Source organism: Flavobacterium stagni, assembly GCF_004122105.1.
Classification (GTDB): Bacteria; Bacteroidota; Bacteroidia; order Flavobacteriales; family Flavobacteriaceae; genus Flavobacterium; species Flavobacterium stagni.
Map to the genome: position 1 here is coordinate 1 of NZ_SBKN01000006.1, position 115,343 is coordinate 115,343.

At 38.9% G+C, this 115,343-nt stretch carries 101 protein-coding genes and 1 tRNA gene (1 of these 102 running past the window's edge); 22 read left to right on the plus strand and 80 right to left on the minus strand.

Translation table 11 applies throughout. From position 1 onward, the window contains the following. The first annotated feature begins 527 nt into the window (after positions 1–527). The 5 genes from thrS (at position 528) to EQG61_RS09990 (ending at position 5,379) form a co-directional block, all read left to right on the plus strand. Positions 528–2,474 (plus strand): threonine--tRNA ligase, encoded by a 1,947-nt coding sequence (gene thrS, locus EQG61_RS09970; protein WP_129461779.1) that lies wholly within the window; start codon positions 528–530, stop codon positions 2,472–2,474. Between the two features lie 36 nt (positions 2,475–2,510). Continuing rightward, a complete protein-coding gene (gene infC / locus EQG61_RS09975) occupies positions 2,511–3,062 on the plus strand; it encodes a translation initiation factor IF-3 (RefSeq protein WP_129461780.1) in 552 nt (183 codons plus the stop codon). Positions 3,063–3,160: 98 nt separating this feature from the next. Continuing rightward, positions 3,161–3,358, plus strand: coding sequence for a 50S ribosomal protein L35 (gene rpmI, locus EQG61_RS09980; protein WP_073363905.1), 198 nt, complete (start codon positions 3,161–3,163; stop codon positions 3,356–3,358). Between the two features lie 93 nt (positions 3,359–3,451). Continuing rightward, the gene (gene rplT / locus EQG61_RS09985; RefSeq protein ID WP_073363906.1) at positions 3,452–3,796 is read left to right on the plus strand and encodes a 50S ribosomal protein L20; all 345 of its coding nucleotides are present in this window, start codon (positions 3,452–3,454) and stop codon (positions 3,794–3,796) included. Between the two features lie 176 nt (positions 3,797–3,972). Beyond that, positions 3,973–5,379 carry an RCC1 domain-containing protein gene (locus EQG61_RS09990; protein WP_129461781.1) on the plus strand — a complete coding sequence of 469 codons (1,407 nt, stop codon included), beginning with the start codon at positions 3,973–3,975 and terminating at the stop codon, positions 5,377–5,379. 180 nt (positions 5,380–5,559) lie between these two features. On the opposite strand, the gene EQG61_RS09995 is transcribed toward EQG61_RS09990, so the two are convergent. Together EQG61_RS09995 and EQG61_RS10000 are read right to left on the minus strand one after the other, a co-directional pair. Then, the gene (locus tag EQG61_RS09995) at positions 5,560–6,411 is read right to left on the minus strand and encodes an isoaspartyl peptidase/L-asparaginase (protein ID WP_129461782.1); all 852 of its coding nucleotides are present in this window, start codon (positions 6,409–6,411) and stop codon (positions 5,560–5,562) included. A 91-nt stretch (positions 6,412–6,502) separates the two neighbouring features. Then, positions 6,503–7,375, minus strand: coding sequence for a cyanophycinase (locus EQG61_RS10000; RefSeq protein ID WP_129462017.1), 873 nt, complete (start codon positions 7,373–7,375; stop codon positions 6,503–6,505). Positions 7,376–7,608: 233 nt separating this feature from the next. Between EQG61_RS10000 and cphA the strand changes: the two genes are divergently transcribed. From cphA to EQG61_RS10015, 3 genes are all read left to right on the plus strand, one after another. Further along, positions 7,609–10,224, plus strand: coding sequence for a cyanophycin synthetase (cphA, locus tag EQG61_RS10005; RefSeq protein WP_129461783.1), 2,616 nt, complete (start codon positions 7,609–7,611; stop codon positions 10,222–10,224). 86 nt (positions 10,225–10,310) lie between these two features. Further along, positions 10,311–11,771: a hypothetical protein gene (locus tag EQG61_RS10010; protein WP_129461784.1), complete on the plus strand. Its 1,461-nt coding sequence runs from the start codon at positions 10,311–10,313 to the stop codon at positions 11,769–11,771. Between the two features lie 111 nt (positions 11,772–11,882). Next, on the plus strand, positions 11,883–14,018 hold the full coding sequence (locus EQG61_RS10015; RefSeq protein ID WP_129461785.1) for a S9 family peptidase: 2,136 nt from the start codon (positions 11,883–11,885) through the stop codon (positions 14,016–14,018). A 126-nt stretch (positions 14,019–14,144) separates the two neighbouring features. Here EQG61_RS10015 and EQG61_RS10020 read toward each other — a convergent pair whose 3' ends face one another. The 10 genes from EQG61_RS10020 to tgt all read right to left on the minus strand — a co-directional run bounded on the left by EQG61_RS10020 (position 14,145) and on the right by tgt (position 24,077). Then, complete coding sequence (locus EQG61_RS10020) at positions 14,145–15,410, minus strand: asparagine synthetase B (RefSeq protein ID WP_129461786.1); 1,266 nt, start codon at positions 15,408–15,410, stop codon at positions 14,145–14,147. Positions 15,411–15,772: 362 nt separating this feature from the next. After that, complete coding sequence (locus EQG61_RS10025; RefSeq protein ID WP_129461787.1) at positions 15,773–16,432, minus strand: response regulator transcription factor; 660 nt, start codon at positions 16,430–16,432, stop codon at positions 15,773–15,775. A gap of 3 nt (positions 16,433–16,435) precedes the next feature. Continuing rightward, a complete protein-coding gene (locus EQG61_RS10030) occupies positions 16,436–17,233 on the minus strand; it encodes a sensor histidine kinase (RefSeq protein ID WP_129461788.1) in 798 nt (265 codons plus the stop codon). Beyond that, positions 17,224–17,766, minus strand: coding sequence for a hypothetical protein (locus EQG61_RS10035; RefSeq protein ID WP_129461789.1), 543 nt, complete (start codon positions 17,764–17,766; stop codon positions 17,224–17,226). The genes EQG61_RS10030 and EQG61_RS10035 overlap by 10 nt, the downstream gene beginning before the upstream one ends. Before the next feature lie 93 nt (positions 17,767–17,859). Beyond that, positions 17,860–18,174, minus strand: a complete 315-nt coding sequence (locus tag EQG61_RS10040) for a hypothetical protein (protein WP_129461790.1) — start codon at positions 18,172–18,174, stop codon at positions 17,860–17,862. Positions 18,175–18,262: 88 nt separating this feature from the next. Continuing rightward, complete coding sequence (dnaB, locus tag EQG61_RS10045; RefSeq protein WP_129461791.1) at positions 18,263–19,807, minus strand: replicative DNA helicase; 1,545 nt, start codon at positions 19,805–19,807, stop codon at positions 18,263–18,265. 141 nt (positions 19,808–19,948) lie between these two features. After that, on the minus strand, positions 19,949–20,902 hold the full coding sequence (locus tag EQG61_RS10050) for an acetyl-CoA carboxylase carboxyltransferase subunit alpha (RefSeq protein WP_129461792.1): 954 nt from the start codon (positions 20,900–20,902) through the stop codon (positions 19,949–19,951). Between the two features lie 94 nt (positions 20,903–20,996). Beyond that, the gene (locus tag EQG61_RS10055) at positions 20,997–21,878 is read right to left on the minus strand and encodes a DMT family transporter (protein ID WP_129461793.1); all 882 of its coding nucleotides are present in this window, start codon (positions 21,876–21,878) and stop codon (positions 20,997–20,999) included. Continuing rightward, a complete protein-coding gene (locus tag EQG61_RS10060) occupies positions 21,865–22,947 on the minus strand; it encodes an LptF/LptG family permease (RefSeq protein ID WP_129461794.1) in 1,083 nt (360 codons plus the stop codon). The genes EQG61_RS10055 and EQG61_RS10060 overlap by 14 nt, the downstream gene beginning before the upstream one ends. Continuing rightward, complete coding sequence (gene tgt / locus EQG61_RS10065; protein ID WP_129461795.1) at positions 22,947–24,077, minus strand: tRNA guanosine(34) transglycosylase Tgt; 1,131 nt, start codon at positions 24,075–24,077, stop codon at positions 22,947–22,949. Before tgt ends, EQG61_RS10060 begins: the two co-directional genes overlap by 1 nt. Positions 24,078–24,524: 447 nt before the next feature. Between tgt and EQG61_RS10070 the strand changes: the two genes are divergently transcribed. Both EQG61_RS10070 and EQG61_RS10075 read left to right on the plus strand, forming a co-directional pair. After that, a complete protein-coding gene (locus EQG61_RS10070; protein ID WP_129461796.1) occupies positions 24,525–25,370 on the plus strand; it encodes a transketolase in 846 nt (281 codons plus the stop codon). A 13-nt stretch (positions 25,371–25,383) separates the two neighbouring features. Beyond that, complete coding sequence (locus EQG61_RS10075; RefSeq protein WP_129461797.1) at positions 25,384–26,337, plus strand: transketolase family protein; 954 nt, start codon at positions 25,384–25,386, stop codon at positions 26,335–26,337. Between the two features lie 244 nt (positions 26,338–26,581). On the opposite strand, the gene EQG61_RS10080 is transcribed toward EQG61_RS10075, so the two are convergent. The 6 genes from EQG61_RS10080 to idi form a co-directional block, all read right to left on the minus strand. Continuing rightward, positions 26,582–26,655: transfer RNA gene (locus EQG61_RS10080), tRNA-Thr, on the minus strand. Between the two features lie 78 nt (positions 26,656–26,733). Beyond that, positions 26,734–27,000, minus strand: coding sequence for a hypothetical protein (locus tag EQG61_RS10085; RefSeq protein WP_129461798.1), 267 nt, complete (start codon positions 26,998–27,000; stop codon positions 26,734–26,736). 55 nt (positions 27,001–27,055) lie between these two features. Continuing rightward, positions 27,056–28,018, minus strand: coding sequence for a type I phosphomannose isomerase catalytic subunit (locus tag EQG61_RS10090; RefSeq protein ID WP_129461799.1), 963 nt, complete (start codon positions 28,016–28,018; stop codon positions 27,056–27,058). Between the two features lie 58 nt (positions 28,019–28,076). Continuing rightward, on the minus strand, positions 28,077–28,532 hold the full coding sequence (locus EQG61_RS10095) for a peroxiredoxin (RefSeq protein ID WP_129461800.1): 456 nt from the start codon (positions 28,530–28,532) through the stop codon (positions 28,077–28,079). Between the two features lies 1 nt (position 28,533). Continuing rightward, a complete protein-coding gene (locus tag EQG61_RS10100; protein ID WP_129461801.1) occupies positions 28,534–28,944 on the minus strand; it encodes a 6-pyruvoyl trahydropterin synthase family protein in 411 nt (136 codons plus the stop codon). Positions 28,945–28,946: 2 nt separating this feature from the next. After that, entirely contained in the window at positions 28,947–29,474 is a 528-nt protein-coding gene (gene idi, locus EQG61_RS10105) for an isopentenyl-diphosphate Delta-isomerase (protein WP_129461802.1), read from the minus strand. Between the two features lie 160 nt (positions 29,475–29,634). On the opposite strand from idi, the gene EQG61_RS10110 reads away from it, so the two are divergent. Then, entirely contained in the window at positions 29,635–30,741 is a 1,107-nt protein-coding gene (locus tag EQG61_RS10110) for a bifunctional methionine sulfoxide reductase B/A protein (protein WP_129461803.1), read from the plus strand. A 12-nt stretch (positions 30,742–30,753) separates the two neighbouring features. Here EQG61_RS10110 and EQG61_RS10115 read toward each other — a convergent pair whose 3' ends face one another. Continuing rightward, positions 30,754–32,313 carry an NAD(P)/FAD-dependent oxidoreductase gene (locus tag EQG61_RS10115; protein WP_129461804.1) on the minus strand — a complete coding sequence of 520 codons (1,560 nt, stop codon included), beginning with the start codon at positions 32,311–32,313 and terminating at the stop codon, positions 30,754–30,756. Between the two features lie 94 nt (positions 32,314–32,407). Between EQG61_RS10115 and EQG61_RS10120 the strand changes: the two genes are divergently transcribed. Next, complete coding sequence (locus EQG61_RS10120; protein ID WP_129461805.1) at positions 32,408–34,459, plus strand: choice-of-anchor L domain-containing protein; 2,052 nt, start codon at positions 32,408–32,410, stop codon at positions 34,457–34,459. On the opposite strand, the gene EQG61_RS10125 is transcribed toward EQG61_RS10120, so the two are convergent. From EQG61_RS10125 to EQG61_RS10135, 3 genes are all read right to left on the minus strand, one after another. Then, on the minus strand, positions 34,456–35,514 hold the full coding sequence (locus tag EQG61_RS10125) for a DUF2891 domain-containing protein (protein WP_129461806.1): 1,059 nt from the start codon (positions 35,512–35,514) through the stop codon (positions 34,456–34,458). The two genes, EQG61_RS10120 and EQG61_RS10125, sit on opposite strands and share 4 nt — an antisense overlap. Positions 35,515–35,598: 84 nt before the next feature. Further along, positions 35,599–37,113, minus strand: a complete 1,515-nt coding sequence (locus EQG61_RS10130) for a T9SS type A sorting domain-containing protein (RefSeq protein ID WP_129461807.1) — start codon at positions 37,111–37,113, stop codon at positions 35,599–35,601. Between the two features lie 309 nt (positions 37,114–37,422). After that, positions 37,423–38,943 (minus strand): T9SS type A sorting domain-containing protein, encoded by a 1,521-nt coding sequence (locus tag EQG61_RS10135; RefSeq protein ID WP_129461808.1) that lies wholly within the window; start codon positions 38,941–38,943, stop codon positions 37,423–37,425. A gap of 63 nt (positions 38,944–39,006) precedes the next feature. On the opposite strand from EQG61_RS10135, the gene EQG61_RS10140 reads away from it, so the two are divergent. Beyond that, complete coding sequence (locus EQG61_RS10140; protein ID WP_129461809.1) at positions 39,007–39,243, plus strand: hypothetical protein; 237 nt, start codon at positions 39,007–39,009, stop codon at positions 39,241–39,243. A gap of 297 nt (positions 39,244–39,540) precedes the next feature. On the opposite strand, the gene recQ is transcribed toward EQG61_RS10140, so the two are convergent. After that, a complete protein-coding gene (gene recQ, locus EQG61_RS10145; RefSeq protein WP_129461810.1) occupies positions 39,541–41,736 on the minus strand; it encodes a DNA helicase RecQ in 2,196 nt (731 codons plus the stop codon). Positions 41,737–41,822: 86 nt separating this feature from the next. Between recQ and EQG61_RS10150 the strand changes: the two genes are divergently transcribed. From EQG61_RS10150 to EQG61_RS10170, 5 genes are all read left to right on the plus strand, one after another. Further along, positions 41,823–42,788, plus strand: coding sequence for a KpsF/GutQ family sugar-phosphate isomerase (locus EQG61_RS10150; protein ID WP_129461811.1), 966 nt, complete (start codon positions 41,823–41,825; stop codon positions 42,786–42,788). Further along, a complete protein-coding gene (tatC, locus tag EQG61_RS10155; protein ID WP_129461812.1) occupies positions 42,788–43,594 on the plus strand; it encodes a twin-arginine translocase subunit TatC in 807 nt (268 codons plus the stop codon). The genes EQG61_RS10150 and tatC overlap by 1 nt, the downstream gene beginning before the upstream one ends. Next, on the plus strand, positions 43,591–43,941 hold the full coding sequence (locus tag EQG61_RS10160) for a carboxymuconolactone decarboxylase family protein (protein WP_129461813.1): 351 nt from the start codon (positions 43,591–43,593) through the stop codon (positions 43,939–43,941). The genes tatC and EQG61_RS10160 overlap by 4 nt, the downstream gene beginning before the upstream one ends. A gap of 70 nt (positions 43,942–44,011) precedes the next feature. Then, complete coding sequence (lptB, locus tag EQG61_RS10165; protein WP_129461814.1) at positions 44,012–44,752, plus strand: LPS export ABC transporter ATP-binding protein; 741 nt, start codon at positions 44,012–44,014, stop codon at positions 44,750–44,752. A 151-nt stretch (positions 44,753–44,903) separates the two neighbouring features. Then, the gene (locus tag EQG61_RS10170) at positions 44,904–45,122 is read left to right on the plus strand and encodes a DUF5808 domain-containing protein (protein ID WP_129461815.1); all 219 of its coding nucleotides are present in this window, start codon (positions 44,904–44,906) and stop codon (positions 45,120–45,122) included. Here EQG61_RS10170 and EQG61_RS10175 read toward each other — a convergent pair whose 3' ends face one another. Both EQG61_RS10175 and EQG61_RS10180 read right to left on the minus strand, forming a co-directional pair. After that, the gene (locus tag EQG61_RS10175) at positions 45,123–45,947 is read right to left on the minus strand and encodes a glycoside hydrolase family 25 protein (RefSeq protein ID WP_129461816.1); all 825 of its coding nucleotides are present in this window, start codon (positions 45,945–45,947) and stop codon (positions 45,123–45,125) included. Positions 45,948–45,960: 13 nt separating this feature from the next. Beyond that, entirely contained in the window at positions 45,961–46,680 is a 720-nt protein-coding gene (locus EQG61_RS10180; RefSeq protein ID WP_129461817.1) for a CDP-alcohol phosphatidyltransferase family protein, read from the minus strand. A 127-nt stretch (positions 46,681–46,807) separates the two neighbouring features. On the opposite strand from EQG61_RS10180, the gene EQG61_RS10185 reads away from it, so the two are divergent. Beyond that, positions 46,808–47,875, plus strand: a complete 1,068-nt coding sequence (locus tag EQG61_RS10185; protein ID WP_449404207.1) for a putative type IX sorting system protein PorV2 — start codon at positions 46,808–46,810, stop codon at positions 47,873–47,875. Between the two features lies 1 nt (position 47,876). After that, the gene (locus EQG61_RS10190) at positions 47,877–48,989 is read left to right on the plus strand and encodes a lipoprotein N-acyltransferase Lnb domain-containing protein (protein WP_129461818.1); all 1,113 of its coding nucleotides are present in this window, start codon (positions 47,877–47,879) and stop codon (positions 48,987–48,989) included. Here EQG61_RS10190 and EQG61_RS10195 read toward each other — a convergent pair. The 22 genes from EQG61_RS10195 to EQG61_RS10300 all read right to left on the minus strand — a co-directional run bounded on the left by EQG61_RS10195 (position 48,969) and on the right by EQG61_RS10300 (position 74,435). Next, positions 48,969–50,363 (minus strand): sugar transferase, encoded by a 1,395-nt coding sequence (locus tag EQG61_RS10195; RefSeq protein ID WP_129461819.1) that lies wholly within the window; start codon positions 50,361–50,363, stop codon positions 48,969–48,971. The two genes, EQG61_RS10190 and EQG61_RS10195, sit on opposite strands and share 21 nt — an antisense overlap. A 44-nt stretch (positions 50,364–50,407) precedes the next feature. After that, positions 50,408–51,424, minus strand: a complete 1,017-nt coding sequence (locus tag EQG61_RS10200; protein WP_129461820.1) for a glycosyltransferase family 4 protein — start codon at positions 51,422–51,424, stop codon at positions 50,408–50,410. Next, positions 51,390–52,742 (minus strand): O-antigen ligase family protein, encoded by a 1,353-nt coding sequence (locus EQG61_RS10205; protein WP_129461821.1) that lies wholly within the window; start codon positions 52,740–52,742, stop codon positions 51,390–51,392. The genes EQG61_RS10200 and EQG61_RS10205 overlap by 35 nt, the downstream gene beginning before the upstream one ends. After that, entirely contained in the window at positions 52,742–53,815 is a 1,074-nt protein-coding gene (locus tag EQG61_RS10210) for a glycosyltransferase (protein WP_129461822.1), read from the minus strand. The genes EQG61_RS10205 and EQG61_RS10210 overlap by 1 nt, the downstream gene beginning before the upstream one ends. Continuing rightward, positions 53,815–54,933, minus strand: coding sequence for a glycosyltransferase (locus EQG61_RS10215; RefSeq protein ID WP_129461823.1), 1,119 nt, complete (start codon positions 54,931–54,933; stop codon positions 53,815–53,817). Before EQG61_RS10215 ends, EQG61_RS10210 begins: the two co-directional genes overlap by 1 nt. 2 nt (positions 54,934–54,935) lie before the next feature. Further along, entirely contained in the window at positions 54,936–55,949 is a 1,014-nt protein-coding gene (locus EQG61_RS10220) for a glycosyltransferase family 2 protein (protein WP_129461824.1), read from the minus strand. 63 nt (positions 55,950–56,012) lie between these two features. Beyond that, entirely contained in the window at positions 56,013–56,747 is a 735-nt protein-coding gene (locus tag EQG61_RS10225; protein ID WP_129461825.1) for a class I SAM-dependent methyltransferase, read from the minus strand. Then, positions 56,748–57,557 (minus strand): class I SAM-dependent methyltransferase, encoded by an 810-nt coding sequence (locus EQG61_RS10230; RefSeq protein WP_129461826.1) that lies wholly within the window; start codon positions 57,555–57,557, stop codon positions 56,748–56,750. A 63-nt stretch (positions 57,558–57,620) separates the two neighbouring features. Further along, positions 57,621–58,706: a lipid II:glycine glycyltransferase FemX gene (locus EQG61_RS10235; protein ID WP_129461827.1), complete on the minus strand. Its 1,086-nt coding sequence runs from the start codon at positions 58,704–58,706 to the stop codon at positions 57,621–57,623. Next, positions 58,703–60,304, minus strand: a complete 1,602-nt coding sequence (locus EQG61_RS10240; RefSeq protein WP_129461828.1) for a hypothetical protein — start codon at positions 60,302–60,304, stop codon at positions 58,703–58,705. The genes EQG61_RS10235 and EQG61_RS10240 overlap by 4 nt, the downstream gene beginning before the upstream one ends. A 6-nt stretch (positions 60,305–60,310) precedes the next feature. Further along, positions 60,311–61,852: a glycosyltransferase family 2 protein gene (locus EQG61_RS10245; RefSeq protein WP_129461829.1), complete on the minus strand. Its 1,542-nt coding sequence runs from the start codon at positions 61,850–61,852 to the stop codon at positions 60,311–60,313. 134 nt (positions 61,853–61,986) lie between these two features. Next, positions 61,987–63,132 (minus strand): glycosyltransferase family 4 protein, encoded by a 1,146-nt coding sequence (locus EQG61_RS10250; protein ID WP_129461830.1) that lies wholly within the window; start codon positions 63,130–63,132, stop codon positions 61,987–61,989. Beyond that, positions 63,129–64,217, minus strand: coding sequence for a glycosyltransferase family 4 protein (locus tag EQG61_RS10255; RefSeq protein WP_129461831.1), 1,089 nt, complete (start codon positions 64,215–64,217; stop codon positions 63,129–63,131). The genes EQG61_RS10250 and EQG61_RS10255 overlap by 4 nt, the downstream gene beginning before the upstream one ends. Next, on the minus strand, positions 64,204–65,598 hold the full coding sequence (locus EQG61_RS10260) for a glycosyltransferase family protein (protein WP_129461832.1): 1,395 nt from the start codon (positions 65,596–65,598) through the stop codon (positions 64,204–64,206). Before EQG61_RS10260 ends, EQG61_RS10255 begins: the two co-directional genes overlap by 14 nt. Continuing rightward, positions 65,595–66,386: a hypothetical protein gene (locus EQG61_RS10265; RefSeq protein ID WP_129461833.1), complete on the minus strand. Its 792-nt coding sequence runs from the start codon at positions 66,384–66,386 to the stop codon at positions 65,595–65,597. Before EQG61_RS10265 ends, EQG61_RS10260 begins: the two co-directional genes overlap by 4 nt. Then, positions 66,379–67,149 (minus strand): class I SAM-dependent methyltransferase, encoded by a 771-nt coding sequence (locus EQG61_RS10270; RefSeq protein ID WP_129461834.1) that lies wholly within the window; start codon positions 67,147–67,149, stop codon positions 66,379–66,381. Before EQG61_RS10270 ends, EQG61_RS10265 begins: the two co-directional genes overlap by 8 nt. A 12-nt stretch (positions 67,150–67,161) precedes the next feature. Next, positions 67,162–68,865 carry an asparagine synthase (glutamine-hydrolyzing) gene (asnB, locus tag EQG61_RS10275; protein WP_129461835.1) on the minus strand — a complete coding sequence of 568 codons (1,704 nt, stop codon included), beginning with the start codon at positions 68,863–68,865 and terminating at the stop codon, positions 67,162–67,164. Beyond that, entirely contained in the window at positions 68,865–69,566 is a 702-nt protein-coding gene (locus EQG61_RS10280; protein WP_129461836.1) for an acylneuraminate cytidylyltransferase family protein, read from the minus strand. The genes asnB and EQG61_RS10280 overlap by 1 nt, the downstream gene beginning before the upstream one ends. After that, a complete protein-coding gene (gene neuC, locus EQG61_RS10285; protein WP_129461837.1) occupies positions 69,566–70,723 on the minus strand; it encodes a UDP-N-acetylglucosamine 2-epimerase in 1,158 nt (385 codons plus the stop codon). The genes EQG61_RS10280 and neuC overlap by 1 nt, the downstream gene beginning before the upstream one ends. Then, positions 70,720–71,730, minus strand: a complete 1,011-nt coding sequence (locus EQG61_RS10290; protein WP_129461838.1) for an N-acetylneuraminate synthase family protein — start codon at positions 71,728–71,730, stop codon at positions 70,720–70,722. Before EQG61_RS10290 ends, neuC begins: the two co-directional genes overlap by 4 nt. Next, complete coding sequence (locus EQG61_RS10295) at positions 71,720–72,637, minus strand: glycosyltransferase family 2 protein (protein WP_129461839.1); 918 nt, start codon at positions 72,635–72,637, stop codon at positions 71,720–71,722. The genes EQG61_RS10290 and EQG61_RS10295 overlap by 11 nt, the downstream gene beginning before the upstream one ends. A gap of 1 nt (position 72,638) precedes the next feature. Further along, on the minus strand, positions 72,639–74,435 hold the full coding sequence (locus tag EQG61_RS10300) for an ABC transporter ATP-binding protein (RefSeq protein ID WP_129461840.1): 1,797 nt from the start codon (positions 74,433–74,435) through the stop codon (positions 72,639–72,641). An 89-nt stretch (positions 74,436–74,524) separates the two neighbouring features. On the opposite strand from EQG61_RS10300, the gene EQG61_RS10305 reads away from it, so the two are divergent. Further along, the gene (locus tag EQG61_RS10305; protein ID WP_129461841.1) at positions 74,525–75,256 is read left to right on the plus strand and encodes a tyrosine-protein phosphatase; all 732 of its coding nucleotides are present in this window, start codon (positions 74,525–74,527) and stop codon (positions 75,254–75,256) included. 1 nt (position 75,257) lies between these two features. On the opposite strand, the gene EQG61_RS10310 is transcribed toward EQG61_RS10305, so the two are convergent. The 33 genes from EQG61_RS10310 to recR form a co-directional block, all read right to left on the minus strand. Continuing rightward, entirely contained in the window at positions 75,258–77,666 is a 2,409-nt protein-coding gene (locus EQG61_RS10310; protein WP_129461842.1) for a GumC family protein, read from the minus strand. A 6-nt stretch (positions 77,667–77,672) separates the two neighbouring features. Next, positions 77,673–78,416 (minus strand): polysaccharide biosynthesis/export family protein, encoded by a 744-nt coding sequence (locus tag EQG61_RS10315; protein ID WP_129461843.1) that lies wholly within the window; start codon positions 78,414–78,416, stop codon positions 77,673–77,675. Between the two features lie 50 nt (positions 78,417–78,466). After that, positions 78,467–80,347: a polysaccharide biosynthesis protein gene (locus EQG61_RS10320; protein ID WP_317127778.1), complete on the minus strand. Its 1,881-nt coding sequence runs from the start codon at positions 80,345–80,347 to the stop codon at positions 78,467–78,469. Between the two features lie 146 nt (positions 80,348–80,493). Beyond that, the gene (locus EQG61_RS10325; protein WP_129461844.1) at positions 80,494–81,627 is read right to left on the minus strand and encodes a DegT/DnrJ/EryC1/StrS family aminotransferase; all 1,134 of its coding nucleotides are present in this window, start codon (positions 81,625–81,627) and stop codon (positions 80,494–80,496) included. After that, on the minus strand, positions 81,620–82,237 hold the full coding sequence (locus EQG61_RS10330) for an acetyltransferase (RefSeq protein WP_129461845.1): 618 nt from the start codon (positions 82,235–82,237) through the stop codon (positions 81,620–81,622). The genes EQG61_RS10325 and EQG61_RS10330 overlap by 8 nt, the downstream gene beginning before the upstream one ends. Next, positions 82,227–82,829, minus strand: coding sequence for a sugar transferase (locus tag EQG61_RS10335; RefSeq protein ID WP_129461846.1), 603 nt, complete (start codon positions 82,827–82,829; stop codon positions 82,227–82,229). Before EQG61_RS10335 ends, EQG61_RS10330 begins: the two co-directional genes overlap by 11 nt. After that, complete coding sequence (locus EQG61_RS10340; RefSeq protein WP_235829054.1) at positions 82,822–83,973, minus strand: glycosyltransferase family 4 protein; 1,152 nt, start codon at positions 83,971–83,973, stop codon at positions 82,822–82,824. The genes EQG61_RS10335 and EQG61_RS10340 overlap by 8 nt, the downstream gene beginning before the upstream one ends. Before the next feature lie 6 nt (positions 83,974–83,979). Then, positions 83,980–84,963 carry a glycosyltransferase family 2 protein gene (locus EQG61_RS10345; RefSeq protein ID WP_129461847.1) on the minus strand — a complete coding sequence of 328 codons (984 nt, stop codon included), beginning with the start codon at positions 84,961–84,963 and terminating at the stop codon, positions 83,980–83,982. Between the two features lies 1 nt (position 84,964). Next, entirely contained in the window at positions 84,965–85,843 is an 879-nt protein-coding gene (locus EQG61_RS10350; protein ID WP_129461848.1) for a glycosyltransferase family 2 protein, read from the minus strand. After that, a complete protein-coding gene (locus EQG61_RS10355; RefSeq protein WP_129461849.1) occupies positions 85,843–86,868 on the minus strand; it encodes a glycosyltransferase family 2 protein in 1,026 nt (341 codons plus the stop codon). The genes EQG61_RS10350 and EQG61_RS10355 overlap by 1 nt, the downstream gene beginning before the upstream one ends. A 12-nt stretch (positions 86,869–86,880) precedes the next feature. Then, positions 86,881–87,891 (minus strand): EpsG family protein, encoded by a 1,011-nt coding sequence (locus EQG61_RS10360; protein ID WP_129461850.1) that lies wholly within the window; start codon positions 87,889–87,891, stop codon positions 86,881–86,883. 121 nt (positions 87,892–88,012) lie between these two features. Then, complete coding sequence (locus tag EQG61_RS10365; RefSeq protein ID WP_129461851.1) at positions 88,013–89,086, minus strand: acyltransferase family protein; 1,074 nt, start codon at positions 89,084–89,086, stop codon at positions 88,013–88,015. A 7-nt stretch (positions 89,087–89,093) separates the two neighbouring features. Then, the gene (locus EQG61_RS10370) at positions 89,094–90,317 is read right to left on the minus strand and encodes a glycosyltransferase (protein WP_129461852.1); all 1,224 of its coding nucleotides are present in this window, start codon (positions 90,315–90,317) and stop codon (positions 89,094–89,096) included. Continuing rightward, on the minus strand, positions 90,314–91,408 hold the full coding sequence (locus tag EQG61_RS10375; RefSeq protein ID WP_129461853.1) for a glycosyltransferase family 4 protein: 1,095 nt from the start codon (positions 91,406–91,408) through the stop codon (positions 90,314–90,316). The genes EQG61_RS10370 and EQG61_RS10375 overlap by 4 nt, the downstream gene beginning before the upstream one ends. Next, positions 91,408–92,358, minus strand: coding sequence for a hypothetical protein (locus tag EQG61_RS10380; RefSeq protein ID WP_129461854.1), 951 nt, complete (start codon positions 92,356–92,358; stop codon positions 91,408–91,410). Before EQG61_RS10380 ends, EQG61_RS10375 begins: the two co-directional genes overlap by 1 nt. Before the next feature lie 11 nt (positions 92,359–92,369). Further along, positions 92,370–93,836 carry an MBOAT family O-acyltransferase gene (locus tag EQG61_RS10385; RefSeq protein ID WP_129461855.1) on the minus strand — a complete coding sequence of 489 codons (1,467 nt, stop codon included), beginning with the start codon at positions 93,834–93,836 and terminating at the stop codon, positions 92,370–92,372. Between the two features lie 13 nt (positions 93,837–93,849). Continuing rightward, positions 93,850–95,034, minus strand: a complete 1,185-nt coding sequence (locus tag EQG61_RS10390; protein ID WP_129461856.1) for a glycoside hydrolase family 88 protein — start codon at positions 95,032–95,034, stop codon at positions 93,850–93,852. A gap of 7 nt (positions 95,035–95,041) precedes the next feature. After that, positions 95,042–96,268, minus strand: a complete 1,227-nt coding sequence (locus EQG61_RS10395) for a glycosyltransferase (RefSeq protein WP_129461857.1) — start codon at positions 96,266–96,268, stop codon at positions 95,042–95,044. After that, positions 96,261–97,460: a glycosyltransferase gene (locus EQG61_RS10400; protein WP_129461858.1), complete on the minus strand. Its 1,200-nt coding sequence runs from the start codon at positions 97,458–97,460 to the stop codon at positions 96,261–96,263. The genes EQG61_RS10395 and EQG61_RS10400 overlap by 8 nt, the downstream gene beginning before the upstream one ends. Continuing rightward, positions 97,460–98,623 carry a polysaccharide pyruvyl transferase family protein gene (locus tag EQG61_RS10405; protein ID WP_129461859.1) on the minus strand — a complete coding sequence of 388 codons (1,164 nt, stop codon included), beginning with the start codon at positions 98,621–98,623 and terminating at the stop codon, positions 97,460–97,462. Before EQG61_RS10405 ends, EQG61_RS10400 begins: the two co-directional genes overlap by 1 nt. 6 nt (positions 98,624–98,629) lie before the next feature. Continuing rightward, the gene (locus EQG61_RS10410) at positions 98,630–99,682 is read right to left on the minus strand and encodes a glycosyltransferase family 2 protein (protein ID WP_164974927.1); all 1,053 of its coding nucleotides are present in this window, start codon (positions 99,680–99,682) and stop codon (positions 98,630–98,632) included. 167 nt (positions 99,683–99,849) lie between these two features. Continuing rightward, positions 99,850–100,851 (minus strand): glycosyltransferase, encoded by a 1,002-nt coding sequence (locus tag EQG61_RS10415; protein WP_129461861.1) that lies wholly within the window; start codon positions 100,849–100,851, stop codon positions 99,850–99,852. 2 nt (positions 100,852–100,853) lie between these two features. Continuing rightward, the gene (locus EQG61_RS10420; RefSeq protein ID WP_129461862.1) at positions 100,854–101,756 is read right to left on the minus strand and encodes a GT-D fold domain-containing glycosyltransferase; all 903 of its coding nucleotides are present in this window, start codon (positions 101,754–101,756) and stop codon (positions 100,854–100,856) included. A 12-nt stretch (positions 101,757–101,768) separates the two neighbouring features. After that, entirely contained in the window at positions 101,769–102,827 is a 1,059-nt protein-coding gene (locus EQG61_RS10425; RefSeq protein ID WP_129461863.1) for an acyltransferase family protein, read from the minus strand. Between the two features lie 9 nt (positions 102,828–102,836). After that, entirely contained in the window at positions 102,837–104,099 is a 1,263-nt protein-coding gene (locus tag EQG61_RS10430) for an ABC transporter ATP-binding protein (protein WP_129461864.1), read from the minus strand. Positions 104,100–104,110: 11 nt separating this feature from the next. Next, entirely contained in the window at positions 104,111–104,962 is an 852-nt protein-coding gene (locus EQG61_RS10435; RefSeq protein ID WP_129461865.1) for an ABC transporter permease, read from the minus strand. A gap of 203 nt (positions 104,963–105,165) precedes the next feature. Next, positions 105,166–106,212 (minus strand): dTDP-glucose 4,6-dehydratase, encoded by a 1,047-nt coding sequence (gene rfbB / locus EQG61_RS10440; RefSeq protein WP_129461866.1) that lies wholly within the window; start codon positions 106,210–106,212, stop codon positions 105,166–105,168. Position 106,213: 1 nt separating this feature from the next. Beyond that, a complete protein-coding gene (locus tag EQG61_RS10445; RefSeq protein WP_129461867.1) occupies positions 106,214–107,488 on the minus strand; it encodes a nucleotide sugar dehydrogenase in 1,275 nt (424 codons plus the stop codon). Between the two features lie 10 nt (positions 107,489–107,498). Beyond that, on the minus strand, positions 107,499–108,890 hold the full coding sequence (locus EQG61_RS10450; RefSeq protein ID WP_129461868.1) for a UDP-glucose 6-dehydrogenase: 1,392 nt from the start codon (positions 108,888–108,890) through the stop codon (positions 107,499–107,501). Between the two features lie 3 nt (positions 108,891–108,893). Further along, a complete protein-coding gene (locus EQG61_RS10455) occupies positions 108,894–109,880 on the minus strand; it encodes an SDR family oxidoreductase (protein ID WP_129461869.1) in 987 nt (328 codons plus the stop codon). A gap of 4 nt (positions 109,881–109,884) precedes the next feature. After that, on the minus strand, positions 109,885–112,356 hold the full coding sequence (locus EQG61_RS10460; protein ID WP_129461870.1) for a polysaccharide biosynthesis tyrosine autokinase: 2,472 nt from the start codon (positions 112,354–112,356) through the stop codon (positions 109,885–109,887). A gap of 6 nt (positions 112,357–112,362) precedes the next feature. Next, positions 112,363–113,142, minus strand: a complete 780-nt coding sequence (locus EQG61_RS10465) for a polysaccharide biosynthesis/export family protein (protein ID WP_129461871.1) — start codon at positions 113,140–113,142, stop codon at positions 112,363–112,365. A 67-nt stretch (positions 113,143–113,209) separates the two neighbouring features. Further along, entirely contained in the window at positions 113,210–113,830 is a 621-nt protein-coding gene (recR, locus tag EQG61_RS10470; RefSeq protein WP_129461872.1) for a recombination mediator RecR, read from the minus strand. A gap of 69 nt (positions 113,831–113,899) precedes the next feature. Between recR and EQG61_RS10475 the strand changes: the two genes are divergently transcribed. Further along, a protein-coding gene (locus EQG61_RS10475) for a sodium:solute symporter (protein WP_129461873.1) crosses the window boundary here: on the plus strand, positions 113,900–115,343 show its 5' portion. Its footprint extends 59 nt past the window's final position; only the first 1,444 of its 1,503 coding nucleotides appear in the window; the start codon lies at positions 113,900–113,902; the stop codon falls past the right edge of the window.

The window sequence follows — 115,343 nt, forward strand, 5'->3', positions numbered from 1 at the left end:
AAATATAGAAACCTATTCCCTCTTATTCCAAATTTAAAATCACCTTTTTTTTATCTTTTTTTCTATCGGCTTGTTTCCAACTACTTACACCGCCACTTTTTTCTACCCATTACCGCAAAACAACCCTTATATGGGCTTATTCGCTGCTTTTAGCCTGCAACTCCTTTGAAAAATTCACTTGGAAAAAAGTACCTTTTGTTCATAACCGCGATTTTTTTCGTGAAATCAAGTCTGAAAAAAAAGCGAACTTCTTCACTAGGTTGCCTAAAAAACGTCTTTATAAATTGGCATTTCCCTCTTTAGCCCCGATCGAAGCGGCATCCTGACCATGGCCTCAAGCCATGGGCAGATACAGCGAAGAGCGGGAAGGTAATTCTTTAGTACTATAAATGGGTGCTACTAGAAAAGAAAAAACACTCCTATTATATATATGTAGAAAATCGTTTGGGCGAACCTATATATAATAGGTGTATTTTTTGTGGTGCAACCGCAATCTGTTATATTTGCAGTCCATTAAAAACTAAGGAATGATTAAGATTACTTTACCAGACGGTTCGATTAAAGAGTTTTCCTCGGGCGTGACTCCGATGGATGTTGCTAAAAGTATAAGTGAAGGATTGGCGCGAAATGTGATTTCGGCTTCCTTTAATGGCACCACGGTGGAAACCGAAACCCCATTAACCACGGACGGCGGATTGGTATTGTACACCTGGAATGACTTGGAAGGCAAGAAAGCTTTTTGGCATTCAACCTCACACGTTATGGCGCAAGCGTTACAAGAAATCTATCCAGGTATTAAATTGACGTTAGGACCTGCGATTGACAATGGTTTCTATTATGACGTGGATTTCATGGAGCACAAAATCACGGATGCTGATTTCAAGAAAATCGAAGATCGTGTTTTGGAGATTGCGCGTGAGAAACACGAATTCAAAATGCGTTCCGTTTCAAAAGCAGAGGCTTTAGCCGTATATAAAGACAACGAATACAAAACCGAATTGATTTCCAATTTGGAAGACGGCACGATTACGTTTTGTGACCACTCGAACTTCTTTGACTTGTGTCGCGGCGGTCATATTCCGAACACTGGCTTAATCAAAGCGATGAAAATCATGAGTGTGGCGGGTGCATATTGGCGTGGCGATGAAAAGAACAAACAGTTAACTCGTGTTTACGGTATTTCGTTCCCTAAACAAAAAGACTTGACCGAGTACTTGGAGTTGTTGGAAGAAGCCAAACGTCGTGACCACCGTAAATTAGGGAAAGAGTTGGAATTGTTTGCCTTTTCACAAAAAGTGGGTCAGGGCCTACCGTTATGGCTACCCAAAGGAGCCGCTTTACGCGATCGTTTGGAGCAGTTTTTAAAACGTGCACAGAAAAAAGCGGGCTACGAACAAGTGGTCACTCCACATATTGGTCAAAAGGAATTGTATGTGACTTCAGGTCACTATGCGAAATACGGTGCCGATAGTTTCCAACCCATTCATACCCCAGCAGAGGGCGAAGAGTTTTTGTTAAAACCCATGAACTGTCCGCACCACTGTGAAATTTACAACACCAAACCTTGGTCATATAAAGATTTACCCAAGCGTTATGCTGAATTTGGTACCGTGTACCGTTACGAGCAATCGGGCGAATTACATGGTCTGACTCGTGTACGCGGATTTACGCAAGACGATGCCCATATTTTCTGTACACCAGAACAATTGGATTCGGAGTTCAAAAAAGTAATCGACTTGGTGCTTTATGTATTTGGTTCGTTAGGCTTTGAGAATTTCACCGCACAAGTTTCTGTTCGCGACTTGGACAACCCTGACAAATACATCGGAAGTGTTGAAAATTGGGAAAAAGCAGAAAAAGCGATCATCAATGCAGCCCGCGATAAAGGATTGAATTATGTCATTGAAAGTGGCGAAGCAGCCTTCTACGGTCCGAAACTTGACTTTATGGTAAAAGACGCCTTGGGTCGCAGCTGGCAGTTGGGAACGATCCAAGTAGATTACAATTTACCGGAGCGTTTCGAACTAACGTACAAAGGTTCAGACGATAAGCTACACCGCCCAGTGATGATTCACCGTGCCCCATTCGGTTCGATGGAACGTTTTATTGCGATATTGCTCGAACATACGGCTGGAAACTTCCCATTGTGGTTGATGCCCGAACAAGCTATCATCCTGTCTTTGAGTGAGAAATATGAAAATTATGCGCAAAAAGTTTTAAGTTTGCTAGAAAATAGCGAAATTCGCGCCCTAATTGACAACCGCAACGAAACAATTGGCAAGAAAATCCGTGAAGCGGAGATGCAAAAAATGCCGTTTATGTTGATTGTGGGAGAAGAAGAAGAGAAAAACGGAACCGTTTCTGTACGTCGCCACGGCCAAGAAGGCAAAGGCAATAGCACGATGTCGATTGAAGATTTTGTGGCTTTGGTAAAAGAAGAAATTGGAAAGTCGTTAAAATCATTTGAAGTATAACCCCTGGAAACAGGATAAAATAAATTAGCCATAGCAATTAGAAACAACAGAGGTAGTTATAAACCTCGCGAAGAAAAGAAGGATGCACACCGCACCAATAACGGTATTCGTGTGCCTGAAGTTCGTTTAGTAGGTGACAATGTAGAACCCGGCGTTTACAAAATAATGGACGCGCTACGTTTAGCTGAAGAATTAGAAGTTGACTTAGTAGAAATTTCTCCTAATGCAGATCCGCCAGTATGTAAGTTGATGGACTACGGCAAATTCTTGTACCAACAAAAGAAACGGGACAAAGAATTAAAAGCAAAATCGACACAAATAACCGTAAAAGAAATTCGTTTCGGACCCCAAACGGATGAGCACGATTACGAGTTCAAGAAAAAGAACGCTGAAAAGTTCTTAAAAGAAGGTTCGAAATTGAAAGCTTTTGTATTTTTCAAAGGTCGTTCCATCATCTATAAAGAGCAAGGTCAAATCTTATTGTTGCGTTTAGCGCAAGATTTGGAAGAGCATGGAAAAGTAGAAGCCATGCCGGTGTTAGAAGGAAAGCGTATGATTATGTTCATCGCTCCTAAAAAGAAAAAATAATAGTCGTTACCGCATTATGTACTTCGGTTGGCTACCGAAGCGAACGGTTGTCGCTATACAAAATTGAGTAAATTGAATCGCAATAAATTTGGGAAATTATGCCTAAAATGAAAACGAAATCCAGTGCCAAAAAGCGCTTTAAAGTGACTGGTTCTGGTAAGATTAAAAGAAAGCACGCTTTTAAAAGTCACATTTTGACTAAAAAGTCTAAAAAACGCAAATTAGCGTTAACGCACGCTGCATTGGTTCACCCAAGTGACGAGCGTAGTGTAAAAGAGCAATTACGTATTGTATAATTGCCTTTACGGTTAAAATTATTTCATAACCCTGGAGCTGGGCCCATCAAGCACATTGAATTGTGCGCCTACTTCAAAAAAATTTAAAAAATTATGCCAAGATCAGTAAATTCAGTTGCTAAAAGAGCACGTAGAAAAAAAATGATGAAGCAGGCTAAAGGTTTCTTTGGCCGTCGTAAAAACGTTTGGACAGTTGCTAAAAACGCGGTAGAAAAAGCAATGCTATATGCATACCGTGATAGAAAGCAGAAAAAGAGAAACTTCCGCGCTTTATGGATTCAGCGTATCAACGCTGGAGCTCGTTTAGAAGGAATGAGTTACTCACAATTCATCGGATTAGTAAAGAAAAACGGTATCGAATTGAACCGTAAAGTATTGGCTGATTTAGCGATGAATCACCCAGAAGCTTTCAAAGCTATCGTGAATAAAGTAAAATAAAAACGTTTGTACAACCAGATTCAATTTACTCACTATATCAAATCCCAATCGTAAGGTTGGGATTTTTTTTGTTTTAAATCTATTATTTTAAGTTATTTTGTAGTATTTTTATACTGCCTTAACATTCTAACGAACTTAATTTCATGTTTTTGGTTAATTTTTTAAATTAATTCATCATGAAAAAAAGATTCATTGTATTACTCGTTATCCTCCCCTTTTTATTAGGCGCACAAACAGGAACTGGCTGTTGGCGTATGGTATCCTCTGGCAACAACTTCACTTTGGCCATTAAAAATGACGGTACCCTATGGGGATGGGGTTTAAATGGAAATCGCTTAGGCCTTGGTTACTTTTCTGCTACAGAAAACTTACCTATACAAGTGGGTAACGCGAACGATTGGTTAGTCGTATCCTCAGGAGAAAACCATGCCCTTGCCCTAAAAACAAACGGCACACTATGGTCGTGGGGTAATGGACAATTTGGCCAACTTGGAAACGGCGTTTTTAACTCGGCTACGTTTACTGTTACTCAAGTTGGCACCGCAAACGATTGGGTTGCAATTGCTGCAGGCACTGGATTCAGTCTTGCCCTAAAAAATAATGGAACACTTTGGTCGTGGGGGTTAAATTCGACAGGACAGCTTGGTCAAAATAATACAACCAATCTCAACCTCCCTACTCAAGTAGGAATTGCCACGGATTGGCTGAAAATTGAAGCGGGTGATCAACATGCTCTAGCTCTAAAAACCAACAACAGTTTGTGGTCCTGGGGAAATAACACAACGGGGCAACTCGGCGATGGCTCATTCAATACCAGTCTTATCCCTATCCCTATTGCATCAGCCCTTACCTTTATCGAAATCAGTGCCGGATTCGATCATAGCATGGCAATTGAATCGGGGCTAACACTCTACACTTGGGGAAACAATACCAATGGCCAATTGGGCGATGGAACCAATACGACTTCAAATGTACCCATCCCCATCTCTTTTTCACTCGACGGACTTCCCTCAAGTTGTATTGCCATCTCTGCAGGGCAAACGCATTCATTAATAATCCGAAATAACGCTACTTTATGGTCGGCTGGATTTAACAACCAAGGTCAATTGGCTCAAGGAAATTTAACCAATTTAAATACATTTATACAAGTTGGTTCAGGCACCAACTGGACGCAAATTTCAGCCGGTTTTGTCCATTCACATGCCATGGATAGTAGTGCCGACTTATGGTCAGCTGGCCGTGGGATTGAAGGAGAAATGGGAATTGCAACCAATGTGAATTCTTCCAATTTGGTCAATGTAGCTTGTCCAACTTCCTTAGATAATTCAGATTTCCAAAGCCACCAAGGGTATAAAATCACCCCCAATCCCGCTCATCATTTTCTGAAACTCCAAGGAGATGTGACTCAAATTCAAGCGCTAAAACTTTATACACTCACAGGACAACTAATCCTAGAATCTGTGAATCTGCCCATCCAAGAAACAGAATTAAACTTCCCTTTACCAGACATTGCCGCAGGAAGCTATATTCTTCATATCATAACCCCGTCAAAAACGTACCAGAAAAAAATAATCCTAGAATAAATAAGGGCGTGCCACCGGCTCCATACTTCCGCCGCTGTCAGGCTCTCCGCTATAGCCGTGCAGTTCCGCTGCCGCTCCACCTTCGGGCTGCCGCTGCGATCCTTCACGCAAATCCGTATAAAAAAGAAACCCCGATGTTCAATCGGGGTTTCTTTTTTCTTTCTTCTTTGCTCTTTTCTCTTACTGAAAAACTTCTTCCTTTTCTCCATCATAACTCGCAAACACCATACTCGGGTGCGAATCTTGATGAAACATCACACCGTCTTTGGTAATGGCAATCGCTCCCGCAAATCCATCAAACGGCGTTAACTCAGCAAAGGTCTTTTCAAATGCTTTTTCCAAAGTAAAACCATCGGTCACGCGGGTTACAATCTTTGCCGCTACGGCTCCTGAAACAATGTCTTCGCCTACACCTGTCAAACTCACCCCGCAGTCGGCATTGCAATAATTCCCCGCCACCGTCGCTGAATCGGAAACCCGACCCACCAACTCAAATCCTTTACCACCCGTAGACGTTGCTACCGCAATACGACCTTCTGCATCCAAAGCCACACAACCTACCGTTCCCAAACGAGAAGCAGCCACTTTGGCTTCATACTCAGCACGACGCTGCGGAATTTCCGTTGAAAAGGCTTCAAAACCGTTAGCTCGCGCATAGGCCGTTGCTCCTTCCCCACTTAAAATTCGGTCGTCCACCGCCAGTAAATGCTGCGCCACTTGAATCGGATTTTTCACTTCTTCAATGTTGATTACACCGCTCATTTTCATCGTTACGCTGTCCATCAACGATGCACTCATACGAATCTTACCATCGCTCTGAATCTGGGATCCAATTCCCGCATTAAACAAGGCATCGTTTTCCAATAACGAAACGGCATACACCACAGCTTCCAGGGCCGAATGGGTTTGCAAATAAGCATAGCTTTCTTTGACAATGCGCAAAAGGGCTTGCTGCTTGGCAACTTTCGTCTCCAAACTAGTGGACGATTCTGAAAAAAATCCGCCGTGGATGATGATTCGTGTGGGATTCATTAGAAGTTTCAGGTTTAAGGTTTATTTCGCTTCGCTACATCAGTCGGCTAAAGCCTCGTGTCAAGTTAAAACCTCTACTATGTAAAAAAAATTAAACGTATTGTGACGATTTGATGGTCATTTTAAACGTGTCCAAATCAAAAGTATCGTTCTTACTCAACACATGGGTCACCAAATGGTTGATGGAAATCGGCTGTCCCAATTCGACTTGTGTCAAATTGGTATCCTTAATTTCTCTACCATCCACCAAAATAACCAGTCCGGATCCAATCGCTTCCATCTGTTTGCCATTGGCGATAAACAAACCGGTATCTTCTCCGAGTCCGACACCCAATACTTTAGGATTCCCAACAACCGCTTGAAACAAACGCCCGATGCGACCGCGTTGTACAAAATGCGTATCAATCACGACATCGTCAATCAATCCCAATCCCGAAGTAATTTTTACTTCACCTTTCAACAAGGCTTCGCTACTACTTCCTTGGTAAATCATATTGTTGGAAGCTGCCGCTGCACCCGCTGAAGTTCCCGCATAAATAAAATGCTCGTTGCGGTATTTATCCAATAACAAATCATGAAACGGTGTTCCTCCCAAAATGGACGTTAGACGCAATTGATCGCCACCCGTAAACATGACCACATCCGCATCGCGCAAACGCTGAATAATTTCAGGATCCATCGCTTGCTCCCGTTTTTCGATATACAATACATCGACATTGTGCGCGCCTAAATAATTGAACGCTTTCACATATTCGGGTCCGATTTGACGCGGAATCTTTGAAGCCGTCGTAATGACTTCAATACGTGAATTCTCTTTGTATAATGATTCTTTGATGATGCGTTTTAAAATACCTTCCTCAAAGAAGTTCAAATTTTGAGGAGCTGTCGTATCCAAATCGGTTTCGGTAAAACTTCCTTTGTCTACTGCCCCCCCGATAATGATCAATTTTCCAAGTATTTTCATGGCGGTAAAAATAACCATTTCAACACATTTCGCAAACGTTTTCTTCACAATTAGTCCATGAGTTTTCCCCAAGTTTTCCACGAAGCTAGAATTCGACAAGCAATCATTTTGTTGAATTTCAGATTAATAGTTCTTAAAATTTATTTTTTCACAAGTATTCCATACATTCAAAAAAATAATTCCTTATTTTTAACAAATTCGTTAGATAAAATCAACCACAAGACACTCGTTTTATGAAAATTGAAAAGATTCAGGCCCTTCGCGGACCCAACATTTGGAGCGTACAACGTAAAAAATTAATCCAAATGCGTCTCGACTTAGAAGACATGGAGGAAAAACCCACCAACAAAATTCCGGGTTTCCGCGAACGTATTGAAGCCATGTTTCCTACTATGATTGAGCACCGTTGTTCAGAAGGCGTGCGCGGCGGATTCTTTTCCCGTATCGATCGTGGAACATGGATGGGCCATGTCATTGAACATATTGCACTTGAAATTCAGACCCTCGCCGGAATGGAAACTGGCTTTGGTCGCACCCGAGAAACCAAAACTCCGGGTGTATATAATGTTGTATTTAGTTATGTTGAAGAAAGCGTGGGTATGTACGCTGCAGAATCTTCGGTGCGCATCGCCGAAGCGTTAATTGCTGGAACCGACTATGATGTACAAGCCGACATTCAAAAAATGCGCGAAATACGGGAACGCGTTCGCCTTGGTCCGTCAACTGGAAGTATCGTAGATGAAGCGGTTGCTCGTGATATTCCTTGGATTCGTCTAGGAACCAACTCCCTTGTACAGTTGGGTTATGGTGTAAACCAAATGCGTTTTCAGGCAACCATAACTTGTAAGACCAGCAATATTGCTGTAGACATTGCTTGTAACAAAGAAGAAACCAAACGCATGCTCGACATGGCTTCGATTCCTGTAGCCAGTGGCGGCATTTGTGTCGATGAAGAAGATTTAGAAAATGTAATCAAAAAAATAGGTTTCCCCATTGTGATTAAACCCTTGGATGGAAACCATGGTAAAGGGGCCTCTATCAATGTCAAAAATTTAGAAGATGCCAAAGCGGGATTAGCACACGCTAAAAACTACAGCCGCAGGGTAATCGTTGAAAAATTCATCACCGGATTTGATTTCCGTGTGTTGGTCATTGACAATAAATTGGTGGCTGCTGCTTTGCGTGAGCCAGCTCATGTGAAAGGTGATGGCGTGAATAGCATTCAACAATTGATTGACGAGACCAACAAAGATCCGCGGCGTGGGTATGGCCATGAAAATGTGTTGACCGAAATTACGGTGGATCGCGATACGACCGACTTGCTAACCAAATTAGGCTATGATTTGGATACTGTTCCTTCCAAGGATGAAATTGTATATTTAAAATCGACCGCTAATCTAAGTACGGGAGGAACGTCAGTGGATGTCACGGATATGATGCACCCGGAAAATATTTTCTTGTGTGAACGCATTTCTCGTGTGATCGGTTTGGACGTTTGTGGTATTGATATCATGGCGCAAAACTTAACCCAACCTTTAAAAGAAAATGGTGGTTGTATCTTGGAAGTGAATGCAGCACCCGGCTTCCGAATGCACTTGGCTCCCTCAGAAGGATTACCACGCAATGTGGCCGCTCCTGTAATTGACATGTTGTATCCTCCTGGAAAACCTTCACGCATTCCTATTATAGCGGTTACGGGTACCAATGGTAAAACCACGACAACCCGCTTAATGGCACACATTGTGAAAAATAACGGTTTCCGTGTTGGTTTTACTACTTCAGACGGTATTTATGTACAAAACCACATGATGGAAAAGGGCGATACTACCGGACCTATTTCTGCAGAATATATATTAAAAGACCCCACCGTTGAGTTTGCTGTTTTGGAAACGGCTCGTGGCGGAATTTTACGTTCCGGTTTAGGATTTAGTCGTTGCGATATTGCTATAATTACCAACATTCAAGAAGACCATTTGGGCTTACAAGATATTCACACTTTAGATGATTTAGCACGCGTAAAAAGTGTGGTCGTTCGAAGTGTGAAAAAAGACGGTTGGGCGATTCTCAATGCAGACGATGAACAATGTATGAAAATTGCCAAAGATTTGAGCTGCAATATTGCTTATTTCTCTATGGATGAAAACAGTGCAAAAGTCCGCGAACTCTCTAAAGAAGGGAAAATTGTGGCGGTTTATGAAAATGGTTTCATTACCATCAAACGGGGCGAATGGAAAATTCGTGTTGAACGTGCCACACACATTCCATTAACCATGGGAGGCAAAGCGAAATTTATGATTGCCAATGTTTTGGCAGCTACCCTAGCCGGTTATCTTCATGGATTTAAAACGGAAGACATCAGTTTGTCTCTTCAAACGTTTATTCCAGGGGCAGCGCAAACACCGGGTCGTATGAATATTTTTGAATTCAAAAAATTCAAAGTAATGATCGACTTTGCCCACAATCCGGCGGGTTATCGCGGAGTTGAAGAGTTCTTATCGAGTGTGGATGCTACCAAAAAAATTGGAATCATTGCCGGAGTTGGCGATCGCCGAGATGAAGATATAAAAGAGTGTGCAAAAATTGCCGCCCGTATGTTTGATCACATTATCATTCGTCAAGAAAAACACTTGCGGGGACGCACCGAAGAGGAAATCATCGGACTCATCATGGAAGGAATTCATGACAGTGGCTCATCGGTCACCCATGAAATTATTACCAAAGAAACCGAAGCCATCAAACACGCTATTGATACCGCTCAAGAAGGCAGTTTCATTACGGCTCTGAGTGATGTTGTCACCAATGCGATTGAGATTGTCCAAGAATATTTGGACAAAGAACAAGAAGAATAATAAAGTAGAAACCCGGATCAACCGGGTTTTTTTATTTTAACACTGACTTTCAAATACTTTACTATATTTGTCCAAATTCAAAAAATATGAAAAAAGTAATTACCCTTAGTTTGAGTCTACTTGCTTTCACGCTAAGTTATGCTCAAAAAATTCAAATCAAAAAAGATAAAATAGTTTTTGATAAAGTTGAAGTTGCCACGGTAAAAGAACCTTTTCGTAATCATTTGGATATCGGTACGTTATCGGGTGAAAAACGTTTTTCTGTAGAATACAAAGGTTTAAGTGCCAATGAAATGCAAATGTACAATTGGTTGGAAGTTACCTCTGCAGACGGCAAGCAAAAAACAGAAATCCCCTATGAAGTTTTGATTACTGCATTCAATTCTGATCGCATTATTGTGCATTTATTGGCCGTGAAATACAACTTAATTACGGACAAAGGCATCAATGAAGAGGCTTTGAAATCGTTCTTTGACACGCCACGAGAAAGTTTAAGTGATAAATACGGTAAAATCATTGCGGCTGCTAAATTTGAAGAAGACGAGCGCAAACGCAAATTACAGCAAGTTAAAAGTACGTGGAATCCTCAAATCAAAGCAGACAACAGCATTACTATGAATGTAAATGGGAAATTGTCGATTGTTGGAAGTATCAGTGCACGTCCGTATGCCATTGGTTCCGGCGTAAACAAATATGTTTCTGTTATCGATTTGGACGGCATTGAAGTCGCTTCCTTATCCAATGTGGCCAATGAATTTTACAAATACAAAGTGGAAACCTTTGATGGAAAAAATTATGACTTCTTTATTAAAAGTCAGTACAACAACACCAACACTACGTTCTTGTATGAATTTGTTTGTGACTTAGTGAGTCGCGGTTACGTTTTGGGACACCAAGCCAAAGTAGAACAACAAAAATTATATCAAGCAAAAATTGATTTGGCCAAAGACCGTAGTGTCAATGTGTACCAAAAACCCGGCTATTTAATTGATGAAGATGGAAAAAAATACACCGGAATCATCAGTATCAATTTCCAAATGTTGGATGTCAACCAAACCGGACAAGTTTTGCCTGAGGAAACGGCAGACAAATTCGGAAAAACGGTTGCCATCGTTTACCGCAATGAAAAAAACCAAGAGCGTACCAAAACTTTCAAAGCCAACTCGGGAGCTTACTTCTGTATTCAAGAAAACGGTACCGAGACCTTTTATTACGGTATGGCAGTAAAAGGGGATTCGATGAAAAAATTTCAAAACATGAGCAATTTAAGTTTTGACAATTCATACTTCTATCGTTTAATTCACAAAGAAGAAAAGATATTATTACTTCAGGATCCAGTTGAAACCGATCGTTATGTTTTCAAAATTAAAGAGGAAAACAAAGGTCAAATGATAGACAGAAGAAATAACGATGATTTGATTCCCGTAGTTGCCGATTACTTAAAAGCTTGTAAATCGGTTGCAGAAGATATTCGGAAAAAAGAATTTGATCTCAAAATCGAAGACAATTTAAAAACCATCGCACAAGAATACCAATCGTGTAAATAAAACAGAAATGGGACAACGTAAAAGTTGTCCTTTTTTTTGTAACAAAAAGAGACTTTCTACCGACTATTAGTGGGAAATAGCTATTTTTACCTCAAACAAATTAAGGCAACAATGAATAAAAAATGGATTGCAATTGGCGGATTTTTACTCGCCTTCGGTTTTGCACAAGCACAATTAAAATCGATAACTTTAGAAGACGGAGTTTTACAACAAAACCGCAAATTTGGCGCCGATCGCCTTACCGGATTTCAATGGATTCCAGGCACAACGGATTATGTGTATTATGCTAATACTTGGTCAAAAATGATGAAAGCTTCAGCAGCCAATCCTGAAGCAAAAGAGTGGATCACTTTAGCGGATATCAACAAAACGTTGGGCACCAAATTGACCAACTTTTTTGGGGTGCAATGGATTGATGGTTCACACCTTTTATTAACTGAAGGAGGGAAATATTACAGCTTTGATGTCAATACCAAAATAGGAACCACACTTTCAAGCGTTCCAGAATCGGCGGATAATACCACTTTTAATGACTCCAAATCACTTTTGGCCTATACCAAAGACAACAATTTATACTTGAAAAAAAGCGAACAAGAAATCGCCATCACGCAAGAATCCAATAAAGGCATTGTTTCCGGACAATCCATATCGCGGAATGAATTTGGGATTAGTGGCGGAATTTTTTGGGCACCCAATTCCTCTTATTTGGCTTTTTACCAAAAAGATGAATCGCAAGTAGCTGATTATCCTTTATTGGATATCACTAAAACACCAGGGCAATTGGTGAATATCAAATACCCGATGGCAGGTCAACCATCGGAGAAAGTTCGCGTAGGCATTTATCACCTCGCTACCGGAAAAACTGTTTTTATCAGTCCGAAGAGCGGAGCCGCAGATGATTACATGACCAATTTATGTTGGACTCCCGATTCCAAGTATATTGTGGTTGCCGAACTCAACCGCGGACAAAATAACATGAACTTGAATGTATATGACGCAGCCACGGGGAACTTCGTTCGCACTTTATTGAATGAAACTAACGAGCGTTGGGTCGAACCCGAACACGAAGCATTTTTCCCATCTGCTAAATCCAATAATTTTGTTTGGTTTAGTGAGAAAGACGGTTTTCAAAACTTGTATTACTATGATTTTAATGGAAAATTGATCAAACAATTGACCCAGAATAAATTCCCAGCCCGTGAAATCATTGGCGCTAATCCCGAAGGAACGGAAATCTATTTTAAAGCTACGGGAGAAAATGGCACGAACATGTTGGTTTACAAGGTGGATTTAAAAGGCAAACAAACCTTAGTAACCAAAGACCAAGGAGTTCATACAGCATATTTATCAACGGATGGAACTTATCTATTTGATGAATATTCCAATCATAGCACACCGTCAAAATCCGTGATTATTGATAAAAAAGGGAACGCGGATGTAGTTCTTACCAGTAAAAACAAATACGAAGGTTATGCTTTAGGAACTGCTGAAATCAAAACGATTAAAGCCGCAGATGGGGTAACCGACTTATATACGCGTTTGATTAAACCGAGTAATTTTGACCCTACCAAGAAGTATCCTGTGTTGGTTTATGTTTACGGCGGACCGCATGCGCAAATGATTACCAACTCCTATTTGGATGGCGCTAATTTATGGATGTACTGGATGGCAGAGCAAGGCTATTTGGTCTTTACGGTAGACAATCGCGGTTCTGACAACCGCGGATTTGCGTTTGAAAGTGTAATTCACCGCAATTTGGGGAACAATGAAATTGACGATCAATTGAAAGGCGTGGACTATTTAAAATCGTTACCGTTTGTCGATGGCAATCGTTTGGCAGTTCACGGATGGAGCTTTGGCGGATTCATGACAACTTCGCTATTATTACGCAAACCTGATGTCTTTAAAGTGGGCGTTGCGGGCGGACCTGTAATTGATTGGAAATGGTATGAAGTGATGTATGGCGAACGCTATATGGATACGCCAGAAGAAAATCCACAAGGATTTGAAACGGCTTGTGTTTCCAATTATGCCAAAGATTTGAAAGGTAAATTATTACTTATTCACGGCACTTCGGATGATGTGGTGGTAGAACAACACAATTTATCGTTGGTGAAAAAATTAGTTGAAGCCGGTAAACAAGCGGATTATTTCCCTTATCCGATGCACAAACATAATGTAACTGGGAAAGACCGGGTACATCTTATGAAAAAGGTATTGGATTATGTGATGGAGAATAATAAATAATTAAATTCCATTACTTAAATTCCTCCCGAAGTTTCGGGACTGAATTAAAAAATACCAAAATTTAAAATCCCAAATTCCAACCATTATACCATTGGAATTTGGGATTTTTTTATTGAAATTTAATCCTTACGTTTTTTGTTTCTTCTTTTTGGCGGCAGGGAATAATACGTTATTTAATATTAGGCGAAATCCGGGTGAATTCGGGTGTAAATCCAAAACCGTGGGTTCGTCCCCTACTTGATGGCGGTAATCTTCGGGATCGTGGCCCCCGAAGAAAGTAAAAAATCCTTTTCCTTTTTGACCGTGAATGTAGCGGGCTTCTTCATTGATTTGGCATTCGCCCAAAACTAAAACATTGGATTTGATGGTGGAACGATCAAAGGCCGTGGTTTGTCCCATGAATCCTTTCACCAATTGCGTATGATTTTGGCATAACATGCTCGGAATCACATCCCATTTGGCGGAATATTCCATGAGTGTAAAATAGTCTTTTTCAAAGGGAACACGGCGTTTTTCGGTCATGTCAATATCTGAAAACTCGTATTTTTCGGGGCGGCGTTCAAGAATAAAATCTTTGAAAGCAAACGATTTGGTATAATCGATTTGGGCTTGATAATTGGGATCACTATCATCGCCATCAAACATAGGCTCACAAATATCGACACCTTCAGCGGCTAGAGCGATATCAAAACTATCGGTGGCCGAACACATGGCAAACATGAATCCGCCCCCAATCACAAAATCCCGAATTTTTTTGGCGACGGCTAATTTTTCCTCTGAAACTTTTGAATAACCCAATTTGGCAGCTAAAGCTTCCGCTTCGCGTTTTTGTTCGATATACCAGGGCGCATTGCGGTAAGCGCCATAGAATTTACCATATTGACCTGTAAAATCTTCGTGATGTAAATGCAACCAATCGTACAACAACAATTGATCGGTGAGCACTTCTTCGTCGTAAATCGGTGTAAACGGAATTTCGGCGTAGGTTAATACCATCGTCACAGCGTCATCCCAGGGTTGTTTACCTTTGGGCGTGTATACTGCAATTTTGGGCGCTTTTTCCAACACCACCGTTTCCATATTTTGGGACGGACTCGCGATTTCATCCAAAATTTGATTGGCTTCGCCATCGGAAAGGATTTCAAAACTGACGCCACGAATTTGGCATTCTTTACGAATTTCTGCCGCATCAGGTAATAGAAAAGAACCGCCTCTATAATTGAGTAACCAGCTAGCTTTGTATTCTTTAGTGAGCACCCAATAGGTTATTCCATACGCTTTTAAGTGATTTTTTTGCGATACATCATCCATGGGCAATAGGATAAAATTCGCCCGAATTGGCAGTACACAAACTAAAAACAACAGTACACAAACTGAAAAGCGATTTTTCATAAGGTCCAAACTATATTTGCTCCGAAGGTACAATTTATCACAGAAATACCGAATCAACGATTTGTTAATTGTTAAAAACAAAAAACACGTAAAAATACGTATAGCATAAAATTAACTAACACCTTATTTTTGAAAAATGACAAACCAACCCTCAACGCTTACTATGAGAAAATCAATTAAGAACATGAGCGCCTTGGCCAAATTGGGGCTAAGTTGTGTGTTGGCGCTGTTGCTGATTTATTTTGTTTTATCGGTAAAATTCATATTAAGTTAAGAGTCTTTGAAACAACCATGAATTTTTTACGCCTTATTAACCGATAGAATAGGCACCGACTTCGTTATCCGAGTCGGTGCTTTTATTTTTAAATCGTATCGATTTCTACAATTTTGTTTTGAATGGCATAGACAACCAATCCCGCAATATTCTTGGATTCGGTCTTTAACAACAGATTATTGCGGTGACCTTCGACGGTTCTCGGACTGATAAACAACTTTTCTGCAATTTCATTGGTATTTAACTGTTGGCAAATTAACTGCAAGACTTCTTGTTCTCTGTTGGTAAGATAGTCATCATCAAAACGGTTTTTTGGGGTATCCGAAACAATATCATTTTGGATGACATCGAGTACTTCTGGTGTGTAATAAAACCCTTTTTCATCCACTTGTCGGATGGTTTCCAACATAACTTTGGGTGAGGCATTTTTCACGAGATAGGATGAAGCTCCTACATGCAACATATTGGCAATGAAAGCTTGGGTATTATAACTTGTTAAGGCTATGATTTTAACGACTGGAAAATCTTTATGAATTATACGTGTAGCCTCTACCCCATTGAGATCGGGCATTTTTAAATCCATAAGAATGATATCGGGATACACTTCGGTTTCGCGGAGGTAATTTATTACCTCATTTCCGTTGGCCGCCTCAAAAATCACCTCAATATCGGGTTCGCGTTGCAATAGAAAATAAATTCCTTTACGGAACAATTCTTCATCATCGGCTAAAAGAATTCGGATCGGCATAATTTATACAATTGAGAAATTAAAGTTGTACTGTACTCCTTGACCAGACTGGCTTTCTACTTGAAAGGTACCGTTTAAGATACCCACCCTACTTTCGATATTTTTCAATCCCAATCCACGATGTTTTGAAGAATCGTGCACTTCAAATCCGATACCGTTATCCGTATACTGTAGCTGAATTTGGTCGTTTTGTTGTGTCATTATAATTTGAACTTGGGTCGCTTTTCCGTGACGCAACGAGTTGTTGAGTAGTTCCTGTAAGATGCGGAATACATGCAACAGTTTGTCATTTTTTGCTTCATCAAACTTAACAGAATTGGTATAAGTGACCTGCATGGTTTTACTGGTATTAAATTCTAAAACCAGTTCTTCGATACCCGCATGCAACCCAAACCGTTCAAAAACGGGAGGCAATAAATCATGTGCTATACGTCGGGAATTTTCTAAAGCTTTCCCTGTAAGATCCGAAATTTGCTGCATAATTTCTGTTCGTTCCAAATCAGTTATATCAGGTGTGGATAATAAATGGGTATGCAGGGCCACTACATTGAGTTTTGAACTAATATCATCGTGTAAATCTTGTGCAATGCGCTTGCGTTCGGCTTCTTGTGTAACCAGCACGGAATGCAGTAGTTCTTTTTGATGATTGACTTCCAATTCGCGTTTTTCGATTTCTTTCTGGACAATCTTTTTACGCGAAAAATAAAAAAACAAAATCATAACCAAAGCAATCGACAAGAAAGCCAAAGCAACGGCAATGATGGTTTGTGCTATTTTAATTTCTTCGTTTCCTAGTGGCATACTTTGGTCTTTTTAAGTCGGATAATTTGAGTAAACAAGATCAAATGGTATCCCATGAATAAAATGATATTAAACCACATGATGACATCTGCTGGGTATTTAATTCGGAATTGATTCATTAGAAAATTAAAAAGAAATAACGACATACTACCGATCAAATACATCAAGGGACCCAATGTGAAATTGTAATTGACCTTCGGTTGATCCAGCATTTGATACAAATGCATTGTGGCATACACAATAATGGGCATAGACATTAAATAGATCTCTACCAAATTAAATTCCCAGAACATATCCGGATAAATTACATATTGGATTCCTATTATACTCACTAGGGCTATTGTTGTAATACGAATTCCTTTTTTAATTCTTGGATCAATCAAAACCGTATGAAAGTAGTGACTTAAGAATAAAAATTGAGTAATAAAATAAACATGCGATAAATACAGGTTATTCAAATGCATCTTGGATAAGATTGTTACCCACAATTGCAAAACACCCATTGCAAAAATATACCATGTAAATACCTTCACACTATAATTTTGATTCCGATAAACACGGAATAATAAAACTATATTGACCAAATGGATGAAATAGTGAAAAAGATTTAAAACCTTTAACATTATTTATTTCATTAAAGGACTCGTAAAATCACAAGTTTGAGGACAAGGTTTGGTAAAATCATAAATATAGAAACCTTGGTCATCGTTGATCATATCTTGACCGTATTTATCGACGCCAACAACCATCATTTTGGGTGTGCCATTTTCATCTATACCGAGGTAGGCACGCACATTTTCAACGCCGTCTTCATTGAGAACTTGAGTGATATCAATTTCGGGAATCAAGAATGCTTTGATGTCAATATTACTTTTTTCACCCCAAGCTGCTACCCAAGTTTGTGCTTGTTCTAAGGTTACCGTGTTGATTGCTTCTTTCATAAATAATTGTTGTTAAGGTTTATCGCATAAATATAACTTTTTGAACAAAAAAAAACAGGTATTTCTACCTGTTTTTGTATTCATTTTCTTAGAAAGGAACATCGCTGTCGTCATCGATTGGCGGACTACTGCTTCCAAAAGCTTCATTGGCGGAAGGTAAATTTTTGGTAAAGAAGGGATTGTCATCCAAATTCATTTTTGACGGTAAATCCCCAAATCCATTTCCAAAATCATCGAGGTTGTCAAATTTACCCAAACTTCCGATGAACTTCAAACGGATATTCTCCAGCGAACCGTTACGGTGTTTTGCAATAATAAACTCCGCTTGCCCTTGAGTTGGTGATTGTTCATCATCATCCCATTCTTCGATTTTATAATATTCAGGACGATAAATAAACGATACAATATCCGCATCTTGCTCAATCGCACCCGATTCACGAAGGTCGGAAAGTAAAGGTCGCTTACTGGAACCCCGCGTTTCTACGGCACGGGACAACTGAGACAATGCAATTACGGGAACTTCTAATTCCTTTGCTAATGCTTTTAAGTTACGCGAGATGGTCGAAATTTCTTGTTCACGATTTCCGCCGCCCTTACCAGCTCCACCGGCAGTCATCAATTGTAAATAATCGATAATGATTAATTTGATACCGTGTTGGGAAGCCAAACGTCGGGCCTTGGCGCGTAAATCGAAAATCGATAACGAAGGCGTATCGTCAATGTAAAGTGGCGCTTTTTCAAGGTCGCGAACTTTCACACTCAATTGTTCCCATTCGTGTTTTTCTAATTTCCCAGTACGCAATTTTTCGGAAGACAAACCAGTTTCCGAGGAAATCAAACGGGTTATCAACTGTACAGAGGACATCTCTAGGGAGAATACAGCTACCGGACTCTGGGAATCGATGGCCATATTTCGGGCCATGGATAATACAAAGGCGGTTTTCCCCATACCCGGACGTGCTGCGATGATAATCAAATCAGAAGGTTGCCATCCCGAAGTAACTTGATCGAGTTTATGAAAACCAGTTGGGATTCCGCTTAAACCTTCTTTATTGGAAATTTCTTCGATGCGTTTTTTGGCTTGCATCACCAAACTTTGTGCGGTTTCCGAACTGCGTTTGATGTTGCCTTGGGTCACTTCATACAATTTCGATTCGGCCATGTCCAACAAATCAAATACATCGGTTGATTCATCGTAGGCTTCTTCGATGATATCCGAAGAAATTTTAATTAACGAACGTTGAATGTGTTTTTGCAGAATGATGCGCGAGTGAAACTCGATATGTGCCGAAGACGAAATCTTTTGCGTAAGCTGAATCAAATAAAAATCACCGCCCGCAATATCCAATTTACCGTTCTTTTTCAACTGAGCCGAAACGGTTAATAAGTCGATGGGTTGTGAATCGGTGAATAATTGGAAAATCGCTTCAAAAATAAACTTGTGGGCGTCTTTATAAAAGGCTTCAGGTTGAAGGATATCGATTACCTCATCAACCCCTTTTTTATCAATCATCATGGCGCCCAATACCGCCTCTTCTAGGTCTATGGCCTGTGGTGGCAACTTCCCTTTTTCAAGGTTGATGATGGTCGTTTTGTCTACTTTGACCGGGTTAATATTTCTTAAATTTTCCATAAAGCGAAAGTAACGAATTCTACTAAAAATCGCGGGACGACTTATTACCAGAACGTGTTTATAAATTGTAAAATTTTGTTGAAAACCAAAAAAAAATCCGAAACCATAGGGCTTCGGATTTACACCTGAAAAATCAGATTTTTACTCTTTATATTCGCCCATCTTGCTGTACTTGTCCATTCTCTTGGCGACAAGCTCAGTTGTTGATAAGTCTTTTAACTCGTTAAACGATTTTAAAATATATTCTTTAACCGTTTTGAATGTCGTTTCTTTATCGTAATGCGCTCCACCTAGTGGCTCAGGAATCACATCATCTACCAATTTTTGTTTTTTCATATCGGTAGAAGTCAACTTCAAGGCTTCAGCCGCTTTTTCTTTGAAGTCCCAACTTTTCCATAAAATCGATGAACACGATTCAGGAGAAATTACCGAGTACCACGTATTTTCCAACATGAATACACGATCACCTACACCAATTCCTAACGCTCCACCCGAAGCCCCTTCTCCAATAATTATACAGATTACAGGCACTTGTAAACGGGACATTTCAAAAATGTTTCGAGCAATCGCTTCCCCTTGTCCGCGTTCTTCTGCTTCCATTCCGGGGTAAGCTCCTGGTGTATCAATAAAGGTAATTACAGGTACGCCAAACTTCTCAGCCATTTTCATCAAGCGCAATGCTTTACGGTAGCCTTCCGGATTGGCCATACCAAAATTACGGTATTGACGCATTTTGGTGTTGATTCCTTTTTGTTGCCCAATCAACATAAACGATTGACCACCAATTTTACCCAAACCACCAATCATCGCTTTGTCATCTTTGAAGTTACGATCTCCAAATAATTCAAGAAATGTTCCGTCGGTTAAATTGGTAATGTACTCTAACGTATACGGACGATTGGGATGACGTGATAGTTGCACACGTTGCCAAGCCGTTAAGTTTTTATAAATTTTCTTCTTGGTTTCTTCTAATTTTTTCTCGATCTGCTTGCAGGTATTGGTGACATCCACATTGGATTCCTGACCGATTAGCTCACATTTTTCAAGTTGGTCTTCCAACTCTTTAATGGGAAGCTCAAAATCTAAATATTCCATAGAATACGAGGTTTAGTAATAGTTCGAACTACAAAGATATAGCTTTCCTTTTTCTAGGAAAATAAAAAATAGGGATAAGTTTTAAACAAAAAAGTTAGTTGACTGACTTTCGGGACTTTAACCAACCATTTGCGATAACAGTAAGTAAGATGATAATGGCGCCCAAATAAAAGGTGCCGCTCATGGTTTCGGTTTGTTCAAACAATAGCATGGCCAAAATGATACCGTAAACGGGTTCGAGATTTATGGTTAACATAACCGTGTACGCATCCAAAACGCGCAGCAATGCGGTTGAGGCAATCATAGCAAAAGCGGTACAGATCGAACTTAGAATCAACAAATAGCCCAAGTCTGATAAGGAAATTTGAAAAAATGATGAAGTGAAACTTCCAGAATAGCCTAATAAAAGAGAGAAAAACAATACGCCGCCAATCAATTCAAATAATGAAATGACCACAGGTTCGTGATGGGTCACAAATTTTGTATTGATAATGGCAAAAGATGCGGATAAGAATGCCGATACTAAAGCCAAAACGATACCTTCCACAAATCGGGTTTCTACATTAAATATTAAGGCTAAACCCGCCACAACTATCAATCCAAATACGATTTCATAGCCCACAATTTTCTTTTTACTGACCAAGGGTTCGATCAACGAGGTAAAAAAAGCTCCGGTGGACAAACAGGCTAAAGTAACCGAAACATTGGACACTTTAATTGCTTTAAAAAAGGTAAACCAATGCAGCGCAATGACTACTCCCGCCAATAAAAACATTGGGATTTGCTTGATCGAATGGCGCCAATCCATTTTTTTGTAGACGATATAGCCCCAAATGAAAAATACGGCGAACAACATGCGAAACCAAACCAACGACAAGGCTTCCAAGGAAATCAATTTGCCAATAATCGCGGTAAAGCCCCAAATAAAGACTATAAAATGTAAAAGTAACTGACTGCGTAGTTTATCGTTTGGCATTCCGAAGTAAATAGATCGCTAAGATACCAAAAATCAAATTGGGTAACCACACTAAAATAATCGGTGGCGCACTAGCCTTTTCTGCCATTACCCCAAATACTTTGTCCATGAAGATAAAACCAAAGGCAATCACAATTCCGATAACCAAATTGATTCCCATTCCGCCACGACGTTTCATCGAAGATACCGCAACGGCAATCACAGTAAGAATAAAGGCTGACAAGGGCACACTGTATTTTTTATACAATACTACCAAATACACATTGATATTGCTTGACCCGCGTTGCTTTTCTTTATCAATAAATTTTACCAAATCAAAATAATTCAGCGTTTCTGCGATATAGACTACCGGAGTAAGTTCGTCCACTTCAAAAGGAAAAACGGTGTCTTTTTTCATCCCGATTTCGATATCATCCCCAAAGGCTCCCACTTTTCTTTTTTTGTAATCAAATAAAGAATAGGTGCTATCTTTTTCGTTGAATTTAATTCGCTCCGCTGTGATTTTATATTTTAATCGATCGCCTTCAAAGCGCTCCATGGCAAATTTAAAACCCATTTTGGAATCGGGATTGTAGGTACTTACATACACGTATTCATTTTCGCTAATTTGACGAAATACATCGGAGTTATCCCGCATTTCGTTTTGCCCGTTACCAATTAAATAGGTATAACGGAATGTCTTAAATCCTTCACTGGCTTTGGGCACCAAGAAAAACCCCATCAATAGAGCAAAAACAGACACTATGGATGCCCCAATAATATAGGGTTTGAGAAAACGTTGAAAGGAAATTCCCGAACTTAATATCGCGACCACTTCGGTGTTGTTGGCTAATTTTGACGTAAACCAAATGATGGATAAAAACAGAAATATCGGAAATAATAAATTGGCAAAGTAAATCGTGAAATCGACATAATACTGCGCAATAGCGGAGAAAGGCACCCGATTTTCAATCATCTTGTTCACTTTCTCAGCCACGTCGATAGTGATTCCGATAGGAATAAACAACAACAACATGGTGACAAACGTCATCAAGTACCGTTTCAATATGTATTTGTCGATAATTTTCATTAGAGACGCTGACTCATTTGTTGGACCATTTTATCTTTCCATACGCGGAAATCACCTGCGATAATATGTTTTCGCGCTTCACGCACCAACCACATATAGAATCCTAAATTGTGAATGGTTGCGATTTGCTTGCCCAAATATTCATTGGCTGCAAACAAGTGACGAAGGTACGCTTTGGAATATTCAGTATCCACAAAGGTAATTCCCATTTCGTCAATCGGAGAAAAATCGTCTTCCCACTTTTTATTCTTGATATTGATGACACCGTTGGCCGTAAACAACATTCCGTTGCGGGCATTACGGGTGGGCATTACACAATCAAACATATCAATCCCTAACGCAATATTTTCCAAAATATTGATGGGTGTTCCCACGCCCATTAAATAACGGGGTTTGTCTTTGGGTAAAACAGCGGTAACTACTTCAGTCATTGCGTACATTTCCTCAGCGGGTTCGCCCACTGACAAACCGCCTATGGCATTACCTTCAGCGCCAACGTTAGCGATGTATTCAGCCGACATTTGGCGTAAATCTTTGTACGTACTTCCTTGCACAATGGGGAATAAGGTTTGCTCATACCCATATTTTGGTGGAAGGGTTTTTAAATGTGCCACACAGCGATCTAACCAACGGTGGGTCATGTGCATACTCCGTTTGGCATAGCGGTAATCACAAGGATAGGGCGTACATTCGTCAAATGCCATAATGATATCGGCACCAATGGTACGCTGGATTTCCATGACATTTTCGGGAGAGAAAAAGTGGTAAGAACCGTCGATGTGCGACTTGAACTTCACACCTTCTTCTTTGATTTTACGATTGGCTGAAAGCGAATACACTTGGTACCCGCCGCTATCGGTTAAGATGTTGCGGTCCCAATTCATGAATTTGTGCAACCCTCCTGCTTTTTCCAAGATATCCAACTGCGGACGCAAGTACAAATGATAGGTATTTCCAAGAATAATATCGGGATTGATATCGTCTCGGAGTTCTCGTTGATGCACTCCTTTTACAGAGGCCACCGTACCTACGGGCATAAAGATGGGCGTTTCAATCACACCATGATCTGTGGTAATTTTCCCAGCACGGGCTTGGGATTGTGGATCGGTATGTAAGAGGTCAAATTTCATGGAATCGTATTTCAGCCGACAAAGATACTTTTTTTTGGAGAAGTGCGGTAGGGATTATGATTTCCTTAATTAGACAATGAGTCGATGTGGCAACCTGCCGGCAGGCAGGCAGGTGAGACAATGAGACAATGTGTCGATGTGTCGATGTGGCAAAGTGAAAATGTACTGTTCTTGTAACACGAAAATTGATAGAATGCACCAAAGGATGTTTTTAGCAGGATTGCGTGAGGGATGGAAGTGGAAAGCCCACAGCGCGGAGGCACGACAAGCGCGGACTTGCAACGGACAGCCCGACCCCGCTGCAGGTAGACTGAATTGAGAATAAGAGTTCGTGGCGGGGGCACGCCAAAAAAATTATAAATTATTGGGTGAGGAATTAGTGCGTTTTAAGATTTGTATAACCCGCAGAATCGGTGTACTTTTGTGCCACACAATAATTCATTTACAATGTCTAACATTCAACAACTACACGATTTTACAACACAAGTTCGCCGCGACATCCTTCGTATGGTTCATGCTGTAAATTCGGGTCACCCCGGAGGTTCTTTGGGTTGTGCCGAATTTTTAGTTTGTCTTTACCAAGAATTGATGGAGCGCAAAGAAGGATTTGATATGAATGGAATTGGGGAAGATATCTTCTTTTTATCCAACGGTCATATCTCTCCGGTTTTTTACAGCGTTTTAGCGCGCAGTGGCTACTTTCCAGTATCGGAATTGGCGACGTTCCGCAAACTCAATTCGCGTTTGCAAGGCCACCCGACAACGCATGAAGGCTTACCGGGCATCCGCATGGCCTCAGGTTCGCTAGGTCAAGGTTTATCTGTGGCGATTGGTGCTGCGGAAGCTAAAAAACTTAACAAAGACAACAAACTCGTCTATATCTTAACCGGAGACGGTGAGTTACAAGAGGGACAAAATTGGGAAGCCATCATGTATGCTTCTGCCAAAAAAGTGGATAATTTAATTGCTACGGTAGATTACAACGGTCAACAAATTGACGGTTCGACCAACGATGTACTATCTTTGGGGAATTTACGTGCTAAGTTTGAAGCGTTCGACTGGGACGTTTTGGAAATCAAAGAAGGTAACAATATCGAAGCGATTTTAGCGGGGATGCAAGAAGCCAAAGCCAAGACAGGTAAAGGCAAACCTGTAGCCGTTTTATTGTATACTGAAATGGGGAATGGTGTTGACTTTATGATGCACACGCATGCTTGGCATGGTAAAGCACCCAACGACGCACAATTGGAAAGCGGTTTGGCACAAAACCCCGCAACTTTAGGTGACTATTAATCGGCAGAATCTCATGAAAAAATACGAAAATACAGGAAGTAAAGATACCCGCTCTGGATTTGGAGCTGGGATGACCGAATTGGGTCAGACAAACGAAAATGTAGTCGCTTTATGTGCCGATTTAATTGGCTCGTTAAAGTTTGATGATTTCAAAAAAAATCACCCGGAGCGCTTTTTCCAAATTGGAATTGCAGAAGCCAACATGATTGGTATTGCAGCGGGAATGACGATTGGTGGAAAGATTCCGTTTACGGGAACGTTTGCCAATTTCTCTACCGGACGTGTGTACGATCAAATTCGTCAATCGGTAGCGTACTCGGATAAAAATGTAAAAATCTGTGCTTCGCATGCGGGATTAACGTTGGGCGAAGACGGTGCAACTCACCAGATATTAGAAGATATTGGGTTGATGAAAATGCTTCCGGGCATGACAGTAATCAATACCTGTGACTATAACCAAACAAAAGCGGCGACCATCGCCTTGGCAGATCACCACGGTCCGGCCTATTTGCGTTTTGGTCGTCCGGTAGTACCGAATTTCACTCCTGCGGACGAACCTTTCATTATTGGGAAAGCGATTTTGTTGAATGAAGGAACGGACGTAACCATTATTGCTACTGGCCATTTGGTTTGGGAAGCTTTGGTGGCAGCAGAAGCTTTGGAAGCGAAAGGAATTTCGGCCGAAGTGATCAACATTCACACCATCAAACCACTGGATGAAGAAGCGATTTTGAAATCGGTGGCCAAAACCGGTTGTGTGGTTACGGCAGAAGAACACAATATGTTGGGCGGTTTGGGCGAAAGTGTAGCCCGTACCTTGAGTTTGAATCATCCTGCTCCCCAAGAATTTGTTGCGGTACAAGATTCGTTTGGCGAAAGTGGTACTCCTGAACAATTGATGGAGAAATACGGCTTGAACAGCGCTTCGATTGTGGCCGCTTGTGAAAAAGTAATGACTCGAAAATAATTCGATCACAGGTATACAAAAAAGGCTCCCTATGGGGAGCCTTTTTTATTGATTGGCATTTGGGTATGTAGAGAAAGACAATTATGTTTCTCTACATACCCAAAGTGCAAAAAAAAAGGAACACTATTGTGTTCCTTTTAAACTGAGCCGATGGAGGGACTTCCCGAATCCACTGCGTTCCTCGGGATAAACTTCTCGTCCTAGATGAAATAAAAAAGGAACACTAATGTGTTCCTTTAAACTGAGCCGATGGAGGGACTCGAACCCACGACCTGCTGATTACAAATCAGCTGCTCTAGCCAGCTGAGCTACACCGGCGGTATTCAGTGGTGCAAATATAAAAGTGAAATTTAATTCTCCAAAATTATTTGACCACTTTTTTGGAAAAAAATTTGCTTATAATGCGTTGATTTTATCAACCAATTGATTAGCAGTTGCTTCCAATGCTGTATTAATTTGCTTGAAATGTGCTTTTTTATTTTCCACATTTTTAGCATTTACTTGGGTCATTAAGTCGTCAAAAGCCACTAACGCCTCAGTAATAATCATTTGAGTCGGTTCTGTAGGTTTACCTGCAGTTGTCATTTCCAATAAATAAACCGCTTCGATGATATCACCCAATACGTAGTTAATGTCTTTTTTTAAGTTTCTTACACTTGCCATAACGCGTTGTATTTTTAAATTTTGTGCAAAGTTAAGGATTATCTTCGGATTGGAGTTAGGAAATTGTGATTTCTAACAATTCGGCATTTCCCTCTAACTGAACTGGTCCGAGACCAGCGGGGAGTAAGACCGTCATTCCCTTTTTGATTTCCATTGTTCCCTCAGCATACTTTAGTTCCACAGTTCCTTCAACCACCATCAGAACGGTAAATGTTTCATCGGATTGGTTCACCATAGCCTTTCCTTGGAGTGGCAGTATTGCTGTGGTAAAGTAAGGACAATCGACCATAACATTGGAAGTATTGGCTACTTTACTGTAGGTTTTTTTACTTGCCGTTTTTTGATAATTGATGGCATCCAATGCCAATTCCGTGTGCAATTCCCGCAAATTACCTTGGTCATCGCGTCGATCAAAATCGTAGATACGGTATGTAATATCCGAAGTTTGTTGAATTTCAGCAATCAACGCACCCGCACCGATGGCATGAACTGTTCCCGTTTCCAGAAAGAAAACATCGCCTTTTTGTACGGGATGTTTTACCAACAAATCAACTACTTGATGATTATCTACTGCTGCTTGATAGGCTTGCAAATTGGAATCTTCTTTAAATCCTACGATTAATTCCGTGCCCGAATCCGCTTGCATCACGTACCACATTTCCGTTTTACCAAAAGAATTGTGCCGTTCTTTGGCTAAAGCATCATTGGGATGGACTTGAATGGATAAATCCTCTCGCGCATCAAGAAATTTGAATAATAAAGGAAATTGAGTTCCAAATTGGGCGACCACTTTCTTTCCTAAAACCGCTTCTGGGTTGGATGCCACTACAGCATTCAAATCGTTTCCAGCTAAAACACCATTGGCCACCACGCTTACATCACCCGGCACAGTGGATAGTTCCCAACTTTCTCCTGAGATTTCTGAAACTATAGGTTTGTGTAAAAGGTCGCGCAATTTTGTTCCGCCCCAAATGCGTTCTTTGATAATGGGTTCGAATAACAAAGGATACCAATTCATAGAAAAAATATAATGGGCAAAAATAAAGGGTTTATTGCATTCCCCCTAAAAAATGAAGTTAAACCTTCTTTTTCAAAAAAGCCAAAGCGCGTTCCATATGGCCGCTTCCGCTGATAGAGTCAAAGATATAATGTACTTTTTGATCCAAACCGATCACGTAGGTGGCACGACCTTCAACAAATCCAAGTAAATCATTGGGCACACCAAAAAGTCGGCGAATTGTTTTTTTGGTATCGGCTAAAAGAATAAAGGGCAATTGAAATTTGGATTGGAATTTGACATGGGAAGTTACCCCATCCGAACTCACGCCGATTACCTCAGCTCCAAGATCTGTAAAATCTTGATAGGCATCGCGAAAGGAACAGGCTTGGGTAGTACAACCGGGCGTGTCGTCTTTGGGATAGAAATACACGACCAACCATTTTTTACCAAAATAATCTTGGGTGTCAAATGCATTCCCATTGGAATCAATTCCTGAAAAATGAGGAACCGTATCACCGACCTTCAATGCCATATTATTCGCCTTTATAGGTTACAAAATTGCGAGGTGTTTCATATAACACAATTTCTAAATCCTTATCAATAGCAATATGAGGACGCAATTTATTCCAAATCACAACCGCAATATTTTCTGCTGTTGGATTCAGATCTTGAAATTCAGGAACGTCAAGGTTTAGGTTTTTATGATCAAAAGCATCTTCCACCAAGGATTTTACCAAATCAGAAATAATTTTGACATCAATCACATAACCTGTTTCGGGATCGATTTCACCCGTAACCGAAACGATCAATTCATAATTGTGACCGTGGAAATTGGGATTATTGCATTTGCCAAAAACCAAATCATTTTGCTCCATCGTCCAATCTTTTCGATACAAACGGTGGGCAGCATTAAAATGAGCTTTTCGAGATACGGTGACGCGCATGATTATAATTTATGATCTTCTAAATAATGATAAAATTCGTCAAATATGATTTTAAACCATACGGTGTAAAGCTCGGGTTGGTTTTTCATGTCTTGACGAATCGCTTCAATATCCATCCATTTCCAACTTTCCACTTCATCCGGATTAATATTGGGTTCGCCATTATAATACCCAATCATCACATGATCCAATTCATGTTCAGTCAAGCCATTATCAAAAGGCGCTTTATAGATGAAATGAAACAATTCTTTTAGTTCTGTTACAAACCCCATTTCTTCTTCCAAACGTCGCTTTCCAGCTTCCAAATTGGTTTCACCAGCCCGCTGATGGCTACAACATGTATTCGTCCACAACAATGGGGAATGGTATTTATGATGAGCCCGTTGTTGGAGCATGACTTCATTTTTATCATTTAATACAAAAACAGAAAATGCACGATGCAAAACGGCTTTCTCATGAGCTTCCAACTTATTCATAAGGCCAATGGGCTCGTCGTTGGTATTGACTAATATTACTTGTTCCTCTTTCATAATGTATGGTCGTGTTCAAAAATACAATAAATATTGGGGATATGTGGGAAACATAAAAGAACAACCGTTAAACTTTCCTTAAACCCAAACCGCAAGTAAACTAAACTACATTTTAAAACGTAAATCCTATTTAACTTTGTAGCACTAAGAACGACAATCTATGAAACCACTGTATTATTTTGTAACATTGTGTATGCTTTTCACACTAACAGCTTGTGGTCAGTCCCAACCTAAAAAGTCGAAAGCATCCAAAAATTCAACCATGGAAAATGTAATTCAAAAACCGGAAAATCCCTACTATTCAAACACTGATACGGCCAAATTGACCTTAACAGATGCTGAATGGAAAAAAGTTTTACCACCGGATTTGTATGAAGTGGCGCGACACGCGGACACGGAACGCGCATTTACCGGTGCGATGTGGAAAAGTGAAACCAAGGGCACTTATTATTGTGCTGCCTGTGGTAATAAATTATTTCGTTCCAATCAAAAATTTGTCAGCAGCTGTGGCTGGCCCAGTTTTTTTGAACAAGACAACCCAAAAAGCATTTGGTTTCGCCCTGATAACTCTTACGGCATGCAACGTGTTGAGGCGTTATGCAGCCGTTGTGATAGTCATTTAGGTCATTTATTTGACGACGGTCCCGAGCCTACAGGCAAGCGTTATTGCATGAATGCCGTATCATTGGATTTTGTTCCCGATGCTGCTGAGATTGCCGCACAACAAAAAACCTTAGTTTTTGGAGGCGGTTGTTTCTGGTGTATGGAAGCCGTATTTAGTGAGATGCATGGCGTTACAAAAGTCACTTCAGGATATGCTGGAGGTACTGTTGAAAATCCGTCGTATGAGGAAGTTTGCACGGGACGAACCGGTGCTGCTGAAGTAATCGAGATTGTTTATAATCCGAATGAAACCAATTTGGACGAATTGTATCAAGTCTTTTTCACCTTACACGATCCAACTACGCTCAATCGCCAAGGTGCCGATGTAGGTACTCAATATCGTTCGGTTATTTTTTATCAAAATGAAGATGAAAAAAAAGAAGCGCAATCGTTGATTGACGAACTGAATTACAAACATGTTTATCCCAATAAGATTGTCACAACGCTGGAACCCTTAAAAAAATTCTGGCCTGCCGAAAATTATCATCAAGGATATTTTAAAAACAATAAAGACAAACCGTATTGTCAGTTGGTTGTTCGTCCAAAAGTTGAAAAATTCGAAAAAGTATTTAAGAATTGGAAGAAAAATAAAGAAGCCCATTAATTTGGGCTTTTTTTATGCTAACGATTCTGCAATTTTTAACGCACATTTTTCTCCATCAATGGCGGCAGAAATGATACCGCCTGCATACCCTGCTCCTTCCCCACAAGGATACAATCCTTTGATTTGTAAATGTTCTAATGTATAGGGATCACGCGGAATACGAACGGGTGAGGATGTCCGACTCTCAGGCGCATGCAAAATGGCATCATTGGTAAAATAGCCCTTCATTGATTTTCCAAATTGCACAAACCCTTCGCGCATGATTTGGGTTAAAAACGATGGGAAAACTTCGCCCAATTCAACCGATGTAGTACCTGGAACATAAGACGTCTTTGGAATTTCTGCCGATACTTTCTTTTGGGAAAAATCCATCATACGCTGAGCGGGCACTTTTTGGGTTTGACCCGCCAAACGAAAAGCACGTTGTTCAATATCTTTTTGAAATTCCATTCCCGCTAAAGGACCATACTTGGCATAAGGTTTAAAATCTTCTAAACGCAATTCAACTACAATCCCTGAATTGGCGGTAGCTTGATCGCGTTTGGAAGGCGACCAACCGTTGGTTACTACTTCTCCCGGACTCGTGGCACAGGGTGCAATAACGCCTCCCGGACACATGCAAAACGAATACATACCGCGGCCGTTGACTTGCTTCACAATGGAATACGGAGCTGGTGGAAGGTAATCACCTCGAAAATCACAGGAATATTGTATTTGATCGATCAAGGTTTGTGGATGTTCGGCGCGCACACCTAAAGCAAAAGGTTTGGCTTCGATTAGAATTTGTTTTCGATCCAACAACTCAAAAATATCCCGTGCCGAATGTCCCGTTGCTAAAATCAGTTTTTTGGCTTCAATACGTTGTCCATTCTGGAGTTCGACCCCTTGCACTTCATTACTCGAAATCAAAATATCAGTTACCCGGGATTCAAACAATACTTCGCCACCAAAATGAATAATGGCTTCGCGAATATCTTGAATAATTTGCGGGAGTTTATTGGTACCAATGTGCGGATGCGCTTCCACTAAAATTTCGGGAGAAGCACCAAATCCAACTAAAAGACGAAGTATCCGATCTACATCGCCCCGTTTTTTGGAGCGGGTATATAATTTACCATCCGAATAGGTTCCGGCACCGCCTTCACCAAAACAATAATTGGAATCCTCATCGACAATATGATCTCTGTTGATGGCTTTCAAGTCGCGTCGACGGCCGCGCACATCTTTACCCCGTTCGACAACAATGGGTTTGAGTCCTAATTCGATTAATTGTAACGCGGCAAACAATCCCGCAGGTCCCGCACCTACAACAATCACTGGGGTTTTGTGGGTTACGTTGGGATAATCGGGCAAATGAACTTCTGTGTTTTCGATCACTTCGCCTTCAAAATAAACATTGGCTTTGATGTTGATTTTGATTGCACGTTGACGCGCATCAATACTTCGTTTCAAAACATGGACAAATTGAATTTCTGTAGTTGCAACATGCATCATTTGTGCAACCTGTTTTTGCAATAACTCGGGTTGAGCAGCTACTTCGGGAGTGACTTGAAATTGAAGTTCTCTTGGCATAGCGCAAAAGTACTACTTTCAATTTGAAATTAATACAACCCGTGAAATCCTACTCAAAAATTGCCTATTTTTGAATTAATAATTTTCAACAGCCATGAAAAAAATAATTACAATCGCTTACTTATTCACTTGTCTTTTTGCAACCTCACAAAGTATTACCGTGAGCACAAATCAATATACCGTACCACAACTAGTCAACAATGTATTATTTGGTAATTCGACAACGAATTGTGCCAATGGGAATATCACTAATGTGAGTTGGCGAACGGGTTCGAACTATAATGATGTTAATGGTATCGGTTATTTCACCAATACAAATCCGAACTTTCCATTTTCTTCGGGAGTCATTTTATCTACCGGCAATGCTGTTTTTGCAGCAGGACCCAACAATTCTACTTTATCCAATGGCAGTTCACTTTGGACAGGCGATTCCGATTTATATAATTACATTAATGGATTAGGAATTGATCCTGGTTTATTAAATTTTAATAACGCAAGTGTAATTGAATTTGATTTTCAACCCTATTCAAGTCAATTTGCTTTTGACTTTCTATTTGTTTCGGAGGAATATGGCACATTTCAATGTACTTTTTCCGATGCCTTTGCTTTCTTTTTGAAGGATATCACAGCGGGTACACCTCCTGTTAATTTAGCACTTGTACCCAACACCTCTACCCCAATTTCTGTGGTTACCGTCCGTGATTCACAATACAATAGCTCTTGTAACTCGGTGAATCCTCAATACTTTGCCAATTACTATTCACAAACATTTCAATCCACTTCTCCTATCAATTTTAACGGACAAACCACAGCTCTCACTGCAGCTTCTAGCGTAGATCCAACCCATACGTATCATATAAAACTGGTTATTGCAGACCGTAACGATAATTCTTATGATTCGGCTGTATTTCTTAAAGCAGGATCTTTTTCTTCAGGAATCGGCAATCTTATCGTAAATAATCAAAATTCAATTTCTACGTATCAAAGATGCCCAAATGAAGTTGTCACTTTACAAACAGGTACAGTAACGATTCCCAATGTAACGTATACCTGGTACCAGAATGGTGCTGCATTACCGGCCATCACAAGTACAACACTCGCAGCAACAGAAGCTGGCATTTATAGCTTAGTGCTTAGCGGAGCAAATGGCTGCACGATTTCCTCAAATACCTTAACAATTACAGACACGCCTTTTGGACCTATAAGTGAACCATTAAATCTCACAAGTGTCACAGGAATTTTTGACTTAACTTCAAACATACCTGAACTTTTAAATTTAGTATCAAACCCGAATGATTATAATGTAACTTTTTATGAAGGTGGAAGTAATGGAATCAATTACAATGGATTAATAAACAACCCTACACAATATGCAGGTGTAAATAATCAATTGATTTATGCTCTTATAGATAACACAAATTGTAATCAAATCAAATCATTTATATTAAATCCGACAACAGGACCATCAAATGACCCTTGTATAGGTGCAATCAATTTAACTGTTGGAGGTGTATTCAATGATTTCCCTGTAACTGCCACCAATAGTGGGGCAACAAACGAACCGTTCTTTCCTCAAAGTTTTTGTGATGGAAACTTTACGGCTCGGGATGTTTGGTATTCATTGCAAGTACCAAACTCAGGAAATGTCACGATTGAAACCCAAGGGAATGGTGGCTTAACAGATACTGTTTTGGAAGCGTTTTCATCGTGTACTTCACCCGTTTCTTTAGGATGTAACAATGATAATAATCCGAACACCAATAGGCTAACTACTGGCAATTTATTTTCAAAACTCGTTTTGACTGATTTAACTCCTGGGCAAACGATTTTTGTTCGCGCCTTTGGAAAAAGTGAAAGCATGGGTAGTTTTTCAATTGCAGCGTATGATTCGAGTTTAGGACAGCAACAATGGAATTCGAATGGTTTTCAAATAGCTCCAAATCCCGTACAGGATATACTTCAAATAACCAATTCTGAACACATCCATTCCCTTCAAGTGCATAGTTTATTGGGGCAAAAGTTGTTACAAATCAATCCTAGTTCAAATTCTTTTGAACTTGACTTTTCAAATTTTCAAAGTGGAATTTACTTGATAACTCTGGTTACTGATTCGGGTTCAAAAACTGTGAAAGTGATCAAGAATTAATGTTTTGCAGCATCAAAAGCCAATAATGCAAAGGATGCCAACCAATGTTCCCCCTCATAATTGCCATCGATTATGGCGGGTAATGAATAATTTAGATGACTTTGGGCTACTACTTTCAAATGACCAAGTTCTTTGGGGAAAGCATGAGCTAAACGGTATAAATTCCAAGCCCGACTAAAGTTTAAACCATCCAAATGAACCAAATGACCGTCGGTGCGGTCACTCACTTCGCCGGGTGCCCAGGTATAATTTTTACGAAATAAATCGGGAGCGAAAGCCTTCAACCATTTCAAAAAAGTTTTGGGTTCTAAAACACGTTGCATCAAGCCAATTTCTTCCATACACGGCGAAAGGAAATCGGTTCCACTGGGTTCCCACGCAAAGGGACAATTTTGATCATTTGCAAATAACCGCAAGGCATTATCATGAAGACTTTTTTGCAACACTTCATTTTTTGAATACACCGCATAATCCCAAGCCAATGCCATTCCGAAAGCCGTATTCGTGTGGGTTCCTACCCGTAAGGCATAGTTTAATTTGGGCAAAAATTCGATATAGCGTTCACATAACAATTGGGTTAAGGGTTTTAGATTTTTGGCCAATTCCAATAAAACAGGGTCCTTACTTTGTTCCAATTCCATTTGTAATTTTAATTCCCATGCCCAACCGTAAGTCCGCTCATACGACTTCTCATGTTTTTTGGACAAATAAGCTATTTCGGTTTCAATGTTGGCTTTACTAAGATTGACTTGTAGTTTTTCTAAAATTTGACTTCGGTTTTCTATTTGGGAAAAATGATTGAGCAAGTACACTAAACTCCAATGCCCATGAACGGAAGAATGCCAATCAAAACAGCCATAAAAGGCAGGATGTAATTGTTTGGGCGAGCCTAATTCAGAAGCATCTATTAACATTTGACTCAATTTATTGGGATACTCTTGTTGGAGACATTTCAAGGGCAAACGCGCCAAACCGTTAGCGCGATCCAGTGTTAATTCCTGTGCTTTAAGGTTAACTAAATTGAATAGCGCAAAGAATAAAATTGCTTTTTTCATCGATCAGAATTTAACGTAAAGATACTGTATTCCATAAAAAAGGCCGGAGACTTCCGACCTTTTCTATTGTAATTACTATTTAAATTATCGTTTGACAAATTTCACATTTGAAGTTCCAGTTATTGTTTTCACTTGAACTAGATATAATCCTGCGGCCAAATCATTTATAGAAATTGAAGTAAAAGATGTCTTGACCTCTTTTACTAATGCACCATTTGCATTGTAAATCAAAAGGGATTGAATATCAAGTTGATTTGGATTTTGAATAAACAATTGATCATTTACAGGATTGGGGTATATTGAAAACTCAGCATTTTCATTTTGAGCTATACCGAGTGCTACAGCATTTTCCAAATAATCTGGACTTCCATTAGCATTGGTATCATCATCTGCAGGATTTCCATTCCCATTGTAGTCTTCGAATTTTGTTAATACGCCATCATTATCATCATCATTATCTAGATAGTTTGGAATTCCATCGTTATCCGTATCTATGATTGTGCTTTGTGAAGAACGAATATTAACATATTCAACTACAGTTAAAACCAAATCGTTGTCATCATCGTTGTCAATAAAATTTGCAAAACCATCCATATCTGTATCATCATTAAATAAGTTTCCGTCATTATTGATATCCTCCAGATAATTTGGTATAGAATCTTGATCATCATCAAGTGTACAACCAACCTCAACTAAAAAAACATTTATTATTTCTCCGTTATTTACGGCAAGAATAATTTGGTTGTCATATAGAGAAGTGTACGATGAACTCAATATTTCATTAGTTTCGTTGTTCAAATCACTTGTTGATGGGTAAAAAAGTACAGAACTCGGTGATGTTGGATTAATTTCATTCCTAATAAGATCTAGCGAAAATGTTGAGACCCCATCAATATCATTATCACACGCCATATACATGTATGATTCCGTTATTGCTCTAGAATAACGGTGACCTTCATTTGTTGCAGACCATGACCCCAAATTTCGTGATATTGGTGCAACCCCTAAAGTCCCATCTGCATTAATTAAACCCGATAGTATTCTTGAGTAATTCCAACTTGGACAAGGCTGAACATTAACAAACATGACATCAATAAAATTTGTTGATTCATGAAGAATCATTTGAAACGAACTCGTCAAGGTTGTAGCACATCCATATAAGTAATTTTGATAGAAATTAACAACAAATTTTCTATGAGGAGCATTGCCTACAATTCCGTATGTAATGGGGTAAGGAGTTGTAATACCATACAAATATAAATCGTGATACGCGCCTAAAATTGCATTTTTAATTGGAAAATTTATATTTGGAATTGGAGTAGTAAAAGAATATGGATTTAATGTATTTGCTAATGCAGTATTAAAACTAAGTACACCGTTTGTTCCTATTACTAATGAATTGTAATTAATCCCATAAAATTGAAATGTGAATGGTAAATTAATTTCTTGAGAATAGCGATCATCATATATAGCAATTGGAGTTGACTGTACTGGGTAATTCTGAAAAGGTATCGAATATACCGTATGTGTTACTTGTGCAACTGAAAAAAAATTAAAAAAACAAACAAATAGGATTAATAAAGTGGAGTTTTGTCGCATATAGATTAAATTAAAATTCAAATGTAAAAAAAAATACTCAATTAAAACTAAAATATTGGATGCTAGGCTCTAAAGCAACAAGTCATGTATTTACTATCCTTAAAAAAGTTTATTTTGAGAACTTACAATAGACTGTTTACACAATAATGTGGCTTGTTCCTTGAAACAAATTTTACTTAAATCTTATTTACTGCTATGAATTAAAAATAAAAGTCTTTTTATAAATTTTAACTTGTGTAAGGAGTACAACGTATTAATTAAAAAGGCCGGAGACTATCCGACCTTTCCTAAGAAAATTGATTTATAGATTTATCGTTTGATAAATTTTATCGTTGAAGTTCCCGTTGTTGTTTTCACATGAACTAAATACAATCCAGCAGCCAAATCATTTACAGGCACAGATTCTATAGCTGTATTAACTTGTTTAACCAATACCCCATTTGTATTATAAATCAAAATGGATTGGATGTCGAGTTGATTGGGATTTTGAATAAATAATTGATCATTTACAGGATTGGGAAAAATTGCAAAATCTGCATTTTCATTTTGATTTAGACCCAACGCTACAGCACTTTCCATATAATCAGGAGTTCCGTTGGCATTGGTATCATCATCAGCGGGATTTCCATTCCCATTGTAGTCTTCTAAATAAGTTAGAACACCATCCCCATCATCATCATTATCCAAATAATTGGGTGTTCCATCATTATCCGTATCTAACGCCACATTTACTGAAGTTGTAGCCGAATTGGTTTTGGGGAACACATATTCTAAATTGGTTAAAATCATATCTCCATCATCGTCATTGTCACTGTAATTTGGAATACCATCGGCATCGGTATCGTCATTGGCCAAATTAGTATCAGCATTTAAATCTTCTAAATCTGTGGGCACTGAATCACTATCCGCATCAATTGTACAATCAATAGCTTGAAGTGTAACAGCTTTTATTTGTCCATTATAAACCGCATAAATTACTTGGTTTTGGGATAAAGAAGTATAAAACGGTCCTGTAATTGCATTTGTCTGTGCTCCTGCATCTGCCATAGTGGGATATAGATTTACTGAAGATGGATTGGAGGGAAATAAATCATTTTGAATGACAGCGACATTGAAATCGCCAATTCCATCATTGTTGGGGTCACACAAAACATAACTATAATTGGCATAATAACCAGGACGACTAAAGCGCCAGGCTTCATGATATGCGGACCAAAAACCGGTATTTCTTCCCGCAGGTGAGATTCCGTTGGCTCCAGAAATATCAATCAAACCCGTCACGGTACGACCTGCATTAGCATTGGCACAAGCTTGTTTATCGATTAAGATAACATCAATAATATTGGACGTTTCATGCAACACAATCTGAAAAGTACTGCGCATAGAAGAACAAGCAAATAGTGCATTTTGATAATAATACACTATAAATTTTCGATAAGGAGCTGTTCCATAAACGGTATATCCGATGAAACCTCCTGTGGTATTGTACAAATCCTGATACGCTCCTAATATGGAATTTTTAACTGGAAAAGCGGTATTCGGGATAGTTGTAGAAAAAGAAAATGGTGAATACATGTTGGCACTTGAACTTCTCAAATCTACATATCCATTAGTGCTTATAACCACTTGGTTATAGGTTGCTCCATAATAATCAAATGAAAAGGGCAATGTAATAAGACCTGAACACATATCATCACTGGTATTCAAGTTGGTCATCGAACCTTGATACGGCACATAAGGAATGGTATTCACTGCGTAATTCCCTTGTGCATTTCCATTATTTACGCCTAACAACATAAACAATGCAATTAAAATGTAATTTTGCTTCATAATTTTAGTTTGTTTAACCAAACATACAAAAAAAAATCATAAACTCTGATAATTAGCTGTTTAATGAATCGAAAAATAAAACTCATCTGGGATTTTCGTGGTCCCGCTGCTGCAAAAACTGCGGAACATCACGAAATTCATTTGAAAGAATACATCGTTATTGAAAAACTCCCTTTGAACATTACTGGATTTAACATCCTAAATGAAATGCACGCCATCGCATTTATGGTAGTGGAAGAAGCCCAGATGATAGCGGTGCGAGATGCTTTGAAACCGCATCGGGGTGAAGTGTATGAATGAAAAATTATGAATTATGAATTTTAAATTATGAATTATACGTAGAACCTGTCGTTTGGCAGGTTTTTTTTCGCCGATTAGCAGGTTTTAATTTAGGGTTGAACCGAGCACAATTCGCGTGAGGGACAGTCGTGGAAAGCCCACAGCGTAGGGTACCGAAGCGAGGACTTGTAACAAATGGCCCGACCCGTAGGGGCACGCCCAAAAATTATTTTGAATTGTGAATTTTAAATTAAAAATTAAAAAAACCGCAACTCAATTGCTTGAATTGCGGTTCCAAACCATGTGCGTAGTTTGTGCCTAATTGGCCACTTCGCTGATGAACTTGATGCGCATCAACCGAAGCTCTTCAATATCGTAATCGCCATCAAATTCGCGCAAGGCATCTTCGATACGATCGGTTTCTGAATCCATAAAATACTCGTGAATTTCTTCTTGCTGGTCTTCGTCTAGAATTTCGTCAATCCAATAGCCAATATTTAATTTGGTCCCCGAGTACACGATTTGTTCCATTTCTTTCAATAAAGCATCCATATTCATTCCCTTGGCCGAAGCAATATCGTCTAAGGAAAGTTTACGGTCGATATTCTGAATGATATATAATTTATTGGAAGAATTGGCTCCCGTTGATTTTACTACCAAATCATCGGGACGAATGATGTCATTATCTTCTACATAACGGGCAATCAATTCCACAAATTCTTTCCCGTATTTTTTGGCTTTTCCTTCCCCTACCCCGTGAATATTGGTGAGTTCGTCAATCGTAATCGGATATTTTAACGCCATATCTTCCAAAGAAGGATCTTGGAACACCACAAATGGCGGTACGCCCAATTTTTTGGCTACTTTTTTTCGCAATTCTTTCAACATGCCCATCAATGCTTCATCAGCAGTTCCCGTGGATTTGGCCGCAGCAACGATAGTATCGTCTTCGGCTTCACTGTACTCATGATCTTCTGACATGAGGAATGACGTTGGCTTTTCAATGTAAGCATGACCGGCATCGGATACTTTTAAAATGCCATAGGTTTCGATGTCTTTGTTTAATAAACCATCGACCAACACTTGGCGAATTAACGCCATCCAATAGCGTTCATCAAAATCACTACCACATCCAAAAAACGGCTGAGTATCGGTTCGATGTGCCTTTATGGTAGCATTGACACGACCAATTAAGGTAAATACAATTTCTTTGGATTTGTATAAATGTTTGGTGTCGCGCACCACTTCCAACAGTTGTTTAACTTGATCTTTGGCTTCGACTTTCGATTTCGGATTGCGAACATTATCATCCATGTCGGCACCTTCCCCGGTTTCCGAATCAAACTCTTCCCCGAAATAATGGAGTAAAAATTTACGGCGTGACATCGAAGTTTCGGCATACGCCACTACTTCTTGGAGCAACGCATAGCCAATTTCTTGTTCGGCTACGGGTTTACCCGCCATGAATTTTTCTAACTTTTCTACATCTTTATAGGAATAGTAGGCAATACAATGTCCTTCGCCTCCATCACGACCGGCACGACCGGTTTCTTGGTAATAACTTTCTAAGGATTTCGGAATATCATGGTGAATGACAAAGCGCACATCGGGCTTGTCAATACCCATTCCGAAAGCGATAGTAGCCACCACAACCTCAACGTCTTCCATCAAGAACATATCTTGGTGTTTGGCACGGGTTTTAGCATCCAAACCTGCATGATAGGGAACTGCACTAATGCCATTCACCTGTAAGACTTGGGCGATTTCTTCTACTTTTTTGCGACTCAAACAATAGACAATTCCCGATTTTCCTTTGTTTTGTTTGATGAATCGAATAATGTCGGCCTCAACGTTTTTCGTTTTGGTTCGAACTTCATAAAACAAATTCGGACGATTAAATGAAGCTTTGTACACCAACGCATCCGTCATGTCCAAGTTTTTCAATATATCTTCCTGTACTTTGGGAGTTGCAGTAGCAGTCAAACCAATGACTGGAATATTTCCTAATTGTTTAATAATCGATCGTAAGTTTCGGTATTCAGGTCGGAAATCATGACCCCACTCCGAAATACAGTGGGCTTCATCGATGGCCACAAAAGAAATAGGAACGGATTGTAAAAACTCCACATATTCCTCTTTGGTCAGGGATTCTGGAGCCACATACAATAATTTGGTGACACCAGTAGTAATATCTTTTTTAACCTGATTGATTTCCGTTTTATTCAACGAAGAATTTAAGACGTGAGCCACACCTTCAGCCGAAGATAAACTGCGAATAGCATCTACTTGGTTCTTCATCAAAGCAATTAATGGAGAAACAACTATAGCCGTCCCTTCTTGAATCAAGGCCGGTAATTGGTAGCATAAGGACTTCCCGCCACCGGTGGGCATAATCACAAATGTATTCTGTTTATCGATCACACTGCGTATCACTTTCTCCTGCAATCCTTTAAACTGCGAGAAACCGAAATACTTCTTTAACGCTTCGTGGATATCAATTTCGTTTGAATTCATTCTTTAGTTAAGGGTATTTTTATCTAAATTTGCAACCATAAATATACAACAAACTTCTGTACGTACAAATTTTATAACATTTCATTTTGATAACGAAAGAAGCCATCCTTACTAGCGCAAAACGGACACTTTTATCTGAAAGTGCATCCATCGCGAAACTGACTGATTTTATTGACGATACCTTTGCCACGATAGCCGAACTCATCTACCAATCCAACGGACGATTGGTGGTGACTGGAATTGGGAAAAGTGCCATAATTGCACAAAAAATAGTAGCCACTTTAAATTCAACCGGTACACCCGCTTTATTTTTACATGCTTCGGAAGCGATTCATGGCGATTTAGGCATGGTGCAACCGGGCGATCCCATCATTTGCATTTCTAAAAGTGGCAACAGTCCAGAAATCAAAGTTTTGGCTCCACTATTAAAACGCAATGGCAATACATTAATTGGCATGACGGGTAATCCCGAATCGTATTTAGGAAAAGAGTCGCATTACATTCTCAATACGTGGGTGGCCGCTGAATCCGATCCGAATAATTTGGCGCCAACCAATAGTACGACAGCACAATTGGCGATGGGAGATGCTTTGGCTGTTTGTTTGATTGAAATGCGGAATTTTTCTGCCGAAGATTTTGCTATGTACCATCCCGGTGGTGCTTTGGGTAAAAAATTATTATTGAAAGTCAACGACCTACTTGAGGCGAGTCGCCGACCTGAAGTTCGACCCGACACCAGCATCAAAAACGTCATTGTTTCCATCTCGGAAGGACGTCTTGGCGTAACAACTGTGGTTGAAAATCAAAAAGTTGTAGGCATTATCACCGACGGGGATATTCGAAGAATGTTGAATAAAACAGAAACAATCACCGGATTGACAGCACAAGACATCATGTCGGTCAACCCTAAACATATTCAATCTGACACTTTGGTTGTGGATGCCTTAAATACAATGGAAAATTACGCCATTACCCAATTGATTGTTGTGGATGAAGGCGAATACAAAGGCGTAATCCATTTGCATGACATTTTAAAAGAAGGAGTCGTATAATGGCATCAAAAGCAAAAAAAGACATGTCCTTCATGGAACATTTGGAGGAGTTGCGTTGGGTTTTGGTGCGGAGTACCTTGGCCGTTATTATCATGGCCATAGTAGTGTACTTCTTTGAAGATTTTGTATTTGACACATTAATCTTCGGACCTACAGACCCCAACTTTATCACCTACCGATTATTTTGTGAAGCCTCGCATTATGTGGGATTTGCAGAAAGTATTTGTATCACCGAACTCAATTTTGTGATTCAAAATACAGTCATGGAAGGGCAGGTCAATGTTTTTATATGGATCTGTATTACGGCCGGTTTTATCTTGGCTTTCCCCTATATTTTACTGCAGTTTTGGAATTTTATTGCACCTGCTTTGTATGAAAAAGAACGCAAAAACGTAAAAGTTTTCATTTTCGTTTCTTCACTACTTTTCTTCATTGGTGTCTTATTTGGTTATTTTGTGATTGTTCCAATGACTCTTAACTTTTTAGCCACCTTTTCAATTAGTGATGTGGTCAAAAACGAGTTCAATTTGGAATCCTACATCAGTATGATTAAGACCTCCGTGATTGTGAGCGGATTGTTTTTTGAATTGCCTGTCATTATCTATTTCCTAACCAAATTAGGAATTGTTACTGCTGGATTCTTGCGGAAATACCGAAAGTATGCGATTGTTATCGTATTAATTATAGCGGCTATTGTCACGCCACCCGATGTGGTGAGTCAAGTGACTGTAGCTATCCCAATGTTATTAGTATTTGAAGCCAGTGTAATCATTGCGGCTTTGGTTGAAAAAAGGAAAAAAGCATGAGTAATTTAGTCGAAGAATTCAACGATTACCGTTCACGCATGAACGAAAAATTATTGGCCGATAACAATTTGGTCATTAAACGAATCTTTAATTTAGACACCAACGCCTACAGTGCGGGTGCTTTGGATGTGAAAACCAAAGAACTTTTGGGACTTGTTGCTTCAGCGGTTTTGCGTTGTGACGATTGCATCAAATACCATTTGGAAACTTCATACAAAGAAGGTATCACGCGGGAAGAAATGATGGAAGCCATGGGTATTGCTACTTTAGTGGGCGGAACCATTGTCATTCCGCATTTGCGAAGAGCTTACGAGTTTTGGGAAGCGCTTGAAGAAACGGGAAAATAATCATTTAACAGCGTATTGGCAGTTATGCATTGAAAAAATGTAGTATTTTGCCTCTCAAACTGAACGTACCATGAAATTACGTGCCGATCATTTAATCAAAACCTATAAAAAAAGAACCGTTGTAAAGGGCATTTCTGTGGAAGTGAACCAAGGAGAAATTGTGGGCTTACTGGGTCCGAATGGCGCCGGAAAAACTACCTCGTTCTACATGATTGTGGGATTGGTCAAACCCAATTCGGGGAATATCTATTTGGATGATTTGAACATCACGGATTATCCCATGTACAAACGCGCCCAACACGGAATTGGGTATTTGGCACAAGAAGCGTCTGTTTTTCGTAAGTTAAGTGTGGAAGATAACATCATGAGTGTACTTCAATTGACCAATTTAACCAAAGAACAACAGGAAGCCAAAATGGAGAGCTTGTTGGACGAATTCAGTTTGCAGCACATCCGCACCAACCGAGGCGACTTGCTTTCGGGAGGAGAACGCCGACGTACGGAGATTGCACGTGCACTGGCAACCGATCCGAAATTTATTTTGTTGGACGAACCTTTTGCCGGTGTTGACCCGGTTGCCGTGGAAGACATTCAGCGCATTGTAGCGCAATTGCGCAATAAAAATATTGGGATTTTAATCACCGACCATAACGTACAAGAAACCTTGGCGATTACCGACAAAACCTATTTGATGTTTGAAGGCGGGATTTTGAAAGCAGGTATTCCCGAGGAATTGGCGGCTGATGAAATGGTTCGAAAAGTGTACCTGGGACAAAACTTCGAACTTCGTAAAAAGAAATTGGAATTTTAAATTCTCTCGAATATAGCAGTTTTGCGTGAAGGATTGCAGCAAGTACCCACCGGACGTTAGGGAGGTGCGTACTGCGGAAAGCCTGACCCCGTTTATACATTAAAAAAAATATAGAGAATTACTAACGGGGGCACGCCCAAAATATTTTTATATGAAAAAATGGGATGACGCCACTTTAAAACGTTGGAAAGAAGACCCCAACAACTGGAAATGCGGTGGCTTATTTTACTACAACCCTGAGGATCCACGCCTATTCCCGCCGAAACCGATAGAATGGATGGGGTGGACATTTAATTTTGCCAATCCGAAATCGGTGATTGCTTTTGTGGTGATTGTAGGAATTGTGCTCGGACTAATCGCTTTGATTTAATTAATTTTTGGTGAGATACCCCAACATTTTCGGTGTTCCGTTGTAGAGATTGACATCGACTTTTTCTGGGATTCCGTTGACCAATCCTTTTTCTGAAAACTGCCAAAACAGCCAATCCGATTGCATTTCTTCGGCAAAGAAATTGTAATTCGCGACCCAAAAAGTGTAGGCCGAAAATTCTTCTTTTAAAAAATCTTCGTAATATTTTTGACCCGAATACAGTATGGGTTTGACCCCGTAATGCTTTTCCACGGCATCGAGCCATTTTTGCAATCCAACTTTCAATCGCGTCATGGATTGGTTGGAGGGAAGTTGTTCAATATCCAAAACAGGAGGCAAATCCCCAGCTTTTAAGTGCACCGTTTTAATAAAGCGTTTTGCTTGTTCCAGCGAATTTTCATCGGGGCGGTAATAATGATAGGCACCGCGAATAAACTTTTTGGCTCCTTTCCAGTTGGCATCAAATCGGTTATCCTCGCGGTCGTTGCCACAGGTTGCGCGAACAAACACAAAACGAATGGGTCGGCTTTCAATCGAATCCACCGCTTCCCAATCGATTTCCCCTTGGTATTCGGACACATCGATGCCCGCGGATAAGTTGGGGTGGTTTTGAAAAATCTGGTAAATACGAGCTTGCGCGACTTTATCTTCTTTGAGTGTGTGGCGGGATTTGAAACTAAAATAGTAAAGAATGGCATTTTTATAATGCACGGCAGTCGCTAAAATCACGAGACTGATTACGCCAATCAACAAGAGTTTTCCCCATGAAAATCGGGTAGCTGTTTTGCGTTTTGGGGAAACTTTTTTACGGGCTCGGGTCGCCATGCAAGAGGTGTTTTTAAGCTAACTCTTTTTTTGAAAAAATAGTATTCAATACTGAAAGTAACACGTAAGACACGATGATCAAGGGTACGGCAACGACTTTTAACAAGACAATTAAGGCTACTGAAAAGAACACAAATCCGATTTGGAGTTTGTATTTGGCTACGCTAAAATTTTTGATTTTTAGGGAAAACAACGGAATTTCAGCATTCATTACGAAAGCACTCAGCACCGTAATGGACAACAACACATATTTATTGACCAACAAATCGCCCCAAAATGTATCACCTTGGTACTGCAACACTAAAGGCAAACTCATGATAAACAAGGTATTGGCTGGTGTTGGTAATCCGATAAACGAATCGCTTTGACGGGTATCGATATTGAAATTGGCCAAGCGATAACAAGCGCCAAGTGTGATGATAAAACCGAGATACGGTAAGTAATCGGCTAACGGCATGTGAAAGGTCATTCCGCTCAACAAATACACCATGGTATAACCGGGTGCGACACCGCTAGTGACCATATCAGCGAGGGAATCGAGTTGCACACCCAACGGACCAGCTACGCCAAATTTCCGAGCGAAAAATCCGTCGAAAAAGTCGAAAAAGATACCGAGGCATACAAAATAAAAGGCATATTCAAAATTGAAATCAGACACCAAAACGATGGCAATACAACCGCAGAAAAGGTTTAACAGTGTGAGTAAATTCGGAATATGCTTTTTCACCGACATGAAATTAAATTTAAAACACAAAGGTAGTACAATAAGTGAATGTACAAACACGTTTAGAAACAGAGTTTTCGACAGCCTTGTGCTTGGATTACCCTCCTAAATTGCTATTTTTGAAAAAAAATTGACCTTGAAAAAAGTATTGCTATTCCTACTTTTGTTGCCGACAGCATTTCTTTCGGCGCAATCGGTGCGCAAGTATTCCAATGAATTCATGAACATTGGTGTCGATGCGGCTGCTTTTGGTATGGCCAATGCGATGGTCGCACAAACCCAAGATGTCAATTCGGTGTATTGGAATCCGGCAGGATTAGTGCATTTAGAAGACGGACAAGCGTCGTTTATGCACGCGAATTATTTTGCCAACATTGCTCAATATGACTTTGCGGCCTATGCCCAACCGATTGATACGGAAAGTGCTTGGGGAATCTCGATGATGCGATTTGGGGTAGACGACATTCTTAATACAACCCAATTAATTGATAGCGAAGGCAATATTGATTACAACCGCATCAGTAAATTTTCAACGGCAGATTATGCACTGACTCTTTCATACGGTCGTAAGTTAAAAATCCCCGGATTTCAATACGGTGTAAATGCCAAAGTCATTCGAAGAATCATTGGTAATTTTGCCAATTCTTGGGGTTTTGGATTTGACGCCGGTTTGCAATGGGATCGCGATAATTGGAATTTCGGGTTGATGGTACGGGACATTACCACTACGTATAATGTTTGGGCGATTAACGAAGAAGAATACAACAAAATCAAAGGAGCAGTTGCGGGTCAGAATCAAGATTTACCTGAAAGTACGGAAATCACAGCTCCCAAAGCCCAGTTTGGCGTTTCTCGAGAATTTGATTTGCATAACGAAACCTACTTGCGCGTTTCGGGTAATTTGAATATGCAGTTTACCAAAACGAATGATTTGTTGGCGACAGACATAGTGAGTATTGATCCGGCGCTTGGCGCGGAATATAATTATACCGACTTGATTTTTGTTCGTGCAGGTTTAGGCAATTTCCAAAATGTTACCCAAATTGACGGCAGTAAAAAAATTGGTTTTCAACCCAACATTGGTATTGGTTTCAAATACAAAGGCATCCAGGTGGATTATGCGTTGACCGATTTAGGCGACCAAAGTGCGGCGTTGTATTCCAATATATTTTCTGTAAAAGTTGACTTTAGTATCTTCCGATAATATGGTAAAAAAACTACTCTTCCTCCTTTTCCCTATTCTTTGTTGGTCACAAATGACACCGCTTTCGGAACAGGCCAAAGTGAGTATTTTAACGTGTGGTCGTGGGGACGAATTGTATACTACTTTCGGTCATACGGCGATTCGAGTACAAGATACTATCAATCAATTAGACATTGTGTACAACTATGGCATGTTTGATTTTAGTACGCCCAATTTTTACGCCAAGTTTGTCAAAGGGGATTTGCAATATTTCGTGGCCGCATGTTCGTTCCCCGATTTTTTAATGGAATACCAAATGACGGAACGGGAAGTTATCGAACAAACATTGGCACTCCCCCAACCCAAAGTGCAAGAACTGTTTGAAACATTGAACGCCTCATTGTACTCTGAAGATCGGTATTATACTTATAAATTCATTGACCGAAATTGCACAACGATGGTCTATGAAAAAATCAATGCCATCCTAGGGAAACCGCTCTTAAAAAAGGTAGACGACACTTCGATTTCCTACCGCCAATTGTTGTATCCGTATTTTGACAATCATTTTTATTTCAAATTGGGCATCAACATCATTTTTGGAGCAAAAACCGATGCCAAAGCGGAGAAGATGTTTTTACCCATTGAATTGCTCCACAGTTTGAACCAAACCCAATGGCAGGGAAAATCCTTAGTGGCGGCCCAAAAAACATGGGTAAAAGGGCAACCATTACCTATGGTCAGTTCATTTTTCAATAGTATTTGGTTGGTAGTAGTGGTGTTATTGTTGATTGCTTTATCACGGAAAAGCTATGTGTACAATGCCTATTGGATCGTGAGTGGATTGTTAGGTACTTTTTTGTGTATTGTAGGCTTGTATTCCCAACATGAAGAAGTATTGTGGAACTACAATGCGTTATTGTTTAATCCGTTATTTCTTCTTTTACCTTTTATTAAAAAAGGAGCTTTACGTAGTAAACTGATAATTGCCGGATTGGTTTCTTTATTGCTTTATGGCGCTTTTATGTTTAACAAGCCCCATTTATTGCTGATGCTGCCATTCATTGGCACACACTTGTTTATGTTGCGCTTTATGATTCGCAACGAACGCAATCAATTATTGTCCTCTGTAGAATAAAACGGTACTCGCCGTTTTGATGACGATATTGATATCCATAAAAATACTACGGTGTTTGATGTAATACAAGTCGTATTGCAATTTCACCAAACTATCATCGATAGAATCGCCGTAGGTATAATTCACTTGAGCCCAACCGGTTAATCCGGGTTTTACCACATGACGGGTTTCATAAAACGGCATGTTTTCGGCAATTTGTTGGACAAAAACAGGGCGTTCTGGACGTGGACCAATAATGGCCATATCCCCCTTTAGAATATTAATAAACTGTGGAAATTCGTCCAAACGAGTTTTGCGCATGAACTTCCCAAACAGGGTAATTCGTGTATCATTTGCTGTGGTAAAAACGGCACCATTGGCTTCCGCATTTTTTACCATGGTTCGAAATTTATAGATGCGGAAAACTTCTCCATTCTTTCCTACACGATCTTGGGTATAAAATAGCGGCCCGCGGTTACCTATCAGATTTCCAAGCAAGATGATGGGAAAAAAAACGAATCCCAACATGAGTCCGAACACCGAAAACAAAACATCAAACAATCTTGAAAACAAAAGATACAAATGATTTTGATTGCTTCGACTGAAAGGAAAATAACGGTAAAAATCACGGGAAACGTATTGAACAGGAATCCGTTTCGTACTTTCTTCATACACTTGGGTATACTCCCGAATGGTAATTCCGTTTTCCAACATATGGATGAGTTGGTTGTACAGATTTACTGTGATACCGTCAGTTTTTTGAGAGGCAATTACCAATTCTGAAATGGGATTACGGCGGACAAATTTTTCCAATTCATCAATGGGAATGGAACGAATAGGACTTGACTTTTGACTGACATTCGCTGTGCCATCTGAATTAACAAAGGCGATAAATTTATAGTGAGGATCCGCATTTTCAATTCCCGACACCAATTCTGTTAATTGATCTTGATCACAAACTAATATGGCTTTTTTGATAAAACGATGGGAGGCCAAAAAAGAAACATAAAAGAAGCGCCAAACCACTAAAGTGAAAAATAAAGTCAGAAAGAAAATAATGATTTGGATTCGATTGGAGGGTAATTCAGGAGTATAGATTGGGGTTAATAAATACACCAAAACCGTTGTAAATGTGGTCAGTACAATACTTTTAGTAATTTGAAATTGATTACTCGCGACTTGTAGATTATACATTTCAAAAACTGATCCGAAAATATTGATATAAATACCTAATACGACTACCCAATAAAGATTGTCCTCAGATAAGGTAAAGTATTTAAAATCAAAAATAGAACTCACACTGTACAGTGCCAGCAGCACTAACAATACATCAAAAAGGCGCAATAAAATCTTGCGTTCTGAAACCTCAAAATGTATTTTCTTGTTACTGTTCATCGTCCTATCAAATCCGATGCAATTTAACAAAAATTAAGACACAATTATTTCAAAAGTGCAAACCAATAATTTTTGACATTCTGCCAATCAAATTGTTCTACTTTTTTACGAGCATTGGACTGAATTTGAGCCACTAAATCAGGATTCGTCAATAATTTTTTAACCGCATTCACCATACCAATAACATCGGAATCGTCGACCAATAATCCGTCTATACCATCTTCAATCAAATAGGGAACACCACCAACATTAGTGGAAACCACGGGAATACCTAATGCCATCGATTCGATAACACTCACAGGTGTATTATCATAATGGGTTGTATTGATAAAAACATCAAACTCTTTAGACAATTCGATCCATTCTTCTTTCGCTAATTTTCCGGTAAACGTGACGTCCAAATCGAGATCTTGGGCATATTCAATATATTTGTCCATGATGTTTTCTTTATCGGGTCCAACCATACACAATTCAGCCGTAGGATATTCCCTTTTTATCATAGCATAAACATCAATTGCCATTTTGGGATTGTATATTTTTGAAAAGGATCGCACCCACAGTAAGTAAGGTCCTTTAACTTCTCTAGGCTGATAATCATAGAGTCCAATATTGATTGTATTGGGAATTAATAGTAAGTTATCGGCATATTTTGGCAAGAAAGCTTCGTATAAATAATCGGAAGGAGCCGTAATAAAGTAGGCGTTTTTAAACAATAAATCACAGGCTTTCGGACTTTTCTCCAATCTTCTTGGCAACTCGCCACCATGTAATTTGGCAATGTAAGGCACTCTTAAAAATATACAGATTCGTGCAACGATATAAGCAAACCAAAAATTTTGGGTACTGTACGTATCTATTAACACATAATTGACTTTTTTGCCGTAATAAAACGTAGCGGCAATCATGTGGAATAAACGCAAGATTTTATTCTTGAAAGAAGAAGCATAGTACATTTCGTAGCCTTCTAATTCCAGAAAAGCCCCTAAGGTTTCTACTGAAGTAGCCGTATTCCCGTGTTTTGAGAGTTTATTTCCTACGTACAGTAACTTCTTCTTCATCATTAAATCGAATTTTCAGCACCGATAATGCGTATACAAATGAGGGCGCCGCCGTTCGCATCGCCGCATGATTAATTGTAAAGAACCAAAAACCAACAAAGCAAAACATATACAAATGCTGTTTGTTGTCTAAGTATAAAAATAGGGGCGTAAACAGTAATATAGCCAATCCTAGTATTCCCAACGAACCGTGTTCTGCAAGCATACGCGTTAATTCGTCATGGGAGGCAACCAAATAGCCCATCTGTTCGGTACGAATTTCAGTTCCTTTCCCAGCTCCAGCACCAAAGAACGGATTATCTAAGAAAATTTCTATTTCTCCAGCGGCTAAAGCTTCACGACCCGTAAACTTACTTTCTTTATCCCGTCCAAAAGAGTCTTTATTTGCATATCGCTTTCCAATTAATCCGCTCGTCTCGGATTCTGCATACACCCATATCAAAGAAAAAACCACTAAAAATATAGCGACGAGTTGGACCAATTGGGTACGAATAATTTTATTTGAACGGGAATAGGCAATAAGCATGAAAACGAAAATCATGATTGCACCTGTAATCATTCCTCCACGGGAAAATGTAATTAATCCGCGGTATCCTAAATTAATTGCAATAAGCAAATTGACCACGAAGAATATTTTATTTTTTGAGGCAATAAAAACACGCGTAAAAAAAATAAACATGCCCAATCCCAAGGCAGTAGAAACTTGATTAGGTCCAAATCCACCCGACGTTTCAGAGTTGGACACGGTAGAGGTAATTACTTCTTTTAAATCGGGTGTGTATAAAATCAGGTAAATGGAACATGATAAGATGGGTAATGCCATTAACAACAAAATATTGTTGAGTTCAAAGATGGTTATTTTCCGCATATAACAATAGAGCGAAGCAATCCCTAATGTGATTGGTCCTGAAATATTGAACAGTATTGTTTTCCTGATATTCGCTACTTCATATCCTAATGATTGCGTGGCAATTATGATTCCCGGGACCAATAATATCAAAAATATCCAATAGGGCACTGCATTCTTGGAAAACCCAGAATAAATCATTCCCATAATCATGAAAATAATTACGGAATACTTAGAAAATTCGTGATTGGGATTTCCATTGGTCATCCGTAAAAACACCTCACTCCCCACTACATAAGCAGCGGCATAGAGCACTTCATTGTTGGCATTTCTGGTCTTGATTATAAAGTAGATACTGATGACAAAAATTAAAATCCCATAAACTTTGGCCAATAAGGGCGCCAAAAAAATGACCACACCTAGCAGTACATGGACAAGAATAAGGAATAAATAATTTTTAACTTTAGTTTCCATTATAACGTGGCTACCCAATTTTTAAATTGTGCTACAATTGCTTTCTCAGAATGTTTTTGATCAATGGTCGAATACAATCCTTCGCCCAAGGTAAGTCTTAATTCAGGATTATCCAGCAACTGCACTAATTTAGTATAAAAAATATCGTGATTGTAATTGGGCACCAACATTCCATTTTCACCCTCTTTAATGATTAATGGAATCTCACCCACTTCCGTAGATACTACAGGTAATTTGGACAAGCCATATTCCAACATAGCAACCGGTAACCCTTCCGATTGAGAGGTAATTATCGCTACAGCCGATTGTTGCAATATCGCAGCAATATCCTGACAGGTTCCGTAAAAAAAGACCGTATGAGTCAGTTCTTTTGCTCTCCAAGTAGCATTAATCGCTTTAGAATAGTCATCTTCAAAATCTTTTCCAACCAAATGAAACGTCCAATCGGGATGCGATTGTTTCACTTTTTCAGCTACTTCCAATAACAAATGATGGTTTTTTTGAAAACGTAAATTGGCCAAACAAACAATACGTTTCCCTGCAATTCCCTTTAAATCCGTTTGCAAGGGCACAGTAGTATCCAGCAAAGTGAAATTGGGTAAATACAGCACCGATGGACAGTGTAATGTTTTTTCAGCCCAAGTTTTCAACTTGTAATTTACGACTACAATGCCTTTAAAAAAAAAGGAACACAATTGCAAAACGCGCGTTTTTTGAGAACTGATAAACTCGCTCAAACCATTATGGTCATGCCAAATGATTTGAATGGAAGGCATCACTATTTTCAATAAAAAAGCAGTAAAAAAAGAACTGCTATGCGCTTGTACATAATTGATTTGATGGGCTTTGCAAAATTTACGCAAACGCAAAATGGCGCTAACATCAATTTTTGAAGTGCGCTGCATATAGAAATAGGCTACTTCTTTGTGCAATTGCGCTTTTAACGGCCCTTCTTTTCGCGTTGTAATTAACGCAGAAAAAGCGGCAGCAGTGACCATTGCATTAGCATAATTTACTGCCATTTTTTCGGCACCCCCAATTTCTAAAGAGTCAATGATTTGTGCAATACGCATTATGATACCATTAATTGTTTTATCGCTTCATCAAAAGCGGTTGTCGTATATTTTCGTGACCATTCTATCCCATTGTTCCGAAGGAATGCATACTTGGATTCCGATTGAATTACATCCATCACTTGACGACAATCGTTTTGCAAGTGCATACTTAATAGGATTCCACGATTCCCTAGATCCAACATGTTGGAAACACAAGAAACTGGAGTAGCCACGGGTACACATCCCCAAAACATGGCTTCAGCAACTACTTTGGGCCACCCTTCACTTTTTGAAGGAAGTATTAGAAAATGTGCGTCCAAATATACTGCTTTCAGCGCTTCTGCTTCTACATTTCCTTTTAAAACTACCTTGTTTTGGAGCTTATTCTCTTGAATAAATTTGGATAATGAAGATTCCAACGCTCCTTTTCCATACACTGCTAATTCCGCTGAAATACCCTGTTCATTTAATGTTCTTACCAATTCAATGGCATAAAACGGCTGTTTGCCAGGCGCCAAACTCCCCACAAACACAAATTGCAAAGGCGTATTGAGCATTTTACTCGAACTCGGCAAGGGTTCGCCTACTGCGTAACTCGCCGTAAAAAAAGCCTTGATATTTTTAGTTTGATTGGGCCATTCCCCATACACCAAAACATGAATATTCTTGGTCCAAAAGGTATTCGACAACAAAGCACGTTGCCATTTATACGTTAGGGGTTGTTTGGCCTTTGGATCCCAATTGCCAGCATATTTAGCCGTTTTTATTTTTTTTGGAAAAAAAACTTGTGCCCAAGCGCCTAACAAACCCATATTTCCGGGGCAACGCAAATGCAAATGATCGGATTTTCGATAGGCTTTTAGAATTTTAAAAAAAATAAAGGGAATCACCCACAATGCCTTCAACATGTTTGAGAACGATGTAAATGAAAAATGGGGAACGGGAATAAATTCAATATTGGGATGTTGATAGGCTAAATGAATAGCATCCAATTTTCGATCTTCTAAAGGCGCAACCACAATGACTTTATCTGCATATTGCAACCAAATATTCATCTCTTTGATGTACGGACCATAGCCAAAGTACTTCCCGTTTTTGGCGGTATGAATCACATGCGAGATAATACAAAAAGTCATGGTTAAGAGGCTTTAGGCTGGTTGTACAATAAACTCCACCATCCCGCAATTCTTCCCAAAGTTTCACGAAATGCATCCCGCTTGTCGGTGGCGGTTAAAACATTCGTAAATCGAATAGCAGTCAACAAAAAGGCAATGGTATTCCACTTTAAACGCGCTTTCAACGTGGGATTTGGATACTTGGTGCGCCATACAAACCAACCGTTACGAATTACCATTTTACCATAATGATAAAAATCAGGTCGCCCCGAACTATCGTGGTAGTGATAAAGTCCGGCATTGGTATTCAAATACAATTTCCCTAAATTGGACAATCGCAGTGTATATTCGGCATCTTCATATAACCCATACCCTTCAAAATAGGTAGAGAATTTATGTTCGTCCAACACTGTTTTTTTAAACGATGAAACCCCTCCCATAAACTGTTGTACTTCGTATATTTTCCCCGAAGGCGGTAAAAAAGCTACACTGCGACCGTGGGATTCTGGCGGCATAAAACAAGGAGAATTGGTGGTCATCAAACCCAATTTTTTCCGAATTACAAAACGGTTGCTGTCACTGCGTTTCCATCCGTCATAGTAATATTCATTGGCTTTGGGAGTATACTTTTGTCCAACTTCAGTCCAGGGTCCAACATTGATGATGAATCCCCCTACTCCCATTGCGTCTGGAAAAAGGGCATAGGTTCCTACCAACTGCTCAAAATAATCGGGTTCCAAAACCGTGTCATCGTCCAAAAAACAAACCACCTCAGCAGCAGCCATTACACGATTGATTCCGAAATTTCGTTGTTTAGTCAAACCCCGATGTGCAGGTTCAACACGATAATACTGTAAATTAGGGTATTGTTTTGTAGCTAAAGCCTTTTCGGTTTCTAAATTTAACGAACCGTCAATAATCAATATCTCATCGGGATACCACGTTTGGTTTTGTACCGAATCCAACAAGGTTTGCAACGGTATAGGTCGCATGTAGGTACAAATGATTAATGAAAAAACGGGCTTTTGTGTGGCCATACTCCGTCGAACTTGGAAACTTATTTATTAAAATTGCCGAATTGGATTTCGGTTAATTTTCAATTATTTAGTTGCAATGAAAATCAAATTATTATAACCCGTTTTACGATTGTAAGCGATTCCTTTGGTTTGATAAAAAGCTTCTAAAGACATGATTTTTATCTGTGAAAAACCGGCTTTGCTTAAATCTTTGTGCAAATCGGAGGCATTGTAATAATACCCTGGCACTTGAAACCCGTTGAATCCCGTCATGCGGTTTCCTACTTTTACCCCAATAAATGGTCGTAAAAGCGACCGCAATTGAAAATACAATGTTTTTTTGGGAGTTCCCACTTGATTGTGAACGGTTCCAATTAATTGACCCCCAGACACGAGCAATTGGTTCGCATTTTTAAAGATTTGCAAACGCGCCGAATGTTCAGGAACATAGGTCATCATACTGTTGAAAAGGGTCACCAAATGAAAAGATTGCGCAGGTTGATTAAACTGTACTGCATCCATCACCATCGTTTCTGTGATGGAATCGATTCCCCATTTTTGAAGATTTTCACGACATTTCAAAATCATATTTTCTGAAATGTCGGTAGCTACAATGCTTTCGGGTTTAAAAAACTCAGCCACAGGTTCGATCTCACGCCCCGTTCCACAACCAAAAATTTTGATTTTTTGGATGGGATGTGAAGCACGCACTTTGGCTTCTTCCATCAAATAAAGCTCAAAATCTGAGGCTTTCTGAAGTACCTCTTGTGTTGCGATGATGTCGCTTTTTTCCCAAAAAGATTTATTATCTATTTTCATCTAGCTTCGTTTACGCATCAACATGGTTACATGCATACAAGAAAACAATCGAGAAGTCGAAGTAGCCGACAATTCCCAGTCATTTCGGTGCCAACGCTTACCAATCGCTAATCGTTTTTCCTCAGACATAGGAAGGAAACCTAGTAAAAAGAACCATTTCGACTTTCCTAACAAGCCGCGACGTTCTTCAATTTGAAAAGCTTTATCGTATTTGTAAAATGTTTTACGTGTAAAAGGCCATTCCCAAGCGGCATCCGACTGAAAAGGACGATACAACATACGAATGAATTTGATTGGTAAACTGGTTTCTAGCGGATCGTAACTGATTACGACACCTCCGGGAGCTAATTTTTCTTGCAATTTTGCAATCAATACGTCCACATTAGGAAAATGATGCAATACACCGTAAGCGTAAATGATATCAAAATCTTTCTCCGCAAATTCGTCGGAAAGAAAATCCACCGCCAAAGCTTTTGCCGTCGGAATTTCAGCCAAACGCTGGTTTAATTTATCAATGGCCACATCACTTAAGTCGACTCCAATGTATTGTTTGGAATTACGAGCCAAATGCATGGACAAACTGTTTCCCGCATAACACCCCAAATCCATTACTTTTTTCTGGGATAAATCACCAAACCATTTTTTGTGCAAATCGTACGATTCGTCCAAAATACCAATGTTTTTACGGATTTTTTTTAGGGTTTTTTCTCGAATAGAAGACCAAATTCGGGTGGCAAGGTTTTTCTTTTTGTGATTATAGAATTCTTTCTGCTTTACATTCGTTTCCAGAATTTGTTCTTTAGTTTTCATTCCGAGGGTATTAGGTTATCAAGGAAGCAAATATAACCCAATTCTACTAGAGATAAAAAGGAATTATTTTTTCTTTTTTAACAAAAAAAGGATTTTTGCCACTTTGCTTTTTTGTCGTTTTAATCCCGATTCAAAGAGTTGGTATAAGCCAAAAACAGGCCGATTTAAAATCCAATACCGGGGTGATTCAAAATCAATCAAGGTACTTCCAAACCCTTCTTTGAAACGCAATACGCCTGCACTGCCCCCCACAGAAATATCATAATGGGCATGACCCAATTGATGAGCTTCACGCATTACCCAATCGTGCATAAAATGGGACACCCCTTTGTCTTGATGCGCCAAGACTACTCCACCATTGATATAAATGTACCGTTGCCCGCAAACCATTACATAAAGCGCCCCCACAATTTCATTATTATGTGTACAAATTCCCACTTTTGCAAATCCTTTTTTCAAGTAATTTGCAAACGTTGATTTTACCGAATCATAACTCCGAATGGGATAACCTTTTTCCTTTGCATTTTGCTCAAAACAACGATAGGCTTCCTGCAATTTATCGTGTTCATCAAACTGAAGCCAACGAAATTCCAAACCTTGTTTTATTCCTTTATTGACATTACGCCAATGGTTTTTTGAATATCCTTTTTGTACCTCTTCAAAAGACTTTCCCTCAAGTACAATGGGACGCATGCCATACAACGGGATGACAAACTTAAATCGCGTACCCTGTTGCCCTTGAAAATAAAAACTAGTTTCGGGTAATTTATCGAGAAAAAATCGAAAATCAGTACCAGAATTGGGTACTGAAGGCACACTCAATTGAAAATAACAACAACCCTTCTTTTGGGCTTCTTGATGCAATAATCGAATGCATTGGTCTACCGTATCAGAATATTCCGGGAGCAAAACTGGGCCACACGGAACAACCATAAATTTGAAAAATAGAAACTTAGCGAGTACATACCCTGCGCCTCCAACCACTCGCCCCTTGTCTTTCACTAGTAAAAATCCGGTTGCAAAACCATACGATTCATAGGCTTTAACCCAATCCGAATATTGATTATACAGCCCACGTGAATGCGTATATAGCAACTGATCCCATTCCGCAATTTCTTCGGGCGTATTGGAAAAGACAAATTCTCTCATCGGATTAATCGTTTAGGCAAATCAATGCCGTTACTAACAATTATTTCACCTTGAGCATCCACATCAAAAGTGATATTCGAAAATTGTTCCCAAGCCAGTATCAACTGACTTAACGTTGGATTCCACAATTTCTTTGCAGCTATTTGCTCTCCCAAATACCTAAAATTCAAACCCGGTTGATGGGCAATTTGGGTTTCACTCTCCAGCAAACGCCCTTGATGATGCGCCATATCGACAGCAAAGTATGTGTGTGCAATAAGTACACCCGACTCATCCCTCAGCATATCGATGTTTTCTTTGCTTAACCCCGATACAAAATCAACCAATTCAACCGATTGAAATACGGTATACACTTGGTTTCCAAATTGGTGTCGGAAGAAAATAGGCGAAAATTCCGCTAATGGGAAAGGATTTTTTTGCTTTTTGGAACTCCCTAAAAACGAAATAACTTTCCAAAAAACAGGCAATACATTTTGCAAAAAAGCAAGGGCATGTTTGGGATGCTTTGTCTTTTTTAATAACCGCAAATGACTCAACGCATCGATGTAATTTCGAATGCGATGGGCGTGATTATCGGCATAAAAAACAATGGCTTTAACTGTATTTTCAATTCTTTTTAAAAAAGGTAAATGTTGAATGGACTGGCGAAAAGCTTGTAAAGTAAACTGTTGACGGTTCAACAAATTGATGATCCCTTTTGCTGCTCTTCCGGTATCCATATAATTCCAAAATACAGCAATACCATTACGTTGCATCACCGTTTGTAGTTCTTCTTCACGATAACCACTGTTTTGATACAACGACCAATTATAGGGTTGGAACCCATGATCAATCCAAACGGGAATGTCTGGCAACGGCGCTTTGAAATTTAAAAAGTCGTTCCGACTCTCTGCCTCACTTTTAATGGATTGGGATAACGAATGGTAGGCCAATTCATGACCGTCTTTCGCCCACAATTGTAATTCTTCGGATTGGTTTTGCCAAGAGGCATTCGTCTCTCGCTTGGAATAATGCTGCAAGAAAAAGCCTTTGGTCACTTTCACTCCCACCGATTGTAAAAACTCCCGTTGGGTTTTTAGATTTTCGGATGTATCATAATCGCAATGATCCGTGAAACAAACGGTTCCCACAAAGGGAATTGGGGTTCGACTCATCTCCAAAGCACCTGTATTTGAAAATAAAAGAGAAGGTAATTCTAGTAACGCAGGTGACTGGGCACCAATTCGGGTTTTTATGTTGGATGCACCACAGTAAACCGTCAAGGATTCTGCCGCTTCTGGATGAAAATGCCAGAGCAATTCGTTAGGACGTTGTGGATGCCATTCCCATATCCCTTGGGTTGTCGAACCTTGAACGTAGATACCGTTTTGTATTTGTAAAATTTTATTTGAAAATTCAGGAATCAAAACCGAATCTTTCGCTAAAATCCACTGATAATCGTGATTCCGAAATTGAAGAATGGGTTGGTCAAAGTTCAGCACCAGAACAAACCGATGGGGAATCGTAGCCGCTTCCAAAATACATTTATGCTGGCCCGAAAGCGTATGTTTTACCGCTATTCGCTGCTGTTCCTGTTGTATGTATGCTGAAGCAATCACCCGTGTTTATTTTGTGCGTTTTCCCAAAGCATTCAATTTTTTGGCATAGAAAACCGATTTATTAAATTGAATAATGCGATACGGTAACTTCAATAATTTCAATGGAATTTCCCACTTGCTTCCTTTTTTAAACAAGTACATGGAAAAATATTTATGCTTGTATTCGGTGTGTTGTTCAGGGGTAAATTGTTTGACGATTTGATACATGATTGTCGGACTTGGAACAGGTCGGATCCATTTCACCGGCGTGTCCAATTCCCACGGTTGTTTTTTACGTTTTTTACCCATGATTTTGGCCTGTGTTCCCCAAAAACGATAGCCGCCTTGTGGTGGTTTCAAATGCAAATTGGCCGAAAACGGATTAAACAATACAGGAACACCAATTTTAGTTAAGGAAATTCCGAAGTCACTATCCTCGCCATAACCGCCATCGTAATTAATATCATTCCCTTCCAATTGCATTACATATTCGCGACGCACACAGGAATTGGCATTACTAAAATTACTGGACAACCCGACTATCCAACGATTACCCTCGTACTGTTCCAATTTTTGAGTCAGATCAGCCAAAGTTTGTTGTTGGTGATCAGCACGAATATCTAAACCGTTGGCTGCTCCCGCTTTATAGGTTTGCAACAAACGAATATGATTCTCGATAAAATCAGCGGGAATACGAATATCATCGTCTCCAAATACAATAAATTCTCCCGTACATTTTTCTATCGCTTCGTTGCGGGCACGGCAACTTCCTTTGGTGGTTTGCCATTGAAAAATGACTTCAAAAGGAAAATCTGCGGGATTGTATAGCGATTCATCGCGAGATTCAGGTGGAGTAGCATCCACCACTACAACTTGCGTTGGCGGATAGGATTGCTTTCGCAAATCATCCAACAAAGTGAGCGTAAAGTCTTGACGCAACATCGTCGGAATAATATAACTCACTGTTGGCTGCCCTTGAATGGGTTCTAATTCCCGTGGAGCTACAACAGGCAGTTGGTTTCGTTTTTGAAAACGCGACTTGGCTTTCCATAAGGCAATCCATTCCAACGGATTCCATAAGCCTTTGCGATAAAGCATAAATAAAGCGTGATCGATTTTAAAATTTTTGATATAAAAATCATACCGATCTTGACGCGAAATAGTAATTGTTTCTTTTTGGGTATCTGAATACAATCCTTTGGAATAGAGCGGAATTGCACCTTGATTGCGTAGCGCATTAAAACCAAAATCGAGTGCTGCCAATTGAGGATTGGAAAAATCAGTGTCAAATCCGCCCAAGGCTTCCCAAACCGATTTACGAACCGCAAACAAGTTGGGATTGATACGCCAACTCACACATTCGTCCAACCCTTCAAAATCATTCACGTACCAAAAAAACACAAATACTTGATAGACGATATCCTTGAACGCATTTTTATAGCCTTGCTCAAAAGAAGAGTGCCAAATATCCCCATAGCCTTCAGCTAATGTGTTGAGTTGATCTAAATTGGGTGCTCCCAAATACAAAATTAGTTCTCCGGAAGGCGTTTGGTGTTCTCTAAAGTTCAAAATAATAGATTTAAATTTGGCAATACCAAGGAAATAGCCCTTTCGTAACCGTCACAAAGATAAATTTTGCGAACTATAAAACCAACAGAAAAGCTAATTTTTGACAGCGAAATAAATGGGAAAATGGCAACTGATTAATTCCCTTTCGGCAACAATTTTTGATAAGTTTCCACCAATTGTTGGGCTACTTTTTCAATACTGAATTGGGATTCAATTTTTAGTCGAGCCGCTTGTGCTATGGATGCAGCCAATTTGGGGTTTTCTAAAATTTCTAAAACACATGCCGCGAAGTCTTGATGTGCTGTGGGTGCTACTAAAAATCCGTCTTTGCCATGCGTCACAATTTCTGGCGCCCAACCGATATTTGATGCGACAATTGGTTTCTGCATGGCCATGGCTTCCAACCATGAAACGGGTAAGGCTTCTGCAAATGTGGGAAAAACACAAACAGTTGCTTTGCCAATCCATTGTTGCATTTCTGCATAAGGAACGGGCCCTACATAATTTACTTTTTGGAGTGCTTGCGCAGTAAACAACGGCTGCATCATGGCCCACACCGAAGTCGAACCCGTAATGACATCTGCGGCGTCTTTACCTACAAGAACGAGTTGGGCTTCGGGATTTTTCTCATGAATGGCATTAAAAATATGCGGCAATTCGAGCAATCCTTTTTTGCGAATTAGGGTGCCAAAATAGAGGATAATATTGGGCTCCGCTTGGGTAACGGGTTTAAAATTAGTCAAATCGACTCCGTTGGGTACCACACTATAATTACGAGAACTACCAAAAACAAAATTGGACATTTTCCCGGTGTAATCACTCACCGGAATTATTCCTGTAGCCTGATGGTAAGCGCGTTTTTCATACAAACGGTTGCGCCATTTCAACTTCCGGTTTTCAAGATGACAAAAATAGGTGTCACTACCGTGCAAACGCATCATCAAAGGACAAGGGGTATTCACATAAGCGGTAACGCCTTGCCAATCGGGCACTTCCAAAACTTCTATTTGTTGGGATGCATAAAGCGAATTGATGAGTCGTTGTATCTTTTTTTGGGTCAAATACATGGACAAACCCTTAACGGCTTTATTTTCAACTGTATAAAATTGAATTCCATTTTCTTTAAACGCGCTGTCATGGGGCTGACCGTAAACTATGACCGTAATTTGGTGGCCTTGCGCTTGAAGACCACGAACCAAACTGTAAATGGCCGTTCCAATTCCCCCTGAATTACCAATATTTGGGTGGGGATATTCGATGGTCAGAAAACCTATTTTCATGCGAGTAACTGGAAATAATTTTGCACCATATTAGCCAAGGTCAATTGGTCAATTTTCGAGTTGTAATGTACGGAATTATCCAGTAGTAATTGTTCGGTCAGTATTTTTTCTAAATGCGAAGCCAATTGTTGAATATCTTGTTCTTGAAACAAAAATCCGTTGACCGATTCTTCTACCAATCCTAAAATATTTCCTTGATTTTTGGTTGTAATTACGGGAAGTCGGCACAACAAGGCCTCGACAACAGCGTAACAAAACGTTTCCCCATGCGAAGGATGAATCAAATAATCATAATCGGCATACCGTTCATGAAGATTGGACACGCTGCCTTTGAAATTAAAATAGGATTCCAAGTGATAGTTTGTGACCAAGGTTTTCAATTCTTGTTCGTAATAGCCTTCACCAAAAACATCAATTGAAAATTGCAAATCAGATTGACGTTGCACAACTAAGCGCACTGCTTCAATCACATCTTGAATTCCTTTATCTTTTCTCAAATGGGAAGCAATAATAAATTTGCCTTGAAAGTCAACTTGAGTTCGTTTCACAAACTTTTCCGTTTGCAATCCATTAAAGATCACCTGTGTTCGGGATCGAATTTGTGACCCAAACTCGGCAATCATTTGTTGGCGCGAATATTCAGAAACTCCAATAAATCGGTCGATAAATGAAGAATAAAAGGCTCCTTTTAAACGTTTTTGCAAGCGTTTTTTCAATGGATATCCTCCAACAGGACGCGGATTGTGATCCACAACAATGAGTTGGGCACCAAACTTTTTCTTAATTGCTTTTAGTGTTGGCGTACACAATTCGATGAAATGGGTAATGATTACTGCGTATTGTGGTGCTGCGTGATGCAAAAAATAGTTTTCGACATTGGAATTCCCACTGGAAAACCGGGTCAAATTTGCATAACCTTGGTGGGAACTGTCATTTGGAAAAAACCAATCAACTGCAATTTGATGTTGTTTGCAATAGGCGTCAAACTGCCAGAAAAAATAGTCCATCCCTCCTACGCGTTCGGGTAAAAGCGCATAATCACAGAGGACTGCTATTTTCGACGGTATTTGCTTAGCACCACTCATACAATTGTTGCGCCATACGGTTACTGATTCCGGCTAACGGTGTACACACTTCGATTTCAATTAGTTGTTGTCGTTCTTTGGCATCGGTTTGTGGGTGGACTAAATACGTATTCAAAGCCGCGATTAATTCCGATTCTTGTGTAGCAATTCGGGTTGCTTTACAATCCAAAACCGTTTTAATATGAGCGTATTTCAGGAATCGACTATCGTTGTACAACCCATTGGTTTCGGTTCCAAAAACCGTATTAATCACGGGTTTCCCGAACAACATAAAATCCAAACTCATGGTAGACAACATATTTACATTGATATCGGAATGTTCAATAATGGCGCGCAAATCAAAAATATCTTCTTCCGAAGGAATGCGTTGCGACCACATTTGGTCATGACTGGAACGGGTTTGAATCCACTTGGGATTGTTCCAAATAATTTCTGGATAAGCCGAACGAATTGCTTCAAATCGCGACGGTTCTTCTGCGGGAGAAGTTCGCACTAATAATTGGGCTTCCTGTTCTAGTTTCCCGTTACGAATTGCTTCTGCAATGGTTTTAATAATCAAAGGATCGTTACCGCCAATGGATTTATCGGCACAACTAAAACAAATGATTTTTTTGGCTGGATCCAATTGGAACCGCTTCAAAAACGCCTCGCGTTCGGTTTGGTAATGGGGTAAAAAATAGGGTTCAAATTGCGGTGTTCCTACAATTTTAACGCCTTCAGGATTGGTATTGGGATAAAATTGAAGCAATTCGTCTTTCATCAACTGACTCCAAACGAGAAAATAGTCGAAAGTCCCCAGCATTCTTCCTTTAGATGCCAAATTATCCCAACTGAAAATAAAGGAACACGTCGGGATTTTCACACGCTGCGCCGCATATAAAAAAGGCGCCAAATACGAAGGCCGTTGGTGGGTAAAAAACACCAAATCCGGTTGGTCTTTCTTCAAAAGTTGGATATACGACTGTGTGATTTTATTTTTAGAAAAAGCCAAAAACTGTAGTTTCTCTGCAAAGAGAATGGTTCCGTTCGAACTGTAAATTCGGGATAAAACATAGAAAAACTTAACTACCAAATTCTTCAAGCTGTTGGTTTTGGGATAATTGGTGCGATTGTTATCGCTCATTCCAAAATTACTTTTGCTTTTTTCCATGTGGGCAATTTCCTTCCATTTTCTAAAAATAAAAGAAACATGACCTTCATGGTACACTTCCAATTCATGCACGGTAACTTGTGGATATTGTTCAAGGGCATAAATGGAGGCGGGCAAACCCGAATAGATAATGATTTGATCAAATTGCTGAACCGCTTCTTGCATGAAATTACTCATGATGAAATTACGGTACCCAACTCCATCTGTGATGACGATTCCCAGTTTTTTCATGATTTTAATTTATGGCGAATTTTTGCGAGCAACTTTTTGCATCGCTGTTCCATAGCAAAAGTACTTTTTTTGAAAATAATGGGCGAATCCATAGGTTGGGATTTGTGCTCTGGAACTTCTTTTAAAAAAGCATTGATTCGATCGGTATGTTTGGTGTTAATTCCATAACTCCGCGCATACCAGGTATGGGTTAAGATTTTTCCTCCATTTACATAAACCGAATTAGCAATACCGTCGGGTTCTGTTGTAGATTCTAAAAACAAAAAACGATGCCCTTGACGACGCAACCAAAAATAGAAACAATAGTATTGTTCAAACGTGCTTTCAGCATCATAAGCATACGGCAATTGGGAAAGATCATCGGAGAACTCCCCTGCACGACAAAATTGGTTGTTTTGAATGGTGGCTTTACGATAAATCTTTTCAATAGCCTTAAAATTTAGGATTGAAAAGAAGGTATTAATCGCATAGGGATTGTAATTTCTGTGCGCAATGACTCCACCATCACGAACACCGCATACGGAGTAATTTTGTTTTTCCATGGTTTCAATCAATGAAAAAACAGCATCGGGTTGGGTGAAAAGTACATCTTCATCCGCCATAATCAGCCATTCGATCCCTTTCCCTTTTAATTTTTGAAAAAGATAATGCAAACTGTGAATTCCGTGCATTCCATTACGGCCATCAATAATATACTTTTGAATCCCTTGTGGAAACAAAGGAGCTGATTTTTCATACAACTCAAAATTGATTACCGTAGAAAGGAGTGCAATCTTCGACTTATCCATTCTTCACCGTATTGTTTGTCAAATAATTGGACGCTTCATTATTATCCCCTTTGTAAATAAAAATCATATTGTGATAAAAATGCATGGAGGTAATATGCGCATCATAATAACTGCGTTGGTAATCGGGAATCATGAACTCGGCATGATTTAAACCATCAATTAAAGATTTAAAATACTGATAAATCGTTCCTTCTTGATTAAAATTTTGGGATGTCCCCCCATAATGTTCCCAATAGGAAGTTTGTGTATCTTCAATCACGTAAATCCCACCTTTTTTCAATTTGGGAAATAAAAACTCAAACGACTGAATCACGTGTTCGTTGATATGACTCCCATCGTCAATTATTAAATCAAGTTCGCCGGTAGTAGCAATCACTTTTTGCAGAAAATCAAAATCTACCTGACTTCCTTGAAAGATTTTGATACGTGATTCTTGCTGGGGTGATTTGTCATAAATATCCAAGGAAAATATTTTACCAAACGGAAAATAGGACTTCCACATTCGCAATGAATTCCCCCCCGAATACGGCGACTCATAACCGCCTACACCAATTTCAAGCAATTTTATGCGTTTAAAACGATAGGGCTTAAAATGCATCTGATAATGTGGCGTATAAAAATGTCCGCCCCATTTATCGGTTTTAAATAAAATCGCCCGTCGCGTCAAATTCCCAAATGCAAAAAAACCTAAAAAGGCTTTCCATTTGTTCTTGATTTTTTGCTTGGTTCTAAAATGAATATTTTTCTTTATTGCTTGAATCATTTGACCGAAATTCTAAAGTGATTTATGGAGTAAAAACAGACTGTTTACCCATTGCCAAATATAGAAACTATTATCATTATTTCCCTTACAATATTGGTCCCAAATCGCCAAAACTTGTTCACAATTGACAAAGTCAAATTTTGAAAATTCGTGTACATACTCCTTAAATTCAGATTGCAAAGTTTTACCAATCCATTCACGTTGGGGCGTTTGTAACGCTTTTTTGGGAGCAAATACGATGGTATTATCAAATTTATCTTTAACAATTTCACGCAGCATCCATTTGGAATCGGTGCCATTGTGTTTCATGGATGCTTTTTGGGCAAAAGCCAATTCGACCAAACGGTAATCCAAAAAGGGTTCCCGTAATTCAATACCATACATCATACTGATTCGGTCGTTAAAGCGTAAAGCTCTTGGGATTTTTGTATAAAACAAATCGCGGTATTGAAGGTTTTGGAGCGCATTATCAAATGGAGTTCCATAATTTTCAGTGCGCTTTTGGCGCAAAAAATCTTTATGAATAATTTCAGGATGCACCGGACTCGTGGTCACGCCTTGAATTAACGAGTTGTTCCCCGAAAAATAATAATCATAACCCGCCCAAGCTTCATCCATGCCTTGGCCATCCAAAATCACAGGGATATTTTTATTTCGCGCCTGTTCAAAAAGTAAACTGTAGGCTAAGGTGGGAAAACCACCAAAAGGTTCGTCCTGGAAATAACTAATTTTTTCAATTAATTCGGGAACAGCCCCCGGAGTAAAAAGGACTTTATTTAAATCGTAGCCCGTGTTGGCAACCAAATTTTCTACCCACTCCAATTCGTCATAACGGGCATCATTACTGTAAAAAGTAAACGCATCTATTTTTTGTTCCGATGGCAAATGCGCATTCACCATGGCTAGTAAAATAGAAGAATCCAAACCGCCACTAATATTCATACCAATGGGAACATCCGCTCTAAAGCGCAAACGTATAGCATCGTGCAACAAAGCTTCGTAGGATTCTCGTAATTCACCTTCTGATAATTGTGGAGTAGCCTGAATATTTTTTACAAAATCATACCATGAATTAGGCTCGATTTTAAAATTGGCAAAGGAAATCACCGCATAATGTCCACCGCGTAATTGTTGAATTCCGTCCCAAAACGTTTCATCGGGCATCCCATAGGAACCTTTTAAAAAGTAAGCCGCCCAAACCGACGTATGCATTACTTTAGGTATTCCCACATGAAACAATGATTTTATTTCACTGGCAAAATAGAAACTGCCTTCGTGAAAACTATAGTAAAGTGGTTTGACCCCAAATCGATCTCGGGCCAAAAACAACTCTTGTTTTACCGTATCCCAAATGGCGATACTAAACATCCCGTTCAATTTGGGAAGCATGGCTTGACCCCATTTTTGGTAGGCCGCTAATAAGACTTCTGAATCGGAGGTTGTGGTAAATCGAAACTCGGAAAGTTCTTTTTGGAGTTCTTTATAATTATAAATTTCACCATTAAACACCATGACATACCGTTTATCGTGGCTATACATGGGTTGGTTGGCCGCCGTTGACAAATCGATAATGCTTAGTCGATTATGTCCTAGTGCTATTTGGGGTTGCACCCAAAATTGTTCTGCATCTGGACCGCGATGGCGTTGTTTTTCAAGTAATTGGGTAATCGTATTCTCTGAAGCAGCAGCTCCTAACACACCGGCAATTCCGCACATTAGCTGTTTTCTTTCAATTGTTGTATTAATTGTTCCGCTTTATCCCAATCGGACAGGGTATCAATGTTGACAAAGGTAGTTGGATTGGACAAAACAAAGCCTAATTTTTCACCAAAAAATGATCCTTTTTCAAGCCATTCGGTTCGGGTTAAATATACCGCACCATCTCGAAAATAGGCATTGGGTAACTCTTGGCGTCTTTTGATGATTTCTTTTTCGCCGGTGGCAATGTGTAACGCACCCTTTTCATCGGATTCAAAAACCCAATGGGGATTAAATTCGTGTGGAACAGGTAGCATACTCACAACGGCATCCCAATTTTCCGTTTTCATTTTTTGAATGCATTCTGAAATCAAATGGGGTGCTCGAAACGGCGTCGTGGGTTGCAACAAACAAACGGCGTCAAAGGTTTCACCTTTTTCTTTATAAAAATCCAACGCATGTTGCACAACGCCTATACTGGAAGCCGAATCTGTAGCTAATGAAGCCGGACGAATAAAGGGAATTTCTGCTCCCCATTCTTTCCCCACAGCTGCGATTTGTTCGCAATCGGTAGACAAAATCACTTTTGAAAAAAGGGAAACTTCTAAAGCCTGTTCGATTGTATACGCCAACAAGGGTTTGCCACCTAATAATTTGGTATTTTTTCCGGGTACACCTTTGGAACCACTTCGTGCCGGTATAAGGGCCAAAATGTTCATTAGTACATGATTGTTTTATGGAATTGTAAAGGTACTGTTGCTAAGGCATCGGCTATTTTCTTACCGGCATCTCCTCCTCCGTAAACCGCTGAAGAAGCGGGTCGCGGTTGTGAAATAATGGTTTGAATAGCCTGTGCAATTTCTTGTTGATCATAACGAACATCGATGACGTTGTGACCACGGTCGCGTTTATTTTGACGGGAACCAATATTGATGACCGGAACACCCATGAAGGCGCATTCGCGAATACCCACACTGGAGTTTCCGATCAATCCTTTAGAATTTTGCAACAAATTGAGAAAATCCATGCCGTCCATATTTTTGAAAAAATGGACATTATCCAACTGATTTTTCTCACGGAAACTACGAATCCCTGTTGAAGTTCCGTCAGCACCTGCATCGACATTGGGCCAAAACCACAAACATGGAATATCCAATTGCGCCACGGCTTTCAAGGTTTCTTCGATATGTCGACGTGAATCTTGATATTCATTGGTCACGGGATGTTGCATCACCACCAAATACCCGTTGGATAAATCGGGTTGACGCCCTACTCCACCGTATTTTTGATAAGGATCAAAAGTGAGTCCGTTATATTGTATCACTTCATTGGCCAAATCAATTGACGGACAGCCCGTATTGAAAACCATTTCCGGATTTTCTCCCAATTTAAGGACACGTTCACGAGCACTTTCTGAAGCTACAAAATGGTAATCGGATAATTTGGTTATGGAATGGCGGACTTTTTCATCAATATTGCCCGTCACTTCACCGCCTTGAATATGTGCCAATGGAATATTCATATACGACGCAGAGACCGCTGTAGCCATGGTTTCAAAACGATCGGCAACGGTTACCACAATATCAGGACGCATATTGTCAAATACGGAAGACAATTCAAGAATTCCGATGCCCGTTGTTTTCGCGGCAGCGGTTAAATTCTCCCCTTCCAAAACATTAAAGACTTTTGCAGCAATGGTAAATCCGTCTTTTTCGATAAAATTCACGGCAGAACCATAACGATCCAACAGAGCGGAAGCAGCAATAATGAGCTGCAATTCCAACTGGGGATGTTCTTTGATCGCTTGTAGTAAGGATTTTACGCGACTGTAAGAAGGACGGGCGGTAATTACAACCGCTATTTTTCGTGTATTCATTGCAAATCTTCTTCGTTTAAGAAATCCCATTGCGGTTTATCAAAAGTAAGTTTTTTACCTAAAACCTTGTGGAAATCTTGTGCATTAATGCCATAACCCATGGGTTTTTTTGCTTCCAAATCGGCAAAAGTTAGGACATGACCTGCGGGTAAATTTTTATTAATGGCTAATGATTTTCCGAACATTTTCTTCAAATCATTGTAAGGTGTTGTATCATTTTTGTCTACAGGATGGGCCAAAGCGACTTCGATTTGTCGAATGGCGTGCACCAATTCTTGGGTTTCGTCGATAGTGAGTGACGAACCCGAATCGGGGCCAAATTGTCGGCGATCGAAAACTACATGAAATTCGACCAACGTCGCTCCCAAACTCACGGCAGCGACACAAGTTGCTTTTTGCGCCGAATGATCGGAATATCCGACAGGAACATTGTAGCGCTCTTTCAATTCTTGGATCACGTTGAGTCCGAACCGCTCGGGTGGCGTAGGATAGGATGTTGTGCATTGCATTAAAGCAAATTCGGCTTCACGTTCTCGCAAAAAAGCAACGGTAGCATCCAAATCGGTATAACTACTCATCCCCGAAGAGACAATTAACGGCTTTCCGGTTTGCACAATTTTTTCTAACAGCAAATGATTTAAAACTTCGCCCGAACCAATTTTGTAGCGATTTACTTCCAGGGATTCCAACCAATCTACGGCTTTGTTACTAAAAGGCGAACATAAAAATTCCAAGCCTTTTGCTTCACAGTGTACTTTGATTCCTTGCCACTGTTCAAAAGTAAAACCCATTCGTTGCCAATAGTCGTAACGGGTAGCATCCTCTTTAGAGAATTGAACTCGAAAAGGTTCGTGCGCACTACTCTCGGCTTCGGCAATATGCATTTGAAACTTAACGGCATCTACACCGGTTGCAGCCAATGCATCAATATAGGAATAGAGTAAGCCGAGACTTCCTTCATGGGCTTGTCCAATTTCGGCAATAATATAAACGGCCTTATTTGTCATGGTTTTCGTCACTGGGTTTCCAATAGAGTTTGGTTTCAGGTAAATTGAAATAGTTTCGGTATTCTTCACGAGAAAACCGATTACTATGTTTCATCAATTTCCCAAAGTTACGGATTACATCGCTTAATGCCTGAAAAATTGCGAGGGTTGCTTTCCAATCACCTTTGAGCGTTCGTTTTGAAAATTGCACCCAAAACGTATAGGCCAGTCGATTAGGAATAATCCGTTTGGGGTAAAATAAAAAATACAAATACCAACCTGAGCGAAGACTTCTACGAATTCGCACTTGATAATCGGCATTTTTTTTACGGGCCAACAAGTCGACGCGGTGGTTGACCAATATTTCGGGGAAATAATGGACTTGTTTGTTGATTTTATAAAGGTGGTAAGATGCAAAATCTTCTTCCCCATAAAAGAAAAACCATTCGGGATAGGGCGGAATTTTGTGCCAATCAGAAACACGCCATACATGGGCACCGCCGGCAAAACTTTTTACACGATGGGGTTGTTGCTGCGTTGCAGTGGAATCAGGCTCATATTTCGCCCAAAATATTCGGAAACTAAGGACACTACACTCGGGATGATTTTGAAAATACGTTTCTATTTTTTCCAACGGATTTTGCGTGATAAAATGCAAATCATCGTCCAAAGAAATCGCGTATTCCGCTTGGGTGGCAGCCATGAGTCGGTTGCGACTGTAAATCAAACCTTGGGTCGTTTCGTTGCGTAACCGTTGAATGTTGGGATACTGTTGGGCTAAAAAATCAGTAGTTCCGTCTTCAGAAGCATCATCACAAACTAGGCACTCCACATCAGGGCGTTCCAATAAATACCCAATTTTCTTTAGGGTAAAATCCAGATCTTCCTTACGGTTTTTAGTCGTAAAAAGCAGTGCAAACTTTTTCATTTTACAATTCCTGAAGGGCTACCATTTGCGCAAAAGAAGGCGAATTTTGAATAAGCTCTTGATAATTTCCTGTCGCATCCACTTTACCATCTTTCAAAAGTACAATCGTATCCGCATGTTTAATGGTCGATAAACGATGCGCAATAATGATGATGGTGAGTTGTCCCTTTAAATTTTCTATACTTTCTTGAATGAATTTTTCCGTTTGGGAATCCAAGGCAGAAGTGGCTTCATCCAAAATTAAAATTTCAATGTTTTTATACAATTCACGGGCGATGGATAAGCGTTGACGTTGTCCACCCGACATAACCACGCCGCTATCGCCCAATAACGTATCTTCGCCGCCATCACTTTTTTGAAGGAATTCTTCCAAATCCACTTTTTTAATCGCTTCGAAAAAACGGTGCAGATTGGCCTCATTTTTCTCATCCCAAAAAGTCACATTATTGAAAAGGGTGTCGTTAAACACAACGGTTTCTTGCGCAATAAATCCGATTTTTTTCCGGAAAGAAGCCAGTTGCATTTCGCTCAAAGATTGGCCATCCACAGCAACTGTCCCTGAAGTGGGCTTCAACAAACCACAAGCCAAATTGACTAAGGTTGTTTTTCCCGAACCACTTTTACCAACTATAGCTACTGAATTGTTTTTGGGGATTTTTAAGTCAATTGCATCCAATATTGGTTTACCCGAAGAATACGTGAAAGAGACCTTTTCAAAAGAGATTTCCTTTTCTAACGATTGGAAAACTTCTTTGCCCGACTTTTCTGAATTGGATTTTAATTCGTTCAAAAACGTTTCATAATGATTGACAGAACCGACGTATTTTAGAAAGGCCGTCCAACTTTGCTGTACACTCATCAAACTACCAAAGGCGCGGTAAAAGAAAAGGAGAATGATAATAATGGCATTGAATTTTCCATTGAGTACATTCATTTGTATAAAAATCGCCAATGCAAGAAAAAGGATAATTATCGGTTCGCGAAAAGCCATCACTTTTGCCGATGTCCTTCCTAATACAACGACTTGTTTTTCGATAGCCAGTACTTTATCATTGATTTTTGTCAAATAACGGGAAAGTAAGGCTGTTGATTTTAAGTATTTATAATTGGCCGTTTTTTGAAGTACCAATCCGGAGAGTTCGTTGTTTTGATGGGTAATTTTTAAAGACAAAGCTTCCGAACTTTTGTATAAGGATTTAAAAACCAATCGGGATAACCAGCCCCCAATAATCACAATTAAACTAAATTTTGGATTGGTCAGGAAGGATAAAAATAGATAGACAAATACAAAAGTTAAACTTTGAATTAGAGAGATGTATTGGGCGAAGGCGTTATTAATATTTAATATTTCGCCTGTAACACTATTTTGAATCGTACCGTAATTGACCGTTACAAACTTCGCATATTCAACTTGAGAGATGGCTTCTAATAATTTATAGCGAATTCTTTTCACAAAATAAGAGGTCGCCAAAACACGATAAAAGATATCTATGTAACGGAAAACCGCTTTTAAACTAAAGAAGATAATCATGATGATCAATACCGCGTTTACGGTAGGTTGCACCCCAATCCAATCAAAAAACTGAATAAAATAGGACGATTTTTGCCCTACATTTCCCGTTTCTTCACCCGATGCAATTTGAAAAAGTGGAATAAATACGGATAAACTCAGTGCGTCCACAAGACTATAGCAAATGCTAATCATAAGAATCAACAACATCCGTATCTTTAAAATTTGATAAAAGAAATGCAGATACTTAAATTGCGATTTTAGTAATGCTTTGAGTTTGTTTCCCATTCTAGTTTATTACGCGTCAAATTTAGGAAACATATTTTGATAGTCTTATTCGAATTGTAATTTAATTACATTTACATCAAATTTCAGCTATGTTTTTTTTTAAGAAAAATAAACTTCAATTGTCGTCCTTGTTTGAAAACGGATACCATGATATTCACAATCATTTATTACCGGGTGTGGACGATGGTGCTGCAGATAGCGCGACTACGAAAAATTTGTTTGAAAAAATGGAGCAATTGGGCATTACATCTTGTGTAATGACGCCCCATATCATGTCCCAAGTTTGGGAAAATACAAAAACCGGATTAACAGACACGTTTAATTCCTTAAAAAAAGAATCCTATTTTGAAGGGAAAAACATTCATTTGGGTGCAGAATATATGCTGGACGACCAATTTAGAAATCATTTACAGCAAGGACCTTTGTTAACTATAAAAGATGATTTCTTATTAATTGAAATGTCGTATCATCATCCGCCACTCCAACTCTTTGATTTTCTATTTGAATTACAAGTTGAGGGCTATCGCCCTATTTTAGCGCATCCTGAACGCTATAATTTCTATCACGGACGCATGGAGGATTATAAAAAACTAAAAAAAGCGGGGTGTTTATTTCAACTTAACTTACTCTCCGTTACGGGATATTATGGTTTTCCTGTTGCAAAAACCGCTGAATTGCTATTAAGTGCAGGCCTGTACGATTTCTCAGGAACGGACATTCATCATGATCGCCATTTGGATGCCTTTTCGAATCCGATTCGCATAAAAAAACAGGAGTTGTTACAACCCCTGCTTTCTAATAATATGCTTTTAAAAAAATAACTTATTTTTTTCCGCCTTTGAAAAATTGTAAAACCTTATCGGTAAAGGTTATTTTTTTCTCTTCAACACCATAGCCATATCCGTAGCCGTAGCCATATCCGTAACCGTAACCATATCCATAACCGTAGCCGTAACCATACGTGCGTTGTACTTCTGTATCATTTAACACGACCGACATATTGGGAAGTTTTCCTTCTTTGTATATCGATTCTGCAAAACGCAGCATACGTTTATCAAGGTAGTTGGCACGAATCACATAGATAAATGCATCGGCATATTTTGAAATCAAGAAGGTATCAGTTACTACACTCACGGGAGCTGTATCTACAATGATATAATCAAATTCCTGCTTTAATTCGGCAAACATATCTTCTACCTTTTTATGCATCAATAACTCAACCGGATTGGGTGGAATCACACCGGATGGCAATGCAAAAAAGTTGTCATAACCATTAATTTTAGCTAAATAATCTTTGATGTTTTCTCCCGACTTTGATAAGTAATTGGTGATTCCTTTGCTGGGAAGATTTACATACACGTCCAACTTAGGATTTCGAATATCCATACCCACTACCAATACTTTTTTACCGGATAAAGCAATTGTTGTCGCTAAATTTATAGCAATAAATGTTTTCCCCTCTTTAGGTACAGAAGAAGTTACAAATATTGTCTTACATGATTTTTCGGCAACTTCCGAAAGCATAAATTCCAAATTCGTTCGGATAATTCGTATCGCTTCGGCAGAACTAGAACGGCTATTGGAACTGATAATCTCTTCATTGTTTAGTGCTTTAGGCAAATCTCCCAAGAATGGAATGGAAACATTACGTTCAACATCCATGCGGGTTTTTACTTTGGTATCTAAAACAAATCGGATAAATAAAATTAAAATTGGAATTAACAATCCAAGAATGAAACCAATAACATAAACTAATGAAGCTTTGATAGAGATAGGTCCTGTTGCAAAAGCCCTGTCAATAATTTTGGCCTTGGGTGAAGTTACAGCTAATGAAATTTCGGTTTCTTCACGCTTTTGCAACAAATAGAGATACAATGTTTCTTTAATTTTTTGTTGACGTGCAATTTCATTGTAAAAACGATCATTGGTTGGGAAATCATATACTTTTCCTTGGTATAAATTCCGTTGCCCCGCCAAATCATTTTTCTTGATATTCAAATCTTTTTGATGACTGATGATACTACTAATAATATTCGTTTTCAGTTCATCCAATTCTTTATCCAAAACACGAACCTTTGGATTGTTTTCTGTTGCAGAAGTAAGCATTCCTTTACGCAACAATTCAACCTCATTAAAACGATTGATATTGGCCACTAACGTGGGAGAAGCTGTAATAACGTTGGTCGGAATTAATCCACCTTTCTTTAATTTTTTGACTTCTTGCAATAAATAATCACTGACTTTAAGTTCGGTTTCAATATCCAAAACGGATTTATTGTACTCGAGTTTCGAACTTAAACTCACTTCCGCATCGGCTTCTAAATACGTAAGTCCGCGTTGTTTTTTAAATTGCTCAGCGTTGCTTTCAACACCTCCTAATTCTTTGGTGATAATTTCTAATCGTTTATTAATGAACTCTTTGGTAAACTCCGCCACTTGATTACGGTCACGAACTGCATCTTCATTATATTGATCAATGACTGCGTTGAGATAATCAATACCACGCTGTTGAATCAAATCATTGACCGATAAGTAAATAATATTGGTTTTTTCTTGCCCAACAACTACTAAATTCGCCATCAAAGCATTGGAAACCGACTCCAAATTATTTTTTACAATTAAAATATCGTTGGTTACCCCAGAAGGCATCGGATATTCTAATTGTAACAGATATTCACCAATGGGGCAAGCTATTTTTTGACCAAAACGGTATTTTTTTACATTGTTGCGATCGGCAGTACTAATTTCGAACTCCTCTTTATTCAATACGCGTACAAGGAGTGACAACGGTTTTGTGTAATAATTATCATTCTTTCGAGTGAAGACAATTTTTATGGGAGACTCATTATACAGTTCTTTAGTGACAACTCTTCCCTGACTGAAATAGCTAATATCCAGATCTAATTTTTTAACAACGCTTTGCGAAATTCCACGCGATTTTAAAATAACAATCTCATTTTCGATGTTATTTTTTGCGGAAAAAATATTCAAATCACTAAATGCAGAGAACTCACTCGTACCCCCTTTTTTCTCATCTTTAATGAGTATAGTAGAGTTTACTCCGTAATGAATCTCTTTGTAGCGTAAAAATATAAATGCAATAGTTAAACAAATTAATACCGAAACTACAAACCATTTCCAGAAAAATAAATAGCGAAAGAGGGTATCTTTCAAATTAAATTCTTCGGATTTAACGGAAGTTGTTTCTTGGTTTGAAAGTTGGTTTTGCATTTGCTTTTATCGATTTATTAAAATAAGAACTGTAGTGACCAAGGACAAAATTGATACAATTAAAGGCAAACTTGGGAAGGATGTGGCATCCACTTTCGCTTTGCGCTCTTGTACATAAATCATGTCATTTTGATCTAAGTAATAAAAGGGAGAATTTACAAAATTTGCATCTGAAATATCTACTCTATGAAAGGATTTTACACCTTGATAATCCCTAATAATTAATATGTTTTCTCTTTTTCCAAACACAGTCAAATCACCCGCTTCGCCTAAAGCATCTAATAGTGTAACACGATTGGTTTCAAAATTTTTAACGCCTGGATTGCTAACTGCACCCAAAACCGTTACTTTAAAATTTAAAATCCGAACATTGATTACAGCATCGTTTAAATAATTGGACAATTTGTCTTTCAACATCAATTTCAATTGTTCAACAGTGTAACCTGCGACCGATATTTTACCCAAAACCGGAAAATCAATATTTCCATTACTATCAACAAGATAGCCAATATTAATATTATTTGTATTTGAATTATTAAAATTGGACATATTAAAAGGTTCAGCCATTTCTTTTTGCACTGAAGTTACCATAATTGAAATACGATCATCTTTTTGAATGATCGGCTCATAATTTGCTGAGGAGTTTTTCATATCATATTCCCCTTGCAAATAATAATATTTTTTTGATGAAATACAGGACACTTGAGTCAGAACGACACTAAGCAAAAGAAGAAATGATAATTTTTTCATGAAATTAAATTGTGAGGTGCAAATATACTAATTAATGCTTTATAAAAGGTTTAACTCACTGTACTATCTAACTTTTCATAGATGGAATTCATGCTTTTAAAATCAGGAACCAAATCCTTCATTAATGCAACCGTTTGGTTTACTTCTCCATTTTTAGCCGCATCAATTAAGCTAGCTACTTTCAAAGAGATTTCTTCAAAGTCGGCACTCGTTTCCATCGCAATCATGATTTTCTCATGATACGTAGGAAGATTCTTGGCGGAATCATTCAGTAATTCCTCATATAGTTTTTCACCCGGGCGCAATCCGACAATTTTTATAGCAATATCTTTTTCGGGAACATAACCTGCTAATCGAATCATTTTACGTGCTAAGTCAATAATCTTGACCGGTTTCCCCATGTCAAAAATAAAAATTTCGCCTCCTTGCCCCATTGATCCGGCTTCCAACACCAACTGACAAGCTTCGGGTATTGTCATGAAATAACGGATGATTTCAGGATGGGTAATGGTAATCGGACCTCCTTCTTGAATTTGTTTGGTAAACAAAGGCACTACCGACCCATTGGAACCTAAAACATTGCCAAAACGCGTAGTGATAAATCGTGTAAATCGCTCCGATTTTAATCGTTTATGTTTAAAATGTTTGGACTGCACATACATTTCGGCGATTCGCTTACTAGCGCCCATCACGCTACTTGGATTAACTGCCTTATCAGTAGAAATCATGACAAATCGCTCCACATGATATTTATTGGACAAATCGGCTACATTTTTTGTTCCCAAGACATTCGTAAAAACCGCTTGCGACGGATTAATTTCCATTAAAGGAACATGTTTATAAGCTGCCGCATGGTAAACCACATTAGGTTTATAAATTTTAAATAAGTACTCCATGTACTGAAAATCGCGAACATCACCGATAACATCCACAATTTCAACATCGTTATATTGTGCAATTTCTAAGGACAAAGCATGCAAAGGTGTTTCTGCTTGATCCAATAAAAGAATACGTTGGGGCTTAAAGTGAATGACTTGGCGAACAATCTCGCTACCAATCGATCCTGCAGCACCTGTTACCAAGATGGTTTTGCCATGTAAATTTTCAGAAATCAAACGGGTATCTAAGGAAATGGGTTTGCGTTCTAACAAATCATGAATTTCAAAATTTTTGATTTTTTTCGAAATTTCTTTTTGGTCGTCCCAATCTGAAACAACGGGCAATGTATACACCTTAAACCCGTATTCAATGCACTCATCTACGATAATGGACCGTTCTTCTTTGGTCAACGATCGGTCAGCAATGATTAATGCTGTAGCGGATTTCGAACGCAATAAAACAGGAATACTCTTTTTGATTTGGAATATGGGTAAATTCAAAATTCGTTTGGTGAAATTTTGATTATCCTTGTCTATAAATCCAAGTACTTTAAAGCGTCCAGGATTTTCAGACATCAGTGCATTAGCTACAGCTGTTGCGTTGGCATCTGTCCCATAAATGATTGCGGTTGTTTTGTTTTCATCAGAATTGGAACTAAAAAGTTTATCAAAGACTTGTTTCACAACCAATCGGAAGAAAAACAAAAAACTAAACGAGAGTACCGCATTGATAAACGCTCCTGTAGTCAAATATACTTTTGACTTGGTAAAAACAATAACAATAAAGTTAAAAACCAATATAGCCACAAAAGTGGAAAACTGGGAGAAAAATAATTTTAATGCATCTATGAGAGAGGAATGACGAATGATTCCGGAGTAGGTGCGGTATAACCAAAAGAAAAACACATTGATCGTCACGTAAAACAATGAGGCAAACCACAAATGTTCGTCAGGCACATACGATAATCGCAAACCTTTGAACAGAAAATAAGTAAAGATTCCTGAAATTAAAACGATACAAACATCAAACAACAAGATGAGCCAACGGGGCAAATAACCCAAATTTCGAAAGCTGAATCCCGTATTGATATCGCTAAATGCGCTTAATAAAACGGAAATAAAATTATGTCTATCCTGTCCCTTCAATTCAGTAGAATTACTTGAGGTAAATTTAGGTATTTTTATTTCTTAAAAAAAACTTAAATCGAATTTATTACAGCGGCAATACGTTCTCTGTCACTATCAGATAGATTAGACCCTGAGGGTAAACACAATCCGTTTAAAAATAAATTTTCTGCTACATTTCCACCATAATAAGGCAAACCCTCAAAAACGGGCTGTAAATGCATGGGTTTCCATAGGGGCCGACTTTCAATATTCTCTGCTTCAAAACGCAGTCGTAATTGTTCACTTGTGATTCCGTTTCGCACCTCTGAATTTACAGTAATTGCTGACAACCAATGGTTGGAAAAATAATCAGAATTGGGTTCCGTAAACAAAGTTATTCCATCAATTTCTTTAAACAATTCATTATAAAATGCATGCATTTCTCGGCGCAGTTGAATGTGTTTATCCAAAACTTCCATTTGTCCACGACCGATACCTGCACAAATATTACTTAACCGATAATTGTATCCAATTTCACTGTGTTGGTAATGGGGTGCTGCATCACGTGCTTGAGTAGCTAGAAAAACGATTTTCTCTTTTGTTGCCTGATTACCCGTAACCAAGGCTCCACCGCCAGAAGTGGTTATTATTTTATTCCCATTGAATGACAAAACACCAAAGGCTCCAATTGTTCCACATTTTTGGCCTTTATAATGACTTCCCAATGCTTCTGCACTGTCCTCAATAAGCGGAATTTCATATTTATTAGCAATGGCCATAACTGCATCGACTTGAAACGGCATACCGTACAAATGAACTGCAATAATCGCTTTCGGTTTTTTACCTTTGGCAATTCGGTCTTTAACTGCTTCTTCGAGTGCATTCGGGCAAATATTCCATGTATCAGGTTCAGAATCCACAAAAATTGGCGTCGCACCTTGATAAACTATCGGATTGGCAGAAGCTGAAAAAGTCATAGATTGGCAAATTACCTCATCGCCTGGCCCTACCCCTAATTGAATTAAAGCCAAGTGCAAAGCAGCTGTCCCCGAACTCAAGGCCGCAACATATTTTTCACCTCCTAAATACTGCTCTAAATCCGATTCAAATCCGGTCACATTTGGACCCAAAGGCGCAACCCAATTGGTATCAAATGCTTCTTGTACATAGTTTTGTTCATTGCCGCCCATATGTGGGGAAGACAACCAAATTTTAGATTTATTCATGAGGTTGATTGTATTTTATTATTTTTCCTGGATTCCCAACGACCACTGCATAATCGGGGATATCTTTAATGATTACAGCGCCGGCGCCTATTGTACACCATTTTCCAATTTTAACCCCTTGAATCACACAAGCGCCTATGCCCACATGTGTACCTTCACCAACCGTTACATTTCCAGCTAATGCTACCCCTGGAGAGATATGCACAAAATCTCCAATTTGTGATTCATGGTCAATTAATGCTCCTGTATTGATAATACTGTGCTTTCCAACTATCACATCCGGATTTAATACCGCACCCGCCATAATTACAGAACCTTCTCCAATTTGAACCGAATGAGCAAGTACTGCTTTGGGATGCACCGCTTGCTGAAATGGAAGTTGGTATTTTTGGGCTAAAACAGCACGTACTCTATTATTTCCAATCGACAAAATTAATTGGCTGTTTGCGAATTCAACTTCTGGAGTAGGTCGAACAGGTACGCCAGCAATCTCATCCACTTTGGGATGATCATCACAAATTACGGCAACCGAAATTCCATTCGTTTTTAAAATATCGAGTACCACTCTTCCGTGCCCGCTTGCGCCAAAAAGTATAACTTTAGTTTCCATTGAACGGTTCTATTGTGCTGGAATCGGCAGCGTTAATCCCTTCACTTTTCACCACTTTTAATAGTGTTTTGAAAAGTATTTTTAAATCTAAAAGAAATGAAATATGGTCAACGTACCACACATCATATTCAAATTTTTTATCCCATGAAATGGCATTTCGTCCGTTGACTTGCGCCCAACCGGTGATACCGGGTTTGACTTCATGTCTCCGATTTTGAAAATCATTATACAAATGCATATAATGGGTCAATAATGGTCTTGGACCTATTAAACTCATATCACCCTTGAGAACATTGATTAATTGTGGGATTTCGTCTAAAGACGTTTTACGGACAAAAGCCCCAATGCGTGTTAGACGATCGGCATCAGGTAATAAATTCCCTTGCGCATCCTTTTTATCATTCATTGTTTTAAACTTAATGATGGTAAAAATTTTCCCGTTTTTACCCGGTCTACGTTGCTTAAAAAAGGGTTTGCCTTGGTTGGCAATGGTCAAAAACAAAGTGACCAAAAGCAATATAGGTGAGGCAAGCAATAAACCAAATATTGCACAACAAAAATCAAGTACAGGTTTGACTACTGATTTATACATTTATTTCTTTTTCACATTGTTCGTAAAAGGCTGCTGTTGCATTCCAAACCAATTCATGGGTGAATTTTGATACAATCTCTTTTCGAGCCTTTTGAGCCATAGCTGGTTGCATTTCGTGTACTTCACAAAATTTTGCCATGGCCAAAGATAAGGCTTTTCCATTTTTTGAAGGCACTATCCATCCATTTTCATCCGGTATAATCACTTCATTACAACCTGGAATATCCGTAACAATGCAGGGTAATTCCATGGCACCTGCTTGCAATACTACATTAGGAAATCCTTCGCGATAGCTCGGCAACACTAAACAATCCGCTATTTTTAAAAAAGGTCGCACATCCGATTGGTAACCCATCTGATGAATATTGGGATGGTTTTGGATTTTATCTAATAGCGCAGTGGGCAACGGATCCAAGTCAGATTCTAAAGGCCCCACCAATACCAATTGTACCGTTTTGTTATTGGCATAAAGTTCCTCAAATGCTTCCACCAATTCAACAATCCCTTTATCCTTTACCAAACGGCCCACAAAAACAAATACCGTTGCAGGTGGCGCTATTCCAAATTTTTCGCGTAAGCTAGCTTTATCCTCTTTAATCGCTGAACTACTAAAAAAGTCAACATCGATACCGTTTACATTACCGTGCGCTAGAATTGTAATTGGTTTAGTTGTAACGGAATGCTGCACCAACAACTCTTTCACCCCATTTCCTTCTGCGATAATGTGTGTTGCAAATCGACAAATAAACGCATCCATCATCTTCAACAACGTGAACATGAATCCGCTACGGTAGGGAAAAATGAGTCCGGTAAACGTATGAATACGAATAGGAACACCGGCCAACCAAGCAGCCGTCATGGTTAATAAACCTGCTTTTGGTGTAATAGAATGCACCAACGTTGGTTTTTCTTTTCGTAAAACAAAAAACAATTTAATCAAAGAAACAAAATCGTGAAAGGGTCGGATCGCCCGTTGCATGGTCACTGGAATGACACGAACCTGCTCGCGTGAAGCAACTGTCTTTAAATGGTCGTCTTCCCCAGCAATAGCAATGACTTCATGTTTTTTTGCCAAAAAAGACAACTGACCTTTCAGTAAAAGGTCCAAAGACAAAGCTACGGTTGCTGTTCGTATGATTTTCACCTTCTACTATTTTGATTTTTTCCAATGATACATTTGATATACAATAAAAGCGAAACCGCGCACTCCAACAATGGAGAGCAATACTTTGGCAACTTTAGCTCTAACAGTTGGGTCATAATTTAAAATGGAACGAGCATTTTGAATTCGCGGAAGTAAAAGTGCTTTTTTTGAAGCTTCCAAAGGAGCAAATGACACAAATGCTGTAAAATATTGGGTAGCGAGATACTGCAATAACGCTTGCTTTTCAGGGTGTTTTGACGATTCCAAATTTGCTTGCCACGTTTCAATGGCGTACAAAATCCCTTCTACATTTTTATAATCTGCAGTAGTTGTTACCGAACCGGGTCTATTTTTTCTGTAAATATAAAACGCTTCATTCACGGTTTCAACGGATTTCGCATGCACTAAAACATGGATAATCCAATCGATATCTTCTGCTTTAATTCCTATTTTAAAATTGATGGCATTATCTACCAGTAGACTTCTTCGTGTTGCCATAATCCATGCAGCTCCCGGAAAATTATGTGTTGCCACAAGCGAATCTAACCGTTCCGCTTTCGTTTGTGTAGCTGACCATTGGGGATAATTCCCGCGGGTCATCACTTTGGTTTGTGTGGACTCATAAAAATCATGGGTTCCATATACCACCACATCGGCTTGTGTTTGAAGAATTTTATCATGTACTGCGGCCAAACCGGTAGTTCCTTCCCAATAATCATCACTATCGACAAAAAGAATATAGTCGCCTTTGGCCTGTTGAACCCCCACATTACGGGCATCGGAAGCACCGCCATTAGTTTTATGAATCGCTACAATTCGCACATCATTTTGAGCCAACGTATCACAAAGTTGGGGTGAAGCATCGGGTGAGCCATCATCAACCAAGATTATTTCAAAATTGGTAAACGACTGTTTTTGAATCGACTCCACACACTTTGGAAGATAATCCTCAACATTATAAACCGGAATGATTATGGAAAAAAAAGGCACTTTAGCGTGTTTTGAATTGGATATAAAAATACAACAGTATTCCGAACGGTATAGCGAAAAAGGTGGTTAATTTCCGCGGTGAGGCAGCAATTGCTTTCCAATTTTTGGCAAACAAACAACTGCTGACATAATGTATCGCATTTTTAAACACAAACCCATACGATGCTTTGGGCAAGGTCATATTGAGTTTCCGCATGGCTGCAAAGCTATTCGGACTATTGACATATTGATGAAAAATATTCCTTGACATGCCTGTATCGGCATATTCAACAAAGCACAAATTTTCATTTAACACGAGTAACGGATAGTGTATATCTATTTGCAAATACAAATAAATGGGATTAAAATTTTTCTCCCCATTAAATGTTGGCATGGGTGGTATCGCCTTTAACAACTCCGTGCGATGCACCATTTTAGTATCTCCCACATAACCGTATTTATCGGTAAGTTCGATGATATGTACACTTTTCACAGGAGGCAAATCTCCGCCAATGGCACCTCCCCCTTTGTAAAAATCCAAACCTATAATTCCTGCATATTCATCACTTCCTTCTGATTTCCAAAAATCAATGATGAGTTCCACGGCATTATCGGGTGGGTAATCATCGGAATCAATACAGACGGCTAATTCCGTTTCCAAAAGCGCAATAGCCGAATTGTAAGCGGTATGCAATCCTCCATTTTCTTTATAAATATAATCCATGGAAATCCGATTCTCATCCATCCATTCCTCAACCAATTCTTGGGTAGTATCGGTCGAACCGTCATCGACTATCAGCCAATGAAAATCGGTTGACGTTTGACGCAACAAACTGTCATAAATATCTTTCAGACAATAGGCACGATTATACGTTGGAGTAAAAAGGGTCAATGTTTTCATTATTGATTCTTTTTAAGGATGTTTTGAATTGCGGTCAACATCAAGAGTACGCCTATTACGCAGCGCCATTTGGCCAAAATAAAAAATACTTTCCAATGCAAGGGCAAAAAGGAGTACTTCAAATCAGCGTAGGCTTTTCGGTAAAGCGGCTCATTGAGTAATGCTTTTATTGCAGCATAGCGCGCTGTGAATCCGTTGGGATTGAGTTGTTCGTTTAACCCCAACCCAATTAGACTAAGAGCTACACGATTATAAAAAGCCGTTTCAAAAATTTGGTCTTTATTTTGGGTGTAGGGTCGTATTTTTTCATACAACGTACTCCACTGCATTTTTAAGTGGGCTTTGTACGTATTGGTCAGCGAATGCAAATTGTACTTACGGTATTGGTACAAGGGCTCGTCCAAAATAAATACGGATTTTGCCTGTTCTAAATATTGAATATTAAATAAGGCATCTTCAGTTCCAATCAATTTGGTACTGGTAAATTGCAATTGATGTTCCGTTATAATTTCGGTACGGTACAATTTCCCCCAAGCGGTAACCATGCTGTCTGCCTGACTCGGATCCCTAAGTTCTTCGTTGATTAAACCAATAATGCGGCGTTGTAGTTGAGACGCTTCCCATGATCCCGACATCCCAAACTTGCGGGGTAACTGTGTTGTTTTATACACCCGGTTATAACTACAGAGCACGACATCGTGGTGGTTGGCATTAAGTAGCAATTGTTGTAAATAATCGGGGGCTAAATAATCATCACCGTCGATAAAAGTTACCCATGGCGTGCCTACTTCGGCAATTCCTACATTTCGGGTTTCTGAAAGTCCTTTATTGGATTGGTGAATGGCCTGAAATCGGGCATCTTTAGCGGCGAATTGATCGATGATTTTTGGAGTAGCGTCAGTTGCACCATCATTGATCGCCAAAACTTTAAAATTAGTAAAACTTTGATTGACGATACTCTGAAGACACTCTTCTAAAAAGGCTTCAACATTGTAACAAGCGACGATTACGGTGATGGCTTCCATGTATCAATTATTTCAACTTATAAGTACGATTTCCAACAAATAGGTAAATGTAAAATAAGCAATACATACTGCGGCAATTATTCGGTTTTGATTGGTAAAATATTTCACCTTTAAAAAAGGATAAATGATTACGATCCCCAACATGAACCACGATAAATAAGCAAAACGATTGGAATAATTCGCTTTAATTACAATCACCCAAAAGGCATTGGCAATCAAATACATACTTAAAATACGGTGGTAAAATTTATCTTCAAATTTTTTCTTGAATACAAAATACCATCCAACAAATACGCCCACAGCACTGTATAAAAGGAAGTCCCAACGGAAACCTACTTTTAATTTCACCCCTTCTGAAGCTTGGTTAAAATCATCCAAATAAACGGTAACCCTATCTTGTTCTACGATACCCAAACTTAAAAACAAATTGGTGAAAAATCCGCCCAACAATAAGGACAAAGGAATACAAGCCAACCAAAAGTAAAAATACGCTTTGGGATTGTTGTACATCATTACAATAAAATAAGCCGCTACGGGTATGATTAATGATTTATGAATATACATAGAAAGAATCACAATGAAAATCGCCAGAAAGCGATTGGATCTTGAACAACCGTATAAAAATATACTGGTAGCAATACCGTTGCGTATACCGTTTGTTCCATAGGACCAAAACGAAAAAGAGATCATTAACATCACAAAGGCAAAAGCCCAATATTCCTGAAATATTTTCTTAGAAAAGGCATATAACGGCAAGACGTACAACACACAACAGGTAAAGAAAAACAGGTAAACATCCCCTATTCTTGACATGAAATACATGAAATACTCAAATACAACGTCCTTTTTAAATGTCATTCCAAAACCATTTTTCAAATTTTGAAATTGGATGTTGTAAATTAACATGTCTCCAAATCGGTAGGAAATTGGGCGCAACCCCATAAAAAGTAAAACATAGACCAAAAATACAAATCCAAATGCACTCCCAGGACGCAATGAAGATTTGGTTTCAAGGGTTGACATACTTGCATAAATTGCAAAAAACACCGTTAAAACTAACAGTACATTGTAGTAAACCGAGACATAATTTTGTATTGGTATGAGTGTTCCCAATCGTTTGCAATTTGGTGTAAAAATACCTTTTTTACTTGGGTGGATAGCATTTTTTCATGACAAATTTGTAAAATGCAGGATAAATTTTTCGCTCTAAAACGAATGAAAATCCCAAACAAACCCCAAAATAAATAAGGAGTTGTAATCCATAAGGCCACCCAAAGGAATCTAAATAATGGGCCTGTGTAATTAAAAAATAATGGGAAATGTACAATACAAAAGAGATTGAGGCAATGGCCTGAAACGGAGCAAAAGTATACTGGAAGCCGACCCATTTCAACTTTTTCCAAAGTAATGCTACTCCCGTAATCCCAATTGTAAAAACAAAATGCCGCCACTCTAAAATGGGATGTTTCCCCAATACGACTCCCAAATTTACTTTTAATGTTGCCCATTGATTCACAACAGGAAAAGTAAGAATAACCGCAATACAAGTTAAGACTAAAAACAAAGATTTTAGGGTTTGAAATGAAAGGGGTTGCCCTTTTAGATACAACATTGACATTTCGACACCCATCCACCAAATCGTCAAATACATCAATTCACGATTGAGAAAATTGGGGTAATAGATATAGATAAGCGCTCCCACTATTCCTAAACCATAAACGATGGTATTGCGAATTTTGGGTTGAAAGTGGTATAGCACAAAATAAATCATATAAAACCACCACTCGTAGGACAACGACCATAAAGGATCATTGTCTAAAAAGGGCCCGGTAATCACATTGGGTTTGGTGTGATAATTATCCTGAAGCATGGCTAAATTCCCAAATAAATGTTTCCATTGAACAAATACCCATTGCCCTTTTTGGTAGGACAACATCAAATAATGCAGGATAAAAACAATAAGTAGAGGGAAATAAATTCGGATGTATCGTTTGGTAAAAAACAAGCTGAATCGTTTGTCTTTGGCCTTTTCAAAAGAATACGAAATGACAAAACCCGATAAAATAAAGAAAAGAATTACCGCTTCTTGTCCGAAGCGAAACAAAAAGGAAAAATTGATTCCGCCAATCACTAAACCCGACGCAAAAAGGTGATGAAACACCACATACAAAGCTGCAAAACCGCGTATAGCCTCTAATTTTTCTAGTTTCTTCCCCATAGTTTATTTATTGCCAATCTTCGTTAATATAAGCTAAAGCCACCGTTTCCAAATCAAATTTGGACAACAATTCCACTTGATACGATTTCAGTTGTTCCCGGTAATCCAAATGATGTTGTAACACTTCTGCTAATGCTAAAGCAAAATCGGATTCTTCTGTTGTAAATGCGTCCTCTTGCGGGATATCCAATGTCCCTTTAAAGAAATTGGGAGTGATGAGTCCGGACTCAGTTGCCACCCAATTAGAGGCAACTTGTGGGGGTTTTAACGCCATCAATTCAATAATTCCTTCAGTACAATTAGACGAAACAATCGGGGTTTGCGTAGCAATGGCTTCCACTATAACGTTGGGAGTTCCTTCATAATAGGATGATAAAGCCAGTACTGTCGCTCGATGCACGTATTGAAACGGATTACTTTTTCGACCCAAAAATACAACTGCATCTTGGCATGCATATTTTTGAATCAACGCTTCACACTTGGCTACAACAGCTTCATTTCCGTCTCCTATAAAAACCAATTTCACATCGGAAAAGGCTTCGTTTTGACGTAATAATGCAAACGCTTTAATCAAATGCCAAGGAGCTTTTTGAACCGACATCCGACCCACAAAGACAATCGTTCGGTGTTGAAATAGAACGTGTTCGTCCTGAATTTGCAACTCCTCTTGCATTAACGTTTGAATTTTGGGGATATCGTGGGGATTGTATATGACTTGCAAATTTTCTGGAAAACGGTATTCGCAATTTTCCAATAAATCTTTTTTAATGGCTTCGCTGATACAAACTACTTTTTGGAACCGACGGTAAATGGATTTGAATGAATGTTTAAATACTTTATTTAAAAATGAAGGGGCGGTAAACTCGACACTCTTTAAAGCGTGGATGCCTGCAATTTTATATTCATCAGTAAACGAAACGGCACTAAACACATTGGCCATATCGCCATAGGAAAGGGTGTAGTCGATTTTATGTTTTTTGATCAACTTACGAAGCATAAAGGGAATACGCAAATAGAACCAAAAGCGAGCAACCGTAGAATATTCGTAAAAATCTTTAGTTGATAACACAATTTCATCGGAACCAAAATGAATAATATCGGAAGGTAATCCAATAATTTTAACGGCGATAACACGGTATCCCATTTTACGGTACGCCTCATACTGATACGCGGCCAAACGCTCCATCCCGCCTACACTTCCGTAGGGCATAAACAAGAGAATATTTTTCATCGATTAACCGTATTAAATAGTTCGTTCCATTGTGTCATAACGATTTCCGGTTGATACCGTTTTACATTTTCTCTCGCCAATGCTCCCATTTGCTTCCGCATGCTTTCGTCTTGAATTAACGAACAAATCGCTGTGGCAAAAGTTTGGATATCGCCATTGGGGATCAACAACCCATCTTGACCGTGCTGAATAATATCGGAAGGGCCGTAATGGCAATCGTAGGAAATACAAGGCACACCACAAGCCATAGCTTCGGTCAACACCATCCCAAATCCTTCAAAACGCGAAGAAAACAAAAAGATGGACGATTTTAAATATTCTTCTTGTATTGACTTTGTGGGTTGATGAAAAAAGACGGAATCACTTACTTTTAATTGTTGTGCCAAACGGATTAACGATTGGTCTTCTTCGTATTTTCCATAAATATGGAGTTCCCAATCAGGGTATTGTGCTTGCACTGTTTTCCACGATTCCAAAAGGCGATCAAATCCTTTTTGATAGCCGTGTTTGCCTACAGCGATACAACGTTTTGCAGATAAATCAGCAGTATTTTCGGGATAAAAAGTGAGACAATTCGGAATCACAACGGTATTTTTTAAATCCCATTCTTCCAAATTCCCAGCGGTCAATACCACAAAGCGATCAAAAGAGGCACCCAATCGGTTCATGACTTGGTGTTTAATTTTGACCAATGTGCGTTGCAAAAACGACATATTCGCATGAAATTCGATTTCTTTGGAAACATGGCGTTCGTAAATAATTGGAATAGTTTTGGAAATAAATTGTGGAATCGCAAATCCTTTTAACCCATCATCACAAACCAAAATCACCTGGGGATCAATTTGTCCCACAAGTTGCTGAATCTGTTTTTTGTAATGTAAAAAATAGGTCACTGGATTACCCGAAACGGTAATGGAATGAAACTGAACAGCAGCATTAAAATCATAAAACGGATCCAAATGACCTTCATTTAAAACTAAAATATGCACTTCATGACCAAAATTTTCAATGAAGTAATTGGTCTTTAAAGCCAAAATACGCTCAAGACCTCCCGCTCCATTTATGCCATTGGTGATGTATAACAGTTTCATTATTTTTTATTTTTTTCCGGTTGAGCAATTGTTCGTGGGGGAAATAATTGCTGCATTACTTTTGCATTAAACAACGTGACACCCGCTTGGTTCAAGTGATTGGAATCATAAAAATGCAAATGATCTTCCAACGCTACTCGTCCATTAAAGTTATAGTATTCCCCTTGCGCTTTGATTTTATTTTCAAAGTAGGGCAAATTGGTATACGACTGATAAAGCGCTTTTGTGACTGGTGCGAAAACAAGAAGCAAACGTATTTCCTTTTGTTTCACCAATTGAATGATTTCCTGAAAAGCCGCCCATTGCTTGGGATCAATTTTTAGAGTACTTTTTGGCAAATAGTTTGCCGTATAAGTTCCTTGAATGCGTTGTACATATCCACCCTCAACATAAGTGTCTTCTTTTTTATGCTTTGGTTCTGTGATAGCCACGGGATGCAAGAGTTGATCCATGTAGGCATATACTAACGTATTGGCTACTTTAGCATGTTTCATTTGACAAGCCATTGCAAAGGAAAGCATATCATTTTGATCATTGGCAATAATGTCAAGTGAAGATTCAACGCCATCAATTGAAAATGTTGTGGGATACACTTCATAAAGTAATGTGCCCACTTTTTTATTTTTCAAATACCGTTTTAACAAGAGTAAAGTCTGGGTTGGCGTTTGAGCACTCGAACCGAGATTGAACATTTGGTAACCATTCGCCTTGAATATTCGGGGATCAAATCCGCGGTAAGCATGGGACGAACCTACGACCAACACATCTAAATTCGATTGTTTTTTTATGTCTTGCAAGCGGGTATTGGTATATCCATAGGTTCCTTTTGTATATTTTAAATTGGGTTTAAAGGATTGAGGTGCAAAAGTTCCTACTGCAAACAACAACATCAAATACACTCCACTACATAGCACCGAAAACCAACCTATTTTTATTAAAAATAATCTCATAGTGACCTAAATTAAAATTGAAAATAGATAAATGGTGTTTCTTCCGTCTTCATAAACATTCCGATTAAGAAAATTAGAGTGGCATAAAACACCCATCGCACCGGTTGTTTCCAGCGTTCACCCAATCGTTGAAGGGCAAATTGTTGTTCTCTACCCAACCATTCAATACTTATAAAAAACAAAATAAGTAATGGTAAAGCCCAACCTACAGTGGATAATGTAAAATCAAGAGCTTGAACATAAGCTGCTTTTGACAACAAACCTTTGACCATATTTTTCACATAAATCCATGCCGCAGTAACCGATTCTGCTCTGAAAAAAATCCATGCAAAAACGGTCAAACAATACGTAATTAAAACCGCAAAAAACTCCCGAATAGTCGGGAAAAGTTTCCCTTGTGCTACGGTATTCAGATTAGATCTATTGGTTTCAAATACAATGGAAGGCATAATGTAAAGTGCATTAAGCAGTCCCCAAATGATGAACGTCCAATTGGCGCCATGCCAAAAACCGCTGACTAAAAAAATGATAAAGGTATTTCTAACTTTTTTAGCCATACCGCCTTTACTTCCCCCTAATGGGATGTACAAATAATCGCGAAACCAAGTGGATAATGAAATATGCCATCTGCGCCAAAATTCGGCGATATCTCTCGAAAAATAAGGAAATGCAAAATTGCGCAACAAATCAAATCCAAATAATCGGGCAACACCGAGAGCAATATCCGAATATCCTGAAAAATCGCCGTAAATCTGCAACGAGAAAAACACCGCTCCCATGACTAATTTTAATCCCTCTTGATGGGCAGCATCGTTAAACATGAGATTGGCTAGAGTAGCACAATTATCTGCGATGACCATTTTTTTGAACAATCCCCAGAGTATCTGTCGGAGTCCGAGCACCGCATTGCCATAATCAAAAACCCGTACGCGTTGTATTTGGGGTAACAAATGCGTTGCCCGTTCGATGGGTCCTGCTACTAACAAAGGGAAGAAACTTACGAATACCGAATAATCGATAAAATTGCGTTCCGGTTGGATTCGGTCGTAATAAATATCAATTACATAGGACAATCCGTGGAAGGTATAAAAAGAAATCCCGACAGGTAAAATGATATTCAACGTCCAATAATCGACATGGATTCCCCACAAACCAATGGCATCTGCAAATGAGGAAATGAAAAAATTATAATATTTAAAAAATCCCAAAAACCCAAGATTCACACCGATACTCAACCAAAACCAAAAACGCTTCCACGATTTAGTCTTTGCATCAAACATGGCTAATCCCGTACTGTAATCGAGAAAAGTTGAGAACATTAATAAAAACAAAAAGCGGTAATCCCAGCAGGCATAGAAGAAGTAACTCACTACCAACAGCAGTATATTTTGACCTTTTAATTGTTTGTGAAAAACAAACCAATACAGGACAAAAACAATGGGTAAAAAGACCGCAAAACTTAAAGAATTAAATAACATAGCTCTTTATTGGTTATTCTTTTGTTTGATACTTCATGTGGGCCTGCATTCGCAGGGTAAACCCTTGGGTAAACGGGAGCAATTCAAAGGTTTGAGCATGTATCCCAATCGCTTTGGTATCCCCTTGTGAAAAATCAATAGCGCCGTTGCGAAGCGTTACGGATTGTAAATATTGTTTTACTTTTTGTAAAGCTTCGTTTGTTTTTTGATTTTGTAAAACATGCGGTAAAGCGCTAAGTACCCACCCCAAAACGGCTGTCGTAGAAGAATCTTTTCGGGAACTTTCATCAAAAATGAGCCATCCCCAACTCCCATCTGCATTTTGAAATTTAAGCACTGAATCCACAAAACGTTGTATTTTCTCTTCCAGTTTAGAATGGTAAGGATGATTTTGAGGCAGTGCCAAATACATATCCATGAGTCCGTAGGCATACCAAGCTAATCCTCTGCCCCAACCGAACAACCCAACGGGTAATTGAGTCGACGTTTGGTAAGAATGACAAGGCAAGAACTCTTGAGCCATCATGCCGTGTTGATGGAAACTTTCAATTTGTTGGTAAGCCAATTCAATGGCTTCTGGTTTGTTAAATTTCAATCCATAATGGGTCAAAAAAGGACAAATGAATCCTAAAGTATCCACATACCGATAATTCGGCATGTGCTTTTTATAGGCTATCAAACCATCCGCTCCTTTTAAAGTTTGAATCAAGGCATAGGTTTCCTCAAATGCGGGTTGAAATTTTTCGGGAAATTCTCTCCCATGGATACGGATAACGGCATGCGACATCATTACCCAATCCATTTCTTTGGGTTTGATTTTCCATGTTCCGTCTGCATTAAACATTCCCTGTATGGAATTTCGAACCTCAACACGCAATTCGTTATTCTTGGTAGCTTCAGCTAGATCGATTAAACCAATGTATAAAGCCGCTTTTTGCCAAATTTGAATCGTACTGCGTTTGTAGTTTCCACGAAGCATATCCCAAAGTAACAATCGCGAATTATCCGTTAATTTCGTTACCGGCATATTTTTCAACCAGGATTGCGCTCGGATTTGAATCGCTTGCTGCCATTGTTGATCATTGGAATACCTCCCTATTTTTATCCGACTTTGCCAAATATTGAAGTGTACCCAAGCATCTACACCCACAAAGAGTAAGACAATACCAAGCAATGCTAAAAATAAACCCAACCACATACCTTAATTAATTTTCATTTTGTTTATGCTCCAAAGTAAGTAATGTTCCTTTGTGAGCAATTTGAACTATTTTCTCAACTTCATCCTCGGTAGTCATTTCTTCCAATGCCAACTGTTGCCTTAGTGTTGTTGCAATCGCTTTATTTTCTACAAAAAATTGAATAGCATTGGCAATCGCTTTTCCGTCCATTTCAACAATCCAACCGGTTTGTTGGTGAATAATTTGATCTTTTACTGTGGAAAAATTGGTCACAATAATGGGTTTGCCTAAAATTTTAGCTTCATCAATGGCGACCGATTTTCCTTCGTATTTTGAAGTATGCACATAAAAATCACATTGTTCTAAATACGGATACGGATTTTCCAATAAACCCAAAAGGAAGACCTGTTCTGTCAATTGTAAATGTGAAATTTGTTGCCGCAATTCCTCTCGCATCGGGCCATCCCCAATAATATACCATTTAAATACCAAGCCGCTATCTTTCAATTGTGCTGCAGCATCCAAAAGCAAATCAAAGCCTTTTAAAGGAACTAAGCGTCCAATGGTTACTAAATCCAAAGCACTTTTTGTAAATGCTATGGGTTCTTTGGCTAACTGATGGATTAATTGAACAGCTGTAATATTTTTGAGCAAAATAAACTTGTTGGAAATTGAAGTAAAGTTACGCTGTAAAACGGCAACACATTGTTCTGAAATGGTGGCTACATACGTAAACTTTTCAAAGTAATGCAAATCCCTTTGGGGATCTAATCCCAAGGCTTCATAATCACTATGAATCATGCCCAATTTATAGTGGGCACTGACTTTTTCAATACAATAATTGTTGGGAGCATTTTCTAAAAATCCCACTGCCAAATCATAGTGCCCTTTTAATTTAGGCAACGAAGCACTGATGTATTTCCACGTTTTTTGCTCGCGAATTCCGGGATGACTTTCACTTTTATAGACCTTTGTAAAAGCAATACGATTCCAAATTATTGGCCATTTTAAAGAGACAAATGCCTTTAATATTGCCTTTAAAAAAGACATGTCAAAATAACTATATTCGGAAGGAGCTTCCAAAAGGTTGACTGTTTTCGGAACTTGTTTTAAAAACAACCCTTCTTTTCGAAACAGCAACAAATCAACCTCAAACTGTTCATAATCCAAGGTTTGAAGCAACGACACTAATGCTTTTTCTGCACCACCACAGTGCAAATTATTCATCACAAAAAGAAGTCGTTTTTTATCCATGGGCTTCAATGAGTTGGTATAAATGGTCAATTTCTGACTCAGTTCCTAAAGATAGCGTTTTCAATTGATTTTGAACCTGTTCACAAAGGGAGGCATCCTGACTAACTTTTAGGAGTAAATGGGCAATACTTTCACCCTCCATGTCCGCAATGAAACCCGTAACATTGGGTTCGATTTGATCTAATGCAGAGGAAAAAGCGGTAACCACAACGGGCTTCTGTAGAATTTTAGCTTCTTCTATAGCCATAGATTTGCCTTCATAACGAGAAGGTTGTACATATACTGTGGCGCGTTTAACATACGGATAGGGATTTTGTCGAACCCCTAACAAAAACACATAATCTTCTAATTGATGGGTTTCAATTTGCGCCTTTAAACGTTCGCGTTCTACACCATCACCTAAAATAAGCCATTTAAAAGTCAGTCCTTTTTCGACAAGTAGCTTTGCTGCTTCAATGGCGAGATCCAAACCTTTTTCGGGACTTAATCGCGCAATGGTTACAAAAGTCGTTGGAGTAGTAAAAAGTGAATCATCTTCACATTCTTGAGCAGCGAGTTGCCCAATCAAACTTGGAGAAACAATATTGTAAATCAATTGAAAACGAGCTTTCAAATGGGGGAAATTGTTTTGCAAATCTGCTACACACTCAGGCGAAACGCCAATCACAGCCTTAAACTGTTCAAAATAAGGCACATCCCATGTCGCGTCCATTCCTGAATTGGAATACGTGGTATGAATCCATCCAATTTTAGTCGTTGCTTGAACACAATCCACAGCAAAATAATTGGACGTTTTTTCTAAAAACCCAATGGCAGCATCATATTTTTTGGGCAACATTGTGATGAATGCCCGCATATGTTTCCAGTTTTTTTGTTCAGCAACCGCTTCATTTTTCTCGATCCGACTGGTTAAAAAGAAAGCGATACGATGAAACACTAAACGAAATTGGAACCGCAAAGCGAAATAAAGACAAGAAGATAAAAGTCCGCGACTAAATTGCTGAAAGTTAGGATTTAATGCAACAAAATTAACTTGTTTCGGCACTAAGGCTGCAAAAACACCACCTGATTTAAACAGTACCAAATCCACTGAATACTTTTGATAATCTATTGTATTCAACAGGTTGACGAGGCTCTTTTCAGCGCCACCAGCCTCCAAAGACGGAATGATGAATACTAGATTTTTTTTCATTATTTCCCTAAAAGTTCAAATAAATATTCGACTGCTTTTTGCGACATTTTTTTAATTTCTGGAATTCTTACAGCTAAAAGGGATTTCAAATCCTGTTCGTCGCGTTTCATTTCTTCAAACTTAGCCACCAATTTATCGCGATCCGAAATCTCTTCCAGATTCAATACCAAACGCTCTTCACCAAAAATGTCTTTGGCAATTCCTTTGGACTTCACACTGTAACCGAGCACCATCGTTGGGACTTGAGTAGAATAGGCCGCAATTGTCGCATGGGTTCGTGCACCAATAAAGAAACGCATTCGGGCGATATATCCTTTGTATTGAATGGCATTCAAATCATTGGGTAACAACAAAACCCGTCCAGTGGATTTGAAAATTTCATAAAACTCGGATAAACATTCGTAGTCATCATTCCCAGGCTCGATCACATGCGGAGTTAAAGCAACGGTCATAGTTGTGGTATCCAAAATATGCTGAACCAAATCCAAAGCGGCTTGTTTGGATGCTGGATTTTTACGAATCACCAACGGACTCGTATTGAAACCGATGGTATTTCCTTCAAGCCAACCTTCAGGCAAGGGTAATTCTTCCTTGTCCATAGTAAAAGCGCTGTCTGCACAAAGTTTCACATTGGGAATACCATTTTTTTGCAAGGTTTCAAAAGTGAGTGATTCGCGAACCAACAACAAATCGAATTGTTTGAGGTCTTCAATTTTTGCTGGCGATAAATCTTCTTGACCAATTGAAGCTCCCCACAAAATGAGTTTTTTATTGGCCGCTTTTATACAGCGATCCGTTTCATAAATACCGGGTTGTTCTCCATAACAATAGTTATCACCGCCGATTGACAATACAACATCATAGTGCGGCGCTTTTGAAATAACATCCCGGTGCACGACGCGGTAAGCGTAATTTTCATTGCGGAATAATTTTAGTGAAATTAAATTCATCAAACCATGCCATGAAAACTTTTTTATGGTATAATAACGCTCTTGATGAATGGCATCTAAAAGTGGAATTACTTTATCCGAAGTGGGATTCAAAGAGGATAATTCAACTCTTGCGTCAGGATGACTTTTTTTAATTAAGGCAACTGTTGAACGCACTATAGCTTCGCATCCGCGATTCAAACTTCCTCCGTGAAAAAATAGCAATATTTTCATGTATTTTTATTTTGTAAAATAATAGTGGTTTCTAAAATTACTGTAAAAGGTTAATCCCATAACTACGAATAAGCGATTCTTACGGATACTTTGCAACAATTGTTTTCGATATCTAAAGGTTTCTTGTTCTAATTCAACGCCATAGACTTTGAATACTTCTTGAACGCGCGGATGTTTCATAATTGCTCGCACTTTTTGTACACGCTTCAACCAAGAAACAGCGGCATTAGGACGTAAATATATGTGAATTAAATCGTATAAGGTATTCATTAAACGGTGCGATTTATAACGCTGAATTAAACGGCTATCCAAAGACAACTGGGCATAACTTTGATGATCAAACTCGTAATTTTCCAAAGCAATTTTCAAATAATCTTTAGACAAAAAATTCCGAGAAGCGCTGCCACTCACGGCGCGATAGCAATACCCTGAAAGCTTCGTAAACACAACTGTATTTGTTAAAGAAAAAGCCTTTAGACAAAACAAAGCATCTTCACCATTGGTCATTCCTGCCGGAAATTGAATCCGATTGTCCTGAATTAACTGTTTGTCAAACAATTTGACACAACAAGAATTGAGGGAGTCGTTTGTGAGAAAAATGGGGAGAATATTTTGTTGTATTTCCTCTTTTAAAACCAACCTATTCGTATCGTAAACGGACTCATTTTCGACCCATTTTCCTTCAATTTCTGATTTAAAATTGGCTACAACAATTGATGTTTTATACTGAATTGCACTTTGATATAAATGTTCCAAATAATCCTTTTCAACAAAATCATCGGCATCTACAAAAGTGATATACTCCCCTTTGGCATGAAGAATACCGGCATTTCTTGCAACGGCAACCCCTTGATTGGTTTGGTGAAACAAGTGAATCCGCGGGTCTTTTTTACCATATTCCTCCACAATCATTTCACTTCCATCGGTAGAACCATCATTGACTACAAGCAATTCAAATGCAGTCAAAGTCTGTGCTAATAGTGAATCTAAACACTGACTGACAAAGGGTTTTACATTGTAAAGCGGAATAATTACCGATACTGATATTGATTGATTCATGCAAATCGTACTCCACATCACAACCTGTGACTGTGTCACTTTTGTAATGCTTTTAGAGTGTGTTATTCGTGGTAAAAATAGGAAATACTCCCCAATTTCACACCGCATAAACGAGAATACTTTAGCGAGTTTTTATATACTTTTTAACAAATCTCCACTTTAAAAAATTAACGAAGTGCTTTTTGTTTCCAGGTACTAAGTTTTCGAAACAAATGGTGTTTGAATTGCAAAACCGTATGATAACTTGCAAACACGCTGTAGGAAGCACCAAAGTAGGGATAAATTTTGGCCACTTCTTTAGCCACCTTCTCTAATTGATGATCACAAATAAATTGTTTTATACGATAGTAGCGGTTTTTGTCCAACGTATCCAATAAACCCCATTCTACTTGGCGTTGTAAAAAGAGTACTTTCAAGTTAAAAAAGTAGGAGATGCTTGCTGGAGAAGCTATTGAAAAATGCTTTTGTTCAAATTCGATAAAGGCTTCGATAGCCAACATACAACCTTTAAACGCATTTTCATTTCCAACTAAACTCCGAGACGAAGTTTCCCGTTGAAGGTATTTGTAATACTTCAAATTGCTATAACTGCAGCGTTGTGCCAAAGATTGCACCATGGCATTGAACACGGTATCTTGTCCTCGGGTGATTCCTTTTACAAAACGAATGGAACCGATTAAATCGCGTCGGTACAAGGTCGCTGGAAAAGTGCGTCTTGGATGTATTAATCCGCTACTGACCACGCCTTCTTCACCACAATTTTCATAATGACTGAGGAAATTCCCAGCTTCATCATACAAATCCAAGCTCAAGTAAAGAATATCCAATTGCTGTTCTTGAGCGATTTGGAGTAAGGGCGGAATAGAATGTTCAAAAACAGCATCATCAGGATCAACAAAAAGAATAAATTCACCTGTGGCTCGATCGAGCCCTTTATTGCGTGCCACAGAAACACCTTGATTTTCCTGATCGATAAAAATAAGATTCGGATGATTGGGAAGATACGATTCAATAATTTCTTTGGAATTATCAGGGGAACCGTCATTAATTACAATCACCTCATAAGTCGCCAAATCCATACCTTGTTCCAATACACTATCCAAACATTTGGCCAGGTATTCTTCCACTTTATAAACGGGAATGATGATGGATAAAAGCACTTTTGACATCGTTATTCAGCAATTGACAAATCCAACACTATACTCTCTTGGTACACTTTTGCATCGACAGGATCAAGTGTTAAATCCATCACAGAAGTTGATGTTTCCACACTGAATCGCCCTTTGATGGAGACTTTTTCGGTTGCGCCTGCTTTCATCCACATGTATTCCAAATCCAAGTTGCCAATATCCACGGCCCAGTAACCTTCTATTGCTAATTCATGGCACAATATCGTGGCTGTCGGACCCAATGAGAACAAAAACAACACCTCATCTTTTGAAAAATTCAACAGTGCATTTTTAATCGTATCGATACTTTCAAAAGCATTCATGTGGGGTCCGATGATTCGTTTGACAGACAATGCATTATCTAACAAATCATTAGCGATGCCAAAGCGCGTAAACTTTCCTTCAACAACAACCACATGTTTTTGATTCCAAATCGTTTTGATTTGTTGAAAAAGCTCTGGTGATTTTGTTTTATCGTGGAAATTCATGTAAATACGCGTCATGTTCGAATTTCCATAGGTGTAATTGGTGTCAAAACAACGAGCCAATCGCTGTCCGTATTTGTATACAAAAGATTTCCAATGCACCTCAGTAGAACGTCTACACTCGGATTGATCCACTAATGTATCAGGCAAACAAGCTAAAAATCGGGGATCTCTACAATCCAATACGGCTTGCAATCGCTGTGCAATTTCTTTGGACAAGCGTTGGTACGACACATCGCGTTCTTCGATAAGTAATAAAAAATCGGCATCCCCCAAACGACTGACCGACTTTCGTTCCTTCACAATGGCGGCCAGTGTTTGTTCGAGCGTCATAATTTGGTATTTTGGAAATTTCCGACGAACATTCCAAGTACGCAGCAACCAGTAATAATAATAGAATTCTCGAACCAATGCATTCATTACTTTTTCGTTTTAAAGTTGTCGCTCTTTCTGCAAAAACCGCAAGTCTATTTTTTTGATTTTATTTCGAAGCGGAATTTCGATAAATCGATAACTGACCATCGATAGGAGTAAAAGTACGGCAAGTTTTATTCCGAATGCCAGTAATTGATTGTCGATGGGCATAGGTTTCAAATAATAAAACACCGGAAGTTGGTAAATGTAAACACCATAACTGATTTCGCCCAAATACACCAACTTGGGGTGTAAAAACCACTGTGTAATCCGACCCGTATTTAAGGAAATAAAAAGGATCAATGGCACTAACAAAACGGCAAATAATCCATTGTGATAATTCATTCCCATTGGATATTTCAAAGCCAAAGCGATGAGAACCACCAAACTTAAAACAATCCAATCGTAATTTTTACGGGAGGAATCCCCTTGTTTTAGGAACCATAACCCTGCTAAATTCCCGACTAAGAACTCATTTAAATGAAATAAGGGATGATAGAACAGCAATTCATGACTGGGAGTAAATTCGCCTTTATAATATGGATGCTGAATCATATAATGGAAAAACAATTGAGAAAACACCCAGAACAATACTATTCCGATAAAAATTGCTTTTCGATAATTCGGTTTGGAATAGCCGTAATTGAATAACAGTGGAAATAGAAAGTAAAACAACATTTCTACCGAAACCGACCAACCCGGAAAATTATACCGCATAACCCATCCAGGCATCCACGATTGTAACATGGTTGCATTGGCAATGAGCGTATAATCAATGGGATAATTGATCATAATGCAAATGGGGAAATAAAATAAAAATCCGAGAAGATATACCGGATAAATTCGGGCTATACGATTTTTATAATAATCCAAGGGAGCCACCTTTTGACTTCTTCCGTAGGAGATAATCATGATAAAACCCGAAAGGATGTAAAAATAACTCACTCCGATGTTGGCATGTTTTACCAAAAAACTGACTTCATCGGCATTGAATGGAAAAATGCGTTTTCCAAAATGATAGATTACTATAGCAACTGCGGCTAAAAAACGTGTAAATGTGAGTTGATCTATCCGCATGTTTAGAGATTATGAATACTGTACTTGATAATCCACAAGCACTTTACTATGCAATGCGGGAACTCGTTTTCCGGTATTGTAAAAATCGCCTTCTGACACTTCAAAAGTGATGGCGTTTTGCACCCAATCGGACAAATCTTTATTGACCGTCATATACACCGTTATAAAATAGATACCTTCATTTAGAACCAATCGATCCATTGAGAACGTTACTACATTTCCCACGCGATTGGGCGTTTCTTTCATTAAAGTCGTACTCATCCATAAGATGCGTTGTCCGATTTGATCGTCGATGCGAACATCAAATTCGATATCTGCAAAATTTACTTGTTGGTTATTCGCCAAAACAAATTCCATGGTAAAGGGTTGTCCCGACTGTGGTTTTGTTTCACGAGTAGCGCCAAAAACATTGATTTCGGCAAATTTCACGACACCAGAACCTTTACGTTCTTTAGTCTCTAATAAATTAATAGAATCGGTATTGCGTTTCAAATAATGCTGAATGGATTCTTCCACATTCCCAACAAATTCAGTAGTTCCATTGGAAAGTACGATTCCTTTATTACATAGATTTTGAACGGCTGACATGTTATGACTCACAAAAAGTACGGTTCTTCCCTCCTCTTTACTTACGTCACCCATTTTACCGAGACATTTCTTCTGAAATTCAGCATCTCCAACCGCCAATACTTCATCGACAATTAGAATTTCAGATTCTAAATGGGCAGCCACAGCAAAGGCTAAACGCACATACATTCCTGAGGAATACCGTTTTACAGGCGTATCAATATAGCGTTCCACTCCAGAAAAAGCGACAATTTCATCAAATTTACGGTCAATTTCAGCTTTACGCATCCCTAGAATTGCTCCATTAAGGTAGATGTTTTCTCTACCGGTCATTTCGGGATTAAATCCTGTTCCCACTTCTAAAAGTGAGGCGATACGACCGTTCACTTTAAAACTTCCTGTGGTGGGTTTGGTTACCTTACTTAATAATTTGAGCAACGTACTTTTCCCGGCACCATTTCGGCCAATAATACCTACGGCATCACCTTGTTCAATCTCAAAATTGATATCTTTTAACGACCATACATACTGACTGTTTCCCGACGTTGTTCGGTCATTGGTATCTCCGATTTTTAAATAAGGATCTCCTTTTCCTCGAAGTTTACTTATCATTCGATTTAAGTCATGGGACAAGGTACCTGTTCCGACTTCTCCTAAACGGTATTGTTTTGAAATATTTTCCGCTAAAATTGCAATGTTTTTCATACTCCCATCCATTAAACCGTATCCATAAAATCTTTTTCAACCTTATTAAATATAATAACCCCTATTATAAATAATACGCTGATTAATGCTGTACTGGTTAGAATATCACTGGTTTCAAAAGTACCAGAGCCCAAATACCCGTATCGAAAACATTCAAAAATTCCACTCAGCGGATTGAGTTTTATAATCCATTTTAGGCGTTCGGGCATAGCTGATATGGGATAAACCACGGGGGTTGCATACATAAACAGCTGTATACCAAACGTCAATAAAAACGTAAGATCTTTGTATTTTGTGGTTAATGATGAAAAAATCATCCCGATACCAAGTGCAAACAAAGCCATTAGAAGGATTAGAAACGGCGTGGCTAATACCCAGATTGTAGGGTGGATTGACTCTTCAACATACGTGTAATATAAAACAACGATGATAAAGAGTGTGAACTGCACTAAAAACTTCATTAATCCAGAAAAAACAATGGATAAAGGCATAATTAATCGTGGAAAATAGACTTTCCCGAATACGCTTGCATTGTCTTTAAATACGGTTGAAATTTTAGTAAGACTTTCAGAAAAGTAATTCCAAATCGTGATACCTGAAAGAAAAAATGCGATTTGAGGTACGTTATTGATATCAATCTTTGCGATTTGACCAAAGAGGATGATGTAAACCAGCATCGTTAACAATGGTTGGATAAAAAACCAGATGGGGCCTAAAATAGTTTGTTTGTAAAAAGTAATAAAATCTCTTTTTACCAGAAGAAATAACAAATCACGGTACCTCCAAACTTCCGCTAAATTAACGGAGAACAAAGAACTTTTAGATTGAATTATTTCGGTCCATGGTTGCTTTGATTGTTGCATTGTACCTATTTCAATTATTGTTTAGAGTTGACATTATTTGCAAAAATACAATCACTTTTGTCCGAACAAAACTATAAAAAATTGTCGGGTGATGTATTAAGGCAGTGTTATGTGAATTGGGAATTTCAATCTTTTCGAAAGCCTCAATTCAATTTAGGGTTCAAAATAATCAATTAATTTGGTTTATTAACCAATTAAATAAATTATTGATATTGTTGTGAATAGTACTTTTGGTAGGCACCTGAAGTTACATTCTGTAACCATTCGCCATTGGCCAAAAACCAATCCACGGTTTGTTCCAATCCTTCTTCAAAAGTAACGGAGGGTTTCCAACCTAATTCGGTATTGATTTTAGTCGCATCAATGGCATAGCGCAAATCGTGTCCCGGACGATCTTTTACAAAAGTGATCAATTGTTCTGATTCTCCTTCAGCGCGATTTAATTTACGATCCATAATACGGCAAAGTAAGCGAACTAAGTCGATGTTTTGCCATTCATTAAATCCGCCAATATTATACGTTTCATGATTTTTACCTTCATGAAAAACTAAATCAATGGCTCGGGCATGATCGATAACAAACAACCAATCCCGAGTATATTTACCATCACCATATATGGGCAAAGGTTTATTTTCAATAATATTATGAATACACAACGGAATCAATTTCTCAGGAAAATGATTGGGTCCGTAGTTGTTGGAACAATTGGTTATTACGTAGGGCAAGCCATAGGTTTCACCATAGGCACGCACAAAATGATCCGAACTTGCTTTAGAGGCAGAATACGGTGAATTGGGATCATACGCAGTAGACTCGGTAAAAAATCCCGTTTCTCCTAAAGAACCATACACTTCATCTGTGGACACATGATAAAATCGTTTGCCCCCAAAATTTCCGTTCCAACTCGCTTTTGCTGCATTCAATAACGTCATAGTTCCGATTACGTTTGTTCGAACGAAAGCCAAAGGATCGGAAATAGAACGGTCCACATGGGATTCAGCGGCTAAGTGGATTACTCCATCAAATTGGTGTTCGGTAAAAAGATTTTGAATAAAATGTGCATCCGTAATATCGCCTTTTACAAAGGTGTAATTGGGGGCCTTTTCTATATCTTTTATATTTTCTAGATTTCCCGCATAGGTAAGTGCGTCCAAATTAAAAATATGATAATTGGGATATTGTGTCACCATGCGACGAACAACATGTGAGCCAATAAAACCTGCACCTCCAGTGATTAGTATTTTCTTCATCTTATAATTTCCCATCTATAGGACAAGTTAATACTCCTTTAACATCGTAAACCACCGATTTTTCATTTTTGAAAATATCCAAATTGAGATCCAAAAACTCTTTATGTGCTACCGCTAAAACAACGGAATCAAATTTTTCATTGGGGATTTGGTTGATGGTTTCTAAACCGTATTCGTGCATCACTTCCGCTGGATTGGCCCAAGGATCATAAATGGTCACTTGAATACCATAATCCATTAATGCTTTTACTACGTCTACAATTTTGGTATTCCGTACATCGGGACAATTTTCTTTAAACGTTATTCCCAACATCAGTAATTTTGAATTTACGACTGGAATTCGTTTTTTAATAAAAAGTTTGATAATTCGAGAAGCCACATATTCTCCCATACTATCATTTAAGCGTCTTCCTGCTAAAATAATTTCAGGATGATATCCGGTTTCTTGTGCTTTTTGCGCCAAATAATACGGATCGACACCGATACAATGTCCGCCCACCAATCCCGGTTTAAAATTCAAGAAATTCCATTTGGTTCCCGCAGCCGCTAATACAGCTTGCGTATCAATATCCAATAGATTAAAGATTTTAGCCAATTCATTGACAAAAGCAATATTGATATCACGTTGCGCATTTTCAATTACTTTAGCGGCCTCTGCTACTTTGATGGATGGTGCTAAATGCGTTCCCGCAATAATTACGGATTTGTATAATTCATCGACTTTCTGACCAATTTCTGGTGTAGAACCCGATGTGATTTTTAATATTTTTTCAACAGTATGTTCTTTGTCGCCAGGGTTTATACGCTCGGGTGAATAGCCTGCATAAAAATCTTCATTAAATTTTAATCCGCTTACGCGTTCCAAAACGGGTACACACTCTTCTTCTGTGAGTCCGGGATATACCGTAGATTCATAAATCACAATATCCCCTTTCTTTAGGACTTTCCCAACTGTTTCACTGGATTTATACAAAGGAGTTAAATCAGGGCGGTTATTTTTATCAACGGGTGTAGGAACCGTCACAATATAATAATTGCACAATGCCAAATCATCCAGTGAAGTAGAACAATACAATCCTTGTTCACCGGGTTGACTCACCAGTACTTCTTGTAACAGCTCTGAATTAATTTCTAGGGTAAAATCAGTCCCTTTATTTAATTCATCTACCCTTTTTTGGTTGATATCAAAACCAATAACGGGATACTTTGTAGCAAACAAACGTGCTAATGGTAAACCCACGTAACCTAGTCCAATAACTCCTATTTTTTTTTCCATACCTTGACTATTAAGAACCGATTCCTTGGTAGAGGAATCCAATTTCTTTCATTTTATCTGCATCTAATAAATTTCTTCCATCAAAAACAAATGCTGGCTTTAACATCGCATCGTAAATTCGTTGCCAGTCATACGATTTAAACTCGTCCCATTCCGTCAAAATTGCAATAGCATGCGCATTTTTACAGGCTTCATAGGGGTCATTGCAAGACTCAATTGCTTTATCATTTTCTTCGGGCAAACGCGTTTCTAGATAATTTAAATCACTCTGTATTTGTCGTGCCGATACTTTTGGATCGTAAACCGCTATTTGCGCTTGTTCATTGAGCAAATCGTCAGCTACGTAAATGGCTGCTGATTCACGGGTATCGTTGGTGTCTTTTTTGAATGCCCAACCTAAGAATGTTATTTTCTTTCCTGAAACGGTATTGTAAAGCGTTGACACTATTTTACGCGCAAAACGATTCTTTTGGTGGTCGTTCATAATGATAACCTGCTCCCAGTAATCGGCCACTTCTTGCAAGCCAAACGATTTAGCGATATACACTAAATTAAGAATGTCTTTTTGGAAACAAGATCCTCCAAATCCAACAGAGGCTTTTAAAAATTTAGGACCAATACGACTGTCCATACCGATCGCTTTGGCTACTTCATTGACATTGGCTCCTGTTTTTTCACACAATTCTGAAATGGCATTGATTGAAGAAACACGTTGCGCTAAGAAGGCGTTCGCTGTTAACTTTGACAACTCAGATGACCACAAATTGGTTGTTAAAATTTGATGGGAAGGTACCCAATTCGCATACACCTCAACCAATTTCTTAATCGCAATTTGTCCGGCTTCATCCGTTCCACCTCCAATTAACACGCGGTCTGGTGCTAAAAGATCTTCCACTGCTGTACCCTCTGCTAAAAATTCAGGGTTGGATAGAATTTGAAATTGAACCCCATTACCCGTATTGTCAAGAATGTTTTTTATGGCTTCAGCGGTACGAACTGGCAATGTCGATTTTTCAACGACAATCTTATCTGTGGTAGCCACGCGAGCAATCTGACGTGCACACAATTCAATATATTTTAAATCTGCAGCCATCCCCTTTCCAGCCCCATAGGTTTTGGTAGGTGTATTTACAGAAATAAAAATCATTTGTGCCTCATCAATTGCCTCATCTACTTGGGTAGAAAAAAATAAATTCTTCCCTCTAGCTTGTGCTACAATTTCACTTAAACCGGGTTCATAAACGGGAATATTTTCAACGTTTGGATCATTCCAACGTGCAATACGTTCTTCATTTAGATCCACCACTGTGACTTTAATATGTGGACATTTATGAGCGATGACTGCCATTGTAGGTCCGCCAACATACCCTGCACCAATACAACAAATAGATGTAATACTCATTATTTATTTGGTTAAGTTGTTCCAATACCAATCTACTGCTTCTTTTAATCCGTCAGCAAAGGGGTATTTTGGATTATAATTTAATAAGCGTTTTGCTTTTTCAATACTTGCTTTTGAATGTGGAATATCTCCATTGCGATTGGGTCCGTAGGTAATTTCCACATGCTGAATTTCTGGATCGTATTTACTTAGGTATTGTTTCAGTAAATCCACCATTTCATTTAACGTAATTTGATCCCCAACAGCCGTATTAAAAACGGTATTGATGGCTTCACTATTTTCTGTAAACATGGCCAATTCATTCATTTGAACCACATTGTCAATGTAGGTAAAATCTCGTGAATAACTTCCGTCACCATTAATTACCGGCGATTCCTTTTGCATCAATTGCATGACAAATTTTGGAATAACCGCCGCGTATGCTCCTTGCGGATCTTGTCGTTTCCCAAAAACATTGAAATAGCGTAACCCAATGGTTTCTAAACCGTATGTTTTTGAAAAAATTTCTGCATACAATTCGTTCACATATTTTGTGATGGCATAAGGTGACAAAGGTTTCCCAATTTCTTCTTCAACTTTGGGTAGTACTTTAGAATCACCATAGGTTGAAGAACTTGCCGCATAAACAAATCGTTTTACACCGGCATCACGTGCCGCCACCAACATATTTAAAAATCCGGATACATTCACATCATTAGAAGTAATCGGATCGTTAATGGAACGCGGTACCGAACCCAAGGCAGCTTGATGTAACACATACGTTGCCCCTTGCACCACTTCCTGACATGTAGCTAAATTTCGGATATCCCCTTCAACGAACTTGAATTTTTCGTGCGTGATAAAGGCATCCATGTTTTTCTTATGCCCGGTAGCAAAATTATCAAGACCGACCACATGAAATCCATTAGCCAAGAAATATTCTGCTAAATTGGAACCGATAAATCCGGCTACACCGGTTACAACAATTGTTGTAGTGGTTTTGTTTTGCATGAAACTATTTCTTTTGTAAACTTTTCTTTATGAAATCTCTAATTTTATCCCAAAATGTAATCGGTGCATCTTCTTCATGATAGCCATTGGAATAATTTCCATAGCCATAACCGTAACCGTAGCCATAGCCATAACCTGTCCCGTATTTGGCTTTATTTTCAAAACCATTCAATACGATACTCACATTGGACAATTCATCTCGTTGAACCCGGTTGTTGATCAAACTTACCATTTCCTTTTTTGTGAAATTTTGTCGCATGATATACAACGTTACATCCGCAAAAGGTGCTAACTCAATTGCATCCGTTACCAGTCCCACCGGTGGAGTATCCAAGATAATATAATCGTAACGCAACTTTAATTCTTCAATAAACTCGCGCATTGTTTCTCCCATAATTAACTCGGAAGGATTGGGCGGTATCGGACCAGAAGTAATGACATCTAAATAAGGAATTTTGGTCTTTTGAACAATCTCATCCAACGAATTTTCACCAATTAGGTAATTGACAATTCCTATCTTATTTTTTAGATTAAAATCATCAAAAATCTTAGGCTTTCGTAAATCCAAACCAACAATTACCGTCTTTTTCTCACTGATTGCAAATACTGTAGCGATATTGATGGAACAAAATGTTTTTCCTTCACCCGACACCGTAGAAGTCAACATCAATGTTTTACTGCCTTCCTTATTTTGCTTTTTGTATAAAAATTGCAACGAAGAACGCAAGGCTCTAAAAGACTCCGATAAAGCGGATTTAGGCTTTTCAAAAACTGCCAAATTAGACGATGTATGTTTGATTCCAATAACTCCAATTAATGGAATATTGGTTAATGAACTAATATCTTCCGCATTTTGAATGGCATTATTGATAAAGAAAATTAAAAATACAATGAGCAACGGAATCAATAATCCCACAAACAAGGCAATCACATAATTCACCCCAGTACGAGGACCAATCAAACCACCACCAATATCTTTGGCAGGATCAATAAATTGAACGTCGGAAAGATTTGCCGCTTTTACAATTTGCGCTTCGTTTCTTTTTTGCAAATAGGCATCAATAACACTATTACTCAAATTAAATTTTCGAGTAATTCGTAAATAATCCTGACTTTCTTCAGGTAATTTTTCAATCTTCCCTTCGGATTGTTGAATTTTACGGTTAATCTGATTGGATTCGGTTTCGATCGCTACTTTGGCCGCCGCCACATTTTCGAGCAAAACGCGCTTTACAGCAGCGATTTCATTATCAATGTTGTTAAACATCAATTCGCTTTTTACCGAGTAAGCCATTTCAGAACGACGCACCGACAAAGCAATTAACTGTGCTACATTATTGATAATATTGGGTTCTTCAATCCCTGCTACCGATGGAGCTGGTAACTTGGAATAATCTTTACTATTTTTCAAATAGGAATTTAACGCATTGTAATAATTGATTTTGCGCGTAACAGCATCCCGAGCCAAATCCAATTCCTGAATTTGTAATTGATACGTCTCGCCACGCTTTTCAATTTCTAATACATTTCTGCCTTTGCTAAAATCTTTTAAATCGTTATTCGCTTCTTTTAAATTTTGCTCCATTAACGTAAGCGTCGTATCGATATATTTAATGGTATTTTCCGCAAATAAATTTTTACTCTCCAATTGTTTTTTCATCAACATACGAACCGTCTCGTTCAAATAATCAACGATACGCGCTTTATTGGTTCCTTGTAATGAAAGTTTTATTATCGAACCTGCTTTTTCATCAATCGAAACTTTTACATTTCGATATTGTGTCACTACATCATCAAAATTATTGAGCTTCACAATATATTTTTGACCCACATAATTTCCAGGCAAATCTTTGATATCTAGTGTCCAACTCAAAAAAGGAAGGTTAACTTTTTGCCCTACCTTGAATCGTTTTTTATAATCTCCCGAAACCACCGATTGCGTTGATTTCACATTGGTACTGTAATTAATTAACGGTACTGAATTGGAACTAAAATGAGTGGTTAATTCGTATTCGTTCGGACTCACAAATCGGATGTTCATGGGATTTCCTAACATCTGATCTTTGGTTTTGTCTAAATGAACTAAAAATGGCGTGTAACCGTAAACATCCTCTGTAAAATACTTTTCTTCTTTGAGGTAATCCACATAGAATGATAATTTATCAATCACCAATTCATTGTGGGACCGTGATTTCAAAGTGGTGGCGATAGTCTGCACCTGATCGGATGTGCCACCCCAATTGAAAATCAAACTGGTATTGTTGGTAAAAAGTGGATTCTCTTGTTCTTTTACGGCTAAAGTTGTTTCTAACGAATAAATCTTTTGCTTGCGAATATTCACCTGATAAGCCACGAAAAGTGAAATGGCTAATCCCAAAACAAACCAACGCCAATAACTTCCCGTTTTAATCAAAAAAGCCTTAAAATCAAAGCTGTTCTGTTTTTCAAAAAAAGCAAAATCTTTAATATCTAACATCTTAGCTTAGTTTTTTAGAATTAAAAAAATGGTCGTAACCAAAGACAAGGCAGTGATAATGGTAGCCAAAGATTCTTTTCCTGTCCCGCCAGTTCCCCATGATTTTTGTTTCAATGGCTTCACATAAATTAAGTCATTGGGTTGCAAGAAAAATACGGGGGAGTAAATGGCATTCGCATCCGTTAAATCAATACTGTACGTTTTAATACCACCCGGAAATTGACGCAAAACCTTGACATCTTTGCGATCTCCCGTAATTGTAACATCCCCGACATTGGCCAACGCTTCTAAAATATTAACGCGATCTTGGTATAAAACTTTAGAGCCCGGGCTGTTCACTTCGCCATTAGCTGCATAACGAAAACCGGCTAATTTTACACTAACAAACAATTGAGCTTCTTTTTTGAAATAATCGCTCAATAATTTAGTTTCTACTTTGATTCGTGCTTCTTCTACCGTATTTCCTAGCACATTGATTTCACCCAAAACGGGCAAGCGAATGTTTCCATGATCATCTACGGTATAGCCATTGAAATACACATTTTCAACTGTTGGGGAAACCGTCGATTTGTTGGAATTGAATATTTCTACCAATTTTTCATCAACCGTTTTTATATTCACAGTAACGACATCATTCACCTGAAGACGATAGGGCTTGGCCGCTTCTATAACTTGATTTTCAATTTTTGGGGATTTATTTTGTAGATACGTTAAATCTTGCGTTGATACACAGGAAGTCAACATCAATAACAAGAAGACGGAAAACGTCAGCAGTTTGGTTTTCATCAAATTTGTTTTAGCCAACAAAGATAGTTTTTCAAACGTAAAATCAAAAGTGAAGCCCTAGTTTTATCTAATTATTTTTAAGGGAATTTTCGAAGGGAATTCGGTGTAAAATACTACGCCCAAGGGTGACCTCATCGGCGTATTCCAACTCATCGCCCACTGCAATTCCGCGTGCAATGGTGGAGGTTTTGACACTAAAATCTTTGATTTGTTTGTAGATGTAAAAATTGGTGGTATCGCCTTCCATGGTCGAACTCAAGGCAAAGATCAACTCTTCCACCGCTCCCGCTTGCACTTTTTGTACTAATGAAGTAATATTCAACTGGCTCGGTCCTACCCCATCAATGGGTGAAATTTTTCCGCCCAACACATGATAAATGCCTTTGAACTGATTGGTGTTTTCAATCGCCATTACATCGCGCACATCTTCGACCACACAAATAATTTGATGATTCCGCGCCGGATTACTGCAAATTTCACATACGGCAACATCAGCAATATTATGGCAACTTTGACAGAATTTAATTTCGTCGCGCATTTGAGTCAATGCCCCAGCCAAAAAATGAGTATGCTCTGCAGGCTGTTTCAATAAATGCAATACCAATCGTAAAGCGGTTCGCTTCCCAATTCCCGGCAATTGCGCCATTTCATTCACTGCTTTTTCCAATAATTTTGACGAAAATTCCATTTCACAAAAGTACATAATTTGAAAAACGCATCATTATTTTTGTACATTTCGACACTAAAAAATTCTATTATGAGTCCGATCCTGATTCTTTCCATCATTCTCGTTTACTTTGGAATTCTCATCTTTATCTCCAATGTGGTGAGCAAAAAAGGTACTGACAACGACACCTTTTTCAAAGCCAATAAAAACTCCAAATGGTACCTCGTTGCCTTTGGAATGATTGGAACCGCACTTTCAGGCGTGACCTTTATCTCCGTTCCCGGTGCCGTTGGAAATCCGGAAACACAGTTTTCCTACTTTCAATTTGTACTTGGAAATGCGATCGGATTTTTAATCATTGCTACCGTACTTCTTCCGTTGTACTACCGCATGAACCTGACCTCAATTTACAGTTATATCGAGCAACGTTTAGGAACCATCAGCTACAAAACGGCCGCTTCCATCTTTTTGATTAGTCGTACAATTGGGTCGGCGTTCCGACTTTATTTGGTGGTTTTGGTGCTGCAACGGTATGTTTTCGAAGCATTTAAAGTGCCGTTTGCAGCGACGGTTTTGATTTCGCTCGGACTCATTTTCGCTTACACTTACCGTGGCGGATTGAAAACGATAATCATCACCGACACGTTACAAACTTTTTTCCTTGTCACCTCTGTTTTTCTTACCATTTACTTCATTTGCAGTAGCCTGAATTTCAGTCCGACCCAAGCTTTTGAAGCCGTAAAAAACAGCAGTTATTCGAAAATCTTTTTCTTCGAAGATTACCTTAAAGGCAATTTTGTTTGGAAGCAAATTGTGGGCGGCATCTTTGTAACCATTGCCATGGTAGGCTTGGATCAAGATTTGATGCAAAAAAACTTAAGTTGTGCTAACATTAAAGAAGCCCAAAAAAACATGTTCACCTTCACCGGAATATTCGTCATCATCAATTTATTTTTCTTGAGTGTGGGCGCTTTATTGTATTTGTACGCGGATCAAAATGGCATCGAAGTACCAAAAGTAAACGATGTGGCACGAACCGATTTGTTATTCCCTGAAATCGCGTTTCATCATCTTGAAATTATTCCTGCGGTTACCTTTTTACTCGGACTCACCGCAGCGACTTTTGCCACTACCGACAGTGCCCTGACAGCTCTAACCACGTCATATTGTGTGGATTTCTTGCAAATGGACAAAGCAGAAAACAACAAAAGAACACCTGAAGAAATGGTGAAATTGCGCCACAAAGTACATTTAGGATTTTCTTTTTTATTGTTCCTTGTGATCTTACTGTTTAATGCACTTAATGATGATTCGGTAGTGAAAATGATCTTTAAAGTAGCCAGTTATACCTACGGCCCACTTTTAGGCTTGTACGGATTTGGCTTGTTTATGAAGACAAAAACCGTTCGCGACCAGTGGGTTCCAGTGGTTTGTATCATTGCGCCATTATTGTGCTGGATAATGACCACGTACTCGAAAGATTGGTTTGGCGACTATCAATTCGACAACGAACTTATCCTCGTCAATGGTTTAT

Bases quoted from the DNA above. Each gene is read 5' to 3' on its own strand.
- thrS (WP_129461779.1), top strand. From the start codon at position 528: ATGATTAAGATTACTTTACCAGACGGTTCGATTAAAGAGTTTTCCTCG.
- rpmI (WP_073363905.1), top strand. From the start codon at position 3,161: ATGCCTAAAATGAAAACGAAATCCAGTGCCAAAAAGCGCTTTAAAGTG.
- rplT (WP_073363906.1), top strand. From the start codon at position 3,452: ATGCCAAGATCAGTAAATTCAGTTGCTAAAAGAGCACGTAGAAAAAAA.
- EQG61_RS09990 (WP_129461781.1), top strand. From the start codon at position 3,973: ATGAAAAAAAGATTCATTGTATTACTCGTTATCCTCCCCTTTTTATTA.
- EQG61_RS09995 (WP_129461782.1), bottom strand. From the start codon at position 6,411: ATGAATCCCACACGAATCATCATCCACGGCGGATTTTTTTCAGAATCG.
- EQG61_RS10000 (WP_129462017.1), bottom strand. From the start codon at position 7,375: ATGAAAATACTTGGAAAATTGATCATTATCGGGGGGGCAGTAGACAAA.
- cphA (WP_129461783.1), top strand. From the start codon at position 7,609: ATGAAAATTGAAAAGATTCAGGCCCTTCGCGGACCCAACATTTGGAGC.
- EQG61_RS10010 (WP_129461784.1), top strand. From the start codon at position 10,311: ATGAAAAAAGTAATTACCCTTAGTTTGAGTCTACTTGCTTTCACGCTA.
- EQG61_RS10015 (WP_129461785.1), top strand. From the start codon at position 11,883: ATGAATAAAAAATGGATTGCAATTGGCGGATTTTTACTCGCCTTCGGT.
- EQG61_RS10020 (WP_129461786.1), bottom strand. From the start codon at position 15,410: ATGAAAAATCGCTTTTCAGTTTGTGTACTGTTGTTTTTAGTTTGTGTA.
- EQG61_RS10025 (WP_129461787.1), bottom strand. From the start codon at position 16,432: ATGCCGATCCGAATTCTTTTAGCCGATGATGAAGAATTGTTCCGTAAA.
- EQG61_RS10030 (WP_129461788.1), bottom strand. From the start codon at position 17,233: ATGCCACTAGGAAACGAAGAAATTAAAATAGCACAAACCATCATTGCC.
- EQG61_RS10040 (WP_129461790.1), bottom strand. From the start codon at position 18,174: ATGAAAGAAGCAATCAACACGGTAACCTTAGAACAAGCACAAACTTGG.
- dnaB (WP_129461791.1), bottom strand. From the start codon at position 19,807: ATGGAAAATTTAAGAAATATTAACCCGGTCAAAGTAGACAAAACGACC.
- EQG61_RS10050 (WP_129461792.1), bottom strand. From the start codon at position 20,902: ATGGAATATTTAGATTTTGAGCTTCCCATTAAAGAGTTGGAAGACCAA.
- EQG61_RS10055 (WP_129461793.1), bottom strand. From the start codon at position 21,878: ATGCCAAACGATAAACTACGCAGTCAGTTACTTTTACATTTTATAGTC.
- EQG61_RS10060 (WP_129461794.1), bottom strand. From the start codon at position 22,947: ATGAAAATTATCGACAAATACATATTGAAACGGTACTTGATGACGTTT.
- tgt (WP_129461795.1), bottom strand. From the start codon at position 24,077: ATGAAATTTGACCTCTTACATACCGATCCACAATCCCAAGCCCGTGCT.
- EQG61_RS10070 (WP_129461796.1), top strand. From the start codon at position 24,525: ATGTCTAACATTCAACAACTACACGATTTTACAACACAAGTTCGCCGC.
- EQG61_RS10075 (WP_129461797.1), top strand. From the start codon at position 25,384: ATGAAAAAATACGAAAATACAGGAAGTAAAGATACCCGCTCTGGATTT.
- EQG61_RS10085 (WP_129461798.1), bottom strand. From the start codon at position 27,000: ATGGCAAGTGTAAGAAACTTAAAAAAAGACATTAACTACGTATTGGGT.
- EQG61_RS10090 (WP_129461799.1), bottom strand. From the start codon at position 28,018: ATGAATTGGTATCCTTTGTTATTCGAACCCATTATCAAAGAACGCATT.
- EQG61_RS10095 (WP_129461800.1), bottom strand. From the start codon at position 28,532: ATGGCATTGAAGGTCGGTGATACGGTTCCTCATTTTTCAGGAATTGAT.
- EQG61_RS10100 (WP_129461801.1), bottom strand. From the start codon at position 28,944: ATGCGCGTCACCGTATCTCGAAAAGCTCATTTTAATGCTGCCCACCGT.
- idi (WP_129461802.1), bottom strand. From the start codon at position 29,474: ATGAAAGAGGAACAAGTAATATTAGTCAATACCAACGACGAGCCCATT.
- EQG61_RS10110 (WP_129461803.1), top strand. From the start codon at position 29,635: ATGAAACCACTGTATTATTTTGTAACATTGTGTATGCTTTTCACACTA.
- EQG61_RS10115 (WP_129461804.1), bottom strand. From the start codon at position 32,313: ATGCCAAGAGAACTTCAATTTCAAGTCACTCCCGAAGTAGCTGCTCAA.
- EQG61_RS10120 (WP_129461805.1), top strand. From the start codon at position 32,408: ATGAAAAAAATAATTACAATCGCTTACTTATTCACTTGTCTTTTTGCA.
- EQG61_RS10125 (WP_129461806.1), bottom strand. From the start codon at position 35,514: ATGAAAAAAGCAATTTTATTCTTTGCGCTATTCAATTTAGTTAACCTT.
- EQG61_RS10130 (WP_129461807.1), bottom strand. From the start codon at position 37,113: ATGCGACAAAACTCCACTTTATTAATCCTATTTGTTTGTTTTTTTAAT.
- EQG61_RS10135 (WP_129461808.1), bottom strand. From the start codon at position 38,943: ATGAAGCAAAATTACATTTTAATTGCATTGTTTATGTTGTTAGGCGTA.
- EQG61_RS10140 (WP_129461809.1), top strand. From the start codon at position 39,007: ATGAATCGAAAAATAAAACTCATCTGGGATTTTCGTGGTCCCGCTGCT.
- recQ (WP_129461810.1), bottom strand. From the start codon at position 41,736: ATGAATTCAAACGAAATTGATATCCACGAAGCGTTAAAGAAGTATTTC.
- tatC (WP_129461812.1), top strand. From the start codon at position 42,788: ATGGCATCAAAAGCAAAAAAAGACATGTCCTTCATGGAACATTTGGAG.
- EQG61_RS10160 (WP_129461813.1), top strand. From the start codon at position 43,591: ATGAGTAATTTAGTCGAAGAATTCAACGATTACCGTTCACGCATGAAC.
- lptB (WP_129461814.1), top strand. From the start codon at position 44,012: ATGAAATTACGTGCCGATCATTTAATCAAAACCTATAAAAAAAGAACC.
- EQG61_RS10170 (WP_129461815.1), top strand. From the start codon at position 44,904: ATGAAAAAATGGGATGACGCCACTTTAAAACGTTGGAAAGAAGACCCC.
- EQG61_RS10175 (WP_129461816.1), bottom strand. From the start codon at position 45,947: ATGGCGACCCGAGCCCGTAAAAAAGTTTCCCCAAAACGCAAAACAGCT.
- EQG61_RS10180 (WP_129461817.1), bottom strand. From the start codon at position 46,680: ATGTCGGTGAAAAAGCATATTCCGAATTTACTCACACTGTTAAACCTT.
- EQG61_RS10190 (WP_129461818.1), top strand. From the start codon at position 47,877: ATGGTAAAAAAACTACTCTTCCTCCTTTTCCCTATTCTTTGTTGGTCA.
- EQG61_RS10195 (WP_129461819.1), bottom strand. From the start codon at position 50,363: ATGAACAGTAACAAGAAAATACATTTTGAGGTTTCAGAACGCAAGATT.
- EQG61_RS10200 (WP_129461820.1), bottom strand. From the start codon at position 51,424: ATGATGAAGAAGAAGTTACTGTACGTAGGAAATAAACTCTCAAAACAC.
- EQG61_RS10205 (WP_129461821.1), bottom strand. From the start codon at position 52,742: ATGGAAACTAAAGTTAAAAATTATTTATTCCTTATTCTTGTCCATGTA.
- EQG61_RS10210 (WP_129461822.1), bottom strand. From the start codon at position 53,815: ATGCGTATTGCACAAATCATTGACTCTTTAGAAATTGGGGGTGCCGAA.
- EQG61_RS10215 (WP_129461823.1), bottom strand. From the start codon at position 54,933: ATGACTTTTTGTATTATCTCGCATGTGATTCATACCGCCAAAAACGGG.
- EQG61_RS10220 (WP_129461824.1), bottom strand. From the start codon at position 55,949: ATGGCCACACAAAAGCCCGTTTTTTCATTAATCATTTGTACCTACATG.
- EQG61_RS10225 (WP_129461825.1), bottom strand. From the start codon at position 56,747: ATGAAAATAGATAATAAATCTTTTTGGGAAAAAAGCGACATCATCGCA.
- EQG61_RS10230 (WP_129461826.1), bottom strand. From the start codon at position 57,557: ATGAAAACTAAAGAACAAATTCTGGAAACGAATGTAAAGCAGAAAGAA.
- EQG61_RS10235 (WP_129461827.1), bottom strand. From the start codon at position 58,706: ATGAGAGAATTTGTCTTTTCCAATACGCCCGAAGAAATTGCGGAATGG.
- EQG61_RS10250 (WP_129461830.1), bottom strand. From the start codon at position 63,132: ATGAAAATAGGTTTTCTGACCATCGAATATCCCCACCCAAATATTGGT.
- EQG61_RS10255 (WP_129461831.1), bottom strand. From the start codon at position 64,217: ATGAGTGGTGCTAAGCAAATACCGTCGAAAATAGCAGTCCTCTGTGAT.
- EQG61_RS10260 (WP_129461832.1), bottom strand. From the start codon at position 65,598: ATGAAAAAACTGGGAATCGTCATCACAGATGGAGTTGGGTACCGTAAT.
- EQG61_RS10265 (WP_129461833.1), bottom strand. From the start codon at position 66,386: ATGGATAAGTCGAAGATTGCACTCCTTTCTACGGTAATCAATTTTGAG.
- EQG61_RS10270 (WP_129461834.1), bottom strand. From the start codon at position 67,149: ATGATTCAAGCAATAAAGAAAAATATTCATTTTAGAACCAAGCAAAAA.
- asnB (WP_129461835.1), bottom strand. From the start codon at position 68,865: ATGTGCGGAATTGCCGGTGTGTTAGGAGCTGCTGCTTCAGAGAATACG.
- EQG61_RS10280 (WP_129461836.1), bottom strand. From the start codon at position 69,566: ATGAACATTTTGGCCCTTATACCGGCACGAAGTGGTTCCAAAGGTGTA.
- neuC (WP_129461837.1), bottom strand. From the start codon at position 70,723: ATGAATACACGAAAAATAGCGGTTGTAATTACCGCCCGTCCTTCTTAC.
- EQG61_RS10290 (WP_129461838.1), bottom strand. From the start codon at position 71,730: ATGACAAATAAGGCCGTTTATATTATTGCCGAAATTGGACAAGCCCAT.
- EQG61_RS10295 (WP_129461839.1), bottom strand. From the start codon at position 72,637: ATGAAAAAGTTTGCACTGCTTTTTACGACTAAAAACCGTAAGGAAGAT.
- EQG61_RS10300 (WP_129461840.1), bottom strand. From the start codon at position 74,435: ATGGGAAACAAACTCAAAGCATTACTAAAATCGCAATTTAAGTATCTG.
- EQG61_RS10305 (WP_129461841.1), top strand. From the start codon at position 74,525: ATGTTTTTTTTTAAGAAAAATAAACTTCAATTGTCGTCCTTGTTTGAA.
- EQG61_RS10310 (WP_129461842.1), bottom strand. From the start codon at position 77,666: ATGCAAAACCAACTTTCAAACCAAGAAACAACTTCCGTTAAATCCGAA.
- EQG61_RS10315 (WP_129461843.1), bottom strand. From the start codon at position 78,416: ATGAAAAAATTATCATTTCTTCTTTTGCTTAGTGTCGTTCTGACTCAA.
- EQG61_RS10325 (WP_129461844.1), bottom strand. From the start codon at position 81,627: ATGAATAAATCTAAAATTTGGTTGTCTTCCCCACATATGGGCGGCAAT.
- EQG61_RS10330 (WP_129461845.1), bottom strand. From the start codon at position 82,237: ATGGAAACTAAAGTTATACTTTTTGGCGCAAGCGGGCACGGAAGAGTG.
- EQG61_RS10335 (WP_129461846.1), bottom strand. From the start codon at position 82,829: ATGTATAAATCAGTAGTCAAACCTGTACTTGATTTTTGTTGTGCAATA.
- EQG61_RS10350 (WP_129461848.1), bottom strand. From the start codon at position 85,843: ATGAAAACATTGACCCTTTTTACTCCAACGTATAATCGTGCCTATTGT.
- EQG61_RS10355 (WP_129461849.1), bottom strand. From the start codon at position 86,868: ATGGAAGCCATCACCGTAATCGTCGCTTGTTACAATGTTGAAGCCTTT.
- EQG61_RS10360 (WP_129461850.1), bottom strand. From the start codon at position 87,891: ATGTCAACCCTTGAAACCAAATCTTCATTGCGTCCTGGGAGTGCATTT.
- EQG61_RS10365 (WP_129461851.1), bottom strand. From the start codon at position 89,086: ATGGGGAAGAAACTAGAAAAATTAGAGGCTATACGCGGTTTTGCAGCT.
- EQG61_RS10370 (WP_129461852.1), bottom strand. From the start codon at position 90,317: ATGAAAAATATTCTCTTGTTTATGCCCTACGGAAGTGTAGGCGGGATG.
- EQG61_RS10375 (WP_129461853.1), bottom strand. From the start codon at position 91,408: ATGAAACTGTTATACATCACCAATGGCATAAATGGAGCGGGAGGTCTT.
- EQG61_RS10380 (WP_129461854.1), bottom strand. From the start codon at position 92,358: ATGAGATTATTTTTAATAAAAATAGGTTGGTTTTCGGTGCTATGTAGT.
- EQG61_RS10385 (WP_129461855.1), bottom strand. From the start codon at position 93,836: ATGTTATTTAATTCTTTAAGTTTTGCGGTCTTTTTACCCATTGTTTTT.
- EQG61_RS10390 (WP_129461856.1), bottom strand. From the start codon at position 95,034: ATGTGGTTGGGTTTATTTTTAGCATTGCTTGGTATTGTCTTACTCTTT.
- EQG61_RS10395 (WP_129461857.1), bottom strand. From the start codon at position 96,268: ATGGATAAAAAACGACTTCTTTTTGTGATGAATAATTTGCACTGTGGT.
- EQG61_RS10400 (WP_129461858.1), bottom strand. From the start codon at position 97,460: ATGAAAAAAAATCTAGTATTCATCATTCCGTCTTTGGAGGCTGGTGGC.
- EQG61_RS10405 (WP_129461859.1), bottom strand. From the start codon at position 98,623: ATGAAAATATTGCTATTTTTTCACGGAGGAAGTTTGAATCGCGGATGC.
- EQG61_RS10410 (WP_164974927.1), bottom strand. From the start codon at position 99,682: ATGAATCAATCAATATCAGTATCGGTAATTATTCCGCTTTACAATGTA.
- EQG61_RS10415 (WP_129461861.1), bottom strand. From the start codon at position 100,851: ATGTCAAAAGTGCTTTTATCCATCATCATTCCCGTTTATAAAGTGGAA.
- EQG61_RS10420 (WP_129461862.1), bottom strand. From the start codon at position 101,756: ATGAATGCATTGGTTCGAGAATTCTATTATTATTACTGGTTGCTGCGT.
- EQG61_RS10425 (WP_129461863.1), bottom strand. From the start codon at position 102,827: ATGCGGATAGATCAACTCACATTTACACGTTTTTTAGCCGCAGTTGCT.
- EQG61_RS10430 (WP_129461864.1), bottom strand. From the start codon at position 104,099: ATGAAAAACATTGCAATTTTAGCGGAAAATATTTCAAAACAATACCGT.
- EQG61_RS10435 (WP_129461865.1), bottom strand. From the start codon at position 104,962: ATGCAACAATCAAAGCAACCATGGACCGAAATAATTCAATCTAAAAGT.
- rfbB (WP_129461866.1), bottom strand. From the start codon at position 106,212: ATGAAGAAAATACTAATCACTGGAGGTGCAGGTTTTATTGGCTCACAT.
- EQG61_RS10445 (WP_129461867.1), bottom strand. From the start codon at position 107,488: ATGGAAAAAAAAATAGGAGTTATTGGACTAGGTTACGTGGGTTTACCA.
- EQG61_RS10450 (WP_129461868.1), bottom strand. From the start codon at position 108,890: ATGAGTATTACATCTATTTGTTGTATTGGTGCAGGGTATGTTGGCGGA.
- EQG61_RS10455 (WP_129461869.1), bottom strand. From the start codon at position 109,880: ATGCAAAACAAAACCACTACAACAATTGTTGTAACCGGTGTAGCCGGA.
- EQG61_RS10460 (WP_129461870.1), bottom strand. From the start codon at position 112,356: ATGTTAGATATTAAAGATTTTGCTTTTTTTGAAAAACAGAACAGCTTT.
- EQG61_RS10465 (WP_129461871.1), bottom strand. From the start codon at position 113,142: ATGAAAACCAAACTGCTGACGTTTTCCGTCTTCTTGTTATTGATGTTG.
- recR (WP_129461872.1), bottom strand. From the start codon at position 113,830: ATGGAATTTTCGTCAAAATTATTGGAAAAAGCAGTGAATGAAATGGCG.